This is a genomic window from Nonomuraea sp. NPDC049714 (genome assembly GCF_044465295.1).
Classification (GTDB): domain Bacteria; phylum Actinomycetota; class Actinomycetes; order Streptosporangiales; family Streptosporangiaceae; genus Nonomuraea.
In genome coordinates, this window is record NZ_JBITLM010000022.1 from 1 (window position 1) to 109,815 (window position 109,815).

Genomic DNA, 109,815 nt, shown 5'->3' on the forward strand with positions numbered 1-109,815 from the left:
ACCCCACCAGCCCGCAAACCCACCCGCACCTCACCAACACCCAAACCCCCACCACCACCAACGGGAACCAAGGTCAAGTTCTGGAGCGTGCCGCGTTCCGTGAAGTCCAGCCGCCAATCGGCACCATCAGGAACGGCCAGCGCCCCGCCGGGCCGGGCCAGTCGCGGTACGAGCACCTGCCCCTGCCGGACCGCGAACTCGGGCTCGCCCAGGGCCATGCCCGCCCTCAGCAGCGGGCCCAGCCCACTGGGATCAGCGGTCAGGTCATCGACGTCGGCCAGGGCCAGCCTGCCGGGATTCTCGGCCACGGCCGCCCGCACCAGACCGGTCACCGCCGACGACCGCAGCTCCAGCCCCGGCCCGGCGTCGACGGCCCGCTCGGTGACCACCAGCAGCCGTGTGCCCGCCAGGCCCCCGGCGCCCAGCCACTCCTGGACCACACCCAGCACGTCAGCGGCGAGCATCCGTGCGACCACCGGCACCGCACCATCGAGGGTGGCCTCGTCGTCGGTGGTGGTGTCCGACCCACTCGCGGGCGCATCGTGGCGGCAGCAGACGATCGCGGTGTCGGGGACGGGGGCGCCGGCATCGATGGCCGCCAGCAGTTCCCGCAGGTCTGCGTAGTGGGCGGCACCGGGAAGGCCAGGAAGGGGCTCGCGGCCGAGCACGGCCCATGGCGTCTCAGGTACGGCCGCCGCCGGGGTGGCCGGCACCCAGTCCAGGCCGAACAGGGCCTCGCGTACCAGAGCCGCGTCCTCGGTCAGGTCCACCGCCGGAAGGGCTTGGAGAGCCAGCGATCCCACCGACGCGATCAGTTCACCGGACTCGTCGGCCAGGGTCACCGTGACGCCGCCGCCCTTCGCGGCGGGGCCGATCCGGACGCGCGCGGTGGAGGCGCCGGTGGCGTGGAAGACGACATCGGTCCAGGCGAACGGCAACAGCGGGGCCGACTCCGCACGACCGGCCGCGATGCCGTGCAGGGAGGCGTCCAGCAGGGCGGGGTGCAGCCCGAACCCGGCGACGTCCACGCCATCACCCAGCGCGACCTCGGCGAAGATCTCCTCCCCTCGCCGCCACAGGGCACGCACACCCTGAAATACCGGCCCATAGGCCAGCCCGATGTCCGCCAAAGCGGGATAAAAGCCGTCCAGCGCCACCTCCACCGCCCCGAGAGGCGGCCAAGAAACAAGATCGGCCGCAGCAGCGGACGCGCCGCCAGGCACGCTCGCGGATGTACCGTCTTGCCCGGTCACGGACGTCCCGCCGGACACGCTCGCGGACGAACCACCGGACACGCTCGCGGACGTGCCGTCTGACGCCGTCGCGGACGAACCACCGGACGGGGTGCGGTCGGACGGCTCCAGGATGCCGGTGGCGTGGCGGGTCCAGGAGCCGGTGATGTCGTCGTCCTCGGCCTGCGAGTAGATCGCGACCTCGCTGCGCCCTCCGTCCAGCGAGTCGAGGACCACCTGGACCCGGACCCCGGACGCGGCGGCCGGCAGCACCAGCGGTGCGTCCATGACCAGCTCGGCCAGCCGGCCCGAGCCGATCTCATCGCCGGCCCGGACGGCCATCTCGACCAGCGCCGTCCCCGGGACGATCACTCGCCCGGCCACCACGTGGTCGGCCAGCCAGGGCTGGGAGCTCAGGCCGAGCCGCCCGGTGAGCATCAGGCCGCCGCTGGCCGCGAGGCTGACGGTGGCTCCCAGCAGCGGATGGCCGGCCACCGACTGGCCCAGCCCGCTCGCGTCGGCGCTCCCGGCAACAGGATCGAGCCAGAATCGCTGCCGGTCGAAGGCGTACGTCGGCAGATCCACCCGCCGCGCGCCGCTCCCGGCGTAGAACCGCGCCCAGTCCACCGTCGCGCCACGGGTGTACAACCGGCCCACCGCCGACACCAGGGTGACGTCCTCGTCCCGGCCGCGCCGGAGCGCCGGCACCCACGCCTCAGCCGCCTCCAGCGGGTCGTCCGCGGCAGGCGCGGCCACCACGCTCTGGGGACCCAGCGCGGACAGCACGCCGTCCGGGCCGAGCTCCACGAAGGTGCGCACGTCCCGGTCACGCAGGGCGGTGACGGCGTCGGCGAACCGCACCGGCTCGCGCACCTGGCGCACCCAGTACGCCGGATCCGTCACCTCGTCCGTCACCGGCAGGCCGGTCACCGTGGACACGAGCGCGATGGCCGGACGCTGATACGTCACCGACGCCGTGACCCGCGCGAACTCCGCCAGCATCGGCTCCATCGACGCCGAGTGGAAGGCATGCGACACCCGCAGATGCCGCACCCGTACACCCTGGGCCTCGAACCGCTCCCGCAGCTCCGACACCGCCTCGGCGGGTCCCGAGAGCACCACCGCGGCCGGACCGTTCACCGCCGCGAGCCCGACCCCGTCGCAGGTGGCCAGCAGTGGGCGGACGTCCTCCTCCCGGGCCTGGACGGCGAGCATCGCCCCGCCGGCCGGAAGGGCCTGCATCAGGCGGCCGCGCGCCGCGACCACCGCGCACGCGTCCTCCAGCGACCAGACCCCGGCCACGTGGGCGGCGGCCAACTCGCCGATGGAGTGCCCGGCCACCGCGTCCGGGCGCACTCCCCACGACTCAAGGAGCCGGAACAGCGCCACCTCGACCGCGAACAGCCCGGCCTGCGCCCACATCGTCTGGTCCAGCAGCTCGGCGTCGTCCCGGATGACGGCGGCCAGCGGCCGGCCCGGTTGACGGAGGTGTTGGTCGAGACCGGCGCAGACGGCGTCGAACGCCCGCGCGAACTCCGGGTAGGCCGCGTACAGGCCCTGTCCCATCCCGAGCCGCTGCGCGCCCTGGCCGGTGAAGACGAAGCCGACCTTGCCGGCGCTGCCCGCCGAACCGATCGCGAACTCGCCCGACTCCGGCGACGCCGCCAGGGCGGCCACACCGGACAGAAGCTCAGCCCGATCGGCCCCGACGACGACCGCCCGTCGCGTCAGGCCCGAGCGGGACGCCGCCAGCGACCAGCCCAGGTCGGCCGGGTCCAGCTCCGGACGATTCACTACGAACTCCCGCAACCGGCCGGCCTGGGCGGCCAGGCCGTCGATGTCCCGGGCCGAGAGCAGCCAGGGCACCACGGGCAGCGGCCGGGCCGCCGGAGCGTCCGTGACCGCGCTCTCCTCGTCGGGGGCCTGCTCAAGGATGACGTGCGCGTTCGTACCGGAGAAACCGAACGACGACACCCCCGCCCGGCGGGGGTGATCGGTCCGCGGCCAGGGGGTCGCCTCGGTCACCAGCTCGATCGCACCCGACGCCCAGTCGACGTGCGAGGACGGCGCGTCCACGTGCAGGGTCGCCGGTACGACGCCGTACGCCATCGCCTGGATCATCTTGATGACCCCGGCCACGCCGGCGGCGGCCTGGGTGTGACCGATGTTCGACTTGACCGAGCCCAGCAGCACCGGACGGCCTGCGTCCCGGTCCTGTCCGTAGGTGGCGAGCAGGGCGTCGGCCTCGATCGGGTCGCCCAGCCGGGTGCCCGTCCCGTGACCCTCGACCACGTCGATCTCGCCGGCCGACAACCCGGCGCCGGCCAGGGCCGACTCGATCACCCGCTGCTGGGAGGGACCGTTGGGGGCGGTCAGCCCGTTGGAGGCGCCGTCCTGGTTCACCGCGCTGCCCCGGATCACCGCCAGCACCCGGTGGCCGTTGCGGCGGGCGTCCGAGAGCCGCTCCAGGACCAGGACGCCGACCCCTTCACCCCAGCCGGTGCCGTCGGCCGCGTCGGCGTAGGCCTTGCACCGGCCGTCGGCGGCCAGGCCGCGCTGCCGGGAGAACTCCACGAAGGTGCCCGGCCTGGCCATCACCGTGACCCCGCCGGCCAGCGCCAGCGTGCACTCCCCCGAGCGCAGCGCGGACGCGGCCAGGTGCATCGCCACCAGCGACGACGAGCACGCGGTGTCCACGGTGACCGCCGGGCCCTCCAAGCCGAGCGTGTACGCCACCCGGCCGGAGGCGACGCCGCCGGAGATCCCGGTGCTGACGTACCCTTCGAGGTCGCCCACCCCACCGGCCGCGTAGTCGTGGTAGATCAGTCCGGCGAACACCCCGGTAGCCGTGCCGTGCAGCGAGACCGGGTCGATCCCGGCGTTCTCCAGGGCTTCCCACGAGGCCTCCAGCAGCAGCCGCTGCTGCGGATCCATCGCCAGCGCCTCACGCGGCGAGATCCCGAAGAACCGCGCGTCGAACTCCCCGGCGTCGTGCAGGAAGGCCCCCTCCCGCGCGTAGCTCTTGCCCACCGCCGCCGGATCAGGGTCGAAGACGCTTCCCCACTCCGGGCCCCGGTCCTGCGGGAACGGCGCAACGGCGTCCGTCCCCGTCCTCAGCAGGGTCCAGAAGTCGTCCGGCGACGCCACCCCGCCCGGGAACCGGCAGGCCATCCCGACGACGGCCATCGGCTCCAGCCGTTCGTCCTCCAGCTCGCGCAGGCGTTTGCGAGTCTGGTGGAGGTCGGTGGTGACCCGCTTGAGGTAATCACGAAGCTTTTCTTCGTTCGCCATTCGACGACCCTTTCCGTAAGCCACGAATGCGCTTCGTCCGCGCCCTAAATTCCAAGCTCTTTGTCGATGAAATCGAAGATGTCGTCGTCACCGGCCGCCTCGATCCGATCGGCGACCTCGATCTCCTCGGCGCTCTCGGCCATGCGCAGCGCGGAGAGCAGTTCCTGGACCCGTGCCGTCACCCGGGTCCGGGCGGCATCGTCCTGGAGAATCCGGGAAAGGGCTGATTCCACCTTTTCAAGCCCGGAGAATGCCTGCAGGACGCTGTTCTCCCCGGTGACGGATCCGCCCAGCAGGCGGCTGATGTGGGCGGTCAGCGCGTCGGGGGTGGGGTGGTCGAAGACGGCGGCCGCGCCGAGCCGCAGCCCGGTCGCCGTGCCGAGCCGGTTGCGCAGTTCGACCGCCGTCAGCGAGTCGAAGCCGAGCTCGCGGAAGGACTGGCTGATCTCGACGGCCTCGGCCCCGGGCAGTCCGAGGACGAGGGCCGCCTGTTCGAGGATGAGATCCCGGATCGCCTTCTCGCGGTCGTCCGGTTCGAGGGCGGTCAGCCGTGCGGCGACGTCGTTCCGGCCGCTCGCGCCCGTCCCCACCGCCCGCCGCGTCGGCCCGGACGCCGGTTTGGCGACCAGTCCGGCGGCGACGGGCGGTAGTCCGGCGCCGCCGTGGTCGCGCAGGACGGCCCGGTCGAGGCGGGCCGGGACCAGCAGCGCCCGTCCCGCACCCGGAGCCTGGCCCGCCGAACCGGTCGCCAGGTCCAGCAGGGCCAGCCCGTCGGCGGCGGTCAGCGGCACGAAGCCCTGACCGGCGAGGCGACGGCGATCGGCGTCCGACAGCGTCCCGGCCATGCCACCGGTCGTGCCGGTCGCGCCACCGGTCGTGCCGGTGACGGCCGGGTCGAGCTCCCACGGTCCCCAGGCCAGCGAGGTGGCCGCCAGCCCGGCGCGCCGGCGTTTCGCGGCCAGGGCGTCGAGCACGGTGTTGGCCGCGGCGTAGTTGCCCTGCCCCGGATTGCCCCAGATCCCGGCGATGGAGGAGAACAGGACGAACAGATCCAGATCCGTGGTGAGCTCGTGCAGGTTCCATGCGCCGTCCACCTTCGGCCGCATGACCGACTCGATCCGGTCCGGGGTCAGCGAGCCGATGACGGCGTCGTCCAGGACCCCGGCGGCGTGCACCACGCCCCGCAACGGCGCCTGCTCTCCGATGGCCGCGAGCACCGCCGCCAGCCCGGCCCGGTCGGCGGCGTCACCGGCGACGACCTGAATCCGGACGCCCGATCCGGCGAGCTCGGCCACCAGCCGCGCCGCGCCGGGAGCGACCGGCCCCCGGCGGGACAGCAGCACGAGGCACTCGGTGTTCCCTGCTGCGGCGAGGCGCCGGGCCACCAGACCGCCCAGCGCGCCCGACGCGCCCGTCACCAGTACGGTTCCGCCCTGTGCCGCCGCCGGGATCGTGAGCACGACCTTGCCGACGTTGCGGGCCTGGCTCAGGTAGCGGAACGCCTCCGGCGCCCGCCGGACGTCCCACGACGCCACCGGCAACGGCCGCAGGGTCCCCTGCGCGAACAGGTCCGACAGGGCTGCGAACATGCCCGCGATCAGCTCCGGGTCACAGTCGAGCAGGTCGAAGGCCTGGTACGACAGCCCGTCGTGATCGGCGGCGACCCGCTGCGGGTCACGGATGTCCGTCTTGCCCATCTCCACGAACCGGCCGCCCGCCCCGGCGGCCAGCCGCAGCGAGGCGTCCACGAACTCGCCCGCCAGGGAATCGAGCACCACGTCGATCCCGGAGCCGCCGGTCGCGGCCCGGAACGCGGCCTCGAACTCCACCGTCCGGGACGACGCCACCCGGGACTCGGCCAGCCCCAGCCCGCGCAGCACCGGCCACTTCGCCGGGCTCGCCGTCCCGAACACGTCCGCGCCCAGGTGGCGGGCCACCTGCACGGCGGCGATGCCGACACCGCCGGCGGCGGCGTGGATCAGCACCGACTCATCCCGACGCAGTCCGGCCAGCACCACCAGCGCGTACCAGGCGGTCAGGTACACGACCGGCGCCGCGGCGGCCTCGGCCATCGACCAGCCGGCCGGGACCGGAGCGAGCAGCCGGGCGTCCGTGACCGCCACCGGGCCGAAAGCGCCCGAGAACAGGCCCATCACCCGGTCGCCGGGCCGCAGGCCGTGCACGTCGGCGCCCACCTCGACCACGACACCGGCACCTTCGAGGCCCAGCGGTCCCGCCTCGCCCGGGTACATCCCCAGCACGTTGAGCACGTCACGGAAGTTCACCCCGGCCGCCCGCAGGCCGACCCGGACCTCGCCGGCGCCCAGCACACGGGTTCCGTCGTCGGCCGGGACCAGGGCCAGGTTCTCCAGCGTGCCCCGGCCGGTGCACTCCAGCCGCCAGCCCGCGCCCATCTCCGCGCCCGTTTCCGTACCCGTGCCCGTCCCCGTCCCCGTCGTCCGCCCGTCGCCGGTCGGCATCGACAGGCCGGTGGTCGCGCGGGCGAGCCGGGGCACCAGCACCTGACCGGCCCGGACGGCGACCTGGGCCTCGTCGACGGCGAGCGCCGCCGTGAGCGCCCCGGCCACGTCGGCCCCCGCGTCGAGGTCCACCAGGACGATCCGGTCGGGGTTCTCGGCGGCGGCGACCCGGCCCAGCCCCCAGACACCGGCCCCGGCGAGGTCGACGGCCGTCGCTCCGGCGTCGACCGCCTGCCGGGTGAGCAGCACCAGGCGCGAGCCGGCCAGGTCGTCCTCGGCCAGCCACGCCCGCACCACGGCGAGGACGTCCACCGTCGTCGCCCGGACCACCCCGGCGAGACCGGCGTTCCCACCGTCCGCACCGTCTCCATCGCCGCCATCGCCGCCATCGCCGCCGAGAGCGCAGGGCACGATCACGGTGTGCGGGGATGCGGTACGGTCCGCCGTCAGTGTCTCGACGTCCGGGTATCGGCGCACGCCGGGGAGGTCCAGGGCGGTGCCGAGGACCGCCCAGCCGCTCACGTCGGCTTCCGGCCCGGGATTCACCGGCCGGGCCGGGATCCAGTCCAGCTCGAACAGCGCCTCCTCGGCCAGTCGCGTGCCGCCGACAGGAAGGGCGCGCAGGACCAGCGAGCCGATCGAGGCGATGACCGCGCCGGTCTCGTCGGCCAAGGTCACGGACATGCCCTCGCCCGAACTCGCGGGGGCCAGCCGCACCCGCGCCACGGTGGCGCCGGTGGAGTGCACGTCCACGTCGGTCCAGGCGAACGGGAGCATCGGGGCCGCCTGATCGTCCGCCGGGTACGCCGTACCCATCAGATGCAGGGCGGCGTCGAGCAGGACCGGGTGCAGGCCGAAGCCCGCCACCGACAGGTCGTCGCCGAGGGCGACGTCGGCGAAGATCTCGTCGCCGCGACGCCAGGCCGCCCGGACTCCCTGGAAACGCGGCCCGTAGGCCAGTCCGGTGGCGGCCAGGGCCGGGTAGAAGCCGTCCAGGTCCTGCGCGACCGCGTCCGCCGGCGGCCATTCGGTCATTCCGGCGGTGGCGGGTGCTGTTCCTTCCCGCCTTGCGGCCAGCATTCCGGTGGCGTGCGCCGTCCAGGCTCCGGGATCGTCCTCGCGGCGGGAGTGGATCGTGATCTCCCGGTCGCCGTCCGGTCCGGGCGCGGTCACCGTGACCTGGATCCGGACCCCGTCAGGACCGGAGAGCACCAGGGGCCGCTGGATGACGAGCTCGCCGATCCGGGCGCATCCGGCCTCGTCGCCGGCCCGTACCGCCATCTCGACCAGCGCCGCGCCGGGCACCACCACCTGGCCGGCCACGACGTGGTCGGCCAGCCACGGCTGGGAGCTCGGCGACAGCCGCCCGGTCATGACCAGACCGCCGCCGGTGGACAGATCCAGGGCGGCGCCCAGCAGCGGGTGGTCCGAGGATTCGAAGCCCCGCCCGGCGGCGTCGATCCCGGGGCTTGCGAAGTTGAGCCAGTAGGTCTGCCGGGTGAACGCGTAGGTCGGCAGGCTCACCCGTTCGGCCCCGCTGCCGGCGTAGATCCGGGCCCAGTCGACGGCACCGCCACGGACGTGGATCAGGCTGACGGCGGAGACCACGCTCAGGGCCTCGTCCCGGGTACGGCGCAGCGCCGGGACCCACACCTCGGCGTCGGCCGGGCCGGATCCGCCGACCGCGCTGACCGTCTCAGGCTCTGCCGCCGACTGGGGGGCGAGGGCGGACAGGACGCCGTCCGGGCCGATCTCGACGAAGGTCCGGACCCCGGTCCGCCGCAACGTGGTGACGGCGTCCGCGAACCGGACCGGCTCGCGTACCTGCCGCACCCAGTACTCCGGATCGAGGACCTCGCCGGTCACCGCCGCGCCGGTGAGGGTGGACACCAGCGGGATGCGCGGCGCCGCGTACGAGACGGACCGCGTCACCTCCGCGAAGTCGGCCAGCATCGGCGTCATCAGGGCCGAGTGGAACGCGTGCGACACCCGCAGGCGCCGCACCCTGCGCCCCTCGGCCGTCCACCGCTCGGCGAGCGCGCTGACGGCGGCCTCCGGTCCCGACACGACGACCGCCTCCGGACCGTTGACGGCGGCGATCCCGACGTCCGCGAATCCGGACAGGTCGGCCAGCACGTCGTCCTCGGTGGCCGACACGGCGAGCATCGCGCCACCGGCCGGCAGCGCCTGCATCAGGCGGCCACGGGCGGCCACCACCGCGCACGCGTCGGGCAGCGACCAGACGCCGGCCACGTGCGCGGCGGCGAGTTCCCCGATCGAATGCCCGGCCACCATCGCCGGGGTCACCCCCCACGACTCCAGCAGCCGGAACAGCGCCACCTCGACCGCGAACAGCCCGGCCTGCGCCCACACCGTCTCGTCGAGAAGCCTTCCGTCAGCCGGGTGACCGCCGCCCTGGACGATGTCCCTGAGCGAGTGATCCGGCTGGTCCAGGTGCTCCTCCAGGCCGGCGACGACGGCGTCGAAGGCGTTCGCGAACACCGGGTAGGCCGCGTACAGGCCCTGCCCCATGCCGGCCCGCTGCGCGCCCTGGCCGGTGAAGACGAACGCGACCTTGCCGACGCTGCCGTCGGTCCCCGTCACCGCTCCCGGCGGCAGCGACGCCGGCGGCGTCTCGTCCGAGAGTGACTCGGCGAGGCGGGTCAGGGCGGCCCGAAGGTCGTCCGGGCCGCTGCCGACGACGACGGCCCGGTGCGGCAGCGCCGGCCGGGTCGTCACCAGCGACCAGCCGATGTCGACGGCGTCGCCGTGCTCGACGGGACCGGCGGAGTCGACGGCGTAGCCCTCCTGGGAGCGAGCGTCTGACCCGGGCGAGACGAATGCGGCCAGCCGGGCGGCCTGGGCGGCCAGGCCGGCTCGGCTGCGGGCCGAGACGACCCAGGGCACCGCCGGCAGTTCACGGCGGCCTGTGTCCGGGCGGTCATCGGTCGCGGGGACGCCGCCCACGGCGACCGGCTCGTCGGGGGCCTGCTCAAGGATGACGTGCGCGTTCGTACCGGAGAAGCCGAACGACGACACGCCCGCCCGGCGCGGCCGGTCCGTCTGCGGCCAGGCCGTCGCCTCGGTGACCAGCCGCACCGCGCCCGTCGCCCAGTCAACGTGCGAGGAGGGCGCGTCCACGTGCAGGGTCGCCGGTACGACGCCGTACGCCATCGCCTGGACCATCTTGATGATCCCGGCCACCCCGGCCGCCGCCTGGGTGTGACCGATGTTCGACTTGACCGAGCCCAGGAGCACCGGGCTGCCGGCGTCCCGGTCCTGTCCGTACGTGGCCAGCAGCGCCTGCGCCTCGATCGGGTCGCCCAGCCGGGTACCGGTCCCGTGCCCCTCGACGACGTCGACGTCACCCGGCCGCAGCCCGGCGTTGGCCAGCGCCGCCCTGATGACCCGTTGCTGCGAGGGCCCGTTGGGGGCGGTCAGCCCGTTGGAGGCGCCGTCCTGGTTCACCGCGCTGCCCCGGACCACGGCCAGGACGCGGTGCCCGTTGCGGCGGGCGTCCGGGAGCCGCTCCAGGACCAGGACGCCGACCCCTTCGCCCCAGCCGGTGCCGTCGGCCGCGTCGGCGTAGGCCTTGCACCGGCCGTCGGCGGCCAGGCCGCGCTGCCGGGAGAACTCCACGAAAGTGCCCGGGGTCGCCATCACGGTCACGCCACCGGCCAGCGCCAGCGTGCACTCCCCGGACCGCAGCGCCTGCGCGGCCAGGTGCAGCGCCACCAGGGACGACGAGCAGGCCGTGTCGATCGTCACCGCGGGCCCTTCCAGGCCGAGCGCGTACGCCACCCGGCCGGAGGCCACGCCCCCGGAGGTCCCGGTGCTGACGTACCCCTCGACCTCGCCGGGCGTCCCGCCGCCGACACCGTAGTCGTGATAGATCAGCCCGGCGAACACGCCTGTCTGGCTGCCGTGCAGCGAGAGCGGGTCGATGCCTGCGTCCTCCAGGGCCTCCCAGGACGTCTCCAGCAGCAGCCGCTGCTGCGGATCCATCGCCAGCGCCTCACGCGGCGAGATCCCGAAGAACCGCGCGTCGAAGTCTCCGGCGTCGTAGAGGAAGCCCCCTTCGGACGCGTAACTCTTCCCGGTGGCCTCCGGATCCCGGTCGACCACGCTCGTCCACTGCGGGCCCCGATCCTGCGGGAAGCCGCCCACCGTGTCGGTGCCGTCGGCCAGGAGCCGCCAGAACTCCGCGGCGGAGCCGACCCCGCCGGGGAACCGGCAGCCCATGCCCACGATCACCAGATCGTCCTCGTCCGGGACGACCCGGGAGAGGGCCTGCGGCACGACGGCGTCACGGCCGACGAGCTCGGCCCGGATGTGCCCGGCCAGCGCGACCGGCGTCGGATAGTCGAAGAGCAGCGTGGCGGGCAGCCGCAGTCCGGTGGCGGTGTTGAGCCGGTTGCGCAGCTCCAGCGCGGTCAGCGAGTCGACGCCGAGCTCCTTGAACGTGTCCCTCGCGGTGATCGACTCCGCTCCGGGCAGGCCCAGGACCAGGGCGGCCTGCGCGTGGATGAGGTCCAGGAGCACCGTCTCCTGCTCGGTCTCCGGCATCGCCGCCAGCGACCCGGCCAGAGCGTTCCCGGTGTCGTGGCGGACCGCGCCGGCCCTGCGCCGGGAGGCGCGGCGGATCACCGCCGACAGCAGCGGCGCGACGTCGCCGGCCGCCTCCAGCGCGGCCGGGTCGAGGCGGGCCGGGACGAGCATGGACCTGCCGGTCGCGGCGGCGGCGTCCAGCAGGGCGAGGCCCTCGCTCCCGGTCAGCGGCAGCGCCCCGGAACGGCTGAGCCGCTCCCAGTCGGCCTGGCCCAGCTCGGCGGTCATCCCGTTCTCCTGCTGCCACGGCCCCCAGGCGAGGGAGACCGCGGGCAGGCCCTGGGCCCGGCGGCGGGCGGCCAGCGCGTCCAGGAAGGTGTTCGCCGCCGCGTAGTTGCCCTGCCCGGGGTTGCCCCAGATCCCGGCGATCGAGGAGAACAGCACGAACAGGTCCAGGTCCAGGTGCCGGGTCAGCTCGTGCAGCTGCCAGGCGCCGTCCACCTTGGGCCGCAGCACCGCCGCCACCCGATCCGGGGTCAGCGCGCCGATCACGCCGTCGTCCAGAAGCCCGGCCGCGTGCACCACCCCGCGCAACGGCGCCGGCTCCGGGACCGCCGCGAGGATCGCGGCCAGCTGGTCCCGGTCGGCGACGTCACCGGCCCGTACCTGGACCGCGGCTCCCTGCCCGGCCAGCTCGGCGGCCAGCGCCGCCACGCCGGGGGCCTGCGGTCCACGGCGGGACAGCAGCAGCAGGTTCCCGGTGGCCGGGCGGGCGGCGAGGTGCCGGGCGACCAGTCCGCCGAGCGCCCCCGACGCGCCGGTGATCAGCACCGTCCCGGCCGGGTCGGTGGGCGCGGGGATGGTCAGGACGATCTTGCCCACGTTGCGGGCCTGGCTCAGGTACCGGAACGCCTCCGGTGCCCTGCGGACGTCCCAGCAGGTCACCGGCAGCGGCCTCAGCACGCCGCGCGCGAACAGCTTCGACAGGGCCGCGAACATCTCCGCGATCCGGTCCGGACCGGTGTCGAACAGGTCGAAGGCCTGGTAGGCGAGGCCGTCGTGGTCGGCGGCGATCCGCTCCGGGTCGCGCACGTCGGTCTTGCCCATCTCGACGAACCGGCCACCGGGGCCGGCCGCCAGCCTGGCCGAGGCGTCGACGAAGGGCCCGGCCAGGGAGTCCAGGACCACGTCGACCCCGGCGCCGCCGGTCGCGGCCCGGAAGGCGTCCTCGAAGTCCAGCGTCCGGGACGAGGCCACGTGCGTCTCCGGCAGGCCGAGCTCCCGCAGCACCGGCCATTTCGACGGGCTTGCGGTGCCGTACACCTCGGCCCCCAGGTGCTGGGCCAGCTGGACGGCGGCGATGCCGACGCCACCGGCGGCGGCGTGGATCAGGACGGTTTCGCCGTCGTCCAATCCGGCCAGGTCCACGAGGGCGTAGTAGGCGGTGAGGAAGACCACCGGGGCGGCGGCCGCCTCGGTCAGGGTCCAGCCCGCCGGGACCGGGGCCAGCAGCCGCGCGTCCGTGACGGCCATCGGGCCGAAGGCATCGGTGAACAGGCCCATCACCGGGTCCCCGGGGTTCAGGCCGGTCACGCCAGGACCGGTCTCCAGGACGATGCCGGCGCCTTCGAGGCCCAGCCGGCCGGCTTCGCCCGGGTACATGCCCAGGACGTTGAGGACGTCCCGGAAGTTCACCCCTGCGGCGCGCAGTCCCACGCGTACCTGGCCCGGCCGGACCGGTGGCCGCTCGCCGGCCGGGGCGAGGACCAGGTTCTCCAGGGTGCCGCGCTCGGTGAAGTCGAGCCGCCAGGCGTCGGCGTTCGCGGGCACCGGCAGCGCCTCCGCCGGGCGGCCGAGGCGGGGCAGCCGGATCTCTCCCTGCCGGACGGCGAACTCCGGCTCGCCGATCCGCGTCCCGGCGGCCAGGAGCGATCCGACGCCGGTCCCTTCGTCGATGTCGGCCAGGACGAAGCGGCCCGGGTTCTCCGCCGTCGCCACGCGGAGCAGCCCCTGGACCGTGGCCGAGGCGGGGTCCGGCACCGCGCCGGGGCCGGCGTCCACGGCCCGCCGGGTGACGACCAGCAGCCGCGCTCCGGGCAGACCGTCGGCCGCCAGCCAATCCTGGACCGCGCCGAGCGTGGCGGCGGCGAGCGTCCGCGCGGTGGTCGCCGCGTCCGCCCGATCCTGGACCTCGCCGAGCGTGCGCGTGGTGGTCGCCCGGTTCTGGGCCGCGTCCAGCGCGCTCGTGGTGGTCGTCGTGTCCGGGGTCAGCGGGTCGTGCGCGGTAGCGGGCAGTACGACGACGTCGGGGATCGCGGCGCCGGCCGCCACCGCCGCCGACAGCTCGGCCAGGTCGGCGTAATGGGCCGCCCCGGGCAGATCCAGTACGAGTTCGCCGTCCAGAACGGCCCAGCGGGTCAGGTCGGGGTGGGAGGCGTCTGCGGAGCCGGGGTCGAGGCGAGCCGGGATCCAGGAGACCTCGAACAGCGCCTCCGCGTCAGACGCCATGTCGGACGCCGTGTCGTCGCCGAATCCGCCGGCCGGAAGAGCCCGCAGGACGAGGGATCGGATCGAGGCGACCAGCTCACCGGTCTGGTCGGCCAGGGTGACCGAGTGCCCGTCGCCTGACTCGGCCGGGGCCAGCCGGACCCGGACCGTGTCGGCGTGGGTGGCGTGGACGACGACGTCGGTCCAGGCGAACGGGAGCAGCGGGCCGCCTTCGGTGTCGTCCTGCAGCCCTATGAGGTGCAGGCAGGCGTCCAGAAGGGCCGGGTGGACGCCGAACCCGGCGACGGCCGTTCCCTCAGCGAGCGCCACCTCGGCGAAGATCTCCGCGCCGCGCCGCCAGCCCTTGCGGACCGCGCGGAACGCCGGCCCGTAGCTGAGACCCGATCGGGCCAGCGCCGGGTACAGATCGTGCAGATCCTGCTCGATCGCCCCGGCCGGCGGCCACTGGGCCAGCCCGCCGCCGTCCGGCTGTCCCTGGGTCAGGCCGGTGCCGTCCGGCGGCCCCTGGGGCAGGCCGGCACCGGCCGGCGAGTGCTCCTCGGCAGTGGCCAGGACGCCGGTGGCGTGCCGGGTCCACGGATCTGGACCGGTCAGTGCGGCGGGCTTCTCCCGCTGGGAGTAGATGCTCACGGCGCTGCGCCCGGTCTCGTCGGCCGCCTCCAGGGTGACCTGGATCCGGGTGCCGCCGTCGGCGGGCAGGAGCAGCGGCTTCTCGATCACCAGCTCGGCGAGCCGGGTCTGGCCTGTCTCGTCCCCCGCGCGGACGGCCATCTCGACCAGGGCGGCGCCGGGGACGACGATCCGGCCGGCCACCACGTGGTCGCCCAGCCACGGCTGGGACCGCGCCGACAGCCGGCCGGTCAGCATCAGACCGCCCGTGGCCATGGTGACGCTCGCGCCGAGCAGCGGGTGAGCGGCCCCGGACTGGCCGAGACCGGCCGGGTCCGCCGTGCCGGTGGCGGCGTCCAGCCAGTACCGCTGCCGGGTGAAGGCGTAGGTGGGCAGGTCCACCCGCCGGGCGTCGGTCCCGGCGTAGAACCGCGGCCAGTCCACCGTTCCCCCGCGAACCTGGATCCCGGCCAGCGCCGACGCCAGGGTGAACGCCTCGTCCCGGTCGCGGCGCAGGACCGGGATCCAGGCGTCGTCGTCCGCCGTCCGCGAGCCCAGCGCGGTGAGCACCGCGTCGGGGCCGATCTCCATGAACGTCCGCACACCACTGTCCCGCAGCGCGGTGACGGCGTCGGCGAAGCGGACCGGCTCGCGCACCTGGCGCACCCAGTACGCCGGATCCAGCACCTCATCGGTCACCGGCCGGCCGGTCAACGTCGACACGATCGGGATCCGAGGCGGCGCGTACGACACCGACGCCGTCACGGCGGCGAACCCGGCCAGCATCGGCTCCATCAGCGGCGAATGGAACGCGTGCGACACCCGCAACCGCCGCACCCGCACCCCACGAGCCGCGAACGCGTCCTCCACCGCCGCGACCGCCGCAGCCGGACCGGAGACCACCACGGCCTCCGGCCCGTTCACCGCCGCGATCCCCACGCCCTCGACCCCGGCCAGAACCGTACGAACGTCATCCTCACCCGCCCGGACCGAGAGCATCGCCCCACCGGCGGGCAGCGCCTGCATCAACCGGCCCCGAGCCGCCACCACCGCGCAGGCGTCGGCCAGCGACCAGACGCCCGCGACGTGCGCGGCGGCCAGCTCACCGATCGAATGCCCGGCCACCACCGCCGGCGTCACCCCCCAGGACTCCAGCAGCCGGAACAACGCCACCTCGACCGCGAACAAGCCCGCCTGCGCCCACACCGTCTGATCCAGCGCATCGGGGTCGGCGCCGTGCACGACCGCTCGCACGGACTGGTCCAGGTGCTCCTCCAGGCCGGCGCAGACCGCGTCGAACGCGGCGGCGAACACCGGATACGCCGCGTACAGCCGCTGCCCCATGCCGAGCCGCTGCGCGCCCTGACCGGTGAACACGAAACCGACCTTGCCCACCGACCCGGCGGTACCGGTCACCACACCCGACGGCGGCTGACCGGCCGGCGCCGCCGCCAGTTCGGCCAGCCGGGACAGCAGTTCGTCCCGATCCGCGCCCAGCACGACCGCCCGCTCGGGCAGACCCGCCCGCGCCGTCGCCAGCGACCAGCCGACATCGGCCGGCTCCATCTCCGGACGACCCAGGACGAACTCCCGCAACCGGCCCGCCTGGGCGGCCAGCCCGTCGGTGCTCCGGGCCGAGATCAGCCACGGCACCACCGGCAGCGCGTCGGTGTCACGCTCAGTGTCACGCTCGGTGTCACGCTCGGTGTCACGCTCGGTGTCGCGCCGGCTCCGGAGGGTTTCGGGGGCCTGCTCCAGGATGACGTGCGCGTTCGTACCGGAGAAACCGAACGACGACACTCCCGCCCGGCGCGGCCGGTCCGTCTCCGGCCAGGCCGTCGCCTCGGTCACCAGCCGGACCGAACCGGCGGCCCAGTCCACGTGCGCCGACGGCTCGTCCACGTGCAGGGTCGCCGGGACCACGCCGTGGGCCATCGCCTGGACCATCTTGATGACCCCGGCCACTCCGGCCGCCGCCTGGGTATGACCGATGTTCGACTTGACCGAGCCCAGGAGCACCGGCCGGCCGGCGTCGCGGCCCTGGCCGTAGGTGGCGATCAGTGCCTCGGCCTCGATCGGGTCGCCCAGCCGGGTGCCCGTCCCGTGGCCCTCGATCACGTCGACGTCCTCCGGTCGCAGGCCGGCGTTCTCCAGGGCGGTGCGGATCACCCGCTGCTGCGACGGCCCGTTGGGGGCGGTCAGGCCGTTGGAGGCGCCGTCCTGGTTGACCGCGGTCCCGGCCACCACGGCGAGGACCCGGTGACCGTTGCGGCGGGCGTCCGAGAGCCGTTCGACGACCAAGACCCCGACGCCCTCACCCCAGCCGGTGCCGTCGGCGGACCCCGCGAACGCCTTGCACCGGCCGTCGGCGGCCAGGCCGCGCTGCCGGGCGAATTCGAGGAACGTGCCCGGGGTCGCCATCACGGTCACGCCGCCGGCCAGCGCCAGCGAGCACTCCCCCGACCGCAGCGCCTGAACGGCCAGGTGCAGCGCCACCAGGGACGACGAGCAGGCCGTGTCGACGGTCACCGCAGGGCCTTCAAGCCCCAGGGCGTACGCCACCCGTCCGGACGCGACCCCGCCGGAGCCGCCCGTGCTCAGGTACCCCTGGACCTCGTCGGGCATCGCCGCGCCCGCGCCGTAGTCGTGATAGATCAGCCCGGCGAACACGCCTGTCTGACTGCCGTGCAGCGAGAGCGGGTCGATGCCGGCGTCCTCCAGCGCCTCCCAGGACGTCTCCAGCAGCAACCGCTGCTGCGGATCCATCGCCAGCGCCTCACGCGGCGAGATCCCGAAGAACTGGGCGTCGAAATCCCCGGCGTCGTAGAGGAAGGCCCCTTCGGGCGTGTGCGGCTCCTGGTCGAAGACGCCTTCCCAGAGCGGGCCGCGATCCCGGGGAAACGGCGAGACCGCGTCCGTGCCGGCGGAGACCAGGTCCCAGAACTCCCCGGCGGACCCGATCCCACCCGGGAACCGGCAGCCGATGCCGACGATCACGAACTCGTCGCCGTCCGGCTGCTCCGCCCGGGACCGGGTCGCCGTCACGCTCGCCGGGGCCGGGCCGGTGGACGTCCCCAGCAGGGTCGTGCCCAGGAAATCTGCCAGCAGGGCCGGCGTCGGATGGTCGAACACGACGCCGGCGGGCAGCCGCAGGGCGGTGACCGCGTTCAGCCGGTTGCGCAGTTCGACCGCCGTCAGTGAGTCGATCCCGAGCTCCCGGAAGGACCGGGTCGCCTCGACCGCTGCCGGCCCGGACATGCCCAGGACCAACGCGACCTGGGCTCGGACCAGGTCGCGCACGGCCTCGTCGCGATCGGCCTCGGGCAGCGCGGCCAGCCGCTCGGCGAGTCCGCCCCGGCCGTCCGCCGGTGCCGAACCGACGGCGCGGCGCGTACGTCCTGCGGCTGTGGAGGGCGGCGGACCGGACAGGAGCGCAGGGTGGGTGCGCCCCGCGGTGATGGGCGCGGTCAGATCAGACAGCAGTGCGGGGTGGGTGGCGCCGGGGCGCAGGTCCAGACGGGCCGGGACGAGCAGGGCCTGTCCGAGGGTGGCGACGGCGTCCAGCAGGCTGAGCCCGTCGGCGCCGGTGTGCGGGGCCAGGCCCTGACGGGCCATCCGCCGCCAGTCCGCCTCGGTGAGGGCTGCGGCCATGCCCCCGGTCGGCGTCTCGCCGACCTGCCAGGGGCCCCAGGCCAAGGATGTCGCCGGCAGACCGGCCCGGCGACGGTGGCCGGCGAGCGCGTCCAGGAAGGTGTTCGCGGCGGCGTACGCGGCCTGCCCGGGGTTGCCCCAGAGCCCGGCGACCGAGGAGAAGAGCACGAACCGGTCCAGGTCGAGATGGCGGGTGAGGCGGTGCAGGTTCCAGGCGCCGTCGACCTTGGGCCGCAGCACGGCGTCGGCCCGGGCGGGGGTCAGGGCCTGGATGACGCCGTCGTCGAGCACTCCGGCGGCGTGCACGACCGCACGCAGCGGGGAATCGGCGGGCACGGCCGCGAGGACGGCGGCGAGCCGGTCATGGTCGGCCACGTCGGCGGCGACCAGCCGTACCCCCGTGCCGAGTGTGTACAGATCGGCGGCGAGGGCGCCCATACCGGGCGCGTCCGGGCCGCGTCGGGACAGCAGAAGCAGGTTCCCGGCGGTCTCGCGGGCGGCGAGATGCCGGGCGAGCAGACCGCCCAGAGCGCCCGAAACGCCGGTCACCAGTGTGGTTCCCCGAGGTTCGGCGACGGGCGCGGGCATGGTCAGGACGACCTTGCCCACGTTGCGGGCCTGGCTCAGGTGCCGGAACGCCTCCGGCGCGCGGCGGACGTCCCAGCAGGTCACCGGCAGCGGCCGGAGCTCCCGCCGGGCGAACAGGCCGGACAGGGCGGTGAACATCCGCGCGATCTGCTCCGGATCGAGCTCCAGCAGGTCGAACGCCTGGTAGACGAGACCTCGATGGTCGCGGGCCACCTGCTCGGCGTCCCGGATGTCGGCCTTGCCGATCTCGATGAACCGGCCACCGGGACCGGCGGCCAAGCGCAACGACGCGTCGACGAACTCCCCCGCCAGCGAGTCCAGGACGACGTCGATCCCGGCCCGGAAACGGGTCTCGAAGTCGACCGTGCGCGACGAGGCCAGATGGGCGTCGTCCAGGCCTTCTTCGCGTAACAGATCCCACTTGGACGGGCTGGCGGTGCCGAACACCTCCGCGCCCAGATGCCGTGCCACCTGCACGGCGGCCGAGCCGACGCCACCGGCGGCGGCGTGGATCAGCACCGACTCACCGGCTCGCAGGCCCGCCAGGGTGACCAGCGCGTGCCAGGCGGTGAGGTAGACGACCGGCGCGGCGGCTGCCTCGGCCAGCGTCCACCCGGCCGGGACCGGGGCCAGCAGGCGGGCGTCCGTGACCGCCAGCGGGCCGAAGGCCCCGGAGAACAGGCCCATCACGAGGTCGCCGGGGCGCAGGCCGGTGACGTCCTGGCCCACCTCCAGGACGACACCGGCACCCTCCAGGCCGAGCTGGCCCGGGTCGCCGGGGTACATGCCGAGGACGTTCAGCACATCGCGGAAGTTCACCCCAGCGGCCCGCAGACCGACCCGGACCTCGGTGGCGCCCAACGTCCGGCCACCGGACTCGGTGGCCGCCAGGCCGATGTTCTCCAACGTGCCCCGCTCAGCACATTCCAGCCGCCACCCACCCTGCACACGACCGCCCTGCGGGCGACCGTCCTGCGGGCGACCAGCCTGGGGGCGGCCGTCGGTCTGCCGACCGTCCGTCGGGAGTGGCAGGCCGGGACTGACGCGGGCCAGGCGGGGTGCCAGAAGCCGACCAGCCCGTACGGCGATCTGCGGTTCGCCCGAGGCCATGGCCTCGGCCAGGGATTCCGTGGTCCCGGCGGCGTCCAGGTCGACCAGGACGACGCGGTCGGGGTGCTCGGACTGGGCCACCCGGACCAGGCCCCACACACCGGCGACGGTGACGTCGACGTCGACGGCTCCGGCGTCCACGGCCCGCTCGGTCAGCACCACCAACCGGGACGCGCTCAGCTGGTCGGCGAGCAGGAATTCCTGGACCACCGCCAGGGCGTACAGGGTCGTTTCGCGCGCGCGTGCGGCCACGTCGGGCGCCTGATCAGGAAAGCTCGTGTCGCGGCGGTCCATCGAAGGACGCCCTGACCGGCGGCGAGCTCGGCCTGCACCTCCCTGCCCACCGGCGCCGGGGGCGTCACAGGCAGGATCTTGAGGACGGAAGAGGACGGTCTCGGGGACGGGCGCGCCGGCTGCGATCGCGGCCAGCAGCGCCGCCACGTCGTCATAGGCGGTCGCCTCGGGTGGGGCGGCTCGGCGATCGGAGCCCAGCACGGCCCAGCCGCTCGGCGCGGGAACGGCGGTCGTCGTCTCGGCGGTCGTCGTCTCGGCGGGGACCCAGTTCAGCTCGAACAGGGCTTCCCCGGCGACCGTGCCCGCCGCCGGAAGAGGGCGCAGGACCAGGGATCCGACGGTGGCGATCAGGCCGCCGCTCTCGTCGGCCAGGATCAGCGACACACCGTCGCCGCTGCTCAAGGGCGCGATCCGGACCCTGGCGGTGGATGCGCCGGTGGCGTGGACGACGGCGTCTGTCCAGGTGAACGGCAGCAGCGGTCCGGATTCTCCGTCACCGCCGGCTGCGGCGATCAGGTGCAGGGCGGCGTCGAGCAGGACCGGGTGCAGGCCGAAACCGGCGACGTCCGTACCCTCACCGAGCCCGACCTCGACGAAGACCTCCTCGCCGCGCCGCCACGCCCGGCGCACCCCCTGGAACGCGGGGCCGTAGGGCAGCCCGGCACGGGCCAGATCCGCGTAGAGGCCGGTCAGGTCCTCGACGACCGCCCCGGACGGCGGCCAGGCGAGCAGCGCGGCGGCCGCCTCGACGTCGGCGCCGGCCCCGGCGTGCGTTACGGGATCGTCAGCCGAGGCCAGGACACCAGTGGCGTGACAGGTCCAGGGGCCGGTCCCCTGCTCGGGCCGGGAGGAGATGTCATCCGGGCCGCCGCCCTCGGGCCGGTCATGAAGGACGTCCCAGTCACCCCGCTCACGCCGGGAATGGGCGGCGTCCCGGTCACCCAATTCGGGCCGGGAGTGGATGGTCAGGGTCCGGTCGCCGTGGTCGTCGGGTTCGCCGACGGTGATGCGGACCTGGATCCCGTACCGGGCGGGCAGCACCATCGGGACCTGGATGACCAGCTCGGCCAGCCGGGGAGTGCCGGCCTCGTCGCCGGCCCGGACGGCCATCTCGACCAGGGCGGCTCCGGGGACGACGACCTGACCGGCGACGACGTGGTCGGCCAACCACGGCTGGGCGGCCAGGGACAGCCGCCCGGTGAGCACCAGCCCGCCGCTGGCGGGCAGCTCGACCACGGTGCCGAGCAGCGGATGCCCGGACGCCGTCAGCCCGATGTCCCGGGGCCGTCCGCTGACCGGCGGCGTCAGCCAGTACCGCTGCCGGGAGAATGCGTACGTGGGCAGATCCACCCGCCGGGCTCCCGCGCCGGCGTAGAACCGCGACCAGTCCACGACGCCGCCACGGGCGCTGAGCCGGCCCACCGCCGACACGAGGGTGTGCGCCTCGTCGCGGTCCCGCCGCAGCGTGGGAATCCACGCCTCACCGGCGTTCTCGCCCGAGGAGCCGCCGGTCGCCGAGCCGAGGGCGGTCAGCACGGCGTCGGGGCCGATCTCCACGAACGTGCGCACGCCGCTCTCCCGCAATGCGGTGACGGCGTCGGCGAACCGGACCGGCTCACGCACCTGCCGCACCCAGTACCCCGGATCCAGCAGCTCGTCCGTCACCGGCCGCCCGGTGAGCGTCGACACCAGCGGGATGCGCGGCGCCGAGCAGGACACCGACGCCGCCACGGCGGCGAAGTCGGCCAGCATCGGCTCCATCAGCGACGAATGGAACGCGTGCGACACCCGCAACCGCCGCACCCGCACCCCACGAGCCGCGAATACGTCCTCCACCGCCGAAACCGCCGCCTCCGGCCCGGAGACCACCACGGCCTCCGGCCCGTTCACCGCCGCGATCCCCACGCCCTCGACCCCGGCCAGAACCGTACGGACGTCGTCCTCACCCGCCTGGACCGAAAGCATCGCCCCACCCGGAGGCAGGGCCTGCATCAGCCGGCCACGAGCCGCCACGACGGCGCACGCGTCGTCCAGCGACCACACCCCGGCCACATGCGCGGCCGCGAGCTCACCGATCGAATGCCCGGCCACCGCCGCCGGCGTCACACCCCACGACTCCAGCAACCGGAAGAGAGCCACCTCGACCGCGAACAGCCCCGCCTGCGCCCACACCGTGTCATCGAGGCGACCGGCGCCGCCGATGACCTCCTTCAACGACGGTCCCGGCTGATCCAGGTGCTTCTCCAGCCCGGCGCAGACCGCGTCGAACGCGGCGGCGAACACCGGGTAGGCCGCGCACAGCTGCCGGCCCATCCCGGCCCGCTGCGCGCCCTGCCCGGTGAACACGAAACCGACCTGGCCCACCGGCCCATCGGACGGCGCGGCCGCCATCTCGGCCAGCCCGGACAGCAGCTCATCGCGGTCCGCGCCCACCACGACGGACCGACGGGGCAGGCGGGTCCGGGTCGTCGCCAGCGACCAGCCGACGTCGACCGGGTCCAGCTCCGGCCGGGCCAGCACGTACTTCCGCAACCGCCGCGCCTGCGCGGCGAGGCCCGGCTCGTCACGCGCGGACAGCATCCACGGCACCGCCGGCAACCGCCCATGCGGTACGTCTCCGCCGGCGGTGTCGTCGGGCGCCTGCTCCAGGATGACGTGCGCGTTGGTGCCGCTGATCCCGAACGCCGACACCCCGGCCCGTCGCGGCCGTCCCCGGTCCGGCCAGGTCTCCGGCTCGGTCAGCAGTCGCACCGTTCCGGACGACCAGTCCACGTGCTGGGACGGCGCGTCGGCGTGCAGGGTGCGGGGCAGCAGGCCGTTCCGCAGGGCCAGGACCATTTTGATGATCCCGGCCGCGCCGGCCGCCCACTGGGTGTGCCCGATGTTCGACTTCACCGTGCCCAGCCACAGTGGCCGGTCGGCGTCCCGGTCCTGCCCGTAGGTGGCCAGCAGGGCCTGGGCCTCGATCGGGTCGCCGAGCATGGTGCCGGTCCCGTGCGCCTCGACCGCGTCGACGTCGTCCGCGCTGAGCCCGGCGCCGGCCAGGGCGGCCCGGATGACGCGTTGCTGGGCCGGTCCGTTCGGGGCCGTCAGGCCGTTGGAGGCGCCGTCCTGGTTGACGGCGCTGCCGGCCACCACGGCCAGCACCCGGTGCCCGTTCCGGCGGGCGTCGGACAGGCGTTCCAGCAGGACGACGCCGGCGCCCTCGGCCATGCCCATGCCGTCGGCGGCTGCCGAGAACGCCTTGCACCGGCCGTCCGAGGCCAGCCCGTGCTGCCGGGTGAACCAGGTCAGCCAGGACGGGGTGGCGTGCACGGTCACCCCACCGGCGAGGGCCAGCGCGCACTCCCCGCCCCGCAGGGCCTGCGCGGCCAGGTGCAGGGCCACCAGGGACGACGAGCAGGCCGTGTCGACGGTCACCGCGGGCCCTTCGAGCCCGAAGGTGTAGGCGACCCGGCCGGACAGCACGCTGGTGGCGTTGCCGGTCCGCAGGTGTCCTTCCAGCTCCGAGGGGCCGCCGTCGCCGTAGCCGGAGGAGGCGGCGCCGATGAAGACGCCGGTGGCCGAGCCGCGCAGCCGCTGCACGTCGATCCCGGCGCGTTCCAGGGCTTCCCAGGAGGTCTCCAGCAGGAGCCGCTGCTGCGGGTCCATCGCCAGTGCCTCGCGCGGGCTGATCCCGAAGAAGGCCGGGTCGAAGTCGGCGGCGTCGGGCAGGTACCCGCCACGAAGCGCCGGAGCGAGGTCACCGAGATCGTCCAGGTCCCAGCCCCGATCGGTGGGCACGTCCCCGATCGCGTCCCCACCGGCGACCAGCAGCTCCCAGAGGCTCTCCGGGTCGTGGACGCCGCCGGGGAGCCGGCAGCTCATGGCCACGATCGCGATCGGCTCGTCGGTGACCGCACCGGCGGTGGCGCTGGCGGCCGGGGTCGCCGGGGCTTCGGTGGTGCCGAGCAGCTGGGCCCGGACGAACCCGGCCAAGGCAGCCGGAGTCGGGTAGTCGAAGATCAGCGAGGTGGGCAACCGCAGGCCGGTGGCCGCGTTCAACCGGGTGCGCAGCTCCACCCCGGCCGGCGAGTCGAGCCCGATCTCCTTGAAGGTACGGCCCGGCTGGACCGCCTCGGGCGTGGGATGCCCGAGCACGGCGGCGGCGTGGGCCTGGATCAGCTCCAGCAGGACCCGCATCTGCTCCCCGGCCGGCAGCCCGGCGATCCGCTCCCGCGCCCCGCCGCCGCTCCCGGTGGCGGTCCCGGCGTCGCTTCCGGTGGCGGTCCCGGCGGCGGAGTCCTCCTCCGGTGGGACCGGCACGACGGCGTCGCGGGGGGTGGCTCCGGCGTCGAGCCAGAACCGCCGGTGCTCGAAGGCGTACGTGGGCAGGTCGATCCGGCGTGCGCTCGGCAGGACCGCCGGCCAGTCGACCTGGACGCCGTGGACGTGCGCCTCCGCCAGGGAGGTGAGGATCCGGTCCTGGCCGCCGGCGTCCCGGCGCAGCGTTCCGGTGACGACCGGGGCCGGGCGCAGCAGCAGGGCGCTGCCGGAACCGCCGTCGGCCGCCGAGCCGGGGGTGTCGAGCCGGGCCTCGGCCTGGCGACGGGCCTGTTCGAGGGTGGCGCCGATCGCCCCGGTCAGCACAGGATGCGGGGAGACCTCGATGAACACGTCATGCCCGGCCCGCTCCAGCGTCTCGACGGCCTGCGAGAACAGCACCGGCCGGCGCAGATTCGCGTACCAGTACTCGGCTCCGGCCGTGGTGCCGTCCAGGAGCTCGCCGGTGACCGTAGAGACCATCGCGGTCGTCCCCTGGTCGGGGCTGATGTCGCCGAGGGCGGCGAGAAGTTCGTCGCGGATGTCGTCGATCTGCCGGCTGTGCGAGGCGTAGTCGGCCGGGACGACCCGGGTACGCACGCCGTCCCGCTCGCAGTCGGCGGCGATCTGCCGCAGCACGCCGAGGTCGCCGGTGATGACGGTCGCGTCCGGGCTGTTGACGACGCCGACCGTGGCCTGATCCGGGTACGGTGCCAGCCGGGCCGTGACCGCTTCGAGCGACTCGGCGATCGACAACATCCCGCCCCGCCCGGCCAGCGACCGGACCATCCGGCTGCGCAGGGCCGTGATCCTCGCCGCGTCCTCGAGCGAGAGGACGCCGGCCACGCACGCCGCCGCGATCTCGCCCTGACTGTGGCCGACCACCGTCTCCGGGGTCACCCCTGCGGCCTGCCAGACGGCGGCCAGGGAGACCATCATCGCGAACAGGGCCGGCTGGACGACGTCGTCGCGATCGAGTCCCGGGGCGCCGGCGGCGCCGGCCAGGACGTCGTACAGGTTCCAGTCGAGGTACGGGGCGAGCGCCCGCTCGCATTCGGCCAGCCGGGCGGCGAACACGGGTGACGCCACGGCCAGCTCGCGGCCCATACCCGCCCACTGCGAGCCCTGGCCGGGAAAGACGAACACCACCCGGCGCGTACGCTCACCAGCAGATTCGGTGACCCCACCGACCACCGCCGCCGCCGGCCGCCCAGCAGCCAGCGCGTCCAGGCCTGCCGTCAACTCCTCGAAGCCGGTGCCGACGATCACCGCCCGATGGTCGAACGCCGTCCGAGTGGTGGCGAGCGACCAGGCGATATCGGCCGGATCACCGATCTCGGGTCCCACCGCACCAGCGACGGCACCGGCATCGGTGGCGGTGGCGGTGGCGGGACCAGCGGCGGTGGCGGCGGTGGAGTACGGGTCGGCGTCGCCGGGTTGGCCGGCCGCGACGAATTCGGCCAGGCGTTGCGCCTGTCCGCTCAGGGCTGTCGCCGTACGGCCCGAGATCAGCCACGCCGTCGGACCACCTGGACGAACGAACGGCACTGCCCGGGTGTCGGCCTTGCCTGAGGCGTCGCCGCCCTCGACCTCGCCGCCGTTGGCGGTGTGTCGGGCGGTCGGCCGGGCCTCCTCAAGGATGGCGTGGGCGTTGGTGCCGCTGATCCCGAACGACGACACCCCCGCCCGGCGGGCGCGGCCGGAGTCGGGCCACGGCTGGGCCTCGGTGAGCAGTCGCAGCCCGGATGAGGGCCAGTCGACGTGCGGATTGGGCTCGCCGATGTTGAGCGAGGCCGGCAGCATCCCGTGCCGCAGGGCCATCACCGTCTTGATGACCCCGGCCACCCCGGCCGCGGCCTGGGTGTGGCCGATGTTGGACTTCAGCGATCCGATCAGCAGCGGGCGATCCGCGGCACGCCCCCGGCCGTAGGTGGCGGCCAGCGCGCGGGCCTCGGTCCGGTCCCCGAGCGGGGTGCCGGTGCCGTGGGCCTCGACCGCGTCGACGTCGTCGGTGGTCAGGCCCGCGCCGGCCAGGGCCTGCGCGATGACGGCCGCCTGGGCCAGGCCGTTCGGGGCGGTGAGGCCGTCGCTGTCGCCGTCGGAGTTGATCGCCGTTCCGCGTACGAGGGCGAGCACGCGATGGCCGTTGCGCAGGGCGTCGGGCAGCCGTTCGAGGACGACGAGGCCGACGCCTTCGGACCAGACGGTGCCGTCGGCGTCGGCGGAGAAGACCTTGGGGCGGCCGTCCGGGGCCAGGGCCCGCAGCCGGCTGAAGGCGACGAAGTTGCTCGGGGTGGACATCACCGACACCCCGCCGGCCAGCGCCAGGGAGCACTCGCCGTGACGGAGTGCCTGGGCGGCCAGGTGCAGGGCGACGAGGGAGCTGGAGGCGGAGGTGTCGACGGTCAGGGCCGGGCCGCGCAGCCCGAGGGAGTACGCGATCCGCCCGGACAGCACGCTGGTCGTGGTCCCGGTGAGCAGGTGCCCCTCGATGCCGTCGGGCGCCTCGTACAGGCGTGGGCCGTACTCACGTGGCTCGCCCCCGACGAAGACCCCGGTCCGGCTCCCCCGCAGGCTCAGCGGGTCGAGGCCCGATCGCTCCAGGGCCTCCCACGCCACCTCGAGGAGCAGCCGCTGCTGCGGGTCCATCGAGGTCGCCTCGCGCGGCGAGATGCCGAAGAAGTCCGGGTCGAACCCCGCGACGTCGTCCAGGAAACCGCCTCGATCGACATAGCTGGTCCCGGGGTGGCCGGGGTCGTCGTCGTACAGGGAATCGAGGCTCCACCCGCGGTCGCGCGGGAAGGACGACAGGACCTCGCGCCCGGTGACGGCGACCTGCCACAGGTCTTCCGGCGATCGGACTCCGCCGGGGTAGCGGCAGCTCATGCCGACGACGGCCAGCGGCAGGTGCTCGGACTCGCTCATGGTGTGCTCCACATTTCCCTCGCCGGAAGCGGCTGTCGGTCCGGTGGTCCTAGATCGATGTCGCCACGGTCAGATCGGGTGAGACGAGCCGCATCGTGGTCGGATCCGCACGGCGGGCGGTGACCAGGTGCAGGCACTGGATGTCGGCGAAGCGCTCGACGCCGGCGAGGCACGCACACGGATCCTGGGTGAATCCGGCGAAGCGGTAGGCGATCTCCATCATCCGGTTGCGGTCGGTGGGCCGGAAGTCGGCGGCCAGGTGCACGCCGGCCTGGGCGGCCTGGTCGACCAGCCAGTTCAGCAGCACCGTCCCAGCGCCGAAGGTGACCACCCGGCAGGAGGTCGCGAGCAGCTTGAGATGCCAGACGCCGGGGTGGCGTTCCAGCAGCAGGACGCCGACCGCGCCGTGCGGGCCGAACCGGTCGGTGAGGGTGATGGTGAGGACCTCGTGGCCGGGGTCGGCCAGCAGACCGCGCAGGGCTTGGTCGGAGTAGTGCACCCCGGTGGCGTTCATCTGGCTGGTGCGCAGGGTGAGCTCCTCGACCCGGGACAGGTCGTCCTCGTCGGCGCGCTTGATCTCCATGACCAGGTCGAGGGAGCGCAGGAAGTCCTCGTCCGGGCCGTTGAAGGAGTCCTTCTCCACCGTGCGCAGCGCGTTGGCCCGGTACATCTCGCGGCGGCGGCGGGCGTCGACGGTGACGATCGCGGGGCTGAACTCGGGCCGGTCGAGCAGGGACAGAACGTCCTGGTCGGTGTAGCTGCGCACCTCGGGGGCGTGGTAGGCGACCTCGGCCCGCTCGGTCGGCGTGTCGTCGACGAACGCGATGGTGGTGAGCGCGAACTGGAGCTCCTTCGCGATCGCGATCACGGCGTCGGACTTGCGGCCCCAGCTGATCCGCGGGACCAGGAAGTACTCGGCGACGCCGAGCTCCTCCAGCCGCTTCCAGGCCAGGTCGTGATCGTTCTTGCTGGCGATGGACTGCAGGATGCCGCGGGAGTCGAGTTCGACGATGACGGCGCGGACCTCGTCGGACAGGTGGACGTCCGAGTCCTCCAGCAGGGTGCCCTGCCAGAGGGTGTTGTCGAGGTCCCAGACCAGGCACTTGACGAGAGTGGGCATTGCGGACATGCGAGGGGCCTCCATACGGCACCGCGATCAGGAGTGATGTGGTCAGAGCGCTGCGGAAAGGGCGTGGTCGGCCAGGATGAGCTGGCAGATCTCGTTGCTTCCTTCGATGATCTCCATCAGCTTGGCGTCGCGATAAGCGCGGGCGACCACGTGCCCGTCCATCGCCCCGGCCGAGCCGAGCACCTGGACGGCGGCGGCGGCGCTGTCGGCGGCCTGCCTGGCGCTGACGTGCTTGGCCAGCACGGTCGCGATCACCATGTCCGGTGCGAACGACTGCCAGGCCGCGCTGGCGTGCTCGCAGACTCGGGTGGCGATCTGCTCGGCGACGAGGAGTTCGGCGAGGTGACGGGCGACGAGCTGGTGCTCGCCGATCCGCTTGCCGAACTGCTCACGGTGCTTGGCGTGCTCGGTCGCCGCTTTCAGGCAGGCCCGGACGATCCCGGCGCAGCCCCAGGCAACGGAGATCCGGCCGTAGGACAGGGCGGTGGTGTAGAGCATGGACAGGTCCTGGCCGCCACCGCCGAGCAGGTGATCGGCCGGGAGCCGGACGTCGTTCAGGCGGACGTGCCAGTGTCCGGCGGCGCGGCAGCCGAGCACGGGCGTGGCGATCGGGACCAGCTCCACCCCGGGGGCGGACGCGGGGACCACGACGACGGCGGCCTCGTCCCCCTGACGGCCGAGGATCATCAGCTGGTCGGCGTACCGGGCTCCGGTCACCCACTTCTTCTCACCGGTGACGACGACGCTGTCGCCGTCGTGCCGGATCCGGGTCCGCATCGCGGCCAGGTCGCTGCCGGCGCCGGGCTCGCTGAAGCCCACGGCGGCCAGCCGCCCGCCGGTCAGCTCGGCGAGGTACGCGCGCCGCTGGGCCCGGTCCCCGAACCGGGACACCATCCAGGCGGCCATCCCGTGCGAGGTCATGATGCTGCGGGTGGAGCCGCACAGGCTGCCGACGTAGGCCGTGAGCTCGCCGTTCTGCCCGCTGTCGAGCCCGAGCCCGCCGGCGGAGGCGGGGACCTCGGCGCAGAGCAGGCCGCGGGCGCCGAGGTCGCGCAGCAGGCCGATCGGCAGTTCGCCGGAGAGGTCCCACTGCTCGGCCCGATCGGCGATGAGCTCGCCGATCAGGGCGCGCTCGTCGTCCAGCGGCTTGGCCTGTTCAGGCATCGGGGGCCGCGCCGTCCTCGGACAGGCGCAGCACCAGTGCGGCCATCACCTGGGCGGTGCGGAAGTTGTCGATTCTCAGCTCGGGGCCGATGATCGCGATGTCGTAGGTCGATTCGAGGTGGACGACCAGCTGCATGGCGAACATCGAGGAGACCAGGCCGGAGGCGAAGATGTCGTCGCCGGGCTTGATCTCGGTGCCGGTCTTCTCGGTGAGGTAGTCGGTCAGCGCGAGCTCGACGGCCTCGGCCTTCAGGGGGCTCGTCGCGGCGATCTGGTCGGTCATGACGCGACCTTTCTGTAGTCGTAGAAACCTTCGTCGGTCTTGCGGCCGTGCTTGCCCGCGCGCACCAGGTCGAGCAGGAGGTCGCAGGGCCGGCAACCGGGGTCGCCGGTCCGCGCGTAGAGAACGTTGAGGGAGTCGACCAGGTTGTCCAGGCCGATGAGATCGGCGGTCCGCAGCGGCCCGGTCGCATGCCCGAGGCAGCCCTCCAGCAGGCCGTCGACCACCTCGACCGGGGCGACGCCATCCTGGACGAGCTTGGCGGCGCTGTTGATCAGCGGGTGCAGCACCCGATTGATCACGAATCCGGGGGCGTCGTCGACGACGAGTGCGGTGCGGCCGAGGGTTTCGAGCAGGTCGGTGACCGCCGCCATGGTCGCGTCGCCGGTGCGCGGGCCGCGGATCACCTCGACCATTTCGATCATGTACGCGGGGTTCATGAAGTGGACGCCGACGAGTTCGTCGGCGCGGGCGGCCGCGGACGCCAGCTCGTCGATCGGGATGCAGGAGGTGTTCGAGATCAGCAGGGTCCCGGGCCGGGCGATGCCGGAGACCTCGCCGATCACCTTGGCCTTGGTCTCGGGCACCTCGGTGACGGCCTCGATCACGGTCGTGGCGTCGGCCGCGTCCGTCATCGACACGCTGGTGACCAGCTCGGCGGGCGTGCGGCCGGCCGGCAGCTTGCCCATCAGCTGGGCGTGCCGCAGCTTGACGGCGATCGTCTCCCTCGCCTGGGCCAGCACCTCTTCGCTGACGTCGACGAGCACGACGGGGACACCGTGGCCGAGGGCCAGGGCGGAGATGTTCGTGCCCATCACCCCGCCGCCCACGACGGCCAGGCGGTGATCATGTGGATGGGTGCTCATGTACGACTCCTTCACAGTTCGGCGAGCCACTGATTGATCGTCCGGGCGGTGGTGTCCGCGTGATCTCCCCGGCCGGTAGCGCTGGTCACGGCGGCACCGGTCCGCCCGCGGGGACGTTCATGTCGAGCGCGGTACCTTCGGTCCAGGGCTCGGGCCGGGTCAGGAACACCGAGTCGCCGTCGGTGCCCTCCTGCATCTGCACCCACCGCCGCGTCGCGGCCTGGGTGGTCGGTGACGAGATGCTCATCAGCGCGGCGACGGCCTCTTGGCTGAGACTGGCTCGGGCCGAGGTGGCGTGGGCGTCGTTGAAGATCTGTTTCTGCAGGGCCACGGCCTTGCGAGGCCGCCTGGCACATCGCTCCGCCATCTGCTGGACGATGTCCAACAGGTCCTCGGCCGGCACGACCCGGTTCACCAGCCCCAGCTCCAGCGCCTCCTGCGGTGCGTAGAACCGCGCTTCGAGCATCATTTCCAAGGCCCGGGAGTGCCCGACGAGCTGGGTGAGCCGCTGGGCGCCCAGGGAGGTGGTCAACCCCAGCGCCAGTTCGGGCAGGCCGAAACTGGCGTCACGATCAGCCGATACGCGGATGTCGAAGAAGACCGACAGCTCCAGGCCGCCGCCGCCGCAGGGCCCGTTCACCGCGGCGATCCACACCGCCGGGGAGTACATCAGCCGCAGCGCCATGTCCTGGAACCGCGCCGCCGCCAGCAGTCCTTTCAGGAAGGAACGCGCGACCAGACGTTCGCCCCTCGAGCGCATCATGGCCCGCACGATCCGGTACAGGTTCCGGGCGACCGCACGCGAGATCTCCGCTGCGCCGTCCGCCTCGGAGGACAACTGGGCGATGTCGAAGTGGGTGATGAACCGGCCGGGCCGGGCACCGGTGACGACGACCGCGCCGACCGAAGCGTCGTGCTCCACCGCCTCGACGAGCCGGATGAAGTCCTGTTGCATCGCCGAGGTCATGTAGTTGAACGGCGGGGCGTCCACCCGCGCCGTCAGCACCCGGCCCGACTGCTCCAGCCGCAACGTGGACAGCCGGAGGCCCGCTGCGCCACCGTCCACCGGCCGGCGATCCGTCTGTTCTCCATCGAGCGGAGCCGCACGATCCATGGGTCTGCCACCTCCTTCTGCCGCGTCCATCAGGTCCTACGCCGGTTTCGCCAGGGTCAGGGTCACGGGCGGAACCAGTCGTCGATCAGGCGGGCCGTGTCCTCCGCCTTCTCGGCGAGCATCGAGAAGTGATCCGCCTCGACCGTCCGTACGGCGTGCGCCGGGTCGAACGGCGTCGCCCGCCAGTAGTCCGACTCGGGTGCGACCTCGGAGAACGGCTGTGTGCACTGCACGAACAGCACCGGGGCGGTCACGTCCGCCGGTGGGAGGTCCTGCATGATGGCGGACCAGTGCACCATGGCCGACAGCCGCGCGCCGTCGAACCCGCCGAAAGCGGTCTCCATCCGCATGATGTACTGCAACACCTGCTCGGACAGCATCTCCGAAGCATCACCAGGGCGGGAGGGGAAGGAGTCCAGCATCACCACCCCCTCCGGTGTGATCCCCGACTTCTCCAGCACACCGGCCACGCCGTAGGCGAGAACGCCACCGGCCGAATGACCGACGAGCACGAACGGTTCCCCCTCAGCGGCCCGCTCGACGCCGTCCGCGATGCTCTGCAGGGCGATGTCGATCGTGGCGGGCAACGCCTCGCCGGCGGCATAGCCGAGCAGGGCAAGCGCCGAGACGTCTCTTTTCCCACGGAAATGCGCGGCGAAGCGCGCATATTGATGAACGCCACCGGTAACCGTGGAGGAACTCACACAGATCAGGCGAGGCCGGGCCGTGCCCTTGGCCAGCGTCACCGGCCTCGGGACTTCCCCGAGGGCGACAGCCGCGTCGTACCTGGGCCTGGTCCTGGCCACGGCATGCAGCAACCCCCATGCCTCCCCCGCTTTCCCGGAGCCGAAAGCGCCGCGGAACAGCTCCGCCACGGTGTCGCCCGCACCGGCCACCGCCGGGGTCGCGCTCGCCTGACCGGCATCCGCCGCGGTGACGAGCTCGTGCCGCAGCCACCGGGCCAGGCCGGCCGAACTCCCGCTCTCGAACACCGCGATCAGCGGGATCTGGCAGCCCACCGCCCGGGCCAGCACGCTACGCAGTTCGGCCGCGGTGAACGAGTCGACGCCCATCTCGAAGAACGCACGTTCGGGATCGACGTCCGAGGGATCGCTGTGACCGAGGACCGCGGCCACATGACGCCGTACCAGTTCCCGCAGCAACTCCTCCTGCTGCGCCTCCCCGAGCCCGACCAGCCGCTCCCGCACCGTGCCGGCCTCGGGCGCCGACGCGGTGCGGCGAACACGGCGGGCGGGCCTGTCCGCCCCGCGATCACCGGCCGAGGGGGCGGCGAGCGGGCCGTCCGTCACCCGGCGCAGCACCAGCGAATCCGCCGTCAGCACCAACTCCCCGGCCGGGTCCACCGCCACCAGCGACATCGCGTCCGCGCCGGTCCGGGTCAGCCGCACCCGCAGCGACGACGCCCCGGACGCGTGCAGGCACAGCTTGCGCCACGAGTGCGGCGACAACACGCCCTCCGAAGCGGCCGGCCCGGCGAAGGTCACCGCATGCGACACCGCGTCCAGCAGCGCCGGATGCACGCCGAACGAGCCCGCGTCGGAGGCCTCTGCCGGCAACGCGACCTCAGCGAACACCTCGCCGTCCCCGCCGCGCCAAGCGGCCCGCACCCCCTGGAAGACCGGACCGTACTCCACCCCCTGCTCCGCCAAGCGGTCGTACGCCCCGTCCAGGTCGATCACCGTGGCGTCCGGCGGCGGCCACGCCGCCGCCGGCCACGGCTCCGTGACCCGATCCCCGGCCGCCGCCAACACACCGCAGGCATGACGCGTCCACGGGCCGTCCTCGGCCGCCCCGGCGGGGCGGGCATAGATCGTCACCACCCGCCGGCCCGTCTCATCAGGGCCGTCCACCACCACCTGCACCGCGACCGCGGCTCGCTCCGCCGGCGCCAGCGGCGCGACGATGGTCAGCTCCTCCACCAGATCGCAGCCGACCTGGTCGCCCGCCCGGATCGCCAGCTCCAAGAACCCCGTGCCGGGGAAGACCACCGTTCCGGTCACCATGTGGTCGGCCAGCCACGGAAGCGTCCGCTCCCCCACACGCCCGGTCAGCACCACTCCGCCGCTACCGGCGAGACCCACCGCCGCACCGAGCAGCGGGTGGTACGCCGCCGTCTGTCCCAGCGCCGCCACGTCCCCTGGGGTGGAGCCGGCGTTCTCCGGCCAGTACCGCCGGCGCTCGAAGGCATACGTGGGCAGGTCGACCCGCCGGCCATGCTCCATGACAGTCGGCCAGTCCACCGTCACGCCCTCGACATGGGCCTTGGCCAGCCCGGTCAGCACCGCCTCCGCCGCCGGCAGCGACGGGTTCAGCATCGGGATGAACGGCGCCTCTTCGGTGAGCGCGGCCGGGCCCATCGCCGACAGCGTTCGGTCCGGGCCGATCTCGATGAACACCGAGACCCCTTGTGCCGCCATCGTGGCGACCGCGTCGGCGAACCGGACCGGCTGCCGCGCCTGAGCCGCCCAGTACCCGGCCTCCGGCGCCGTCACCAACGCACCCGACAACGCCCCGACCCAGGTCACCGCCGGAGGCGCGTACGCCAGACCCGCCGCCACCTCACCCAGCTCATCCAGCACCGGGTCCATCCGCGCCGAGTGGAACGCGTGACTCACCCGCAACCGGCGCACCCGCCTGCCCCGCCCTCGCCACTCTTCGAGGATCCGGTCCACGGCGGCGGCCTCACCCGAGATCACCACCGAGTCCGGTCCGTTCACCGCCGCCAGCGACACCTCCGGCTCACCCGCCAGAACGGCGGCCATCTCCGCCTCACCCGCCCCGACGGCGGCCATCGCGCCACCGGCAGGCAGGTCCTGCATGAGCCGGGCCCGCCTCGCCACCAACGCGCACGCGCCTTCAAGGGTCAGCACCCCGGCCGCGTACGCCGCCGCGATCTCGCCGACCGAATGACCGGCCACCACATCCGGCACGATCCCGGCCGCCGCCAGCAACGCCACCAGGCCGACCTCCACCGCGAACAACCCGGTCTGGGCGTACAAGGTCTGATCCGCCACATCCGTACCAGCCTGGAGAACCGGAACGCCGAGAACAACGTCCCGGATCGCCGACCCCAGCTCGGCCTCCAGCAGCGCCACCGCCTCATCGAACGCCGCCGCGAACACCGGCGACGCCGCATACAACTCAGCACCCATCCCCGCCCGCTGAGCACCCTGCCCCGCGAACACGAACCCGACCCGGCCGGACCGGCCAACCGGTACGGCACCCGAGGTCACGCCTGCCGTCGGCTCACCGGCGGCCAGCGTCGCCGCACCCGCGACCAGCTCATCCGTACCGGCGCCCAGCACGACCGCCCGATGCTCGAACGTCGACCGGGTCGTGGCCAGCGACCAGGCCACGTCGGCCGGATCAAGCTCCGGACGAGCGGACACATGAGCCGCCAACCGGCCCGCCTGCGCCGCCAGTGCCCTACCCGACCGCCCCGACACCAGCCACACCGGCGGCCCGCCCGCCAGCACCGGCACCGGCACGTCCGCCACCGGCACCGTGCCGGCGTCCTCATCTCCATGACGCGGCTCCGGCTCCGGTTCCGGTTCCGTAAGAAGCGGTGGTGCCTCCTCAAGGATGACGTGCGCATTGGTGCCGCTGATCCCGAACGACGACACCCCCGCCCGCCGCGGACGCCCACCCGCCGGCCATTCCTGCGCCTCGGCCAGCAACGTGATGTTCCCTGCCGCCCAGTCCACATGGGGCGTCGGCTCCTGCGCGTACAACGACCTCGGCAACAGGCCATGCCGCATCGCCAGCACCATTTTCATCACCCCGGCCGCACCCGCCGCCGCCTGGGTGTGCGCGATGTTCGACTTCACCGACCCCAGCCACAGCGGCCGATCCTCCGGCCGGTCCTGCCCGTACGTCGCCAGCAGCGCCTGCGCCTCGATCGGGTCGCCGAGCACCGTGCCGGTGCCGTGCGCCTCCACCACGTCCACATCCGACGGCGACAGCCGGGCGTTGGCGAGCGCGGCCCGGATCACCCGCTGCTGGGCAGGCCCGTTCGGCGCGGTCAGACCGTTCGACGCACCGTCCTGGTTCACCGCGCTCCCGCGCACCACCGCCAGCACCGAATGCCCGTTGCGCCGCGCGTCCGACAGCCGCTCCAGCACCAGGACGCCCACGCCCTCGGCCCAGCCCGTGCCATCCGCACTCGCCGCGAACGACTTGCACCGCCCGTCGGAGGCCAGCCCCTGCTGCTCGGCGAACGCCGCGAACGCCGCCGGCGTCGCCATCACCATCACGCCGCTGGCCAGCGCCAGCGAACACTCCCCCGACCGCAGCGCCTGGACGGCCAGATGCAACGTCACCAGCGAGGAGGAGCACGCGGTGTCCACGGTCACCGACGGCCCTTCCAGGCCCAGCACGTAGGACACGCGGCCGGACAGCACGGCTCCCGACGTACCCGTCAGCAGGAAACTCTCCGAACCGCTCCCCTCCAGACCGGCGCCATAACCGGTCGGGGTTCCCCCGGCGAAGACCCCGGTCTCGCTGCCGCGCAACGCGCGCGGCTGGATCCCCGCCCGTTCCAGCGCCTCCCACGAGGTCTCCAGCAGCAACCGCTGCTGCGGATCCATCGCCAGCGCCTCACGCGGGCTGACCCCGAAGAACACCGGATCGAAATCGCCCGCGTCATACAAGAACCCACCCTGCGCCGCGTCCGCTCCCGGCGCACCGAGCAGGGCGCCGTCCCAGCCCCGGTCCACCGGAAAGCCGGACACCGCGCTTTCGCCCGAAACCACCAGGTCCCACAACTGCTCCGGACCGCGCACCCCGCCGGGGTAACGACAGCCCATGCCGACGATCACGATCGGGTCGCCGTCCGCGACCGCCGTCATCGCAGGCGGGGCAGCGGCCGGAACATCGGCCGCCTCGCCCAGAAGTTCGGACTTCAGATGCCCGGCCAGCCGGGCCGGGGTCGGATAGTCGAAGATCAGCGTCGCCGGGAGCCGCACTCCGGCGAGCGCGGAGAGCCGATTCCGCAGCTCCACCGCGGTCAGGGAGTCGAAACCCGCTTCACTGAACGCCCGGTCGGCCTCGACCGCCTCCGGCGTGGGGTGGTGCAGCACCGCCGCCGCCTCCGAGCGGACCAGATCGGTGAGGATCTGGAGCTGTTCGGCCGGCGCACGCCCCGTCAGCCGCACGACCAGTTCTCCGGCCGGCCGGGATTCGGGGACAACGGCGCCACCGGCGGGCACCAACGCCCGGATGTCGGGCAGTTCCCGGAGGAAAGGAACCTGCTCCGGATCACTCAAGCCGGCAGCAATCTGGGCCCAGTCGATGTCCGACACGGTCAGCCCGGCCTCGCCGCCCTCCAGGGCCTGCCCGAGTATCTGCAGGGCCAGCTCGGGATCCAGCGCTCTGGTCGGTCCGCTGCCGACCCGGTGCTGCACCGTCGCGTCGGCCTGCGCCATGCCGCCCCCGGCCCACGCCCCCCAGGCGAGGGAGGTCGCGACCAGCCCGCGCCCGCGCCGGTTCTCGGCCAACGCGTCCAGATACGCGTTCGCCGCCGCGTAATTACCCTGCCCACCGCCACCGAACGTCGCCGCCGCCGAAGAGAACAACACGAACGCCGACAGATCCAGATCCGCCGTCAACTCATCGAGATGCGCCGCCCCACCGGCCTTCGCCGCCAGCACGTTCCCCAACCGGACCGGGCTCATCCGATCCAGCACCCCGTCATCGAGCACACCCGCGGTGTGCATCACTCCGGTCAAGCCATCGGCCGCCAGCCACTCCAGCAGCCCGGCCACGTCGTCTCGCCGCGCCACGTCACCGGCTACGACAGCGACGGCCGACCCCTCGGCCGCCATCCGCGCGGCCAACCGGGCGGCTCCCGCGGCTCCCGGCCCCGAACGGCTCCACAACACCACCCGGGCCGTGCCACGCTCGGCCAGCCACACCCCGACCCGCCCGCCGAGCGCCCCGGTCCCTCCGGTCACCAGCACAGTGCCGCGCGCGAAGGAGTCACGAACAGGGGAGTCACGGACGGCCGGTCCGGGAGCACCCACCGGTCGCGGCGCGCGGGTCAGCCTACGGCCGAAGATGCCGGCGGCACGAAGGGCGACCTGATCCTCGCCGCACCCGGCCAGCACACCCGCCAAGCGGACCCCGGCCCGCGCGTCGAGCACCACCGGCAGATCGATCAATCCGCCCCACCGATCCGGGTTCTCTATCGCCGCCACCCGGCCCAGGCCCAGCACCTGCGCCTGAACCGGACGCGAGACACCTCCCCGGGCACCGGCCGCCACCGCGCCCTGCGTCACCATCCACAACGGCGCGTCGATCCCGGCATCGCCCAGCGCCTGCACCAGGCCCACCGACCCGGCCAGACCGGCCGGGACGAAGGGGTGATCGGCCAGCGGCACCTCCTCCAAGGCCAGCAACGACAGCACGCCTGCCGGTTCGCCTTCCGCGAGCACCTCACCGATCCGGGCGGCCAGCACTTCCCGCGAGACATCCTGCGCGGCGACCGACGCCACGACGGTGCGCGCGCCCTGAGCGCCCAGCGCCCGGACACACTCCTCGGCCAGGCCCGCACCCGCCGGACCCGCCACCACCAGCCAGGTGCCCGTCAGGCGGGACGGCTCCGGATCGGCGACCGGCACCCAGGACACTCGGTAGCGCACATCCGAGGCCCGTGCCTCCTCCCGTTCCCGCTGCCGCCACGACGCCAGCACCGGCAGCACCTCACTGAACGGGCGCCCCGCGTCGACCTCCAGCGCACCGGCCAGACCAGCCAGATCACCACGCTCGACCGCCGCCCAGAACTGCGCCTCCGCCTCCGTCCCGCCTCCGGCCTGAACCGGGTTCGCGGCCGCCGCCGGGCTCTGCGGCCAGAACCACTGATGCCGGAACGCGTAGGTGGGCAGCTCGGCTCGCTGCCCGGCCGCCAGAACCGCCGGCCAGTCCACCCGTACGCCCTGAACGTGCGCCTGAGCCAGCCCGGTCAGCACCGCCTCGGCTGCCGGGACCTTCGGATTCAGCACTGGGATGAAACGTGCGTCCTGGTCGAGAACGGCCGCGCCCATCGAGGACAAGGTCCCGTCCGGGCCGATCTCGATGAACGTCGAGACGCCTTGAGCCGCCACCGTGGTGACCGCGTCGGCGAACCGGACCGGCCGCCGCGCCTGAGCCGCCCAGTACCCGGCCTCCGGGGCCGCGATCAGCTCGCCCGACAGGGCGCCCACCCACGGCACCGCCGGCATCCGGTGCTCCAGATCGGCGGCCACCTCGTCCAGCTCGGTCAGCACCGGGTCCATCCGCGCCGAGTGGAACGCGTGACTCACCCGCAACCGGCGCACCCGCCGGCCCCGCCCTCGCCACTCTTCAAGGATCCGGTCCACGGCGGCGGCCTCACCCGAGATCACCACCGAGTCCGGTCCGTTCACCGCCGCCAGCGACACCTCCGGCTCACCCGCCAGAACGGCGGCCATCTCCGCCTCACCCGCCCCGACGGCGGCCATCGCGCCACCGACAGGCAGGTCCTGCATGAGCCGGGCCCGCGCCGCCACCAACCGGCAGGCGTCTCCCAGGCTCAACACCCCGGCCGCATACGCCGCCGCAATCTCGCCGACCGAATGACCGGCCACCACATCCGGCACGATCCCGGCCGCCGCCAGCAACGCCACCAGGCCGACCTCCACCGCGAACAACCCGGTCTGGGCGTACAAGGTCTGATCCGCCACATCCGTACCAACCTGGAGAACCGGAACGCCGAGAACAACATCCCGGATCGCCGACCCCAGCTCGGCCTCCAGCAGCCCAACCGCCTCATCGAACGCCGCCGCGAACACCGGCGACGCCGCGTACAACTCAGCACCCATCCCCGCCCGCTGAGCACCCTGCCCCGCGAACACGAACCCGACCCGGCCCGACCGGGCCACCGCATCCGAGATCACCCGGCTCGCGGAACGTCCCGCCGAGACGGCGTCCAGGCCTCGTACGAACTCGGCGTGGTCATCGCCCAACACCACCGCGCGATGTTCGAAGGTCGACCGCGTGGTGGCCAGCGACCAGGCCACGTCGGCCGGATCAAGCTCCGGACGAGTGGACACATGAGCCGCCAACCGGCCCGCCTGCGCCGCCAGTGCCTTACCCGACCGCCCCGACACCAGCCACACCAGCGGCCCGCCCGCCAGCACCGGCACGGGCGCTGGGGTGTCCTCGACCGGCACGGTGTCGGCAGAGCCCTCGGATTCGGCCAGGGGTGCTTCCTCGATGATCACGTGGGCGTTGGTCCCGCTGATCCCGAACGCCGACACCCCCGCCCGCCGCGGACCGCCCGCCGCCGGCCATGCCGCCGGCTCCGCCAGGAGCCTGACGTTCCCAGCCGACCAGTCCACGTGCGGAGACGGCTCCCCCGCGTGCAGAGAAGCCGGCAACAGACCGTGCCGCAGAGCCAGCACCATCTTGATCACCCCGGCCGCACCCGCCGCCGCCTGAGTATGCGCGATGTTCGACTTCACCGACCCCAGCCACAACGGCCGCCCCTCCGGCCGATCCTGCCCATACGTCGCCAACAACGCCTGCGCCTCGATCGGATCACCCAGCACCGTCCCAGTGCCATGCGCCTCCACCACATCCACATCCGCTGCCGACAACCGAGCACTCGCCAACGCCGCACGAATCACCCGCTGCTGGGAGGGGCCGTTGGGCGCCGTCAGTCCGTTGGAGGCGCCGTCCTGGTTCACCGCGCTGCCGCGTACCACCGCCAGCACCGGATGCCCGTTCCTGTGCGCGTCCGACAGCCGCTCCAGCACGAGGACGCCCGCGCCCTCACCCCAGCCGGTGCCGTCGGCGCCGGCGCCGAACGACTTGCACCGCCCGTCGGAGGCCAGCCCCTGCTGCTGCGAGAACGCCGCGAACGCCGCCGGCGTCGCCATCACCGTCACTCCGCTGGCGAGCGCCAGCGTGCACTCCCCCGACCGCAACGCCTGCGCGGCCAGATGCAACGTCACCAAGGACGACGAACACGCCGTGTCCACCGTCACCGAAGGTCCCTCCAGACCCAGCACGTACGACAGCCGTCCCGAGAGCACGGCCCCAGCGGTGCCGGTCAGCAGAAAGCTCTCGGACCCGCTGCTTTCCAGGCCGGCGCCGTACCCGGTGGGCGTTCCCCCGGCGAACACCCCGGTCCGGCTGCCGCGCAACGACCGCGGCTCGATCCCCGCCCGCTCCAGCGCCTCCCACGACGTCTCCAGCAACAACCGCTGCTGCGGATCCATCGCCAGCGCCTCACGCGGACTGATCCCGAAGAACCCCGGATCGAAATCGCCCGCGTCGTGAAGGAACCCGCCCTGACGGGCGTACGCCGCGCTGGCATCCCCCTGGTCACCAAGGAGCGCGGCGTCCCAGCCCCGATTCACCGGAAAGCCGGACACCGCGTCCGTTTCGCCGACCAGCAACTCCCACAGCTGCTCCGGGCTGCGCACGCCGCCGGGCAGGCGACATCCCATCCCGACGATCGCGATCGGCTCGCCCTCCGTCACCGCCGTCACCATGGACGTGGCGGCCGGCCCATCGGCCGTGTCGCGCAGCAGTTCCGATCGCAGGTGATGCGCCAGCTGGGCCGGCGTCGGATAGTCGAAGATCAGCGTCGCCGGCAGTCGCGCCCCGGCAAGCGCGGAGATCCGATTCCGCAGCTCCACCGCGGTCAACGAGTCAAAGCCCACATCGCTGAACGCCCGATCGGCCTCGACCGCCTCCGGTGAGGGGTGGTGCAGCACCGTCGCCGCCTCGGACCGGATCACGTCGGTGAGGAGGCGGTGCTGTTCGTCCGGCGAGCGACCCGCCAGCAGCAGGGCCAGCTCTCCGGCCGGCCGGGACTCGGCGGCGCCGGCGGGCACGAGCGCCTGCACGTCGGGCAGTTCGCGAAGGAACGGAACCTGTTGCGGGTCGCTCAGCGTGGCGGCGATCTGGGCCCAGTCGATGTCCGACACGGTCAGCCCGGCCTCGCCGCCCTCCAGGGCCTGCCCGAGTATCTGCAGGGCCAGCTCGGGATCCAGCGCTCTGGTCGGTCCGCTGCCGACCCGGTGCTGCACCGTCGCGTCGGCCTGCGCCATGCCGCCACCGGCCCACGCCCCCCAGGCGAGGGAGGTCGCGACCAGCCCGCGCCCGCGCCGGTGCTCGGCCAACGCGTCCAGGTACGCGTTCGCCGCCGCGTAATTACCCTGCCCACCGCCACCGAACGTCGCCGCCGCCGAAGAGAACAACACGAACGCCGACAGATCCAGGCCCGCCGTCAGCTGGTCAAGATGCGCCGCCCCACCGGCTTTCGCCGCCAGAACGGTGGCCAGTCGTGCCGGGCTCATCCGATCCAGCACCCCGTCGTCGAGCGCGCCCGCGGTGTGCATGATCCCGGTCAGCGCCGGACCGTCCGCGGCGATCCAGTGGAGCAGCCCGGCCACCTCGTCCTTCCTGGCGACATCGCCGGTCAGGACCGCCACGGCCGCCCCCGTACCGGCCAGTCGCGCGGCCAGCCGGGAGACTCCCGCGGCCTCCGGTCCCGAACGGCTGCACAGCACCACCCGGGCCGCGCCCCGCTCGGCCAGCCACACCCCGACCCGCCCGCCGAGCGCCCCGGTCCCTCCGGTCACCAGCACCGTGCCCCGCGAGAAGGAGGCGTGCACCGCCGAGGTCAGACCACCGATCGGCCGAGGGGCTCGGACCAGTCGCCGGCCCCGGATCCCGGCGGCCCGGATGGCGACCTGATCCTCACCGCAGCCACCGAGCACACCCGCCAGCCGGGCCCCGGCCCGTGCGTCGAGAACCACCGGCAGGTCGATCAGCCCGCCCCAACGATCCGGACTCTCCATGGCCGCGACCCGGCCCAGGCCCAGAACCTGCGCCTGAACCGGACGTGACAGCACGTCCTGGGCATCGACCGCCACCGCGCCCTGCGTCACCATCCACAACGGCGCGTCGATCCCGGCGTCCCCCAGCGCCTGCACCAGGCCCACCGACCCGGCGAGACCGGCCGGCACATGGGGATGACCGGCCAGCGGTTCCTCCTCCACGGCGAGCAACGACAGCACCCCGGCCAAGGTCACGTCGCGCTCGGGTGAACCCGTCAGGACCTCATCGATCCGGGCCCTCAGCACCTCCCGGGAGATTTCCGCGGCGGCGACGGGGGCCACGACGGCCATCGCTCCTTGAGCGTTCAGCGCCCGTACGCACTCCGCGGCCAGATCGAGGCCGGCCGGGCCCGTCACCACCAGCCAGGTGCCCGTCAGGCGGGACGGCTCCGGATCGGCGACCGGCACCCAGGACACTCGGTAGCGCACATCCGAGGCCCGCGCCTCCTCCCGTTCCCGCTGCCGCCACGACGCCAGCACCGGCAGCACCTCACTGAACGGGCGCCCGGCATCGACCTCCAGCGCACCGGCCAGACCGGCCAGGTCGCCCTGCTCGACCGCCGCCCAGAACCGGGCCTCCACGGCCGAGCCCGAACCGGCCGTCCCCACGCCCGCCCCCGCGTCGGGCGTCGGCGAGGGCCAGAACCGCTGATGCTGGAACGCGTAGGTGGGCAGGTCGACTCGCTGTCCAGGCTCCAGGACGGCCGCCCAGTCGACCGTCACCCCATGGACGTGGGCCTTGGCCAGCCCGGTCAGCACGGCCTGCACCGCCGGAAGGGACGGGTTCAGCATCGGGATGAACGGCGCTTCTTCGGTGAGCGCGGCCGGACCCATCGCCGACAGGGTCCCGTCCGGGCCGATCTCGATGAACACCGACACGCCCAGCGCGGCCATCGCCGCCACCGAGTCCGCGAACCGGACCGCGCCACGGGCCTGGTCCGGCCAGTAGCCGGACTCCGGCGCCGTCACCAACGCACCCGACAGGGCTCCGACCCACGCCACCGCCGGAGGCGCGTACGCCAGACCGGCGGCCACCTCACCCAGCTCGTCCAGCACGGGATCCATCCGCGCCGAGTGGAACGCGTGACTCACCCGCAGCCGCCGACCCCGCCGGCCCCGCTCCCGCCACTGCGCCAGGACCTCGTCCACCGCGGCCTCATCACCGGAGATCACCACCGACGAGGTGCCGTTCACCGCCGCCAGGGACACCCCCGCCACCCCGGACAGCCCCGCCAGGATCTCCGCCTCGCTCGCCTCGACGGCGGCCATCGCCCCGCCCGCCGGCAACTCCTGCATCAGCCGGGCCCGCGCCGCCACCAGCCGGCACGCGTCCTCAAGGGTCAACACCCCCGCCGCGTACGCCGCCGCGATCTCGCCGACCGAATGACCGGCCACCACATCCGGTACGATCCCGGCCGCCGCCAGCAACGCCACCAGGCCGACCTCCACCGCGAACAACCCGGTCTGGGCGTACAAGGTCTGATCCGCCACATCCGTACCAGCCTGGAGACCCGGAACGCCGAGAACGACCTCCCGGATCGCCGACCCCAGCTCGGCCTCCAGCAGCGCCACCGCCTCATCGAACGCCGCCGCGAACACCGGCGACGCCGCGTACAACTCAGCACCCATCCCCGCCCGCTGAGCACCCTGCCCCGCGAACACGAACCCGACCCGGGCCACCCGGCCCGCCGTGACCGCCCCCGAGACCACGTGTGCCACCGACTCACCGCCGGCCAGCGCCTCCACCCCCGCGACCAGCCCGTCCGAACCGGCGACCCCCGTACCGACCCCCGGGACCAGCCCGTCCGAACCGGCGGCCCCCGCGTCAGCCCCCGGGACCGGCTCGCCCGGCCGGGTGCTCAGCACGACCGCCCGATGCTCCAGCACCGATCGCGTCGTCGCCAGCGACCAGGCCACGTCCACCGGATCCAGCCCCGCGCCACCCCGCACCAAGCCGGCCAGCCGCCCCGCCTGAGCCGCCAGCGCGGCCTCGGTGTGCCCGGAGATCAGCCAGGCCGGAGGCGCCCCCACCAGTACCCGGGACGAACGGTCCGGCGTCGCGGCCGAGCCTGACGCGCCGTCGTCCTGACCATCGCGGCCGTCGGCCCCGGCGGGAGGTGCTTCCTCGATGATCACGTGGGCGTTGGTGCCGCTGATCCCGAACGCCGACACCCCCGCCCGCCGCGGACCGCCCGCCGCCGGCCATGCCGCCGGCTCCGCCAGGAGCCTGACGTTCCCAGCCGACCAGTCCACGTGCGGAGACGGCTCCCCCGCGTGCAGAGAAGCCGGCAACAGACCGTGCCGCAGAGCCAGCACCATCTTGATCACCCCGGCCGCACCCGCCGCCGCCTGAGTATGCGCGATGTTCGACTTCACCGACCCCAGCCACAACGGCCGCCCCTCCGGCCGATCCTGCCCATACGTCGCCAACAACGCCTGCGCCTCGATCGGATCACCCAGCACCGTCCCAGTGCCATGCGCCTCCACCACATCCACATCCGCTGCCGACAACCGAGCACTCGCCAACGCAGCCCGGATCACCCGCTGCTGCGAAGGACCATTCGGCGCCGACAGTCCGTTCGACGCACCGTCCTGATTCACCGCACTCCCGCGCACCACCGCCAAGACCGGATGCCCGTTGCGGCGCGCGTCCGACAGCCGCTCCACCACCAGGACGGCGGCTCCCTCGCCCCAGCCCGTCCCGTCCGCGCCGGCGCCGAACGACTTGCACCGCCCGTCGGAGGCCAGCCCCTGCTGCTCGGCGAAGGCCGCGAACCCGGCCGGGGTCGCCATCACCGTCACCCCGCCCGCCAGCGCCAGCGTGCACTCCCCCGACCGCAACGCCTGCACCGCCAGGTGCAGGGCCACCAGCGAGGACGAACACGCCGTGTCCACCGTCACCGACGGCCCTTCCAGGCCCAGCACGTACGACACCCGGCCCGAGATGACGGCCCCCGAGGTACCGGTGAGCAGATATCCCTCCGAACCGGTGCCTTCCAGGCCGGCGCCGTACCCGGTGGGCGTTCCCCCGGCGAACACCCCGGTCCGGCTGCCGCGCAACGACCGCGGCTCGATCCCCGCCCGCTCCAGCGCCTCCCACGACGTCTCCAGCAACAACCGCTGCTGCGGATCCATCGCCAGCGCCTCACGCGGACTGATCCCGAAGAACCCCGGATCGAAATCGCCCACGTCGTAGATGAACCCGCCCTGCGCCGCGGACGAGGCGGAGCCGTCGAGCCCCGGCGCGCCGAACATGGCGGTGTCCCACCCCCGGTCCACCGGAAAACCGGACACGGCGTCGGTACCCGAGGCCAGGAGCTCCCAGAACTGCTCGGGGCCACGGACACCGCCCGGAAAACGGCATCCCATCCCGACGATCGCGATCGGCTCGGTCAAAGAGGCCGTGAAGCGCTTGTTCTGACGCCGCAGGCGCTCGTTGTCCACCAGCGATCCCCGCAGCGCCGCGACCAGATCTTCCGTAGACGATGCCACCTTGGGCTCCTTTTCACTCTTGCCGTGCGTTCGAGACGATCCGGGCTCGGGGCGTCAGAGGAGTTCTTCGGAGCCGGACCGGTCGCGGGCGATCCTGATCAGATCGGCGACGTCCATCTCCTCGATGCTCACGGATTCCTCGTCCGGTTCTGGCGCGCCGTCCGCGACATCGGCCAGCTCGAGAAGGGGTTCGAGCAGTCCGGCACTTCTCAGCAGGCTGAGGGGGACCGACGACAGGACCTTCCTGAGTTCGGCCTCTTCGGCGTTCTCGGTGCCGCTGTCGCCGGCCGACGGGACGAGTTCCGACTGCAGATGCCGGGCCAGCGCGGTGGGGGTCGGGTAGTCGAAGATCAGCGTGGCGGGCAGCCGCATGGCGGTGGCCGTGGACAGCCGGTTGCGCAGTTCGACCGCGGTGAGGGAGTCGAACCCCAGGTCCTGGAAGGCCTGTCTGGCGCCGACGGAGTCCGGGGACTCGTGTCCGAGGACGGCCGCGACCTCGGCCCGGACCAGGTCGGTCAGGATACGATCCCGCTCCGCGGGTGAGACGGCGGCCAGGCGCTCACCCAGCGGGCTGCGCGCCGCCTCCGTGACCTCACCATCCGCGGCGCCGGCGTGCAGGACCTGACGGGCCTCGGGCAGATCACCGATCAACGGACTGGGCCGGCGCAAGGTGAAGACCGGGACGAACCGCTCCCAATCGATGTCGGCGACCGTCACCAGCCCTTGGCCGCCGTCCAGCGTCGCGGCCAGGGCGCCGATCGCCTGATCGGGGTCCATCGCCCGGATGCCCATCCGCGCCATCTGCGCCGCGGCCTCGCCCCCGTCCCGGGCTCCCATCCCACCACCGCCCCACAGGCCCCAGGCCACGGACGTGGCCGTCAGACCGCGTGCCCGGCGGTTCTCGGCCAGCGCGTCGAGGTAGGCGTTGGCGGCGGCATAGGCGGACTGATGCCCGCTGCCCCACACGGCGGCGATCGAGGAGAACAACACGAACGCGTCCAGGTCGAGGCCGGCCGTGAGCTCGTCCAGGTGCTCCGCCCCGGACGCCTTGGGCGCCAGATTCGCGGCCAGTTCCTCGGGGCCGCCCACCTGCAACGGGCCGCCCCGCTCCGTCCCCGCGGCGTGGAAGACGGCGCTCAACGGCGCACCACCGGAACCGATCCAGGCCAGCAGCCCGGCCACCTCCGCCCGCTCGGCGGTGTCACAGGCGACCACCTCGGCCCGGGTCCCGGCCGCCGCCAGCGTGGCGGCCAGCGTGGCGGCACCGGCCGCCGCCGGACCCGAGCGGCTGGACAGCACCACCCGTGAAGCGCCGCGTCCCGGCAACCACTGGGCCACCCGCCCGCCGAGCGCCCCGGTCCCACCTGTCACCAGGACAGCACCGCGAGGCGCCCACGAACGGCCACCACCCGGCCGCGGGCCGCGGACCAGCCGCCGAGCCATGATCCCCGCGCCCCGGATCGCCACCTGATCCTCGCCGCACCCGGCCAGCACCGCGCCCAGCCGGGACGCGACGCGATCGGTCGACTCCTGCGGCACATCGATCAGGCCACCCCACCGATCCGGGTGCTCCAGCGCCGCCACCCGGCCCAGCCCCCACACCTGCGCCTGCACCGGACTGGTCAGACTCTCCCCCAGCGCGACCGCCACCGCCGACCGCGTCACCACCCACAACGGCGCGGCCACACCGGCATCCCCGAGCACCTGAATCAGCCCCTGAGTAGCGGCCAGCCCCGCCGGCACCGACGCGAACCCCGGCAGCGACGCCTCCTCCAAAGCCAGCAGCGACAGCACCCCGCTGATCGACGGCGCCGGCCCGTCGGCCGTGTGCGCGGACCGGACCTCGCTCAGCCGGGCGCCCAGCGTCTCCCGGTCCGCATCGCACGCGCCCACCTCGACCTGAATCGCCGTCGCGCCCCGGTCGGCCAGCATCCGCACGCAGTCACCGGCCAGGCCGAGCCCGGCCGGACCCGTCACCAGGAGCCAGGTCCCGGTCAGCGCGACCGGTTCCGGATCGGAGATCGGTACCCAGGTGATGCCATGGCGCCAGTCCTCGGCCGCCGACGTCACCCGGTCGCGCTGCCGCCACGACGCCAGCACGGGCAGCACCTCGCTGAACGGCCGTTGCGCGTCCACGTCCAAGGCGCCGGCCAGACCGGCCAGGTCTCCCTGCTCGACCGCGGCCCAGAACTGCGCCTCCGCCGCCGTCCCGCTCCCGGCCGGGATCGCCGGCGCCTCGGCCCAGAAACGCTTACGGGAGAAGGCGTAGGTCGGCAGGTCGATCCGCCGTCCGGTGGGCAGGACGGCGGTCCAGTCCACCTCCACCCCCCGGGCGTGCGCGCGGCCGAGCGCGGTCATGACCGAGGTCGAGGCCGGCGTGTCGGGGCGGAGCATCGGGAGGAAGTCCGTGTCGTCGGCGCCGGGGAGGGTGAGCGCCGCCGATCCCATCGCGGAGAGGGTTCCGTCCGGGCCGATCTCGATGAACGTCGAGACGCCTTGAGCCGCCATCGTGGTGACCGCGTCGGCGAACCGGACCGGCTGGCGCGCCTGAGCCGCCCAGTACCCGGTCTCCGGGGCCGCGATCAGCTCGCCCGACAGGGCGCCCACCCACGCGACCTTCGGGGCCGCGTGTTCCAGACCGGCGGCCACCTCGTCCAGCTCATCCAGCACCGGGTCCATCCGCGCCGAGTGGAACGCGTGACTCACCCGCAACCGGCGCACCCGGCGGCCCCGCTCCCGCCACACCTCCACCAACCGGTCGACGGCGGCCTCATCACCCGAGACGACCACCGAGGCGGGCCCGTTCACCGCCGCCAGCGACACCCCGGGCACGCTCTCCAGCTCAGCCGCGACCTCGGCCTCGCTCGCCGCGATCGCCGCCATCCCCCCGCCCAGCGGCAGCCCCTGCATGAGCCGGGCCCGCCTCGCCACCAACGCGCACGCGCCTTCGAGGGTCAGCACCCCGGCCGCATACGCCGCCGCGATCTCCCCCACGGAATGACCGGCCACCACATCCGGTACGATCCCGGCCGCCGCCAGCAACGCCACCAGACCCATCTCCACCGCGAACAACCCGGTCTGGGCGTACAGGGTCTGATCGGCGCGGACCGCGTTCAGCGTGTCACCCCCAGGAGAGACGCCGTTCAGGTCACGCACATCGGGAGCGCTGAGCACGACGTCCCTGATGGCCAGCCCCAGCTCGGCTTCCAGCACCTCGACCACCCGATCGAAGGCCGCCGCGAACACCGGGCTGGCCGCGTACAGTTCCCTGCCCATCCCGGCCCGCTGCGCCCCCTGCCCGGCGAACAGGAACCCGACGCGGCCCGTCCGGTCGGCCGGAACCGCACCAGAAAGCACGTTGCCCGCCCGCTCGCCCGCGGCCAGTGCCATCGAACCCGACAGCAACTCGGCCGGGTCCGCGCCCAGCACCACAGCCCTGTGCTCGAACACCGACCGGGTCGTGGCCAGAGACCAGGCCACATCGACCGGGTCCACGCCCGCACCGTCGCGCGCCCGCACCGCCAGCCGCCGCGCCTGTCCCGCCAGGGCGTCCACCGTCCGGGCCGAGAGCAGCCAGGCCAGGGGAGCGTCCCGAAGCACCTGCGGCGCGCTCGCGCCGCCGTCCGGGACGGCGACCGCGTCGTACCGCGCCGACGCGTCCGGCGCCTCCTCGATGATCAGATGGGCGTTGGTGCCGCTGATCCCGAATGCCGACACCCCGGCGCGGCGCGGACGCTCACCCACCGGCCAGGCCGTCGGCTCGGTCAGCAGCCGGGCCTCGCCCATGCTCCAGTCCACGTGCGGGGACGCCTCGTCCGCGTGCAGGGTGCGCGGCAGGACCTCGTTCTCCAGCGCCAGCACCATCTTGATCACACCCGCCACGCCGGCGGCGGCGCCGGTGTGCGCGATGTTCGACTTCACCGACCCCAGCCACACCGGCCGGCCCTCCGGCCGGTCCTGCCCGTACGTCGCCAGCAGCGCCTGCGCCTCGATCGGATCCCCCAGTACGGTCCCCGTCCCGTGCGCCTCGACCGCGTCCACGTCGCCCGCCCGCAGCCGGGCGTTGGCCAGGGCGGCCCGGATCACCCGCTGCTGGGACGGACCGTTCGGCGCGGTGAGCCCGTTCGAGGCGCCGTCCTGGTTCACCGCGCTGCCGCGGATCACGGCCAGGATCCGGTGCCCGTTCCGCCGCGCGTCGGAGACCCGTTCCAGCAGGATGATCCCGGCGCCCTCGCCCCAGCCGGTGCCGTCCGCCGAGGCGCTGAAGGACTTGCAGCGCCCGTCGGTGGCGAGCCCGCCCTGGCGGGAGAACTCGGTGAACAGCCCCGGCGTCGCCATCACGGTGGCGCCGCCGGCCAGCGCGAGCGTGCACTCCCCGGACCGCAGCGCCTGGGCGGCCAGGTGGATGGCCACCAGGGAGGAGGAGCAGGCCGTGTCCACGGTCACCGCCGGGCCCTCCAGCCCGAGCGCGTACGACACCCGGCCGGAGATGACGCTGCCCGCGCTGCCGGTGGTGCCGTAGCCCTCCTGGCCGATGCCGTACCAGGAGCCGCCGTATCCGCCCGCGAAGACGCCGGTCGCGCTGCCCCGCAGGGTCACCGGGTCGATCCCGGCCCGTTCCAGGGCCTCCCACGAGGTCTCCAGCAGCAGCCGCTGCTGCGGGTCCATGGCGATCGCCTCACGGGGGCTGATCCCGAAGAAGCCCGGGTCGAACTCGCCCGCGTCGTAGAGGAACCCGCCGAGCCGGGTGGTGGAGGCTCCGCCGCCCGCGTCGGCGGCGTAGACGGCGTCGGTGTCCCAGCCCCGGTCCGTCGGGAATCCCGCGATGGCATCGGTACCGGTTCTCAGCAGCTCCCAGAAGTGCTCGGGGTTGTCGGCGCCGCCGGGGAACCGGCAGCCGATGCCGACGATCGCGATCGCCTCGTCCGGGGCCGCGGCGGCCACGGCGGGAAACTCCGGCCGGGCCCCTTGGCGCTGGCCTGGCCGGCCCTGCTGCTGGAGCTCGGCGCGCAGGTGGGCGGCCAGCGCCGCCGGCGTCGGGTAGTCGAAGATCAAGGTCACCGGGAGTTTCAGCCCGGTGACGGCGGCCAGCCGGTTGCGCAGCTCGACGGCCGTCAGCGAGTCGAATCCGACGTCCCGGAAGGCCCGGCCGGTCTCCATCACCCCGGTCGGGCCGTGTCCGAGCACGGCCCCGGCGTGGGCGCGGATCAGGTCTGTCAGCGTACGGTCCGCCTCGGCCGGGGACAGGGCGGCCAGCTGCGCCCGGAGCGCCTCCCCCGCCTTCCCGCCCGCCGCGAGCGCGCGGTTCGAGCCGCCGGACAGGGTCCGGAGCAGGGCCGGGACCAGGGCGTTGGTGCCGGCCTGCGCGACCTGGGCGCGCAACGCGGCCACGTTCAGCCGGGCCGGGACCAGCAGGGCGTCGTCCAGGGTCAGGGCCAGGTCCAGCAGCGCCAGCCCCTCGTCGGCGGCCATCGCGCCGACCCCGCCACGGGTCATCCGGTCGCGGTCGCCGGCGCTGAGGTGGCTGGTCAAGCCGCTGGCGTCCGCCCACAGCCCCCAGGCCAGTGAGACGGCGGGCAGACCGGCGGCCCGCCGGTGGGCGGCCAGGGCGTCCAGGAAGGCGTTCCCGGCCGCGTAGTTGCCCTGCCCGGCGGCGCCGAACGTCGCGGCCGCCGAGGAGAACAGGGCGAAGAAGTCAAGGTCCAGCTCGGCGGTGAGCCGGTGCAGGTGCCAGGCGGCGTCCACCTTGGGCCGCATGACGGCGTCGACGCGCTCTGCGGTCAGCGAATCGATGACGCCGTCGTCGAGCACCCCGGCGGTGTGGACCACGCCGGTCAGCGGGGTCCCGGCCAGCAGACCGGCCAGGGCGTACGGATCGACGACGTCACAGGCGACGATCCGTACGCCGGCCCCTGATCCGGCCAGTCCGGCGGCCAGCGCGGCGGCGCCGGCGGCCAGCGGGCCGCTCCGGCTCACCAGGAGCAGCCGCCCGGCCCGACCGGTCTCGACCAGATGCCGCGCGACCAGCCCGGCCAGCGTCCCGGTCCCACCGGTGACCAGCACGGTCCCAGCCGCGACGTGCGGCCTCGTCGCGGCTACGGTCTCCGCCACGTCGCCCGGCATCGCCGCAGCTACGGTCCCCGCCACGTCCCGCGGCCTCGTCGCAGCTACGAGCCCAACCAGGTCGCCTGGCTGCGCCGGGGCGGGGGTCGCGGTGCGGCGGGTGAGACGGCGGGCGTGGGCACGGCCCGCGCGGATGGCCAGTTCGGGTTCGGCCGAGCCGAGAGCGGCCGCGAGCACGCCGATCGCCTCGGCGGTCTCGGCGCTTTCATCGCTTTCGGCATTCCGGGCGCTTTCGCCGCTTTCGGCGGTCCCAGCGCTTTCGGCGGTGTCAGCGGGCTCGGCGGGCTCGGCGGTGTCGGCGCTGTCGGCGGGCTCGGCGGGCTCGGCGGGCTCGGCGGGCTCGGCGACGGTCCGGGAAGACGGCAGGTCGGCGAGGATCAGGCGGCCGGGGTGCTCGGATTGGGCGGAGCGGATGAGGCCCCAGGCGGCGGCCGCCGGAAGGTCCGTGACCGCGTCGCCGGGCCCGGTGGCGACGGCGCCGCGACTGACGATGACCAGCCGGGCCTCGTCCAGGGCGTCCAGGGCCAGCCACCGCTGGATCAGTTCGAGCGCCTCGACGGTGGTCCGGCGGGCGGCCTGGGCGGTGTCTTCATCGCCCGCCCCGGTGTCTCCGATGCAGGCCAGCACCACGTCGGGGCCCGGTTCGCCGGTTTCGACGAGGGTGGCGAGGTCGGTGTGGGCCTCGGCGTCGACCCCGGCGGCGGTCAGCGCGCCGGTGAGGCCGAGCCGGTCGTCGCCGACGACGGCCCAGCGACCTGCCGGGGCGGCGTCCGTAACCGGCACGGGCACGGGCACCCAGTCCACGCCGAACATCGCGTCGCGCGTACGACCGGCGCCGGTCCGCAGTCTCTCGGCCGGGACCGGCCGCAGCGTCAGGGATTCCACCGACAGCACCGGGGCGCCGGTGGCGTCGACCGCGACCAGCGACAGTCGCCCGTCGCCGGGCCGGGCGTCGGCGGGGCGGCTGAGCCGGGCCCGCAGGGTCGAGGCGCCGGCGGCGTGCAGGGTCATCCCGGTCCAGCCGGACGGCAGGAGGATCTCGGCCGGATCGGCGGCGGGCCAGCCGTCCCCGGCGACCGCGACGACGTCCGGGAGCGCGGCCAGCAGGGCCGGGTGCAGGCCGTACGTCGCCGCGCCCGAGGCCTCGTCGGGCAGCGAGAGCTCGGCGAGGACGTCGTCCCCGTCCCGCCAGGCGGATCGGAGCGGGCCGTCCGAGGCGTCGTCGTCACCGCTGACGAGCGGGGTCGCGCCGGTCGGCGGCCAGATCGTGTAGGCGCCGGACAGTGACGCGTCGGCGGGCCGGTCCTGGTCGAGCCGCCCCTCGGCGTACCGGGTCCAGGGTTCGTCGGAGCGGGCGCGCCGGGCGTAGATCTCGACTGTACGCCGCCCGTCGTCGTCCGGGTCGCCGAGGACGACCTGGACCTGCAGCGGCGCGCCCGGCTCGATCACCAGCGGCTCGGCCGGGGTGAGTTCGGCGATCCGGGGGCAGCCGACCTGATAGCCGGCCACGACCGCGAGTTCGGTGAGCACGGTCGCGGCCGCCGCGGGTTCGGCGAGCCATGGCTGCTCGGCGAGGCTGAGGCGTCCGGTGACGACCAGTCCGTGGGCGTCGGCGAGCTCGACCGCGGCGCCGAGCAGCGGGTGGCCGACCGGGTCGAGCCCGGCCGAGCTGACGTCCCCGGCACCGGGCAGGGCCGGCCGGTACCAGTACCGCTCGTGCTGGAAGGCGTAGGTCGGCAGGGCGATCCGGCGGGCGGCGGGGAGCACCTTCGGCCAGTCGACGACGACGCCGTGCGCGTGCGCCTCGGCGAGGGCGGCCAGGACCCGGTCCGGGCCGCCGTCGTCCCGACGGAGGGTGCCGGTGACCACCCGGTCGCCGCCTGTGCCGGAAGGCTGGTCGGGGCCGGGGTCGTCGAGGGTGGCCTGGACGGCGGTGGTCAGGACCGGATGCGCGGAGGTCTCGACGAAGACCGTGTACCCGGCGTCCCCCAGCATCTGGACGGCCTCGGAGAACTGGACCGGGGCGCGCAGGCTGGCGTACCAGTAGCCGGCGTCGGCCTCGGTTCCCTCCAGGATCTCGCCGGTCATGGCCGACGCCATGGGGATCCGGCCGGGCCGTGGGGTGATCGGCGCCAGCTGGGTGAGGATCTCGTCGCGGAGTTCCTCGACCTGCGGGCCGTGGGAGGCGTAGTCGACGGGGAGCCGGCGGGCCCGGATCCCGGCCGCCTCACACTCGGCGGCGAGCTCGTCCAGGGCGTCGGGGTCACCGGAGACGACGGTGGCGTCCGGGCCGTTGACCGCGGCGATGTCCACCCGGCCGGCCCGCGCGACCAGCCGGGCCTCGACCGCTCCGGCGGACTCGGCGAGCGACAGCATGCCGCCGCGCCCGGACAGCGCGGTCAGCGCGCGGCTGCGCAGGGCCACGATGCGGGCGGCGTCCTCCAGCGACAGGATCCCGGCCACGTACGCGGCGGCGATCTCGCCCTGGGAGTGCCCGAGCACGGCGTCGGGGTGCACCCCGGCGGCCTGCCACACCGCCGCCAGCGACACCATGATCGCCCACAGAGCGGGCTGGACCACGTCGACCCGGTCCAGGTCCGGCGCGCCTTCCCGGCCGTGGAGCACGTCGTCCAGCGACCAGTCCACGTACGGGGCGAGCGCCCGACCGCACTCGGCCAGCCGGGCCGCGAACACCGGCGACGAGGCCGCCAGCTCCCGGCCCATCCCGGCCCACTGCGACCCCTGTCCCGGGAACACGAACACCACTCGGCCGCCACCTCCACCGGCCGGTAGCGTCCCGGTCACGGCACCGGCCGACGGATGGCCGGTCGCGACCGCCGTCAGCCCGGACAGCAGCTCCTCCCGGCTCCGCCCCACGACGACGGCCCGGTGCTCGAACGCCGACCGGGTCGTGGCCAGCGACCACCCGATGTCCGCGATGCCGGCGGCCTTGGCGGTCCCGTCCGTGCCGACGAACTCGGCCAGCCGGGCCGCCTGCTCGGCCAGGCCGGCGGCGGTGCGGCCGGACACCAGCCAGGCTGCGCCGTCCGACAGCACCGACGGTTCGGCCGGCTCGGGGTTCTCCTCGGGTGGTGCGGCTTCCTCGATGACGAGGTGGGCGTTGGTGCCGCTGATCCCGAACGACGACACCCCCGCCCGCCGGACCCGATCGCCAGCCGGCCATGGTCTGGCCTCGGCCAGGAGCCGGACGTCCCCGGCAGACCAGTCGATGTTGCTCGCCGGCTCGTCCGTGTGCAGGCTGAGCGGCAGTTCCTGATGGTGCAGGGCGAGGACCATCTTCATCACCCCGGCGGCGCCGGCCGCGCTCTGGGTGTGCCCGAGGTTGGACTTCACCGAGCCGAGCCACAACGGCCGACCCTCCGGCCGGTCCTGCCCGTACGTCGCCAGCAGGGCCTGCGCCTCGATCGGGTCGCCCAGCGTCGTACCGGTGCCGTGCGCCTCCACCACGTCGACATCCACGGCCGACAACCGCGCGTTGGCCAGCGCCGCCCGGATCACCCGCTGCTGAGACGGACCGTTCGGCGCGGTCAGCCCGTTCGAGGCGCCGTCCTGGTTCACCGCACTGCCCCGCATCACGGCCAAAACCGGATGCCCGTTGCGGCGAGCGTCCGACAGCCGCTCCAGCAGGATCATCCCGGCGCCCTCGGCCATCCCCATGCCGTCCGCCGACGCCGAGAACGCCTTGCACCGGCCGTCCTCGGCCAGACCACGCTGCCGGGAGAACCCGACCAACGCCCCCGGCGTCGCCATGATCGTGACACCACCGGCCAACGCCAACGAACACTCCCCCGCCCGCAACGCGGACGCGGCCAGATGCATCGCCACCAACGCCGACGAACACGCCGTGTCCACCGTCACCGCCGGACCCTCCAGACCGAGCGTGTAGGAGACGCGTCCCGAGATGACGCTGGTCGAGGCGCCGGTCATCAGGTGCCCTTCGGAGCCGCCCCCACCGGACGCGCCGTAACCCCACGACGATCCGCCGGCGAAGACCCCGGTGGGCGATCCGCGCAGCGAGCTCGGATCGATGCCGGCGCGCTCCAGGGCCTCCCAGCAGACCTCCAGCAGCAGCCGCTGCTGCGGGTCCATCGCCTGGGCCTCGCGCGGGCTGATCCCGAAGAAGCCGGGGTCGAACTCGGCCGCGTCGTGCACGAATCCGCCCGAGCGGGCGTAGGACGTGCCGGCTTTGTCCGGATCGGGGTCGTACAGGGCCTCGAGATTCCAGCCGCGGTCGCCGGGCAGGTGACTGATCGCGTCCTTGCCGGCGGAGAGCAGCTCCCACAGCCCTTCGGGGTCGTGGATGCCGCCGGGGAAGCGGCAGCCCATCGCCACGATGGCGATCGGCTCTCCCGTCACGGGCGCGCTGATCGCCGGGACGGACGTGTCCTGGACCAGGACGCCGAGGAGTTCGGCGGCCAGGTGCCCGGCCAGGACGGCCGTGGTCGGGTAGTCGAAGACGAGGGTGGCCGGCAGCCGCAGCCCGGTGGCCTCGTTCAGCCGGTTGCGCAGGTCCACGGCGGTGAGCGAGTCGAAGCCCAGATCGCTGAACGCCCGGCCGGGCTCGATCAGCTCCGGCGACGCGTGCCCCAGCACGGCCGCGACATGGGTGCGGACCAGCTGGATCAGCAGCCGGTCGCGTTCGGGCACCGGCACCCGGGCCAGCTGCTGCCGCAGCGCGCTGGACCCGGCGCCGGCGTTCACCGCCGAGGCCACCCCCGCGCGGATCGGCCCGGCCAGCCCGTGCAGCAGCGGCGGCAGCGCCCCACCGCGCGCGGCCACCGCCCGGAGCCCGGCGACGTCCAGCCGGAACGGCACCAGCAGAGCCTCGTCCCGGCTCAACGCCAGGTCGAACACGGCCAGCCCCTCGTCGGCGCCCAGTTCGGCGGTGCCGCCGCCGGTGGCGCGGGCCAGCAGCCCCTCGCTCAGGTTCCGGCCGATGCCGGCCCCGGCGACCCACGCTCCCCAGGCCAGCGACAGGCCAGGCAGTCCCTCCGCGCGGCGGCGGGCGGCCAGGGCGTCCAGGAACGCGTTACCGGCCGCGTAGTTCCCCTGGCCGCCGCTGCCGAACGTGGCGGCGGCGGAGGAGAACATGACGAACAGGTCCAGCCCGAACCCCTCGGTCAGCTCGTGCAGGATCCAGGCCGCGTCGGTCTTCGGCCGCATCACGGCGTCCACCCGGTCAGGGGTCAGGGACCCGATCACGCCGTCGTCGACGATCCCGGCGGTGTGCACGACCCCGGTCAGCGCGTACGACCTGGGGATTCCCGCCAGGAGGCCCGCCACGGCGGCACGGTCGGTGGCGTCGGCGGCCACGACGTGCACGTCGGCACCCGCTTCGGCGATGCCGGCGGCCACGGCGGCGGCACCGGCGGCGGCCGGGCCGGAACGGCTGACCAGCAGCAGGTGCCGCGCCCGGCCCGTCGCGGCCAGATGCCGGGCGGTCAGGCCCGCCAGCGTGCCGGTACCGCCGGTGATCAGCACCGCGCCCGGCGTCCGCGCCGGTTCCGCCGAGTCCGGGGAACCTGCTGGGCGGGTGAGGCGGCGGCCGTGAAGACGCTGATCCCGGACGGCCAGTTCCGGCTCGGCGGAACCGAGCGCACCGGCCAGCACGCTCACCGAGCTCGGGACCGTCACCGGCGCGCCGCCATCGCCGCCGCCATCGCCGCCGCCATCGCCGCCGCCATCACCGTCGCCGTCGCCGTCGCCGTCGTCCAGGCTCTCGTACGTGTTCGCGGGCAGGTCGACCAGCGTGAGGCGGCCGGGGTTCTCCGACTGGGCCGACCGCAGCAGGCCCCAGACCGCCGCGGCGGCCAGGTCGGTCACGTTCTCACCGGGCCTGGCCGCGACCGCGCCGCGCGTGACGACGACCAGGCGGCTGTCGGCCATCGCGTCCAGGGTCAGCCACAGCTGCAGCAGGGCCAGGACCTCGTTGGTCAGCCGCCGGGCCGCCCGCCCCTGGTCGGCGCCGTCGGTGCCGACGGCGATCAGAAGCATCTCGGGGATCGGGTCGCCGGAGTCGGCCAGCGCGGACAGGTCGGGGTAGGAGCCCGGAGCCATACCGGCCGCGGCGAGATCCTGCGTCAGGCCGAGGGAGTCGGCACCGACCACGGCGCACCGCCCGACCGCCGCCGGCATCACGCTCGGGACCGGGACCCACTCCACGCCGAACAGCGCGTCCCGCAGCGCAGGTCCGGCCCCCGGCGCGGAAGCGGCCACCGGCCGCAGCACCAGCGACCCGACGGAGACGACCGGCGCCCCGGCCGCGTCGACGGCCAGCAGCGACACCGCGCCGTTCGCGTCCTGCCGCAACCGGGCCCGCAACATCGTCGCACCCGCCGCGTACAGGGACACGTCCGACCAGACGAACGGCATCCTGGGACCGCCTTCGCCCGACGACGTCAGCCAGACCGCCTGCAGCGCCGCGTCCAGCACGGCCGGGTGCAGGCCGAAGATCGCCGCGTTCGTGTCGGTCCGGTCCGGCAGCGCCACTTCGGCGAAGACGTCGTCGCCGCGCTGCCAGGCGGCGGTCAATCCCTGGAACGCGGGGCCGAAGTCCTGCCCGGCCGCCGCCAGCGCCTCGTACAGACCGTCCACCCCGAGCGGGGTGGCGCCTTCCGGCGGCCACACCGCGAAGTCGGCCGTGTCCAGCTCGACCGCTGGCTCGGAAGGACCCACCCGCCCGGCCGCGTGCCGGGTCCACCCCGTGCCGGCGTCCTGTACCCGGGCGAAGATCTCCAGATCCCGCAGTCCGTCCTGATCCGAGCCGCTCACCGTGACCTGGACCTGGACCTCCTCCTCCGGGAGCAGAACCAGCGGGGCGGCCAGGGTCAGCTCGTCGATCCGGGTGCACCCGACCAGGTGACCGGCCACCGCCGCCAGCTCCACGTAACCCGTGCCGGGGAAGAACGCCGTCCCGCCCAGAACGTGATCGCCCAGCCACGGCTGGGTCCGCGCCGACAACCGTCCGGTGATCACCAGGCCGTCGCCGTCGGCCAGCTCGATCGCCGCGCCGAGCAGCGCGTGGCCGACCGAGCTCAGGCCCGCCGAGCGCAGATCCCCCGCTCCCGCCGCCGGCGGCAACGGCCAGAACCGCTGATGCTGGAACGCGTACGTGGGCAGGTCGACCCGGGCCCCGCCGCCCAGCACCCCGGCCCAGTCGACGGCGACGCCCCGGACGTGCAGCTCGGCCAGGGAGGCCAGCATGCGCGCGGGGCCGCCGTCGTCACGACGCAACGTCCCGGCCACGACGGGCGCCGGGCCGCTGCCGTCGGCCATGCTCTCCAAAGTGACGCCGATGGCCGCGGTCAGGACGGGGTGGGCCGACACCTCGACGAAGGTCCCGTAGCCGCCCGCCCGCAGCGCCCTGATGGCGCGTTCGAACCGGACAGGCGCGCGCAGACTCGCGTACCAGTACTCCGCGCCGGCCTCAGGGCCGGTCAGGTGCTCGCCGGTCATCGCCGACACCATCGGCAGGGTGGCCGGTCGCGGGCTGATCCCGTCCAGCAGGCTCAGGATCTCCTCCCGCAACGCATCCACCTGGGGGCCGTGCGAGGCGTAGTCGACCGGCAGCATCCGCGCCCGTACGCCGTCGCGCTCGCACTCGTCCCTGACCTGCCGTAACGCCTCGGGGTCGCCGGAGACGACGGTCGCGTCCGGGCCGTTGACGGCCGCGATCGCGACCTGTCCGGTACGGGACAGCAGCCGGGTCTCGACCAGGCCGGCGGGCTCGGCGATCGAGAGCATGCCGCCGCGACCGGACAGCGCGGTCAGCGCCTGGCTGCGCAGTGCCACGACCTTCGCGGCATCGTCCAGGGTGAGGATCCCGGCGATCACGGCCGCCGCGATCTCCCCCTGACTGTGACCGACGACCGCGTCCGGCCGGACCCCGGCGGCCTGCCAGACCGCGGCGAGGGACACCATCACCGCCCACAGCAACGGCTGTACGACGTCGACGCGGTCCAGGCCGGGCGCGCCCTCCGCACCGGCCAGGACGTCACTCGGGGACCAGTCGAGGTAAGGGCTCAGCGCCTGCTCGCACTCGGCCAGCCGAGCGGCGAAGACCGGGCTGGTCCGGGCCAGGTCCCGGCCCATGCCGGCCCACTGCGAGCCCTGGCCGGGGAAGACGAACACGGTCGGGCCGGGCGTGGCCGCCACGCCGGTGACCAGGCCGGGAGCCGGGTGACCGGCGGCGACGGCGGACAGTCCGCTCAGCAGGTCGTCCCGGGTGCCGCCGAGGACGACGGCGCGATGCTCGAACGTGGACCGGGTGGTGGCCAGGGACCAGCCGACGTCGGCCGGGTTCAGCTCCCGGTCGGCGCTGACGCGGGTGACCAGGCGCTCGGCCTGGGCGGCCAGACCGGCCGGGGTCTGGGCGGAGACGAGCCAAGCCGTCGTCGGGGCGTGCGTGATCAGGGGGTCCGGGGCCGGCGCGGGGGTGGCGACGGGGGGCGGGGGGTCTTGGATGATCAGGTGGGCGTTGGTGCCGCTGATGCCGAAGGAGGAGATGCCGGCCCGGCGGGGGCGGCCGCCGACGGGCCAGGGCACCGGCTCGGTGAGGAGCCGGACGTCACCCATGGTCCAGTCGATGTGCGAGGACGGCTCGGCGGCGTGCAGGGTGGCCGGCAGCTCGCCGTTCCGCAGGGCGAGGACCATCTTCATCACCCCGGCCACGCCCGCGGCCTGCTGGGCGTGGCCGATGTTCGACTTCACCGAGCCCAGCCAGAGCGGCCGCCCCTCGGGCCGGTCCTGGCCGTAGGTGGCCAGCAGGGCCTGCGCCTCGATCGGGTCGCCCAGGGTCGTTCCCGTGCCGTGCGCCTCGACGGCGTCCACGTCGGCGGCGGACAGACCCGCGCCGGCCAGGGCGGCCCGGATCACCCGCTGCTGCGAGGGGCCGTTCGGCGCGGTCAGCCCGTTGGAGGCGCCGTCCTGGTTGATCGCGCTGCCGGCCACCACGGCCAGGACCGGGTGCCCGTTCCGGCGGGCGTCGGAAAGCCGTTCCAGGACGACCATGCCCGAGCCCTCGCCGAGCCCCATCCCGTCGGCGCCGTCGGAGAACGCCTTCGACCGGCCGTCGGCGGCGAGCGCCCGCTGCTGGGCGAAGCTGAGGAACTCGGCCGCGTCGACCATGATCATCACGCCGCCGGCCAGCGCCAGCGAGCACTCCCCCGTCCGCAGCGCGGCGGCGGCCAGGTGCAGGGCGACCAGCGACGACGAGCAGGCCGTGTCGACCGTCACCGCCGGGCCCTCCAGCCCGAGGGTGTAGGAGACGCGGCCGGAGATCACGCTGGGGACGTTCCCGGTGAGCAGATGCCCCTCGGCGCCGTCACCGGTCACGCCCAGGGCCGAGTATCCGGACGCGGCGGCGCCGACGAAGACGCCGGTCATCGAGCCGCGCAGCGAGGCCGGATCGATGCCGGCGTGCTCCAGCGCCTCCCAGGAGGTCTCCAGCAGCAGCCGCTGCTGCGGGTCCATGGCGATGGCCTCGCGCGGGCTGATCCGGAAGAACGCCGGGTCGAACTCGCCCGCGCCGTCCACGAATCCGCCTTCGTTCGTGTACGAGGTGCCGAGGTTCTCCGGGTCCGGGTCGTAGAGGGCGGCGGTGTCCCAGCCCCGGTCGGCGGGGAACCGCGAGATCGTGTCCGTGCCGGTGCTGAGCATCCGCCACATGTCGTCCGGGCTGTCGACGCCGCCGGGGAACCGGCAGCCCATGCCGACGATGGCGATCGGGTCGCCGGTCACCGCCGCCGCTGCGGCCGGGACCTGGGCGGCCGACGCCCCGGCGCCGACCAACTGCTCGCCGAGGTGGCCGCTCAGAGCGTGCGCGGTGGGATAGTCGAAGACAAGGGTGGCGGTCAGCCGCAGGCCGGTGGCCGCGCTCAGCCGGTTGCGCAGCTCGACGGCGGTGAGGGAGTCGAACCCGAGCTCGGCGAAGGTCCGGTTCGGCTCGATCAGCTCCGGCGAGGCGTGGCCGAGGACGGCGGCGACATGGGAGCGGACCAGCTGGGTCAGGATCCGGTCGCGTTCGGCCGCCGGCACCCGGGCCAGCCGCTGCATCGCCCCTGATCCGGCGCCGGTGTTCACCGCCGGGGTCACTCCCGCGCGGATCGGCCCGGCCAGCCCGTGCAGCAGCGGCGGCAGCGCCCCACCGCGCACAGCCGCGGCCCGGAGCCCGGCGACGTCCAGCCGGAACGGCACCAGCAGGGCCTCGTCCCGGCTCAGGGCCAGGTCGAGCAGGAGCAGGCCGTCCTCGGCCCCCAGCTCGGCGGTGCCGCCGCCGGTGGCGCGGGCCAGCAGGCCATGGCTCAGGTTCCGGCCGATGCCGGCTCCGGTGACCCACGCTCCCCAGGCCAGCGACAGACCGTGCAGACCGGCGGCCCGGCGATGGGCGGCCAGGGCGTCCAGGAACGCGTTACCGGCCGTGTAGTTGCCCTGTCCGGGGCCGCCGAAGGTGGCGGCGGCCGAGGAGAACAGGACGAACAGGTCCAGGTCGTAGCCCTCGGTCAGCTGGTGCAGGATCCAGGCCGGGTCGGTCTTCGGCCGCATCACCGCCTCGACGCGTTCGGGGGTGAGTGAGCCGATCACGCCGTCGTCGACGATGCCGGCGGTGTGCACGACACCGGTCAGCGGGAGCGTCCGGGGGAGCGTCGCCAGCAGCCCGGCCACGGCCGCCCGGTCGGCGACGTCGGCCGCCGCGATCCGTACGCCAACGCCGGCTTCGGCGAGGTCGGCGGCCAGAGCGGCGACCCCGGCGGCGGCCGGGCCGGAACGGCTGGCCAGCAGCAGCTGCCGGGCCCGGCCGGTGGTGGTGAGGTGCCGCGCGGTGAGACCGGCCAGGGTGCCCGTACCACCGGTGATCAGCACCGTACCGGGAACCCGCTCGCCCGCGCCGGCCTCGCCGAACTCATCGGCCGCGCTGGGTCCTGCGGCCGCGCTGGGTTCTCCGGCCGCGCTGGGTTCTCCGGCCGCGCGGGCCCCTGGGGACTCTCCGGTCGGGTCCGTGGACCACGGGACGGACGCCGGACGGACCAGGCGGCGTCCGTAAGCGCGCTGATCCCGAACCGCCAGTTCCGGCTCCGCGGAAGCGAGCGCACCGGCCAGCACGCCCACAGAGACCAGCGGTGCCACCGTCCTGTCCGCGCCCCCGCCCGCGCCTCCTCCCCCGCCCTCGCTCCCGCCCTCGCTCCCGCTCCCGCCGGCGCCCTCGGTCGCGCTTCCTTCCGCGCCTTCTTTTCTGCGTGTCTCCTCGTTCTTTTCTGCGCTTTTTTCGGTATTTTCCCTGGCAGGAAGGTCGACCAAGACGAAACGGCCCGGGTTCTCCGACTGGGCCGAGCGCAGCAGGCCCCAGATCGCCGCCGCTCCCAGGTCGGTCACGCCCTCGCCCGGCTGGGCCGCGATCGCGCCGCGGGTGACGACCACCAGACGGCTGTCGAGCAGCGACGCCGGTGTCAGCCAGTGTTGCGCCGCCTCCAGCGCCTCGACCGTGAGCCGCCGGGCCGCCTGTGCCTGGTCGCCATGGGCGGACTCGCCGCTCTCGATCCCCAGCAGCACCACCTCGGGTACGAGGTCACCGGACTCGGCCGCGGCGGTGAGCGACGCAAGGTCCGGGTAGATGCTGAGCTCCACCCCTGCTTCGGCCAGCCCCGTCGCCAGCCCGAGGGAATCGGCGCCGACGACGCCCCAACGCCCGACCGGTGCCCCCGACACCGGAACGGGGACCCACTCCACACTGAACAACGCGTCCCGCAGCGCGTGACCGGCCCCCGACGGGGACGCCTCCACCGGCCGCAGCACCAGCGACCCGACGGAGACGACCGGCGCCCCGGCCGCGTCGACGGCCAGCAGCGACACCGCGCCGTTCACGTCCTGCCGCAACCGGACGCGCAACATCGTCGCACCGGCCGCGTACAAGGACACATCCGACCAGACGAACGGCATCCGTGCCCCGGCGTCACCCGACGACGTCAGCCAGACCGCCTGCAGCGCCGCGTCCAGCACGGCCGGATGCAGGCCGAAGACCGCCGCATTCGTGGCGTTCTGCTCCGGCAACGCCACCTCGGCGAAGACGTCGTCGCCACGCCGCCAGACCGCGTTCAATCCCCGGAACGCCGGTCCCAGGTCCTGCCCTGCCGCCGCCAGCGCCTCATACAGACCGTCGAGCGGGATCGGATCGGCGTCCTCCGGCGGCCAGACCGAAAGGTCATCGGCGTGCGCATCGGCCGGCGCCGCCGCACCGACTCGTCCGGCCGCGTGCCGGGTCCACTCGCCTCCGGCATCCGCCGACCGGGCGAAGATCTCCACCTCACGCAGGCCGTCCTGATCCGGCCCGCTCACGGTGACCTGGATCCGCACCTCCTCATCGGGGAGGAGCATCAACGGGTCGGCCAGCGTCAGCTCGTCGATCCGGGTGCATCCGACCAGGTGACCGGCGACGACCGCCAGCTCCACGTAGCCGGCCCCAGGGAAGTACGCCGTCCCGCCGACCAGGTGATCGCCCAGCCAGGGCTGGGCCCGTACCGACAAGCGCCCCGTCAGGACCAGACCGTCGCCGTCGGCCAGCTCCACCGCGGCGCCGAGCAGCGAGTGACCGACCGAGTTAAGGCCGGCCGACCGCAGGTCGCCCACGCCTCCGCCCAGCGACGACGGCCAGAATCGCCGGCGTTGGAAGGCGTAGGTGGGCAGGTCGACGCGCCGGCCGGTGGGCAGCACCGCGGTCCAGTCGACGGGAACGCCCCGGACGTGCACCTCGGCCAGCGAAGCCAACAGCCGGGCCGGACCGCCGTCATCCCGGCGCAGGCTGCCGGTCACCACCGGCGCGATCCCCGCCTCCTCCAACGTGGCGGCCATCGCCGTCGTCAGCACCGGATGCGGCGAAACCTCAACGAACACCCCATAACCATCACGACCCAGCCGCTCCACACCCCGCGCGAACTGCACCGTCGAACGCAAACTCGCATACCAATACCCCGGACCCGCCTCAGACCCATCCAGATAGTCACCGGTCATCCCCGAAACCATCGGAATCACCGCCCGGCCAGGAACAATCCCCTCCAAGGCAGCCAGCACCTCACCCCGGACGCCCTCCACCTGCGGACCATGCGGCGCATAATCCATCGGCACGAACCGCGCCCGAACACCATCCCGCTCACACTCCGCCGCAAGCGAACTCAACGCATCCACCGCACCCGACACCGTGACAGCCTCAGGACCGTTCACCGTCGCCACCGACACACCAGCCCGCAACCGAGCCTCAACGACTTCAAGGGAAGCAGCGATCGACAACACGCCACCCCGGCCGGCCAGCGCCATCATCGCCTGACCCCGACGAGCCACCACCCGCGCACCATCCGAAAGCGACAACACCCCCGCCACACACGCCGCCGCGATCTCCCCCTGACTATGACCGATCACCGCATCCGCACGAACCCCCGCCGCCTCCCACACCGCCGCCAACGACACCATCACAGCCCACAAAACCGGATGCACCACATCAAGCCGCGACAAAACCCCCGAATCCCCCAGCACCTCAGCAAGATCCCAGTCAACGTACGGAGCCAACGCCTCCCCACACTCAGCCAACCGAGCCGCGAAAACCGGACTCGCCTCCGCCAACTCCCGCCCCATACCAACCCACTGACCACCCTGACCAGGGAACACGAACACCTTCCGGCCGGCACTCCCCCCGGCCGGAATCGAGCCGCTGACCAGGCCGGCCGCCGGGGCGCCGGTGGCGAGCGCGGCCAGGCTCGCGGTCAACGCGTCACGGTCCGCGCCCACGACGACCGCGCGATGCTCGAACAGCGAACGGGCCGTGGCCAGCGACCAGCCGACGTCGACCGGGTCCAGATCCGGCTTCCTGGCGCTGAACTCAGCCAGCCGGGTGGCCTGGGCGGCCAGCCCGCCGGCCGTCCGAGCGGACACGAGCCAGGCCGCGCTCGCCCCGGTGAGGACCTTCGGCCGCGGCTCAACGGTTTCGGGGCCGGCCTCACCACCCGCTCCTCCTGCGTCCGCGAGCCTCTCGGCAGGCACTGTTTTCTCGGCGGGCACCGGGCTGCCGGTGGGCGCCCGGTTGTCGGTGGGCACCGGGTTGTCGGCGGTTGGGGCCGCCTCTTCCGGGGCTTCCTCGATGACGACGTGAGCGTTGGTGCCGCTGATGCCGAAGGCGGAGATCCCGGCCCGGCGCGGCCGGGGCTTGCCTGTGGTGTCGTCGGCCTCGGGGTTCCAGGGGCGCGGTTCGGTGAGCAGCCGGACCTCGCCGGCCGTCCAGTCCACCCGGGGGGTGGGTTCGTCCACGTGCAAGGTGCGGGGCAGCTGCCGGTTACGCAGAGCCTGCACCATTTTGATCAGGCCGGCGGCCCCGGCGGCGGCTCCGGTGTGGCCGACGTTGGACTTCACCGAGCCGAGCCAGAGCGGGCGGTCCGCGGTCCGGTCGCGCCCGTAGGTGGCCAGGATGGCCTGGGCCTCGATCGGGTCGCCGAGAACGGTGCCGGTGCCGTGCGCCTCGACCGCGTCCACCTCGGCCGGGGACAGGCGGGCGTTGGACAGCGCGTCCCGGATGACCCGCCGCTGGGCCGGGCCGTTGGGCGCGGACAGCCCGTTGCTGGCGCCGTCCTGGTTGACGGCGCTGCCCCGGATCACGGCCAGCACCGGGTGACCGTTGCGGCGTGCGTCGGAGAGCCGTTCCAGCAGGAACATCCCGGCGCCCTCGCTCCAGCCGATGCCGTCGGCGGCGCCGGCGAAGGCCTTGCAGCGCCCGTCCGCGGCCAGGCCGCCCTGCTCGGCGAAGTCGGCGAAGGAGTCGGGGTTGGCCAGCACGGTCACGGCGCCGACCAGCGCCATCGAGCACTCCTGCGAGCGCAGCGACTGGCAGGCCAGGTGCAGGGCGACCAGCGCCGACGAGCAGGCCGTGTCCACCGTCACCGCCGGTCCCTCAAGACCCAGCGTGTACGAGATCCGCCCGGAGATCACGGCGGTCAGGCCGCCGGTGAGCATGTAACCCTCGGTGCCCTCGATGCCGGCCACGCTCACGCCGTACCCGGAGTTGGTGCCTCCGGCGAAGACACCGGTCTTCGAGCCGCGCAGACCGGCCGGGTCGATCCCGGCCTGTTCAAGGGTCTCCCAGGTGACCTCCAGCAGCATCCGCTGCTGCGGGTCCATGGCCAGGGCCTCACGCGGGCTGATGCCGAAGAAGCCGGCGTCGAACTGCGGCGCGTCCTGTACGAATCCGCCGGTCTGGACGTACTTCGTCTCGGTCTCGGAGACGACTGCCTCCCAGCCGCGATCGTCAGGGAACGCGGTGATCGCGTCACCGCCGGCGGCCACCAGGTCCCAGAGCTCTTCGGGGTTGTTCACCCCACCCGGGAACCGGCAGCCCATGCCGACGATCGCGATCGGCGCCCACGACGAGGCGGCCAGCTGCCGGTTGCGCTGACGCAGCCGGTCCGTCTCCTTGAGGGAGGCCCGCAGGGCGTCGAGAACCTTGTCCGCCGGCATGGTCATGACGACAACCTCCACGTGTCACAGAGCATCAGTAGTCAGCACTTTCGGAATCCAGCGCCATCCGGACCAGGCTCTCGGCGTCGAGCCCGTCGATGTCCTCGGCGCGGCTGCCGCCGTCGGAGTCCGGGGTCGCGCTGTCGGGATCGGCCAGACGCATGAGGGCGTCGAGGATTCCGGCGTCGCGGAACCGGGATATCGCGGTGGTGGCCAGGATGCGCCGAAGCGTTTCCTCCTCTGCGTCGACGCCGGGGGCGCCGTCGAGCACCAGGCTCTCGCGCAGGTACTCGGCCACCGCCGCCGTGGTGGGGTAGTCGAAGACGACCGTGGCGGGCAGTTTCAGGCCGGTGGCCGTGTTGAGCCGGTTGCGGAGTTCGACCGCGATCATCGAATCGAACCCGAGGTCGCTGAAGGCGCGGCGGGGATCGATCGCCTCGGGCGAGCCCTGGCCGAGGACGGCGGCCACGTGGGCCCGGACCAGGGTGAGCAGCATCCGTTCCTGATCGTCGGGCGACAGGGTCTCCAGCTGCCGGCGCAGGGCTTCGGCGACCTCGGAGTGATCGTCCTCCGGCTCCGCCGTGCCCACGGTCCCGGCGAGACTGCGCCACACGGGGGCCGGTTCCGAGTCGGCCGGGGTGCGCAGCCGGGCCAGGTTCAGCCGCGCCGGCACCAGGAAGTCCTCGTCCCGCTCCAGCACGAGATCGAACAGCGCCAGCGCGTCGCCCTCGCTCAGATCGGTGATCGGCGCAAGTCGCTTAGCCGAAGCTTCGGAACCGGATCCGGGGGCCGTGTCTCCACCTGGTGACGGACCCCAGGCCAGGGCGATGGCCGGGAGGCCGGCTGCGCGGCGGTGGGCGGCCAGGGCCTGTAGGAAACCGGCCTGGGCGCTCGTTCGTCCGGTCGTCTCGGGGGTGCCGAGGGTGGCGGTGAGGGTGGAGAACAAGACGAACGCGTCCAGGTCGAGACCGGCGGTGAGCCGGTGCAGGTTCCAGGCCACGTCGGGCGCCGTCGGAGCGTCGTCGTCCTGGTGGATCACCATCGTCAGCGGGGCCTCGAATCGGCCGCCCAGCATGCCCGCCAGGCCGGCTCTGATGTCCCGGACGTCCCCCCTGTCCTGGCGGGGCCAGCCGCCCTCAATGGACGGGCTGCCCTGGTGATCTCCGCCGTCCCGGAGATCCCCGCCATCCCGAACGTCCCCGCCATCCCGAAGGTCCCCACTGTCCCGATCCCCGCCGTCCCGGAGGGCTCCGCTGCTCGCTACCTCTCCGCGGTCCCCAGAAGCTCCCGCGTCCGGCCGCTCTCCTCGATCCCGGTCGGTCCAGGTGGCGAGGTCGCAGGCGGTGATCTGGACGGCCGCCCCAGCTGTGGCGAGGGTGGCGGCCAGGGTGGCGGTGCCGGGGGCGGACGGGCCGGGGCAGGTGGCGACGGTGACGGCGATGGCCCGGCCGGTGCGGGCGAGGTGCTGGGCGGCGCGGGCCGCCGCCGTTCCGGGGCCGCCGGTGACCAGGACCGTCCCCGGCGTGTGGCCGGTGGGTGGGTTCGTGGGAAGGGCGCCACCGGCCGGGCGCGTCAGCCGCCGGCCGTACACCGTGTCACCCCGCAGGGCCAGTTCTGGCTCGTCCAAGGTCAAGGAGGCGGCCAGCATGCTCAGCCGATCGTTCGTACTGCCATCAGGGTTCTCGGCTGCCAGGTCTGCCAGGATCAGGCGGCCGGGGTGCCGGGACTGGGCCGAGCGGACCAGCCCCCAGACGGCGGCGCCGGTCAGGTCCGGCGCGGGCTGGTCCGGTCCGGTCGCGACCGCACCCCGGGTCACCAGCACCAGACGGGCTCCGGTCAGCGGTTCGAGCGCCAGCAACTGCCTTATCAGGGCTTCGACGTCGCCGGTCACCCTCCGGACGGCCTCGCCCGGTTCCTCGGTGGTCTTCGCCGTCGGCAGGCAGGCGACGACGAACTGCGGGACGGGTTCACCGGCTTCGACGGCGGCGGCCAGGGCGTCCAGGTCCGGATGGTCGGCCACGGTGGCGCCGACCGCGCGCAGCCCGGCTCCGAGTCCGATGAGGTCGGGCCCGGTGACCGCCCACGGACCGGTGACCGCGACGGTGGGATCGGGGACCGGCACCCACGCCAGCCCGAACAGGGCGTCACGCAGGGTGTTCCCGGCGATCCGGAGCTGCCCGGCCGTCACCGGCCGCAGCACCAGCGAGCCGACGGACGCCACGGGCACCCCGGTGCCGTCCGCGGCGGTCAGCGACCATCCGTCGGGGGTGGCACGGAGCCGGACCCGCAGCCGCGACGCGCCCGCCGAGTACACCGAGACCTCGCCCCAGGAGAACGGCAGCCGGACCCCCTCCCCCGCCCGGCCGACTCCCCCAGACTCCACCCCACCGGCCAGGTCAGAGCCAACCGAACCGGCTCCGCCAGACTCCGGCCGATCGGCCAGGTCAGAGCCAACCGAACCGGCTCCGCCAGACTCCGGCCGATCGGCCAGGTCAGAGCCAACCGAGCCGGCTCCGCCGGACTCCGGCCGGGCGGCCGTGTCAGGGTGCGGGAGGAGTGCCGTCGTCTGGAAGGCGGCGTCGAGCAGGGCCGGGTGGAGGCCGAAGACGCCGGCCTGGGCGGCGGCCGGTTCGGGCAGCGCGACCTCCGCGACGATGTCGTCCCCCTGCCGCCAGGCCGCCCGCAGGCCGCGGAAGGCCGGGCCGTAGTCGTGCCCGGCGGCGGTCTGGGTGCCGGCGAGGCCGGTGAGGTCGATCGGTTCGGCGTCGGTGGGAGGCCAGGTGAGGAAGTCCCGGGCCAGGGCGGGCTCGGCGGGCTGCGCCGGGGTCAGCACGCCGCCGGCATGCCAGGTCCAAGAAGAGACGGGTTCGTGCGGGTCGCCGGGAGTTTCCGTACGGGCGTAGATCTGGACCGTCCGCCGGCCAGGCTGCGGCCCGTCCTCCGGGGCGCCGAGGGTGATCTGAACCTGGGTCGGATGGTCGGCGGACAGTGCCAGCGGCGCGGTCAGGGTGAGTTTCTCGATCCGGGGGCAGCCGGCCTGGTGACCGGCCACGACCGCGAGTTCGGCGAGCGCCGTGCCCGGCAGGACCACGATGCCGGCGACCGCGTGGTCGGCCAGCCACGGCTGAGCCCGCAGCGACAGGCGCCCGGTGACGACCAGGCCCTCGCCCTCGGCCAGTTCGACGCTCGCGCCCAGCAGTGGGTGACCGACGGAGTCGAGACCGGCCGAGGTGACGTCCCCGGCCCCGGACCCGACCGGCGCCGGCCAGAACCGCTGGGGCACGAACGCGTACGTCGGCAGGTCCACCCGTTCGGCCTCGGCCAGCACCGCGGTCCAGTCGACGCCGACGCCGCGCACGTACACCTCGGCGAGGGAGGCCAGCGCCCGGACCGGCCCGCCGTCGTCCCGGCGCAGGGTCCCGGTGACCACCGGCTCGGCCGCGGCGGAGAGTCCTTCGAGGGTGGCGGTGATCGGGGCGGTCAGGACGGGGTGCGGGGAGCACTCGATGAACACCCCGTATCCGCCCAGGGCTTCGATCGCCCGGGAGAACCGGACGCTCGCCCGCAGGCTGGCGTACCAGTACCCGGCGTCCATCTCCGGGCCTTCCAGGAATTCACCGGTCATCGCGGACACCATCGGGATCCGGCCCGGCTGCGGGGTGACCCCCTCCAGCAGGCTCAGGATCTCCTCACGCAACGAGTCCACCTGGGGACCGTGCGAGGCGTAGTCCACCGGCAGCATCCGCGCCCGAACACCATCCCGTTCGCAGTCGGCCAGCAGCGCCGCCAGCGCATCGACCTCGCCCGAGACGACCGTCGCGCCGGGCCCGTTCACCGCCGCGACCGACACACGGCCGTCCCACGACGCCACCCGCTCCTCAACCACATCCGCGGACTCGGCGATCGAGAGCATCCCGCCCCCGCCCGACAGAGCCGTCAACGCCCGGCTGCGCAACGCCACCACCTTCGCCGCGTCCTCCAGCGACAGGACCCCCGCCACCACCGCAGCCGCGATCTCCCCCTGGCTGTGACCGACCACCGCGTCCGGCTCCACCCCAGCGGCCTGCCAGAACGCGGCCAGGGACACCATCACCGCCCACAGCGCGGGCTGGACGATGTCGACCCGGTCGAGCTCCACCACACCGGCCAGCACGTCGTCCAGCGACCAGTCCACGTAAGGAGCCAGCGCCTGACCGCACTCGGCCAGCCGGGCCGCGAACACCGGCGACGACACCGCCAGCTCGCGCCCCATCCCGGCCCACTGCGACCCCTGACCGGGGAACACGAACACCACCCGGCCGGTACCGCCGCCGACCGGCACCTCCCCGGAGACGACCCCGGCGGCCGGCACCCCCGAGGTCACCGCCGACAGCCCGGAGAGCAGTTCCTCCCGGTTCCGGCCGGTGACCACGGCCCGGTGCTCGAACACCGACCGGCTGGTGACGAGCGACCAGGCCACATCCTCGACGTCCAGGCCGGGATGGGCCGACACGAGTTCGCCCAGCCGGCTCGCCTGGCCCGCCAGCGCGGCGCGGGTCCGGCCGGACACCGGCCACGCGGTGGCCGTTCCGGTGAGAACGGGCAGGGACCCGGTCGCGGCCTTCACCGGCGGGACCGGAGCGGGAGCCTCTTCAAGGAGAAGGTGAACGTTCGTGCCGCTGATCCCGAACGAGGACACCCCGGCCCGGCGCACCCGCCCGTTCACCGGCCACGGCTGAGCCTCGGCCAGCAACCGGATGTCACCCTCGGTCCAGTCCACGTGGCTGGACGGGCGGTCGGCGTACAGGCTCCTCGGCAGTTCCTCATGGCCCAGCGCCAGAACCATCTTGATCACGCTGGCCACTCCGGCGGCGCACTGCGTGTGCCCGATGTTGGACTTCACCGAGCCGAGCCATAACGGCCGGTCCTCAGGACGATCCTGTCCGTACGTGGACAGCAGGGCCTGCGCCTCGATCGGGTCGCCCAGTTCGGTGCCGGTGCCGTGCGCCTCGACCACGTCCACGTCGGCCGGGGACAGGCGGGCGTTCGCGAGCGCGGCCCGGATGACGCGTTGCTGGGACGGGCCGTTCGGCGCGGTGAGGCCGTTGGAGGCGCCGTCCTGGTTCATCGCGCTGCCGCGGATCACGGCCAGCACCGGGTGCCCGTTCCGCTGCGCGTCCGAGAGCCTCTCGATCACCAGCATGCCGGCGCCCTCGGCCATGCCCATGCCGTCGGCCAGGGTGGAGAACGCCTTGCACCGCCCGTCGGCGGCCAGCGCCTGCTGCTGGGAGAAGCTGACCAGCCCGCCCGGCGTCGCCATGATCGTGGCCCCACCGGCCAGCGCCATCGTGCACTCCCCCGCCCGCAGCGCGGCCACGGCCAGGTGCAGGGCGACCAGCGACGACGAGCACGCGGTGTCGATCGTGACCGCGGGCCCTTCAAGACCCAGCGTGTACGAGATCCGCCCGGACATCACGCTGGCGGCGGTACCGGTCATCATGTGGCCGGCCAGTTCGGCCGGCAGCCCGGCGCCGTACCCGGAGAACGCCGCCCCCACGTACACGCCGGTGGCGGAGCCGCGCAGGGTGCCCGGGTCGAGACCGGCTCGCTCGAGCGCCTCCCAGGAGGTCTCCAGCAGCAGGCGCTGCTGGGGGTCCATGGTCAGCGCCTCGCGCGGGCTGATCCCGAAGAAGTCATGGTCGAAGTCCGTCGCGCCGCTGATGAACCCGCCCTGGCCGGTGTTCGCGCCGACGTGGGCGAGGTCCTGCTCGGACAACCCGGCGGTGTCCCAGCCGCGGTCGCGCGGCAACGGGGAGATCGCGTCGGTGCCGGCGGCCAGAAGCTCCCAGAACCCCTCAGGATCCTGTACGTCGCCGGGGAAGCGGCAGCTCATGGCCACGATCGCGATCGGCTCCCCGGCAGCGGCGGCCACGGCCGGGGCCGCCGTCACCAGGTCGCCCTCGCCCAGGAGCCGCGTACGCAGGTGGTCGGCGAGAGCCGAGGAGGACGGGTGGTCGAACACCACCGTCGCCGGGAGCCGCAGGCCGGTGGCGGTGGCGAGCCGGTTGCGCAGTTCGACCGAGGTCAGGGAGTCGAATCCGAGGTCGCGGAAGGCCCGGCGGGGTTCGACGGCCTCGGGCGAGGTGTGTCCGAGGACGGCGGCGACGTGGCCGCGGACCAGGTCCAGGAGCAGCCGGTCCCGGTCCGCTCCGGAGCTGCCGGCGAGCTGCTGACGCAGGGCCTCCGCGGCCGATCCTCCGTGCGCGCCGACGGCGGACGCCATCGGCGGGCGGGCCGGGCCCCCGGTGAGAGCCCGCCACAGCGGGGCGAGGTCGGCGCCCAGCGCGGCCTGCGCCCGGATCCCTGCCACGTCGAGGCGGGCCGGGACCAGGAGGGCGTCGTCCCTGGACAGGGCCAGGTCCAGGAGGCCGAGTCCCTGGTCGGCGGTGAGGGCTTCGACACCGCCTTGGGAGATCCTGTTCACGTCCTGGGCGCTGAGGTTCTCGGTCATGGCGCTGGCGTCGGCCCACAGTCCCCAGGCCAGGGAGACGGCCGGCAGCCCTGCGGCGAGCCGGTGAGCGGCCAGCGCGTCGAGGAAGGCGTTCCCGGCGGCGTAGTTGCCCTGTCCGGCGGCGCCGAACGTCGCGGCGCCGGCCGAGAACAGGACGAAGGCGTCCAGGTCCACGCCTCGGGTGAGCTCGTGCAGGTTCCAGGCGGCGTCCGCCTTGGGGCGCAGGACCGCGTCGATCCGGGCGGGGGTCAGCGAGCCGATCACGCCGTCGTCCAGGACTCCGGCGGTGTGCACGACGCCGCGCAGCCTCTCACCGATCGCCCTGCGAACGGGCGCTGAACCCACCATAGGGGCCAGCACTGTGGCCAGCGCGGAACGGTCGGCGGCGTCCCCGGCGATGATCCGTACGCCGAGGCCGGCCGTGGCCAGGTCGGCGGCCAGCGCGGCGGCGCCACGAGCGGCAGGCCCCGACCGGCTGGTCAGCACCAGCCGGGTGGCCCGTCCGGTGGCGGCCAGATGCCGGGCGACCAGGCCGCCCAGGGTTCCGGTGCCGCCGGTGATCAGAACTGTGCCGGGCTCGCGGCCGGGGGGAACGGTCAGCACGATCTTGCCGACGTGCCGTGCCTGGCTCATGAACCGGAACGCCTCCGGCGCCCGGCGCACGTCCCAGACCCGCATCGGGGGCATCGCCAGCGTGCCGTCCTCGATCAGCCCGGTGGTCTCGGCCAGGATCTCGGTGAGCCGTTCGGGGGCCGCGTCGCCGGTGACGAAGGCCTGGTAGTTCACATCCGGGTGGTCGCGGGCGAGCTCGGCCGGGTCGCGGACGTCGGTTTTGCCCATCTCCAGGAACGTGCCGCCGCCGCGCAGCAACCGCAGCGACGCGTCGGTCAGCTCACCGGCCAGCGCGTTGAGGACGATGTCCACGCCCTCACCGCCCGTGTTGGCCAGGAAGGCGGTCTCGAAGTCGGCCGTCCGGGACGAGGCGATGTGGTCGTCGTCCAGGCCCATCTCCCGCAGCGCGGCCCACTTGCCCGGGCTCGCGGTGGCGTACACCTCAAGGCCCAGGTGCCGGGCCACCGCGACCGCGGCCGTGCCGACCCCGCCGGTCGCGGCGTGCACGAGGAGCCGCTGCCCGGGGCGGGCGGCGGCGAGGTCGACCAGCGCGTACCAGGCGGTCGAGTAGGCGATCGGCACGGTGGCGGCCGCGGCGAACGACCAGTCCGACGGCATCCGGGTCAGGAGGCGGGCGTCGGTGACGGTGAGGGGGCCGGCGCCACCGGCCGCCATCCCGAGCACGCGATCCCCGACGCTCAGCTGGGTCACCCCGGCGCCGATCTCGGTGACGACGCCGGCGATCTCGGTGCCGACCAGCGCCTCCACCGGGTACATGCCGAGGGCGATCAGGACGTCGCGGAAGTTCAGGCCGACGGCGCGGACGGCGATCCGTGCCTCTCCCGCCTGCAGCGGTGCGGTCGCCTCCGGGTACGGCACGAGGGCCAGGCCGGTCAGGGTGCCCTTCTCCGGGGCGTCCAGCCGCCAGGGGCCGGTGGCGGGCAGGGTCAGCGGCGGGGCGGCCGAGCGCACCAGCCGCCGTCCGCGGGCGGTGTGGTCGCGGACGGCGAGCTCCGGTTCGCCGGAGCCCAGCGCGGCGGCGAGCACGGCGAAGGTGTCGTCGTCGGCGCCGGTCGCGGGTAGGTCGGCCAGGATCAGCCGGTCGGGGTTCTCCGACTGCGCGGAGCGGACCAGCCCCCAGGCGGCTGCGGCGGCCAGGTCGGTCACCTGCGCACCGGCCTCGGTGGCGACGGCTCCGCGACTGACGATCACCAGCCGGGCCGGCGCCAGCGCGTCCAGGGCCAGCCACTGATGGAGGAGGTCGAGCACCTCCCCGGTCAGCCGCCTGGCCGACTGGGCCGGATCGGTGGCGTCACCGGTTCCGTCGATGCCGGCGAGGACCAGGTCGGGGACGGGCGCTCCGGTGTCAACGGCCTCGGCCAGGGCGGTGAGGTCGGCCTGGGTCCGCGGCTGAACGCCGCACGCGGTGAGCCCGGTGGCCAGCCCGAAGGGATCGGCGCCGACCACGGCCCAGTCCACGGCCCGGTCCATGGCCCGGGCCACGGTGTCAGCGCTCGGGGTGCCACTGATCGGTGTCCATTCGATGGCGAACAGGCTGTCGTCGAGAGCGCTTCCGGCCGTCCGGAGGGCTCCGGCGGCGACCGGGCGCAGCACCAAGGAGTCGGCGGAGACCACGAGCGCGCCGGTGGTGTCGGCCGCGAGGAGCGAGATCCCGCCGCCGTCGGCGTCCTGACGGAGGCGGACCCGCAGCCGGGCGGCGCCGGCCGCGTACAGGGACAGCCCGGTCCAGGCGAAGGGCAGCAGCACCTCCTGTCCCCCGGCGGTGGTTCCGGTCCAGGCGTTCCCGGCCAGGCCGGCAGCGTGCAGGGAGGAGTCGAGCAGCGCCGGGTGCAGGCCGAAACCGGCCGCGTCGTCGGCCGCGTCCTCCGGCAGGGCCACCTCGGCGAAGACGTCGCCTCCGCGCCGCCAGGCCGAGCGCAGGCCACGGAACATCGGCCCGAACCCGTAGCCGCCCTCGGCCTGAGCCTCGTACCGGCCGGTCAGGTCGACCGGTTCGGCGCCGTCCGGCGGCCAGATCCGGAAATCGCCGGACTCAAGGTCCATCGGAGCCGTGGCCGGGGCGAGCAGCCCGGCCGCGTGCCGGGTCCAAGCGCCGTCGCCGGCCGCCTTCTCGGCCTGGCCGTACACCTCGACCGCCCGGTGTCCCCGCTCGTCCGGGGCGCTCACGATGACCTGCACCCGGACCGCGCCCTCGGGGGGCAGGACCAGCGGCGCGGCCAGGGTCAGCTCCTCGATGCGGGAGCAACCGGCCTGGAATCCGGCTCTGACGGCGAGCTCCACGAACGCCGTCCCGGGCAGCAGGACGGTTCCGGCGATCGCGTGATCGGCCAGCCAGGGCTGGGCTCGTAACGACAGCCGTCCGGTGAACAGCAATCCTTGACCGCCGGCCAGGTCCACGGCCGCACCCAGCAGCGGATGGTCGGCCGCGCCCAGCCCCAGGGCGTTGGCCCCTGCGGCGGTGGCCGCCACCGGCTTCGGCCAGTACCGCTGGCGTTGGAAGGCGTAGGTGGGCAGGTCGACGCGCCGGCCGGTGGGCAGCACCGCGGTCCAGTCCACGGGAACGCCCCGGACGTGCACCTCGGCCAGCGAAGCCAACAGCCGGGCCGGACCGCCGTCATCCCGGCGCAGGGTACCGGTCACCACCGGCGCGATTCCCGCCTCCTCCAACGTCGCGGCCATCGCCGCCGTCAGCACCGGATGCGGCGAAACCTCAACGAACACCCCATAACCATCACGACCCAGCCGCTCCACACCCCGCGCGAACTGCACCGTCGAACGCAAACTCGCATACCAATACCCCGGACCCGCCTCAGACCCATCCAGATAGTCACCGGTCATCCCCGAAACCATCGGAATCACCGCCCGGCCAGGAACAATCCCCTCCAAGGCAGCCAGCACCTCACCCCGGACGCCCTCCACCTGCGGACCATGCGGCGCATAATCCATCGGCACGAACCGCGCCCGAACACCATCCCGCTCACACTCCGCCGCAAGCGAACTCAACGCATCCACCGCACCCGACACCGTGACAGCCTCAGGACCGTTCACCGTCGCCACCGACACACCAGCCCGCAACCGAGCCTCAACGACTTCAAGGGAAGCAGCGATCGACAACACGCCACCCCGGCCGGCCAGCGCCATCATCGCCTGACCCCGACGAGCCACCACCCGCGCACCATCCGAAAGCGACAACACCCCCGCCACACACGCCGCCGCGATCTCCCCCTGACTATGACCGATCACCGCATCCGCACGAACCCCCGCCGCCTCCCACACCGCCGCCAACGACACCATCACAGCCCACAAAACCGGATGCACCACATCAAGCCGCGACAAAACCCCCGAATCCCCCAGCACCTCAGCAAGATCCCAGTCAACGTACGGAGCCAACGCCTCCCCACACTCAGCCAACCGAGCCGCGAAAACCGGACTCGCCCCGGCCAACTCCCGCCCCATACCAACCCACTGACCACCCTGACCAGGGAACACGAACACCACGGGCCCAGCGGCTCCGGCGGTGCCAGTGATCACCCCGGTCGACGGCTCGCCGACCGCGAGCGCGGTCAGCGCGGCCATGAGGTCGTCGCGGGTCTCGCCCCGCAGCACGGCCCGGTGCTCCAGCGCCGTGCGGGTGGTGGCCAGCGACCAGCCGACATCGGCCGGGTCGAGGCGCGGGTCGGCGTCCAGGTGGGCGGCCAGTCGCCGGGCCTGGTCGGTCAGGCCGGCCGGGGTGTGCCCCGACACGAGCCAGGCCGCGCTCGCGCCGGTGAGGAACTTCGGCCGAGGGCCGGCGGTTCCGGAGACGGCCTCGCCGCTCGTTCCTCCTGCGTCCGCCGACCTGTCGGCGTCCGTCGTGCTGTCGGTGGGCACCGGGTTGTCGGCGGTTGGGGCCGCCTCTTCCGGGGCTTCCTCGATGACGACGTGAGCGTTGGTGCCGCTGATCCCGAAGGAGGACACCCCGGCCCGTCGCGGGCGTGCGTCCTCCTGGCGGGTCCAGGGCATCGGCCGGTGCAGCAGCTCAACGTGCCCGGCGGTCCAGTCCACGTGGGGCGTCGGCACGTCCGCGTGCAGGGTGGCCGGCAGCAGCTCGTTCCGCAGGGCCAGAACCATCTTGATGACCCCGGCCACGCCCGCCGCCTGCTGGGCGTGCCCGATGTTCGACTTCACCGACCCCAGCAGCACCGGCCGCTCCTCGGGCCGGTCCTGACCGTACGTGGCCAGGATGGCCTGAGCCTCGATCGGGTCGCCGAGCGCGGTCCCGGTGCCGTGCGCCTCGATCACGTCGATGTCGCCCGGCCGCAGCCCGGCGCCGGCCAAAGCCGCCCGGATGACCCGCTGCTGCGACGGGCCGTTCGGCGCGGACAGCCCGTTCGAGGCGCCGTCCTGGTTCACCGCGCTGCCGGCCACCACCGCGAGGACCGGATGCCCGTTACGGCGAGCGTCCGAAAGCCGTTCCAGTACGAGCATTCCGACGCCCTCGGACAGGCTCATCCCGTCCGCGTCGGCCGAGAACGCCTTGCAGCGGGCATCGGCGGCCAGCGCGCCCTGGTGGGAGAAGCCGATGAACTCGGTCGGGTCGGTGATCACCATGACGCCGCCGGCCAGCGCCAGGTCGCACTCGCCGCCGCGCAGCGCCTGCGCGGCCAGGTGCAGCGAGACGAGAGCCGACGAGCAGGCGGTGTCCACGGTCACCGCAGGGCCTTCGAGGCCGAGCGTGTACGAGACCCGGCCGGAGATCACGCTGGTCAGGTTCCCGATCATCAGGTGACCTTCGGAACCCGCCACCCCGGCCCCGTAACCGGCCTGGCCGGCGTACCCCGAGGACGACGCGCCGGTGAAGACGCCGGTCAGCGAGCCGCGCAACGTCACCGGATCGATCCCGGCCCGTTCCAGGGCCTCCCACGACGTCTCCAGCAGCAGCCGCTGCTGCGGGTCCATGCCCAGCGCCTCGCGCGGGCTGATCCGGAAGAACCCCGGATCGAAGTCCGCCATGCCGGTGATGAACCCGCCCTCGGGCGTGTACGACGCCTCGCCCGTACCGGCGTCGACCAGGCCCGTGAGGTCCCAGCCGCGGTCGGCGGGGAAGCCGGAGATGGCGTCCGCGCCGGTCGCCAGCAGCTCCCACAGCGCTTCGGGGCTGTCCGCGCCACCGGGGAACCGGCAGCCCATCCCCACGATCACCACCGGGTCGGCCGACGACACCGGCGTCACTCTCGGCTCGTCCGGCGTCAGGGCCGCCGACCCGATCAGCTGGGTCAGGAGTTGCCTGGCCAGCGCCAGCGGGGACGGATAGTCGAAGACCACGGTCGAGGGCAGTCGCAGGCCGGTGGCCTGGTTCAGCCGGCCGCGCAGCTCCACCGCCGTCAGCGAGTCGAACCCCATGTCCCGGAAGGCCCGCGCGGCCTGGACGGCGTCCGGTGAGCTGTGCCCGAGGACGGCGGCCGCGTGCCCGCGCACCAGCTCCGTCATGATCCGCTCGCGCTGCGTCGATGACACGCCGAACAGGCGGGCGAGGAGTTCGGCCGCCTCGCCCGACACCGCGACGGCTCCCTGCTCGGCCGCCAGCTGGCGGGCCTCGGGGATCTCGTCCAGCAGACGCCACGAGCGGGCCGCGTTGAACACGGCCGAGAACCGGGGCCAGTCGACGTCGGCGACGACCGGCGCGCTCTCGTCGGCGGCGAGCACCTGTCCCAGCGCCATCAGGGCCCGATCCGGGTCCAGCAGCCGCAGCCCCTGGCGCCGCAACCGGTCCGGGATCAGGCTCTGCGGGAGCCACTCCGCGGTGTGCACCGGCTCCTGACCCTGCCCTGGCCCCCCGGTGGGGGTTTCGTCGAAACGGCCGCCCGAGTCCCAGACGCCCCAGGCCACCGAGGTGGCGGGCAGGCCGCGGGAGCGCCGGTTCTCGGCCAGCGCGTCGAGGTAGGCGTTCGCGGCCGCGTAGGAGCCGTGATCGCTGACGCCCCAGGTGGCGGTGATCGAGGAGAACAGGACGAACGCGTCGAGATCCAGATCGGCGGTGAGTTCGTCCAGGTGGGCCGCCCCGGCGACCTTGGCGCTGGAGGCGAGGGCGAGTTCGGCCACGTCCGTGTCCCGCAGCGGGGTCAGCTCGACGGCCACCGCCGCGTGGATCACCGCCGACAGCGGGGCGGCCACCGTCGGAATCCAGCGCAGCAGTCCTGCGACGCTGTCCCGGTCGGCCACATCGCAGCCGGCGATGGTCACGGCGGTCCCGGCCTCGGCCATGGTCGCGGCGAGGGTCGCGGCTCCGGGCGTCTGCGGGCCCCGGCGGCTGGCGAGCACCGCGTGCGGTACGTGCGAGCGGGCCAGCCAGGCGGCCAGGTCGGGGCCGATCGCGCCGCCGGCCCCGGTGAGCAGCACGCTGCCGCGCGTCGTCCACGGCTGTACGGGGTCGGTCCGGCGGGTGCCCGACCGGACCAGTCGCCGGGCCCGGATGCCGCCAGGCCGGATCACGACCTGGTCCTCACCGCATCCGGCCAGGACGGCGCCGAAGCGCTCGGCGGCCCGCTCGTCGAGCACGGGCGGAAGGTCGATCAGGCCGCCCCAGCGGTCCGGGTGCTCCAGGCCGGCGACCCGGCCCAGACCCCATACCTGAGCCTGGATCGGGTTCGTCAGCGCCTCGTCCGGGCCCGCCGCGACCGCCCCCTGGGTGAGCAGCCACAAGGGGGCCGCGATCCCGGCGTCGCCGAGCGCCTGCACCAGCCCCAGCGTGCCGGCCAGACCTCCAGCCACGACCGGCCACCCGGCCAGCGGCTCCTCGTCCAGCGCCAGCAGCGAGAGCACCCCGGCCGGCTGCCCGGCCGACGTCGCAGCCGTTCCGATCTGGCGGGCGAGCGCCTCACGGTCGAGCGCGTCCGGCGCGACCCGCACGAGGACGACGTCAGCGCCGCGAGCGGACAGAGCCCGCCCGACCGCGGCGGCCAGGTCACCGTCGGACTCCTCAGGGGCGGCCGATGCGACCGCGGCGGCCAGGTCGCCGTCCGACTCCTTACGGGCGGCCGGCGCGGGGGTGGGGGCCAGGACGAGCCAGGTGCCGGAGAGGGGGGTCGGAGCGGGGTCGGCGATCGGTGTCCAGGCCACCCGGTAGCGCCAGTCGGCCACTGTCGAGCGGTCGCGTTCGCGGCGACGCCAGGAGGCCATCGCCGGGACGACGTCGCTGAACGGCCAGCCGCCCTCGACGGAGAGCGCGCCGGCCAGGCCGGCCACGTCGTCGGCCTCGACGGCCGCCCAGAACCGGGCCTCGCCCGCCGACACCGGGTCCGTCGCGGAGCCGTCGTAGGAGCCGCGCGGGACGGGCTTCGGCCAGTAGTACCGCCGCTGGAAGGCGTACGTCGGCAGGTCGACGCGCTCGCCCTCGGGCAGCACGGACGGCCAGTTCACGGCGACGCCGCGGACGTACACCTCGGCCAGGGAGGCCAGCAGCCGGGCGGGCCCGCCGTCGTCGCGGCGCAGTGTGCCGGACACCACCGGCGCGGTCAGGGCGCCGGCCTCCAGGGCGTCCGTCTCCAGGGTGGCGGCGATCGCGGTGGTCAGGACCGGGTGCGCGGACACCTCGATGAAGGCGCCGTACTCGTCCCTGCTCAGCGTCTCGACGGCCCGGGAGAACTGGACCGTCGCGCGCAGGCTCGCGTACCAGTATCCGGCGTCCGCCTCGGGACCTGCCAGATGCTCGCCGGTCATCGCCGAGACCATCGGCAGCCGCGCCGGCAGCGGGGCGATGCCTGTCAGCAGGCTCAGCACCTCGTCGCGAATGGCGTCGACCTGTGGCCCGTGGGAGGCGTAGTCCACCGGCAGCAGGCGGGTGCGTACACCGTCCCGCTCGAACGCGTCGGCCAGCTCGGCCAGGGCGGCCGGCTCGCCGGAGACGACGGTGGCGGCCGGCCCGTTCACCGCCGCCACCGACAGCCGGTCGCCGCTCGGCGCCAGCCTGGTGGCGACGGCGTCCACCGGCGCGGCGACGGAGAGCATGCCCCCGGCTCCGGACAGGGCGATCAGTGCCTGGCTGCGCAGCGCGACCACCTTCGCCGCGTCGTCCAGGGAGAGGATCCCGGCGACGACCGCGGCCGCGATCTCGCCCTGCGAATGTCCGACCACGGCGTCGGGCCTCACCCCGGCGGCCTGCCACACCTCGGCGAGGGACACCATCACGGCCCACAGCACCGGCTGCACCACGTCGACCCGGTCCAGGCCCGGCGCACCCTCCCGGCCGTGCAGCACATCGTCCAACGACCAGTCCACATACGGAGCCAGCGCCCGACCGCACTCACCCAGCCGAGCCGCGAACACCGGCGACGACGCCGCCAGCTCCCGGCCCATCCCGATCCACTGCGAGCCCTGGCCGGGGAAGACGAAGACGACCCGTCGGGAGACCTCGGCGACGCCGGCCACGACGGCGGCCGACGGGGTCGAGGCGGCCAGCGCGGACACCGCTGTGACGAGCTGGTCGCGGTCGTCGCCGAGCACGACGGCCCGGTGTTCGAGGGCCGGGCGGGTGGTGGCCAGCGACCAGGCCACGTCCACCGGGGTCGTCGCGGGGCGCGCGTCAAGGTGCGCGGCGAGCCGCGACGCCTGGGCCCGCAGGCCGTCGGCGCTCTGGCCCGACACCAGCCAGCCCACCGTGCCGCTCCGCAGCACGGGAAGTCCAGCGGCGCCCGCCGGAGCCTCAGGACTGTCAAGGGGAAGCTTCGCGCCGGCCGGAGCCTCAGGGATGTCAGCGGGAGGTCGCGCCGCGTCCGCGTCCGTCGGGATCTCGGGGCCGTCAGGGGTGGGCGTCGGGGCGGCGGGGGTGCGGGCCGGGGGCTCCTCGAGGATGACGTGGGCGTTGGTGCCGCTGATCCCGAAGGCGGAGACACCTGCCCGGCGTGGCTGGTCGGCGGCGGGCCATGGCACCGGCTCGGTCAGCAACCGGACCTGCCCGGCCGACCAGTCCACGTACGGGGAGGGATCTTCGGCGTGCAGGGTGCGTGGCAGCAGGCCGTGCCGCATGGCCAGGACCATCTTGATGACCCCGGCGACGCCGGCGGCGGCCTGGGTGTGGCCGATGTTCGACTTCACCGAGCCGAGCCAGAGCGGCTGGTCGTCGGGCCGATCCTGACCGTAGGTGGCCAGCAGCGCCTGGGCCTCGATCGGGTCGCCGAGCACCGTGCCGGTCCCGTGCGCCTCGACCGCGTCCACCTCGGTGGCCGACAGCCGGGCACTGGCGAGCGCGGACCGGATGACGCGCTGCTGGGAGGGCCCGTTCGGCGCGGTCAGACCGTTCGACGCGCCGTCCTGGTTCACCGCGCTGCCGCGGACCACGGCCAGCACCCGGTGACCGTTGCGCTGCGCGTCGGACAGCCGCTCGACGACCAGCATGCCGGCGCCCTCGCCCCAGCCGGTGCCGTCGGCGCCGGCTGCGAACGCCTTGCACCGCCCGTCGAAGGCGAGGCCGCCCTGCCGGGAGAATTCGGCGAACGTTCCCGGCTCCGCCATCACGGTCACCCCACCCGCCAAGGCCAGCGAGCACTCGCCCGACCGCAGCGCCTGCACCGCCAGATGCAGCGCGACCAGCGAGGACGAGCAGGCCGTGTCCACGGTCACCGCCGGGCCTTCCAGCCCGAGGGTGTACGCCACCCGCCCGGAGATCACGCTGGTGGCGTTGCCGGTGACGACATAGCCTTCGGCGTCACTGGCGGGCACCGCCGCGCCGTAGGCGGAGAACCCGGCCCCGGCGAAAACCCCGGTGGCGGAGCCGCGCAACGCGCTGGGGTCGATCCCGGCCTGCTCCAGGGCTTCCCAGGACGTTTCGAGCAGGACCCGCTGCTGCGGATCCATGGCCAAGGCCTCGCGCGGGCTGATCCCGAAGAAGTCGGCGTCGAACCCGGACGCGTCGTAGACGAACCCGCCCTGACGCGTCGTCGACGCCTCCGAGCCGGAAATGGCGCCGTAAAGGCTCTCGGTGTCCCAGCCCCGGTCGGCCGGAAAGCCGGAGATCGCGTCCACGCCGGTGGCGAGCACCTGCCAGAAGCCGTCCGGATCGCCGGCCCCACCCGGGAACCGGCAGCCCATGCCGACGATCGCCACCGGTTCCTGGTCGCGATCCTCGAGTTCCCGCACCCGCCGGCGAGCCTTGCGCAGATCGGCCGTGGCCCGCTTCAGGTATTCGAGAAATTTTGCTTCGTTGTCCATGGAGACGGCTCCTCGCACATCGTCCCGGCGTCAGCCTTGACCCTCGTTATTCGGCGAGCTCGTTGTCGAGAAGATCGAAGATGTTCTCGGCCGTGGCTGCTTTCAGATCGTTGTCGGCCGCGTCGCCGGCCGTCGCGTCGTGATCGCTCTCCAATGTGAACAGCAGAGCTTTCACCCGCGCGGCCAGAGCAGTTCGCGCACCATCACCGGAAGGAACTCCCTTGACTAGCTTTTCAAGCTTGCTGATTTCATCCAGGGCGGCTGAACCCGCACTGACCTGCTCATATCCGATTTCCTTTTTGATGAAATCGGAGAGAACGGCCGGCGTCGGGTAGTCGAATGCGAGAGTCGCGGGCAATTTCAGCCCAGTGGCTGCGTTCAACCGATTCCGTAGCTCCAGAGCGGTCAGCGAGTCGAAACCCAATTCCTTGAAGGCCCGTCCGGCTCCCACAGCGTCCGCCGAGGAATGACCGAGAACGGCGGCCGCATGTGTGCGAACCAGGTTCAGTAGTATCCGGTCGCGGTCCGTTTCGACCAGCGCGTTCAACTGCTGCCGCAACAATCGCCCCGCTTCCGCGCCGTCGGCGGCGGACGCGGACCGCGGCGGATTTCCGGCCAGGAGGCGCCAGACTGCGGCCGGTTGCTCGCCTCGGGCGCTCTGACCTCGCAGTACGGCCACATTCAGCCGAGCCGGAACCAGCAGCGCCTCGTCCCGGGTCAGAGCCAGGTCCAGCAGAGCCAGACCGTCGTCGGCTGTGATTTCCGTCATCACGCTGCGACCGGCCCGCTGCCGGTCGTCGGCGCTGAGATGTCCGGTCATCGCGCTGGCGTCGGCCCACAGTCCCCAGGCGAGCGAGATCGCGGGCAGCCCGGCCGCCTGACGAGAGGCGGCCAGGGAGTCGAGGAAGGCGTTCCCGGCGGCGTAGTTGCCCTGTCCGGGGGCGCCGAAGGTCGCGGCTCCCGCCGAGAAGAGGACGAAGGCGTCCAGGTCGAGGCCCTGGGTCAGTGCGTGGAGGTTCCAGGCGGCGTCGGCCTTGGGCCGCATCACCGCGTCGATCCGCTCGGCCGTCAGCGAGCCGATCACGCCGTCGTCCAGGACTCCGGCGGTGTGGACGACCGCGGTCAGCGGGGCCTCGGTCCGGGCGAGCACCTCGGCCAGAGCGGGACGGTCGGCGGCGTCACCGGCCGTGATCCGCACGCCGACCCCTGCCTGCGCGCAGTCGGCGGCCAGCAGAGCGGCCCCCGCGGCGGCCGGCCCCGAACGGCTGAGCAGCGTCAGCCGCTCGGCCCGCCCGGTCGCCGCCAGGTGCCGGGAGACCAGCGCTCCCAGCATGCCGGTCCCCCCGGTGATCAGCGCGGTACCGACCGGACGGCCCTCCTGCGGGTCCACGCCGAGGTCCGTGTCCGGGCGGGTCTTCGGGCGGGTCAGGCGCCGTCCGTAGGCGATCCGCTCGCGGATCGCCAGTTCCGGCTCCACGGATGCCACGGCCGCCGGCAGGTGGCCGATGGCTCGCGCGGTGTCGTCCGCAGGAAGGTCGACCAGGAGCAGGCGGCCCGGCTCTTCCGACTGCGCGGAGCGGATGAGCCCCCACGCCGAGGACGCGGCCAGGTCGGTCACCGGCTCGCCGGGCCGCGCCGCGATCGCGCCCCGCGTCACGATGGCCAGCCGGGCTTCGGACAGCGCCGGAAGGGTGAGCCAGTGCTGGACCAGGCCCAGCGTCTGGCCGGCGATCAGCCGGGACGTCTCGCCGACGCTGCGGCCCGCCTCGATTCCCGCCGTCGCGGTCTCGGAGCCGATCTGGGGTCCGGTCTCGGAGCCGATCTGAGATGCGATCTCGGAGCCGATCTCGGAGCCGATCTCGGCCAGCACCAGGTCCGGTGCGGGCAGTCCGGCCTCGATCGCCTCGGTCAGGGCGGCCAGGTCCGGGTAGGACTCCACCGCCGCGCCGCCGGCGGCTGCCTCGATCCCGAACGGATCGGCTCCGACCAGCGCCCACCGGCCGGCAGGAACCGCCTCCGGGCCGCTGACCGGGATCCATTCGACGCTGAAGAGGGCGTCGCGCAGCCCGTTCCCGGCGGCCTGCAAGGCTCCGGCCTCGATCGGCCGCATCGCCAGGGACTCCACCGACACGACCCGCTGTCCGGTGGGGTCGGCCCCGTCCAGGACGAGGCGGCCGGCGCCGTCCCGGGAGAGCCGGACCCGCAGCGTGGCCGCGCCGGCCGCCTGGAGCGACACTCCGGTCCAGGCGAAGGGCAGCCGTACGCCGCCCTCGCTGCCCGATCCGCCGCCCGATCCACCATTGGCCGGGCCGGGGTCGGCGAGCAGGGCGGCCGCGTGCAGGGACGCGTCCAGCAGGGCCGGGTGGATGCCGAACCGGGCGGCGTCGGAGGCGGCGTCGTCGGGCAGGGCGATCTCGGCGAAGACGTCGGTGCCACGCCGCCAGGCCGCGCGCAGGCCGCGGAAGACCGGACCGTAGCCGTACCCGCCAGCGGCCTGGATCTCGTACAGGCCGGAGACGTCGACGCGTTCGGCGTCCTCGGGCGGCCAGACCAGGAAGTCGGCGGGTGCGGGCAGGTCGGCGGGCCGGTCCGGCGCGAGCAGGCCACCGGCGTGCCGCATCCACGGGACGTCGTCGTCGGCGCGCGAGTAGATCTCGACGGTTCGCTGGCCGTCCTCGTCCGGTGCGCCGACCATGACCTGAACCTGGACCGCGCCGGTGGCCGGCAGGACCAGCGGCGCGGCCAGGGTCAGCTCGACGATCCGGGCGCACCCGACCTCGTAGCCGGCCCGTACCGCGAACTCCACGAACGCCGTGCCCGGCAGCAACACCGTGCCGCCGACGGCGTGATCGCCGAGCCACGGCTGTGCGCGCAGGGACACCCGGCCGGTCAGGACCACCCCGTCGCCGCCGGCCAGTTCGACCGCCGCGCCCAGCAGCGGATGCCCGACCGCGCCCAGCCCGGCCGACCGGACGTCCCCGGCTCCGCCCAGGGACATCCGGGACCAGTAACGCTGGTGCTCGAAGGCGTACGTGGGCAGGTCGATCGGGCGGCCGGTGGGCAGCACGGCCGACCAGTTCACGCCCACTCCGCGCACGTGCGCCTCGGCCAGGGACAGCAGGATCCGGGCCGGGCCGCCGTCGTCGCGGCGGAGCGTCCCGGCCACCACCGGCGTCCGGTGGGAGGCGCCGTCATCGGTCTGCTCAAGGCTGGCGGTGATCGCCGCGATCAGCACCGGGTGCGGCGAGGACTCGATGAACGCCCGATATCCGGCCCGGCGGAGCGCCTCGATCGCCGCCGAGAACCGCACGGGCGCGCGGAGACTCGCGTACCAGTAGCCGGCGCCGGCCTGGGAGCCGTCGAGGAGCTCGCCGGTCATCGCCGACATCATCGGCACCCGACCCGGCTGCGGGACGACCCCCGCCAGCAGCCGCAGGATCTCCTCGCGCAGCTCATCCACCTGCGGGCCGTGCGAGGCGTAGTCCACCGGCAGGATCCGGGCCCGGACGCCGTCCCGCTCGCACTCGGCCGCCAGTCGCTCGATGGCGTCCGGGTCGCCGGAGACCACCGTGGCGTCCGGTCCGTTGACCGCCGCGACCGTCAGCCGGTCGTCCCAGGCCGCCACGCGGATCTCCACGGCGTCCGCCGGTTCGGCGATGGAGAGCATGCCGCCGCGCCCGGACAGCGCCGTCAGCGCCTTACTGCGCAGGGCCACGATCTTGGCGGCGTCGTCCAGGGAGAGGATCCCCGCCACGACCGCCGCCGCGATCTCCCCCTGCGAGTGCCCGACCACCGCGTCAGGTTCGACACCGGCGGCCTGCCAGACGGCGGCCAGCGACACCATGACGGCCCACAGCGCGGGCTGCACCACGTCGACCCGGTCGAGCCCCGGCGCGTCCTCGGCGCCCGCCAGGACGTCGGCCAGGACCCAGTCCACGTACGGCGACAACGCCTGACCGCACTCGGCCAGCCGCGCCGCGAACACCGGGCTGGTCTCGGCCAGTTCCCGGCCCATCCCCATCCACTGCGACCCCTGCCCAGGGAACACGAACACCGCTCGCCGGTCGCCGGCCGGCACCGTCCCGGTCACGACCCCGGCGGCCGGTTCGCCGGTCGCCACCGCGGTCAGTCCGGCGATCAGGTCACCGGGGCCCGTGCCGGTGACCACGGCCCGGTGCTCGAACGCCGCCCGGGTGGTGGCCAGCGACCAGCCGATGTCGGCCACGTCACCGGCTTCCTGTCCAGTACGGGCCCGCCCGTACTCGGCCGACCGGTGCCCCTCCGGTCCGGGACGGGCCCGCCCGTACTCGGCCAGCCGGTGCGCCTGACGGGCCAGGCCGGCGGCGGTCCTGCCGGACACCACCCATGCGGTCGGCCCACCGGTGAGGACCCGCCGCCCGGCGTCGGCCGGGCCCGTCTCCGGAGTGGGCTCCTCCTCGACGGCGGGCGGTTCCTCCAGGATGACGTGCGCGTTCGTACCGCTGACCCCGAAGGACGACACCCCGGCCCGGCGCGGCCGGCCGTTCACCGGCCAGGGCACCGGCTCGCTCAACAGCCGGACCTCACCCGAGGTCCAGTCGACGTGCGGGGACGGCTCGTGCGCGTGCAGGGTGACCGGAAGGACCTCGTGCCGCATCGCCAGGACCATCTTGATGATCCCGGCGACGCCTGCGGCGGCCTGGGTGTGACCGATGTTCGACTTCACCGAGCCGAGCCAGAGCGGCCGATCGCCGGGCCGGTCCTGACCGTACGTGGCCAGCAGGGCCTGCGCCTCGATCGGGTCGCCCAGCACCGTGCCGGTCCCGTGGGCCTCGACGGCGTCGACGTCCGCCGGCGTCAGCCGGGCGTCGGCCAGGGCGGTACGGATCACCCGCTGCTGGGAGGGCCCGTTCGGCGCGGTGAGCCCGTTCGACGTGCCGTCCTGGTTCACCGCGCTGCCGCGGACCACGGCCAGCACCCGGTGACCGTTGCGGCGCGCGTCGGACAGCCGCTCGACGACGAGCACTCCGGCGCCCTCGCCCCAGCCGGTGCCGTCCGCGCCCGCCCCGAAGGACTTGCACCGGCCGTCCCCGGCCAGTCCCTGCTGCACGGCGAACTCGGCGAACGCCCCGGGGGTCGCCATCACCGTCACCCCACCCGCGAGGGCCAGCGACGACTCCCCCGAACGCAGCGACTGGCAGGCCAGGTGCAGCGCGACCAGGGACGACGAGCAGGCCGTGTCCACGGTCACCGCCGGGCCTTCCAGCCCGAGCGTGTACGCCACCCGCCCGGAGATCACGCTGGTGGCGCTGCCGGTGAGGAAGTAGCCCTCGGTGCCGGCGGCATCGGCGGACGGTTGCAGGCTCATCCCGTAGCCGGACGACCAGGCGCCGACGAACACACCGGACGTGGTGCCGCGCAGCGATCCGGGGTCGATGCCGGCTTGTTCCAGGGCCTCCCAGGACGTTTCGAGCAGGACCCGCTGCTGCGGGTCCATCGCGAGCGCCTCACGCGGGCTGATCCCGAAGAACGCGGGATCGAAGTCGCCCGCGTCGTAGACGAATCCGCCGACCGGGGTGAACGAGGAGTCACCGTCGGCGGAGCCGAAGGCCTCCCAGCCGCGGTCGGCCGGGAAGCCGGAGACGGCGTCCGTGCCTGTGGTCAGCAGGGTCCAGAAGTCCTCCAGCGTGCCCGACCCGCCGGGGAGGCGGCAGCTCATGCCGACGATGGCGATCGGCTCGTCGGACGTCGCCGCCGCCTGGACCGGGACCAGGGCCCCGGTCCGTTCGCCGACCAGGCCGGCCCGCAGATGCTCGGCCAGGGTGACCGGGGTGGGGTAGTCGAAGACCAGGGTGGCGGGGAGCTTCAGGCCGGTGGCCGTGTTCAGCCGGTTGCGCAGCTCGACGGCGGTGAGGGAGTCGAAGCCGACATCCTTGAACGCCCGGCCGGCCTCCACCGCGTCGGGCGAGGGATGCCCGAGGACGAGCGCCGCCTCGGCCCGGACCAGATCGGTCAGGATCCGGTCCTGGTCGGCCTGGGCGAGGCCCTGCAGTCGCCGTCCCAGCTCGGTCGTGGCGCCCGGGGTCCGGCCGTCGTCGTCGGAGGCGGCCTCGGACAGCGCGAGCCGGACCTGCGGGAGTTCGCTGATCAGCGCGCTGGGCCGGTGCAGGGTGAACACCGGGGCGAAGGCGGCCCAGTCCAGGTCGGCCACGGTGACCAGGCCTTCGCCGTGGTCGAGGACGGTGGCCAGCGCGCCGATGGCACGCTCGGGGTCCATGTCCCGCAGGCCCAGTCGTTGCAGCTGGGCGCCGCCTTCGCCCTCGCCCATCCCGCCGCCGCCCCACAGGCCCCAGGACACCGAGGTCGCGGGGAGGCCACGGGCCAGCCGGTTCTCGGCCAGCGCGTCCAGGTAGGCGTTCGCGGCTGCGTAGGCCGCCTGCAGGCGGCTGCCCCAGATCGCGGCCCCGGAGGAGAAGAGCACGAAGGCGTCCAGCTCCCGGCCGGCCGTGAGCTCGTCCAGGTGCGCGGCTCCGGCCGTCTTGGCGGTCGCGGCGGTGTCCAGATCCGCGACCGTGGTGCCGATGACCGGTGCGCCCTGCGCGACGCCGGAGGCGTGGAAGACGGCCCGTAGCGCGGCCCCGCTCCCGTCGACCCAGGCCAGCAGTCCGGCCACCTGCGCCCGGTCGGCCGTGTCGCAGGCGACCACCGAGACGGCGGTGCCGGCGGCGGCCAGCCGCGCGGCCCGCTCGGCCGCCCCGGGGGCGCGGGCGCCCGACCGCGAGACCAGCACGACCCGGGGCACGCCACGCCCGGCCAGCCACTGGGCCACCCGGCCGCCGATCGCACCAGTGCCACCGGTGATCAGCGCACTACCCGCCGACGTCCACTCTCCGTTACGGCGTGGTCGCGAGGACGGGTTTCCGCCGCGTTGAAATGCGGGGTTTCCGGCCGGCTGCGGAGCCGGGTTCACGCGTGGTTGCGGGGCCGGCAGGAGTCGGCGGCCCAGGATTCCGCTGCCGCGGATGGCGATCTGGTCTTCGCCCTGCTCAGCGGATCCGGTCAGGACGGCGACGAGCCGGGCCGTGGTGCGCTCGTCGAGGGCGGGTGGCAGGTCGATCAGACCGCCCCAGCGGTCGGGGTGTTCCAGGCCGACGATGCGGCCCAGGCCCCAGACCTGGGCCTGTGCCGGGCTGGTCAGCGTCTCGCTCGGGCCGGTCGCGACAGCTCCGGAGGTCGCCACCCAGAGCGGGGCCTGGATCTCCAGGTCGGCCAGGGCCTGGACCAGACCGAGGGTCCCGGCCAGGCCGGCGATGACGGCCGGTGAGTCGCTCAGCGGCGTCTCGTCGGTGGCCAGCAGTGACAACACCCCGGCCACAGCCAGTGTCCCGGCCGCGTCGTCGCCCCCGGATGCGTCTCGGGAGTCGCCCTCGGAATCGGCGAGGGAGTCGCGCTGGGAGTCTTCCTGGAGGTTGGCCCCAGAGATCGCCGGGGAGTCGTTCTGGGTCTCGGCCAGGGCCCCGCGAATGCGGGCGGCCAGGGCGGCCTGGTCCACCTCGCCTGGCGCGACCTCGGCGACGACGACCCGGGCGCCGGCCTTCGTCAGCGCCTCGGCGCAGGCCCGGGTCAGCTCCCCCGCACACGCACAGGTGAACTGCCCCGCGTGCGCACGGGTCGGCTCCCCCTCGCATGCGCACGTAAGGTCAGAAATGTCCTGGCTCGGGTTCGTGGAGACGACGAGCCAGGTTCCGGTCAGCGGAGCCGGAGCCGGATCGGACACCGGTGTCCAAGCGACCCGGTAGCGCCAGCCCGCCGTGAGCGACTCCTCCCGGTCGCGCTGACGCCAGGAGGCCAACGCCGGAAGGACCTCGCTGAACGGGCGTTCGCCGTCGACGTCCAGGGCTCCGGCCAGTCCGGCCAGGTCACCGTGCTCCACCGCGGCCCAGAACCGGGCTTCGGCCTCGGTCCCGTCACCCGTACGAACCGCGACGGGCGCGGGCCGCGGCCAGTAGTGCTGATGCTGGAAGGCGTACGTGGGCAGGTCCACCTGCCGCCCGGCCGGCAGGACCGCGGACCAGTCGAGGTCGACTCCCTGGACGTGAGCCCGCGCCAAGGCGGTCAGTACGGCCGTCGACGCGTCGGCGCCGGCCCGCGACATCGGGATGAACGCGGCGTCAGCCGAAGCGCCGGGCAGAGCCGCCGGGCCCATGGCCGACAGCGTCCCGTCCGGGCCGATCTCGATGAACACCGTGACGCCCTGTCCGGCCATCGTCGTCACCGCGTCGGCGAACCGTACCGGCTGCCGTGCCTGGTCCGCCCAGTAACCGGCGTCCGGTCGGGTGATCAGCTCACCGGTCAGCGCCCCGACCCAGGCCACGGCGGGTGGCGCATGTTCGAGCCCGGCGGCCAGGGAGCCGAGTTCGTCCAGCACCGGGTCCATCCGGGCCGAGTGGAAGGCGTGGCTGACCCGCAGCCGGCGCACCCGCCGGCCACGTTCGCGCCACACCTCGACCATCGCGTCCACGGCGGCCGCGGCACCCGAGATCACCGTCGACGAGGGGCCGTTCACCGCCGCGATCGACACTTCGGACGTGCTTTCCAGCGTGGCGAGCACCTCTGCCTCGGTGGCGGCGATCGCCGCCATCGCCCCGCCGTCGGGTAGGGCCTGCATCAGCCGGGCCCGGGCCGCGACGAGCCGGCACGCCTGGGCCAAGGTCAGCACGCCCGCCGCGTGCGCGGCGGCGATCTCTCCGACCGAGTGACCGGCGACCACGTCAGGGACGATCCCGGCCGCCGCCAGGAGGGCGACCAGCCCCACCTCGACCGCGAACAACCCGGTCTGGGCGTACAGGGTCTGCGTGGCCAGAGCGTCCTCGCCGGTGCCGAGCACGACGTCCCGGAGCGGGAGCCCGAGCTCGGCTTCCAGCAGCGCGCAGGCGTGATCGAACGCCTCGGCGAAGACCGGCGAGGCCGCGTACAGCTCCCGGCCCATCCCGGCGCGCTGGGCCCCCTGCCCGGCGAAGAGGAAGCCCACCCGGCCGGCGCCACCGGCGGGGACCGCGGCCTGGATCACCCCGGCCGCGGACGTGCCGGCGGCGACCGCGGTCAGCCCGGCGGTCAGGTCGCCGGTGATGACCGCCCGGTGCTCGAACACCGACCGGGTACGGGCCAGCGACCAGCCGACGTCGACCGGGTCGAGATCGGGGCGGGAGGAGAGGTGTGCGGCGAGCCGTGCGGCCTGGGCGGCCAGGCCGGCGGCCGACTGACCGGACACCGGCCACGCGGCCGGGGCCGGCTCCAGCACCGGAACCGTCCGCCGTGGCGTGGTCCCGGTGACCTCGTCGGCGTTGGCCGGGGGTTCTTCAAGGATCACGTGGGCGTTGGTGCCGCTGACCCCGAACGCCGACACGCCCGCGCGCCGGGGGCGGCCGGTCGCCGGCCATGCCACCGGCTCGGTCAGCAGGCGCACGTCACCGGCGGACCAGTCCACGTGCGGGGACGGCTCGTCGGCGAAGAGGGTCACCGGAAGCGCGTCGTGCCGCAGGGCCAGCACCATCTTGATCACGCCCGCGACCCCGGCGGCGGCCTGGGTGTGGCCGATGTTCGACTTCACCGAGCCGAGCCAGAGCGGCCGGTTCTCGGGCCGGTCCTGACCGTAGGTGGCCAGCAGGGCCTGGGCCTCGATCGGGTCACCGAGTACCGTGCCGGTGCCGTGTGCCTCGACCGCGTCCACGTCCGAGGCGGCCAGGCCGGCGGCGGCCAGGGCGGCCCGGATCACCCGCTGCTGGGAGGGCCCGTTGGGGGCGGTGAGTCCGTTCGAGGCGCCGTCCTGGTTCACCGCGCTGCCACGGATGACGGCCAGGACCTGGTGCCCGTGACGGCGAGCGTCCGAGAGCCGTTCCAGCACCAGGACGCCCGCGCCTTCACCCCAGCCGGTGCCGTCGGCGTCCGCGCCGAAGGACTTGCACCGGCCGTTCGCGGCCAGCCCCTGCTGGCGGGCGAATTCGGCGAACGCTCCGGGGGTCGCCATCACGGTGACGCCGCCGGCCAGGGCGAGCGAGCATTCTCCGGCGCGCAGCGCCTGGCCGGCCAGGTGCAGCGCGACCAGGGAGGACGAGCAGGCCGTGTCCACCGTCACCGCCGGACCTTCAAGACCGAGCGTGTACGAGATCCGCCCGGAGATCACGCTGGTCGCGTTCCCGGTGAGCATGTAGCCCTCGGAGCCGCCGCTTTCGGCCAGCCCGGCGCCGTAGGCCGAATAGGTGGCTCCGGCGAAGACGCCGGTCTGGCTGCCCCGCAGTGACACGGGGTCGATGCCCGCGCGTTCCAGCGCTTCCCAGGTGGTCTCCAGCAGCAGGCGCTGCTGGGGGTCCATGGCCAGCGCCTCACGCGGGCTGATGCCGAAGAACCCGGCGTCGAAACCGGAGGCGTCATAGACGAATCCGCCCTGCCGGGTGGTGGACGTACCGTCGCCGTAGAGACGTTCGACGTCCCAGCCGCGGTCGGCGGGGAAGCCGGAGACTGCGTCCGTGTCGGTGGCCAGCAGCTCCCAGAAGCTCTCGGGGGTGGCGGCACCGCCGGGGAAACGGCAGCCGATGCCGACGATGGCGATCGGCTCGCCCGGATCCACGGCCGTGTGCGTCGTCGGCGTGGATGCGGTGCCGGCGCCGAGCAGCTCGGCGCGCAGGAGCTGGACGACCGCGGTGGGGGTGGGGTGGTCGAAGACGAGCGTGGCCGGGAGTTTCAGGCCGGTGGCCGTGTTCAGCCGGGTGCGCAGGTCGACGGCGGTGAGGGAGTCGAAGCCGAGGTCCTTGAACGCCCGCCCGGCAGGCACGGCCTCCGCGGACGCGTGCCCGAGGACGGCGGCGGCCTCCGCCCGGACCAGGTCGGTGAGGATCCGGTCCTGCTCCGGCCGGTTCAGGCCGAGCAGCCGCTGTCCCAGCGCCGTCCCGGCCTCCTTCGCGCCGTCGTCGGCGGCCATGAGGCCGTTGAGCGCCCGCTGGGCGTCCGGCAGATCGGCCAGCAACGGGCTGGGCCGCTGCACGGTGAACACCGGGGCGAACCGGTCCCAGTCGATGTCCGAGACCGCCACCAGGGCTTCGCCGGCGTCGAGCGCTCCGGCCAGTGCGGCGATCGCCGGCTCCGGGTCCATCTCCCGCACGCCGAGGCGCTGCAGGACCTCTCCGGCCGGGCCGTCGCCCATGCCGCCGCCGCCCCACAGCCCCCAGGCGACGGACGTCCCGGCGAGTCCGCGCCCGCGACGGTCCTCGACGAGGGCGTCCAGCGCCGCGTTCGCCGCCGCGTACCCGGCCAGCCGGCCGCTGCCCCAGGCCGCCGCCCCGGACGAGAACACCACGAACGCGTCCAGATCGAGGCCGTCGGTGGCCTCGTCCAGGTATCCGGCGCCACCGGCCTTCGCCTGCGACACCTCCGCCAGATCCGACGCCGTCATGTCGTCGATCGGGCCGCCCAGCCCGGCCCCGGCGGCATGCATGACCGAGCTCAGCCGTGGGCCGGTGGCGCCGATCCAGTTCACCAGGCCGGTGACCTGCGAGCGCTCGCCGACGTCACCGGCGACGACGGCCACGGCCGTCCCGGCGGCGGCCAGCTCGGCGGCCAGGGCCGGCGTCCCGGCCGCGGCCGGACCGGAGCGGCTGGACAGCACCAGCCGGGTGGCGCCGCGCCCGGTCAGCCAGCGGGCCACGTGCCCGCCGACGCCGCCGGTACCGCCGGTCACCAGGACACTGCCGCCCGGCTGCCAGCGGTCACCGGGACGCGGCCGGGACGCGCGCATCAAACGTCTGCCCAGCACTCCCCCGGCCCGGATGGCGACCTGGTCCTCACCGCCCCCGGCCAGGACCGCGGCCAGCCGTCCCGCCGCCCGCGCGTCCCATGTCCGGGGCAGGTCGATCAGTCCGCCCCACCGGTCCGGATGTTCCAGCCCGGCGACCCGGCCGAACGCCCACGTCTGTGCCTGGACCGGGCCGGTCGGCACCTCACCGGCGCCCGCGGCGACCGCACCGGACGTCAGCACCCACAGCGGCGCGCCGATCCCGGCGTCACCCAGCGCCTGGACCAGCCCCATCGTCCCGGCGAGCCCGGTCGCGACCACCGGCCACCGCGCCATCGGCGACTCGTCCAGCGCCAGCAGCGACACCACTCCGGCCACCACCGGGCCGCGATCCGGGCCGCGATCCGCGTGGAGGGTCTCGCTGATCCGGCCGGCCAGCGCCTGCCGGTCGGTCTCGTCCGGGGCGATCTCGGCGAGGAGCACCTGGGCGCCGTGGCCGGTCAGAGCCTGTACGCATCGCTCGGTCTGGTCCGTGCCCGTCTCACCGGCCGGGACGACCAGCAGCCAGGTGCCGGACAGGGTCGCGGAGCCGGGCGCCGTGACCGGGGCCCAGGTGATCCGGTAACGCCAGTCGGCGGCCGTCGATTCTCCGCGTTCGCGGTGCCGCCAGGCGGCCAGCGCGGGCAGTATCTCGCCCAGCCGCCGCCCGTCGACGGCCAGCGTCTGCGCCAGGCCGTCCAGGTCGCTGCCCTCGACGGCGGCCCAGAACGCGCTCTCGGCCGCCGGTACGACGCTCGTCGCGGTCGGGGCCGTGGCCGGCTTGGGCCAGTACCGCTGCCGCTGGAACGCGTACGTCGGCAGGTCGATCCGCCTGCCCGCCGGCAGCACCGCGGTCCAGTCCACGAAGACGCCGTGGCCGTGCACCAGGGCCAGCGAGGTCAGCGCCCGGACGGGTCCGCCATCGTCCCGCCGGAGGGTGCCGGTGACGACCGGCTCCCGCACGGGTCCCGATCCCTCGTCGGTCTCGGACCTGTGCCGGAGATCTTCGAAGGTGTCGGTGACGGCGGCGGTCAGGACCGGGTGGGCGGAGGTTTCGATGAACACCCCGTATCCGGCCCGGCCCAGCACCTCGGTGGCGCGGGCGAACTCCACGGGCGCCCGCAGGCTCGCGTACCAGTAGCCGGCGTCCAGCTCGGGGCCGGTCAGGAACTCACCGGTCATCGCCGACACCATGGGGATGAGGCCGGGCCGCGGCGTGACCGTCGCCAGCAGGCTCAGCACCTCGTCGCGGATGGCATCCACCTGCGGCCCGTGCGAGGCGTAGTCCACCGGCAGCATCCGCGCCCGGACGCCGTCCCGCTCAGCGGCGGCGAGCAGCGCGGCCAGGGCCTCCGGCCGGCCCGAGACGACCGTCGCCGCGGGGCCGTTCACGGCCGCGACGGAGAGCCGCCCGTCCCAGGACGCGATCCGGGCCGACACCGCCTCGGCCGATTCGGCGAGGGACAGCATGCCGCCGTGCCCGGACAAGGCGGTCAGGGCCCGGCTGCGCAGCGCCACCACCTTGCCGGCGTCCTCCAGCGACAGGATCCCGGCCACCACGGCCGCCGCGATCTCCCCCTGCGAGTGCCCCAGCACCACGTCCGGGGTCACCCCGGCCGCCTGCCAGAACTCGGCCAGCGAGACCATCACGGCCCACAGCGCGGGCTGGACCACGTCGACCCGGTCCAGGCCCGGCGCACCCTCCCGGCCGTGCAGCACATCGTCCAGCGACCAGTCCACGTACGGGGCCAGCGCCCGACCGCACTCGGCCAGCCGGGCCGCGAACACCGGGCTGGCCTCGGCCAGCTCCCGGCCCATCCCGACCCACTGGGATCCCTGTCCCGGGAACACGAACACGACCGGGCCGGTGCCGCCGGCCACCCCGGTGACGACCCCGGTGACGACCCCGGCGGCGGGCTCGTCGGCCGCCAGCGCGCCGAGTCCGGCCACCAGTTCGTCCCGGCCGGCGCCGGTGATGACGGCACGGTGCTCGAACAGGGACCGGGTGGTCGCCAGCGACCAGCCGACGTCGACGGCGTCGAGGTCCGGCCGGTCCGCGAGGTGATCGGCCAGCCGCCGGGCCTGCTCGACGAGACCGGACGCGGTCTGAGCGGACACCAGCCAGGCCGGGGTACCCGACAGCGCCGGCGCGGGCCCGGCGTGGGCCGATCCATCGCCCACTCCTGCCAGTGCAGGTACTTTCTCCCCGACCCCGGCCCGTACAGGCTCCCCGTCCTCAACCCCGGCCCGTGCAGGTGCCCCGTCCTCGAACTCGGCCCGTGCAGGTGCTCCTTCCTCGAACCCGGCCCGTGCAGGTGCACCTTCCTCAACACCGCTCGCGGCCGGTGCCTCTTCGAGGATGACGTGAACGTTGGTGCCGCTGATCCCGAAGGCCGAGACGCCGGCCCGGCGGGGTCGATCGCCCGCCGTCCAGTCCACCGGCTCGGTCAGCAACCGGACGTCACCGGCGGTCCAGTCGACCTCCGGCGTCGCCTCGTCCGCGTGCAGGGTGGCCGGGAGCAGGCCGTTCCGCAGGGCTAGGACCATCTTGATGATCCCGGCCGCGCCGGAGGCCTGCTGGGCGTGCCCGATGTTGGATTTCACCGTGCCCAGCCACAGCGGCCGTCCCTCGGGGCGGTCCTGCCCGTAGGTGGCCAGCAGCGCCTGGGCCTCGATCGGGTCCCCGAGCCGGGTGCCGGTGCCGTGCGCCTCGACCGCGTCCACGTCGGCGGTGCCGAGGCCGGCGCTGGCGAGTGCGGCGCGGATCACCCGCTGCTGCGAGGGTCCGTTGGGGGCGGTCAGCCCGTTGGACGCGCCGTCCTGGTTGATGGCACTGCCGGCCACGACGGCCAGCACCGTGTGCCCGTTACGGCGAGCGTCCGACAACCGTTCCAGCACGATCATGCCCGCGCCCTCGGACAGCCCCATCCCATCGGCCTCAGCCGAGAACGCCTTGCACCGGCCGTCCAGAGCCAGCGCCCCCTGCTGCGAGAAACCGATGAACTCAGCCGGATCCGCGATCACCATCACACCACCGGCCAAAGCCAGATCACACTCACCCGCCCGCAACGCCTGCGCCGCCAGATGCAACGACACCAAAGCCGACGAACAAGCCGTGTCCACCGTCACCGCCGGACCCTCAAGACCGAGCGTGTACGAGATCCGACCCGAGATCACACTCGTCACATTGCCCGTGATCAGGTGCCCTTCCGCGCCGTCGAGGTCGGCGCCGTAGCCGGTCTGCCCGGCGTACCCGGACGAGGCCGCGCCGGCGAAGACGCCGGTCAGCGAGCCGCGCAGGGACATCGGGTCGAGCCCGGTGCGCTCCAACGCTTCCCAGGCCGTTTCGAGCAGGAGGCGCTGCTGCGGGTCCATCGCCAACGCCTCACGCGGGCTGATCCGGAAGAACGCCGGGTCGAAGTCCGCCGCACCGGCGACGAAACCACCCTCACGGGTCACCGACCCCAGGGCCGAGCCGGGCACGGCGTCGAGCAGCCCCGCGATGTCCCACCCCCGGTCAGCGGGGAAGCCGCCGATCGCGTCCCCACCGCTCGCCAGCAGCTTCCACATCGCTTCCGGGCTGTCCACGCCGCCGGGATACCGGCAGCCCATCCCGACGATCACCACCGGATCGGTGACCGAGACGGGGGTGACCCGCGATCCGGCCGTCATCAGCTGCTGCGTGCCCATCAGCTGGGTCACGATCTGCCGGGCCAGCATCACCGGGGACGGATAGTCGAACACCACTGTGGAAGGCAGTTGCAGCCCGGTGGCCTGGTTCAGCCGGCCGCGCAGCTCGACCGCGGTCAGGGAGTCGAAGCCCATCTCCCGGAAGGCCCGGTTGGCCTCCACCGCCTCGCCCGGGGCATGGCCGAGGACCGCTGCCGCGTGGCCGCCGACCAGGTCGGTGACGATCCGTTCCCGCTGACCGGCCGATACTCCGGCCAGGCGTGCCAGCAGCGCCGCGGCCTCACCCGAGGCGACGACGGTGGCACCGGAGTCGACCTGACGGGCCTCGGGGATCTCCTCCAGCAGCGGCCACGACCGCACCGCGTTGAACACCGCCGAGAACCTCGGCCAGTCCACATCCGCCACCGACAACACGGTCTCGTCATCGGCGAGCACCTGCCCCAGCACCGTCAACGCCCGCTCCGGATCCAGCAACCGCAGCCCCTGGCGCCGCAACCGGTCCGGGACCAGGCTCTGCGGCCGGGCCGGCTCGGCCGGGTCCTGGGCGGCGTTCGCCGAGTCGTCGAAGCGGCCGCCGGAGCTCCAGACCCCCCACGCCACCGACGTCGCCGGCAACCCACGGGCACGCCGGTTCTCCGCCAGCGCGTCCAGGTGAGCGTTCGCGGCGGCGTACGTACCGTGCTCCCCCACCCCCCACGTCGCAGTGATGGAGGAGAACAGGACGAAGGCATCCAGATCGAGGTCGGCGGTGAGCTCGTCCAGATGAGTCGCACCCGCGACCTTCGCGCTCAAAGCCAGCGCCAGCTGGTCCACATCGGCCTGGTCGAGGGCCATCAGCTCCACCGCCACCGCCGCGTGAATCACCGCCGACAACGGCGAGGCGACCGTCGGTATCCACGCCAGCAAACCGGCCAGCGCATCCCGATCCACCACGTCACAGGCGACCATCGTGACCGCCGAACCAGCCTCCGCCAAGAAGGCGGCGAGCACCCCCGCACCGGGCGTCCCCGGCCCCCGGCGACTGGTCAGCACCGCGTGCTCGACCCCCGCATCGGTCAGCCAGGCGGCCAGATCGGGGCCGATCGCGCCGCTGGCCCCGGTGAGCAGGATCGTTCCGCGCGGCGCCCACGCGCCGTCGCCGTTGCGGCGGGGGGCGGCCCGGACCAGGCGGCGGGCCGAAATCCCACCGGCCCGGATCGCGGCCTGGTCCTCGCTCTTGCCGGCCAGCACCCCGGTGAGCCGCGCCGCGGCCCGGTCGTCCAGGACGGGTGGCAGGTCGATCAGGCCACCCCACCGGTCCGGATGCTCCACCCCGGCCGTCCGGCCCAAACCCCACACCTGGGCTTGGATCGGGCTGGTCAGGACATCGCAGTCGCCGGTCGTGACGGCCCCCTGGGTCAGCACCCACAGCGGCGCGGTCGTCCCGGCATCGCCGAGCGCCTGCAGCAGGCCCAGCGTCCCGGCCACGCCGGACGGCACCACGGGCCGGTCGGCCAACGGCGACTCGTCCAGTCCCAGCAGGGAGAGCACCCCCGCAGGCCCGCCGTCGTCCGTCACCGGGGCGAGGGTTCCGCTGATCGTCGCGGCCAGGCCCGACCGGGTCACCTCGCCGGGGGCGACCTCGGCGAACAGCACCCGGGCCCCGCGCTCGCTCAGCGCCCGCGCGCAGGCGGACACGAGATCGCCGCCCGCCAGTGCGGACGGGACCACGACCAGCCAGGTCCCGGACAACGCCACCGGGGCCGGGTCACGAACCGGCACCCAGGAGATCCGATACCGCCAGTCCGCGGTCAGCGACTCGTCCCGCTCCCGCCGCCGCCACGACGCCAGGGCCGGCACCAGCTCGCCCAGGGTCGTCCCGTCCACCGAGAGCGCCTGGGACAGGCCGTCCAGGTCACCGGCCTCGACCGCCGACCAGAACCGGGCCTCGGCCGCGGTCCCGCCGCCACCGCTGACGGCGACCGGGGCCGGGACGGGCTTGGGCCAGTACCGCTGCCGCTGGAAGGCGTACGTCGGCAGTTCCACCCACGGCGCCGCCGGCACGACGGTGGTCCAGTCCACGGGCACGCCGCGTACGTGCGCCTCGGCCAGCGAGGCCAGCAGCCGGGCCGGGCCGCCGTCGTCGCGGCGCAAGGTCCCGGTCACGATCGGCGCCGGCCGGGAGAGACGTTCGGTCTCCTCGGGGTTCGCGAGCTCCTCGAGCGTGCCGGCGATCGACGCCGTCAACACCGGATGCGCGGAGACCTCGACGTACACCCCGTGGCCCGTCCGGTCCAGCGCTTCGATCGCCCGGCTGAACTGGACAGTCGCCCGCAGGCTGGCGTACCAGTAGCCGGCGTCCATCTCCGGGCCTTCCAGGAGTTCCCCGGTCATCGCCGACACCATCGGCACCCGACCAGGCTGCGGGGCGACGCCGTCCAGGAGGTTCAGGATCTCCTCGCGCAGCTCATCCACCTGCGGGCCGTGCGAGGCGTAGTCCACCGGCAGGATCCTGGCTCGGACCCCGTCACGCTCGCAGTCCGCGAGCAGCGTGCGCAGAGCCTCTGGATCGCCGGACACCACCGTGGCGGCCGGGCCGTTCACGGCCGCCACCGACGCCCGGCCGTCCCACGGCGCCACCCGCGCCTCCACCGCGGCGGCGGACTCGGCGATCGAGAGCATGCCACCGCGCCCGGACAGCGCGATCAGCGCCCGGCTGCGCAACGCCACGATCTTGGCAGCGTCCTCCAGCGACAGGAACCCGGCGACCACCGCTGCGGCGATCTCACCCTGCGAATGCCCGACCACGGCATCCGGCTCCACCCCAGCGGCCTGCCACACCGCAGCCAGCGACACCATCACCGCCCAGAGCACCGGCTGGACGACGTCGACCCGGTCGAAACCGGGCGCGCCTTCACGACCGGCGAGGACATCTCCCAAGGACCAGTTCACGTACGGGGCCAGAGCCTGCTCACACTCGGCCAGCCGGGCGGCGAACACCGGGCTGGCCTCGGCCAGCTCCCGGCCCATCCCCACCCACTGCGACCCCTGACCCGGGAAGACGAACACCACCCGGCCCTGACCGCCCCCGGCCGGAACCACCCCGGTGACGGCCCCGGCGGCCGGCTGACCGGCGGCCACCGCCGACAGTCCGGACAGCAGCTCACTGCGGTCCTGGCCCAGGATCACCGCCCGGTGCTCGAAGACCGACCGGGTGGAGATCAGCGACCAGGCCACCCCGGCGACGTCCAGATCGGGACGGGCCAGGACGAACTCGCCCAGCCGACCGGACTGCGCGGCCAGCCCGGCCATGCTCCGGCCCGACACCAGCCAGGCCGGCACCGATCCGGTCAGCACCGGCAGACCCGGCTTCTCCTGGCCGGCGTCCTCGGGCTCCGGGTCGTCGGGATCGGCGTCCACGTCCGTCACCGGCGGTGCTTCTTCGATGATGGCGTGCACGTTGGTGCCGCTGACCCCGAACGCCGACACCCCGGCCCGCCGGGGACGGCCGTTCGCCGGCCACGCGACCGGCTCGGTGAGCAGCCGGACGTCGCCGGCGGTCCAGTCCACGTGCGGACTGGGCTCCTCGGCGTGCAAAGTACGCGGCAGCTCCTGGTGCTGCAGAGCGAGGACCATCTTGATGACCCCGGCCACCCCGGCCGCGGTCTGCGTGTGCCCGATGTTCGACTTCACCGACCCCAGCCAGAGCGGGCGGTCGTCCTCGCGGTCCTGCCCGTAGGTGGCGAGCAGCGCCTGGGCCTCGATCGGGTCACCCAGCACCGTGCCGGTGCCATGCGCCTCCACCGCGTCGACCTGATCGGCCCGCAGCCCGGCGTTCGCCAGCGCGGTACGGATCACTCGCTGCTGCGACGGGCCGTTCGGCGCGGTCAGCCCGTTGCTGGCGCCGTCCTGGTTCATCGCGCTACCGGCGATGACGGCCAGCACCCGATGACCCTTCCGTCGCGCGTCCGAGAGCCTCTCCAGGAAGAGCATCCCGGCGCCCTCACCCCAGCCGATCCCGTCCGCGTCGGCCGCGAACGCCTTGCACCGACCGTCGAAGGCCAGCCCCTGCTGACGGGAGAACTCGGCGAACGCGGACGGAGTGGACATGACCGCCACCCCACCGGCCAGCGCCATCGAGCACTCACGCGAACGCAGCGCCTGACACGCCAGATGCAACGCGACCAGGGACGACGAACACGCCGTGTCCACCGTCACCGCCGGACCTTCCAACCCCAGCGTGTACGACACCCGCCCCGAGATCACCGACGTCAGGCTGCCGATCATCAGATAGCCCTCGGAGCCGCCTTCTTCGGCCAGCCCGTGGCCATAGGCGCCGAAGCCGGCACCGGCGAAGACCCCGATCTGGGTGCCCTTCAAAGACGCCGGGTCGATGCCCGCCCGCTCGACCGCTTCCCAGGCCGTCTCCAGCAGCAGCCGCTGCTGCGGATCCATCGTGATCGCCTCACGCGGGCTGATCCCGAAGAACCCCGGATCGAAATCCGCCGCGTCGTACAGGAAACCACCCACGCGCGTGGTCGACGCCTCGTCGCCCGCCCCGGCGTAGAGACCTTCGGGGTCCCAGCCCCGGTCCGACGGGAATCCGGAGATCGCGTCGGCCCCGGCGGACAACAGGTTCCAGAAGTCCTCCGGCTCGCGGACGCCGCCCGGGAACCGGCAGCCCATCCCGACGATCGCGATCGGCTCGCGGTCACGGTCGCGAAGCCTCTTGCGGGTCCGACGCAACGTGGTGGTTACCTGCTTGAGGTAATCACGAAGCTTGCCCTCGTTCTCAACCGCAGCCATGTTGACCTACCCCTAAGAAGTCTTGTGGATCAATCGAAGTCGGCAGCGCGGAGCTCTTTTTCCACGAAGTCGAACATCTCGTCGTCGGTTGCCGACTCAAGCTCTTGATCGGTCCCCTGGTCGTCGCCGTCGTGCTGGGCGCGCAGCTCCTGGCCGATCGATTCGAGCCGGGACGTGATGTCGAAGCGCTCCTCGCTGTTCCAGGAGATCCTGGAGAGGACGGCCTGCAGTTTCTTGAGTTCCGCCACCGCGAAGGCGTAGTCGGTCTGTTCGTTGACGGCCTTGGACCGGATGAAGTCGGCCAGGACGGTAGGCGTCGGATAGTCGAAGACGAGCGTGGCGGGCAGTTTCAGCCCGGTGGCCGTGTTGAGCCGGGTGCGCAGGTCGACGGCGGTGAGGGAGTCGAAGCCGAGGTCCTTGAACGCCCGCCCGGCAGGCACGGCCTCCGCCGAGGCGTGCCCGAGGACGGCGGCGGCCTCCGCCCGGACCAGGTCGGTGAGGATCCGGTCCTGCTCGGGCCGGCTGAGCCCCTCCAGCCGCCGGCCCAGGGCCGTCCCGTCCGGCTCCGCGCCGTCGTCGGGCGTGGTGGAGTCGCCGAGTGCCTGCTGGGCGTCGGGCAGGTCGGCCAGCAGAGGGCTGGGCCGTTGGACGGTGAAAATGGTGGCGAACCGGTCCCAGTCGATGTCCGAGACCGCGACCAGACTTTCCCCGGCGTCCAGGACAGCCGCCAGCGCGCCGACGGCCAGACCGGCGTCCATCTCCCGTACTCCGAGACGCTGGAGCATCTCACCGGCCGGGCCGTCGCCCATCCCGCCACCGCCCCACAGCCCCCAGGCCACCGACGTCCCGGACAGGCCCCGGCTGCGGCGATCCTCCACCAGGGCGTCGAGGGCGGCGTTGGCGGCCGCGTAACCGGCCAGCCGGGCGCTGCCCCAGGTCGCCGCACCGGAGGAGAACGCCACGAACGCGTCCAGGTCCCTGTCCGCCGTCAACTCGTCCAGATAGCTCGCGCCACCGGCCTTGGCCTGCAACGATTCGGCCAGATCCGCCGTCACCATGGCTTCGAGCCGGCCACCCAGTCCAGCGCCGGCCGCGTGCATGATCGAGCTCAGCGCGAGACCGTGCGTGTCGATCCAGCTCAGCAGACCGGCCGTCTGAGAACGGTCACCGACATCACCGGCGAGAACGGCCACGTCACTGCCGGCGGTGGCCAGCTCAGCGGCCAGCGTCGCCGCACCGGACGCGGCCGGACCGGAACGGCTGGACAACACGATCCGCGACGCGTCCCGCCCGGTCAGCCAGCGAGCCACATGCCCGCCGACGCCACCGGTACCGCCGGTCACCAGCACACTGCCGCCGGGCTTCCACTCAGGCGCCGAGCGGGTCAGGCGGTTCGCACGGACCAGCCGCCGCCCCAGCACCCCTGCCGAGCGGATGGCGACCTGGTCCTCACCGCACCCGGCCAGGACCGCGCACAGCCGATCGGCCGTGCGCGCGTCCCACACCGGAGGCAGGTCGATCAGACCACCCCACCGATCCGGATGCTCCAGAGCGGCGACCCGGCCGAACGCCCACGACTGTGCGGGCACCGGACTGACGGGTATCTCACCGGTGACGGCCGCCATCGCGCCCGACGTCAACATCCACAGCGGCGCGTCGATCCCGACGTCACCCAGCGCCTGGACCAGCCCCATCGTCCGGGCGAGCCCTCTGGTCACAACAGGCGACTCATCCAGGGGCGAATCGTCCACGGCCAGCAGGGACACAATGCCAGCCACCGGCGAATCACCGAGCTCGCCCAATGTCTGAGTGATACGGGCACCCAGAGACTCCCGATCCAGCTCACCAGGAGCGATCTCAGTGACCAGCACTCGGGCACCGCGATCCGTCAGAGCCTGAACGGCGGAGGTGGTCAGGTCGGTGCCGGTCTGGCCGGTGGGGGCGACCAGGAGCCAGGTGCCGGACAGGGTCGCGGGGGCGGGTTCGGTGAGCGGGGTCCAGGTGATGCGGTAGCGCCAATCGGCGACCGCGGACTCACCCCGTTCACGCTGCCGCCAGGAGGCCAGCGCGGGCAGTACCTCCTGCAGTCGCTGCCCGTCCACGGCCAGTGCCTGCGAAAGGCTGTCCAGGTCGCCGTTCTCGACGGCGGCCCAGAATGCGCTCTCGGCCGCCGGGACGACGCTCGTCCCGGTCGAGGCTGGGGTCGGCTTGGGCCAGTACCGCTGCCGCTGGAAGGCGTAGGTCGGCAACGCGACCCGCTCCCCCATCGGCAGCACCGCCGCCCAATCCACCGGAACGCCCTGAACATGCACCTCGGCCAGGGAAGCCAGCAACCGCGCCGGGCCACCGTCATCCCGACGCAACGTCCCACACACCACCGGAACCTGCCGGGACCCATCGTCGGAGGCGAGGCTTTCCAGCGTGTCGATGATCGCCGCAGTCAACACCGGATGCGCGGAGGTCTCGATGAACACCCCGTACTCGCCCAGCACTTCCACCGCCCGGGAGAACCGGACAGCCGCCCGCAGGCTCGCGTACCAGTACCCGGCGTCCAGTTCGGGACCGGTCAGAAACTCACCGGTCATCGCCGACACCATCGGAATCCGGCCCGCCTGCGGAGCGACCCCGGCCAGCAGCCCGAGAATCTCCTCACGCAACGCATCCACCTGCGGGCCGTGCGAGGCATAATCCACCGGCAACATCCGCGCCCGGACACCATCCCGCTCACAGTCGGCGAGCAGTTCGGCCAAGGCCTCAAGGTCACCGGAGACAACCGTGGCAGCTGGCCCATTGACCGCAGCCACCGAGGCACGCCCGTCCAACGACGCCACCCGCGCCTCGACCGCATCCGCGGATTCGGCGATCGACAGCATCCCACCCCGGCCCGACAGGGCGATCAATGTCTGACTCCGCAGCGCCACCACCTTCGCGGCATCGTCCAGCGACAGGATCCCGGCGACCACCGCTGCGGCGATCTCACCCTGCGAATGCCCCACCACCGCATCCGGCTCCACCCCAGCCGCCTGCCACACCGCAGCCAGCGACACCATCACCGCCCACAACACCGGCTGAACCACATCCACCCGGTCAAACCCCGGAGCACCCTCCCGACCAGCCAGGACGTCATCCAGAGACCAGTCCACGTAAGGAGCCAGAGCCCGACCACACTCCACCAGCCGAGCCGCGAACACCGGACTGGCCTCAGCCAACTCCCGCCCCATGCCGACCCACTGCGACCCCTGACCCGGGAACACGAACACCACCGGACCGGTGACACCACCCGCACCACTCACCACAGCCGAGGCCGGCCGCCCAGCCACCAAGGCCGACAACCCCGCCACCAGATCACCAGAGTTGTCACCGGTGACCACAGCCCGATGCTCGAACACCGACCGCGTCGTCGCCAACGACCACCCCACATCAACCGGATCAAGCCCCGGCCGCCCCGACACGTACCCCACCAACCGGGACGCCTGCGCCCGCAGACCAGCCACCGACTGCGCCGACACCAACCACGACGTCGCCCCACCGGTCAACACAGACGGCGACTCCCGAACCGGACCAGACTCACTCTGCTCCAGCTCGGCCGGGGGCTCTTCGAGGATGAGGTGGGCATTGGTGCCGCTGATCCCGAAGGCCGACACTCCGGTCCGGCGGGGACGGCCGTTGGTCTTCCACGCCACGGGTTCGGTGAGCAGCCGGACGTCACCGGCGGTCCAGTCAACGTGCGGAGAGGGAACGTCAGCGTGCAGGGTGGCCGGGAGCATGCCGTTCCGCAGGGCGAGGACCATCTTGATGACCCCGGCCGCCCCCGCCGCCTGCTGCGCGTGCCCGATGTTCGACTTCACCGACCCCAGCCACAACGGCCGTCCTTCCGGGCGGTCCTGCCCGTAGGTGACCAGGATTGCCTGGGCCTCGATCGGGTCACCCAGCCGGGTGCCGGTGCCGTGCCCCTCGACCGCATCGACGTCACCTGGCTGGAGCCCCGCATTGGTCAAAGCGGCACGGATCACGCGTTGCTGCGAGGGTCCGTTCGGGGCTGAGAGCCCGTTGGACGCGCCGTCCTGGTTGATGGCACTACCGGCCACCATCGCCAGCACCGTGTGCCCGTTACGGCGCGCGTC

Annotated in this window: 12 protein-coding genes and 2 pseudogenes; all 14 read right to left on the reverse strand. The window is 73.8% G+C overall.

Annotated features, from left to right (window positions below):
• On the reverse strand, positions 1-4,523 hold a 4,523-nt coding region (locus ACIBQX_RS48225), incomplete at its 3' end, for a type I polyketide synthase (protein ID WP_397017124.1).
• Between the two features lie 44 nt (positions 4,524-4,567).
• The gene (locus tag ACIBQX_RS48230; protein ID WP_397017146.1) at positions 4,568-23,458 is read right to left on the reverse strand and encodes an SDR family NAD(P)-dependent oxidoreductase; all 18,891 of its coding nucleotides are present in this window, start codon (positions 23,456-23,458) and stop codon (positions 4,568-4,570) included.
• Positions 23,459-23,488: 30 nt separating this feature from the next.
• A pseudogene (locus ACIBQX_RS48235) lies at positions 23,489-24,289 on the reverse strand (polyketide synthase); the annotation flags it as partial.
• Positions 24,287-27,538, reverse strand: a pseudogene (locus ACIBQX_RS48240) (type I polyketide synthase); the annotation flags it as partial. The pseudogenes ACIBQX_RS48240 and ACIBQX_RS48235, both read right to left, overlap by 3 nt.
• Positions 27,539-27,587: 49 nt before the next feature.
• Positions 27,588-28,667, reverse strand: coding sequence for an HAD-IIIC family phosphatase (locus ACIBQX_RS48245; protein WP_397017126.1), 1,080 nt, complete (start codon positions 28,665-28,667; stop codon positions 27,588-27,590).
• Between the two features lie 42 nt (positions 28,668-28,709).
• Positions 28,710-29,831 (reverse strand): acyl-CoA dehydrogenase family protein, encoded by a 1,122-nt coding sequence (locus ACIBQX_RS48250; RefSeq protein ID WP_397017128.1) that lies wholly within the window; start codon positions 29,829-29,831, stop codon positions 28,710-28,712.
• Positions 29,824-30,114, reverse strand: a complete 291-nt coding sequence (locus ACIBQX_RS48255; protein WP_397017130.1) for an acyl carrier protein — start codon at positions 30,112-30,114, stop codon at positions 29,824-29,826. Before ACIBQX_RS48255 ends, ACIBQX_RS48250 begins: the two co-directional genes overlap by 8 nt.
• Positions 30,111-30,977 carry a 3-hydroxyacyl-CoA dehydrogenase family protein gene (locus ACIBQX_RS48260; RefSeq protein WP_397017132.1) on the reverse strand — a complete coding sequence of 289 codons (867 nt, stop codon included), beginning with the start codon at positions 30,975-30,977 and terminating at the stop codon, positions 30,111-30,113. Before ACIBQX_RS48260 ends, ACIBQX_RS48255 begins: the two co-directional genes overlap by 4 nt.
• 85 nt (positions 30,978-31,062) lie before the next feature.
• On the reverse strand, positions 31,063-32,091 hold the full coding sequence (locus ACIBQX_RS48265; protein WP_397017134.1) for an enoyl-CoA hydratase/isomerase family protein: 1,029 nt from the start codon (positions 32,089-32,091) through the stop codon (positions 31,063-31,065).
• 62 nt (positions 32,092-32,153) lie between these two features.
• Positions 32,154-46,469 carry a type I polyketide synthase gene (locus tag ACIBQX_RS48270; protein WP_397017136.1) on the reverse strand — a complete coding sequence of 4,772 codons (14,316 nt, stop codon included), beginning with the start codon at positions 46,467-46,469 and terminating at the stop codon, positions 32,154-32,156.
• 54 nt (positions 46,470-46,523) lie between these two features.
• Complete coding sequence (locus ACIBQX_RS48275) at positions 46,524-68,108, reverse strand: type I polyketide synthase (RefSeq protein ID WP_397017138.1); 21,585 nt, start codon at positions 68,106-68,108, stop codon at positions 46,524-46,526.
• A gap of 28 nt (positions 68,109-68,136) precedes the next feature.
• The gene (locus tag ACIBQX_RS48280; protein WP_397017140.1) at positions 68,137-85,410 is read right to left on the reverse strand and encodes a type I polyketide synthase; all 17,274 of its coding nucleotides are present in this window, start codon (positions 85,408-85,410) and stop codon (positions 68,137-68,139) included.
• 46 nt (positions 85,411-85,456) lie between these two features.
• Positions 85,457-105,691, reverse strand: a complete 20,235-nt coding sequence (locus ACIBQX_RS48285; RefSeq protein ID WP_397017142.1) for a type I polyketide synthase — start codon at positions 105,689-105,691, stop codon at positions 85,457-85,459.
• A 29-nt stretch (positions 105,692-105,720) separates the two neighbouring features.
• Positions 105,721-109,815: type I polyketide synthase (locus ACIBQX_RS48290; RefSeq protein WP_397017144.1), on the reverse strand; the 4,095-nt coding region annotated here is incomplete at its 5' end.

What these genes read in the sequence shown, in the direction of transcription:
- ACIBQX_RS48245 (WP_397017126.1), bottom strand. Translation starts at nt 28,667, where the DNA reads ATGTCCGCAATGCCCACTCTCGTCAAGTGCCTGGTCTGGGACCTCGAC.
- ACIBQX_RS48250 (WP_397017128.1), bottom strand. Translation starts at nt 29,831, where the DNA reads ATGCCTGAACAGGCCAAGCCGCTGGACGACGAGCGCGCCCTGATCGGC.
- ACIBQX_RS48255 (WP_397017130.1), bottom strand. Translation starts at nt 30,114, where the DNA reads ATGACCGACCAGATCGCCGCGACGAGCCCCCTGAAGGCCGAGGCCGTC.
- ACIBQX_RS48260 (WP_397017132.1), bottom strand. Translation starts at nt 30,977, where the DNA reads ATGAGCACCCATCCACATGATCACCGCCTGGCCGTCGTGGGCGGCGGG.
- ACIBQX_RS48265 (WP_397017134.1), bottom strand. Translation starts at nt 32,091, where the DNA reads ATGGATCGTGCGGCTCCGCTCGATGGAGAACAGACGGATCGCCGGCCG.
- ACIBQX_RS48275 (WP_397017138.1), bottom strand. Translation starts at nt 68,108, where the DNA reads ATGACCATGCCGGCGGACAAGGTTCTCGACGCCCTGCGGGCCTCCCTC.
- ACIBQX_RS48280 (WP_397017140.1), bottom strand. Translation starts at nt 85,410, where the DNA reads ATGGACAACGAAGCAAAATTTCTCGAATACCTGAAGCGGGCCACGGCC.
- ACIBQX_RS48285 (WP_397017142.1), bottom strand. Translation starts at nt 105,691, where the DNA reads ATGGCTGCGGTTGAGAACGAGGGCAAGCTTCGTGATTACCTCAAGCAG.